This window comes from Streptomyces sp. NPDC046465 (assembly GCF_040646035.1).
In the GTDB taxonomy this organism is placed as follows: domain Bacteria; phylum Actinomycetota; class Actinomycetes; order Streptomycetales; family Streptomycetaceae; genus Streptomyces.
Map to the genome: position 1 here is coordinate 154,477 of NZ_JBEYZK010000014.1, position 100,777 is coordinate 255,253.

At 71.8% G+C, this 100,777-nt stretch carries 87 protein-coding genes and 1 riboswitch; of the genes, 44 read left to right on the forward strand and 43 right to left on the reverse strand.

Annotation, left to right across the window (positions count from 1 at the left end):
• Positions 1-212 precede the first annotated feature (212 nt).
• Positions 213-1,001 carry a carbon-nitrogen hydrolase family protein gene (locus ABZ953_RS22875; RefSeq protein ID WP_361726916.1) on the forward strand — a complete coding sequence of 263 codons (789 nt, stop codon included), beginning with the start codon at positions 213-215 and terminating at the stop codon, positions 999-1,001.
• Positions 1,002-1,057: 56 nt separating this feature from the next.
• Positions 1,058-2,752 (forward strand): NAD(P)/FAD-dependent oxidoreductase, encoded by a 1,695-nt coding sequence (locus tag ABZ953_RS22880; protein ID WP_361726756.1) that lies wholly within the window; start codon positions 1,058-1,060, stop codon positions 2,750-2,752.
• 44 nt (positions 2,753-2,796) lie between these two features.
• Here the strand turns inward: ABZ953_RS22880 and ABZ953_RS22885 are convergent, their stop codons facing one another.
• The 3 genes from ABZ953_RS22885 to ABZ953_RS22895 form a co-directional block, all read right to left on the reverse strand.
• Entirely contained in the window at positions 2,797-3,729 is a 933-nt protein-coding gene (locus ABZ953_RS22885; RefSeq protein WP_361726758.1) for an LLM class F420-dependent oxidoreductase, read from the reverse strand.
• Positions 3,730-3,897: 168 nt separating this feature from the next.
• Entirely contained in the window at positions 3,898-4,554 is a 657-nt protein-coding gene (locus tag ABZ953_RS22890) for a DUF5995 family protein (RefSeq protein WP_361726918.1), read from the reverse strand.
• Between the two features lie 227 nt (positions 4,555-4,781).
• On the reverse strand, positions 4,782-5,960 hold the full coding sequence (locus tag ABZ953_RS22895) for a Cmx/CmrA family chloramphenicol efflux MFS transporter (protein WP_361726760.1): 1,179 nt from the start codon (positions 5,958-5,960) through the stop codon (positions 4,782-4,784).
• Positions 5,961-6,428: 468 nt separating this feature from the next.
• Between ABZ953_RS22895 and ABZ953_RS22900 the strand changes: the two genes are divergently transcribed.
• Both ABZ953_RS22900 and ABZ953_RS22905 read left to right on the forward strand, forming a co-directional pair.
• Positions 6,429-7,307, forward strand: coding sequence for an MEDS domain-containing protein (locus ABZ953_RS22900; protein WP_361726762.1), 879 nt, complete (start codon positions 6,429-6,431; stop codon positions 7,305-7,307).
• Positions 7,307-7,759 carry an ATP-binding protein gene (locus tag ABZ953_RS22905; protein WP_361726764.1) on the forward strand — a complete coding sequence of 151 codons (453 nt, stop codon included), beginning with the start codon at positions 7,307-7,309 and terminating at the stop codon, positions 7,757-7,759. The genes ABZ953_RS22900 and ABZ953_RS22905 overlap by 1 nt, the downstream gene beginning before the upstream one ends.
• Before the next feature lie 17 nt (positions 7,760-7,776).
• Here the strand turns inward: ABZ953_RS22905 and ABZ953_RS22910 are convergent, their stop codons facing one another.
• Together ABZ953_RS22910 and ABZ953_RS22915 are read right to left on the reverse strand one after the other, a co-directional pair.
• Positions 7,777-9,171: a solute carrier family 23 protein gene (locus ABZ953_RS22910; RefSeq protein WP_361726765.1), complete on the reverse strand. Its 1,395-nt coding sequence runs from the start codon at positions 9,169-9,171 to the stop codon at positions 7,777-7,779.
• Positions 9,172-9,308: 137 nt separating this feature from the next.
• The gene (locus ABZ953_RS22915; protein WP_361726767.1) at positions 9,309-10,520 is read right to left on the reverse strand and encodes an MFS transporter; all 1,212 of its coding nucleotides are present in this window, start codon (positions 10,518-10,520) and stop codon (positions 9,309-9,311) included.
• Between the two features lie 97 nt (positions 10,521-10,617).
• Here ABZ953_RS22915 and ABZ953_RS22920 point away from each other — a divergent pair, with 97 nt between their 5' ends.
• Positions 10,618-11,793, forward strand: coding sequence for an ROK family transcriptional regulator (locus ABZ953_RS22920; protein ID WP_361726769.1), 1,176 nt, complete (start codon positions 10,618-10,620; stop codon positions 11,791-11,793).
• A gap of 25 nt (positions 11,794-11,818) precedes the next feature.
• Here the strand turns inward: ABZ953_RS22920 and ABZ953_RS22925 are convergent, their stop codons facing one another.
• From ABZ953_RS22925 to ABZ953_RS22935, 3 genes are all read right to left on the reverse strand, one after another.
• On the reverse strand, positions 11,819-12,565 hold the full coding sequence (locus ABZ953_RS22925; protein ID WP_361726771.1) for an NAD(P)H-binding protein: 747 nt from the start codon (positions 12,563-12,565) through the stop codon (positions 11,819-11,821).
• 43 nt (positions 12,566-12,608) lie between these two features.
• A complete protein-coding gene (locus ABZ953_RS22930) occupies positions 12,609-13,502 on the reverse strand; it encodes an RNA polymerase sigma-70 factor (RefSeq protein WP_361726773.1) in 894 nt (297 codons plus the stop codon).
• A 240-nt stretch (positions 13,503-13,742) separates the two neighbouring features.
• On the reverse strand, positions 13,743-16,103 hold the full coding sequence (locus tag ABZ953_RS22935) for a chitinase C-terminal domain-containing protein (RefSeq protein ID WP_361726775.1): 2,361 nt from the start codon (positions 16,101-16,103) through the stop codon (positions 13,743-13,745).
• 259 nt (positions 16,104-16,362) lie between these two features.
• Positions 16,363-16,493: riboswitch (FMN riboswitch) on the forward strand.
• A gap of 215 nt (positions 16,494-16,708) precedes the next feature.
• Between ABZ953_RS22935 and ribD the strand changes: the two genes are divergently transcribed.
• From ribD to ABZ953_RS22985, 10 genes are all read left to right on the forward strand, one after another.
• Positions 16,709-17,779 (forward strand): bifunctional diaminohydroxyphosphoribosylaminopyrimidine deaminase/5-amino-6-(5-phosphoribosylamino)uracil reductase RibD, encoded by a 1,071-nt coding sequence (gene ribD / locus ABZ953_RS22940; protein ID WP_361726920.1) that lies wholly within the window; start codon positions 16,709-16,711, stop codon positions 17,777-17,779.
• A 1-nt stretch (position 17,780) separates the two neighbouring features.
• Entirely contained in the window at positions 17,781-18,401 is a 621-nt protein-coding gene (locus ABZ953_RS22945; protein WP_361726777.1) for a riboflavin synthase, read from the forward strand.
• A gap of 56 nt (positions 18,402-18,457) precedes the next feature.
• Positions 18,458-19,045, forward strand: a complete 588-nt coding sequence (locus ABZ953_RS22950; RefSeq protein ID WP_361726922.1) for a nicotinamide mononucleotide transporter family protein — start codon at positions 18,458-18,460, stop codon at positions 19,043-19,045.
• On the forward strand, positions 19,042-20,331 hold the full coding sequence (locus tag ABZ953_RS22955; RefSeq protein ID WP_361726779.1) for a bifunctional 3,4-dihydroxy-2-butanone-4-phosphate synthase/GTP cyclohydrolase II: 1,290 nt from the start codon (positions 19,042-19,044) through the stop codon (positions 20,329-20,331). The genes ABZ953_RS22950 and ABZ953_RS22955 overlap by 4 nt, the downstream gene beginning before the upstream one ends.
• Before the next feature lie 37 nt (positions 20,332-20,368).
• Positions 20,369-20,854, forward strand: coding sequence for a 6,7-dimethyl-8-ribityllumazine synthase (gene ribH, locus ABZ953_RS22960; protein WP_361726781.1), 486 nt, complete (start codon positions 20,369-20,371; stop codon positions 20,852-20,854).
• A 35-nt stretch (positions 20,855-20,889) separates the two neighbouring features.
• Positions 20,890-21,162, forward strand: coding sequence for a phosphoribosyl-ATP diphosphatase (locus tag ABZ953_RS22965; RefSeq protein ID WP_361726783.1), 273 nt, complete (start codon positions 20,890-20,892; stop codon positions 21,160-21,162).
• Between the two features lie 56 nt (positions 21,163-21,218).
• Positions 21,219-22,067 (forward strand): ATP phosphoribosyltransferase, encoded by an 849-nt coding sequence (hisG, locus tag ABZ953_RS22970; RefSeq protein ID WP_361726785.1) that lies wholly within the window; start codon positions 21,219-21,221, stop codon positions 22,065-22,067.
• Between the two features lie 31 nt (positions 22,068-22,098).
• The gene (locus tag ABZ953_RS22975; protein WP_361726787.1) at positions 22,099-22,557 is read left to right on the forward strand and encodes a PH domain-containing protein; all 459 of its coding nucleotides are present in this window, start codon (positions 22,099-22,101) and stop codon (positions 22,555-22,557) included.
• Between the two features lie 206 nt (positions 22,558-22,763).
• Positions 22,764-24,119, forward strand: coding sequence for a hemolysin family protein (locus tag ABZ953_RS22980; RefSeq protein ID WP_361726789.1), 1,356 nt, complete (start codon positions 22,764-22,766; stop codon positions 24,117-24,119).
• Complete coding sequence (locus tag ABZ953_RS22985) at positions 24,116-25,201, forward strand: hemolysin family protein (protein WP_361726791.1); 1,086 nt, start codon at positions 24,116-24,118, stop codon at positions 25,199-25,201. The genes ABZ953_RS22980 and ABZ953_RS22985 overlap by 4 nt, the downstream gene beginning before the upstream one ends.
• A gap of 20 nt (positions 25,202-25,221) precedes the next feature.
• Here the strand turns inward: ABZ953_RS22985 and ABZ953_RS22990 are convergent, their stop codons facing one another.
• Together ABZ953_RS22990 and ABZ953_RS22995 are read right to left on the reverse strand one after the other, a co-directional pair.
• Positions 25,222-27,156, reverse strand: a complete 1,935-nt coding sequence (locus ABZ953_RS22990) for an AAA family ATPase (RefSeq protein ID WP_361726793.1) — start codon at positions 27,154-27,156, stop codon at positions 25,222-25,224.
• A gap of 457 nt (positions 27,157-27,613) precedes the next feature.
• Positions 27,614-28,273, reverse strand: coding sequence for an AAA family ATPase (locus ABZ953_RS22995; RefSeq protein WP_361726795.1), 660 nt, complete (start codon positions 28,271-28,273; stop codon positions 27,614-27,616).
• A 205-nt stretch (positions 28,274-28,478) separates the two neighbouring features.
• On the opposite strand from ABZ953_RS22995, the gene ABZ953_RS23000 reads away from it, so the two are divergent.
• Positions 28,479-29,870, forward strand: a complete 1,392-nt coding sequence (locus ABZ953_RS23000) for a peptidase C39 family protein (protein WP_361726796.1) — start codon at positions 28,479-28,481, stop codon at positions 29,868-29,870.
• A 96-nt stretch (positions 29,871-29,966) separates the two neighbouring features.
• Here ABZ953_RS23000 and ABZ953_RS23005 read toward each other — a convergent pair whose 3' ends face one another.
• Entirely contained in the window at positions 29,967-30,569 is a 603-nt protein-coding gene (locus ABZ953_RS23005; protein WP_361726798.1) for a hypothetical protein, read from the reverse strand.
• A gap of 243 nt (positions 30,570-30,812) precedes the next feature.
• Here ABZ953_RS23005 and ABZ953_RS23010 point away from each other — a divergent pair, with 243 nt between their 5' ends.
• Positions 30,813-31,016 (forward strand): hypothetical protein, encoded by a 204-nt coding sequence (locus ABZ953_RS23010; RefSeq protein ID WP_361726800.1) that lies wholly within the window; start codon positions 30,813-30,815, stop codon positions 31,014-31,016.
• Positions 31,013-31,162 carry a hypothetical protein gene (locus tag ABZ953_RS23015; RefSeq protein ID WP_361726802.1) on the forward strand — a complete coding sequence of 50 codons (150 nt, stop codon included), beginning with the start codon at positions 31,013-31,015 and terminating at the stop codon, positions 31,160-31,162. The genes ABZ953_RS23010 and ABZ953_RS23015 overlap by 4 nt, the downstream gene beginning before the upstream one ends.
• 207 nt (positions 31,163-31,369) lie before the next feature.
• Here the strand turns inward: ABZ953_RS23015 and ABZ953_RS23020 are convergent, their stop codons facing one another.
• Positions 31,370-31,555 (reverse strand): CsbD family protein, encoded by a 186-nt coding sequence (locus tag ABZ953_RS23020; RefSeq protein ID WP_361726804.1) that lies wholly within the window; start codon positions 31,553-31,555, stop codon positions 31,370-31,372.
• Between the two features lie 81 nt (positions 31,556-31,636).
• Positions 31,637-33,145 carry a M1 family metallopeptidase gene (locus ABZ953_RS23025; protein WP_361726806.1) on the reverse strand — a complete coding sequence of 503 codons (1,509 nt, stop codon included), beginning with the start codon at positions 33,143-33,145 and terminating at the stop codon, positions 31,637-31,639.
• Positions 33,146-33,367: 222 nt separating this feature from the next.
• Between ABZ953_RS23025 and ABZ953_RS23030 the strand changes: the two genes are divergently transcribed.
• Positions 33,368-33,514, forward strand: coding sequence for an SCO1431 family membrane protein (locus tag ABZ953_RS23030; RefSeq protein ID WP_361726808.1), 147 nt, complete (start codon positions 33,368-33,370; stop codon positions 33,512-33,514).
• Here the strand turns inward: ABZ953_RS23030 and ABZ953_RS23035 are convergent.
• The 3 genes from ABZ953_RS23035 to ABZ953_RS23045 are packed head-to-tail and all read right to left on the reverse strand — an operon-like array spanning position 33,492 to position 35,972.
• Positions 33,492-34,412, reverse strand: coding sequence for a hypothetical protein (locus tag ABZ953_RS23035; protein ID WP_361726810.1), 921 nt, complete (start codon positions 34,410-34,412; stop codon positions 33,492-33,494). The two genes, ABZ953_RS23030 and ABZ953_RS23035, sit on opposite strands and share 23 nt — an antisense overlap.
• Positions 34,413-34,422: 10 nt before the next feature.
• A complete protein-coding gene (locus ABZ953_RS23040; RefSeq protein WP_361726812.1) occupies positions 34,423-35,424 on the reverse strand; it encodes a DUF6114 domain-containing protein in 1,002 nt (333 codons plus the stop codon).
• Positions 35,415-35,972 carry a DUF6230 family protein gene (locus ABZ953_RS23045; RefSeq protein WP_361726814.1) on the reverse strand — a complete coding sequence of 186 codons (558 nt, stop codon included), beginning with the start codon at positions 35,970-35,972 and terminating at the stop codon, positions 35,415-35,417. The genes ABZ953_RS23040 and ABZ953_RS23045 overlap by 10 nt, the downstream gene beginning before the upstream one ends.
• A gap of 198 nt (positions 35,973-36,170) precedes the next feature.
• Here ABZ953_RS23045 and ABZ953_RS23050 point away from each other — a divergent pair, with 198 nt between their 5' ends.
• Positions 36,171-36,794, forward strand: a complete 624-nt coding sequence (locus tag ABZ953_RS23050) for a TetR/AcrR family transcriptional regulator (RefSeq protein WP_361726816.1) — start codon at positions 36,171-36,173, stop codon at positions 36,792-36,794.
• 63 nt (positions 36,795-36,857) lie between these two features.
• On the opposite strand, the gene ABZ953_RS23055 is transcribed toward ABZ953_RS23050, so the two are convergent.
• Positions 36,858-38,102 (reverse strand): glycoside hydrolase family 18 protein, encoded by a 1,245-nt coding sequence (locus ABZ953_RS23055; RefSeq protein ID WP_361726818.1) that lies wholly within the window; start codon positions 38,100-38,102, stop codon positions 36,858-36,860.
• A gap of 348 nt (positions 38,103-38,450) precedes the next feature.
• Between ABZ953_RS23055 and ABZ953_RS23060 the strand changes: the two genes are divergently transcribed.
• Positions 38,451-39,623 (forward strand): acyl-CoA dehydrogenase family protein, encoded by a 1,173-nt coding sequence (locus ABZ953_RS23060; protein WP_361726820.1) that lies wholly within the window; start codon positions 38,451-38,453, stop codon positions 39,621-39,623.
• Here the strand turns inward: ABZ953_RS23060 and ABZ953_RS23065 are convergent.
• Positions 39,586-39,795 (reverse strand): hypothetical protein, encoded by a 210-nt coding sequence (locus ABZ953_RS23065; protein ID WP_361726924.1) that lies wholly within the window; start codon positions 39,793-39,795, stop codon positions 39,586-39,588. The genes ABZ953_RS23060 and ABZ953_RS23065 overlap by 38 nt on opposite strands.
• Positions 39,796-40,269: 474 nt before the next feature.
• On the opposite strand from ABZ953_RS23065, the gene ABZ953_RS23070 reads away from it, so the two are divergent.
• Together ABZ953_RS23070 and ABZ953_RS23075 are read left to right on the forward strand one after the other, a co-directional pair.
• Positions 40,270-41,397 carry a hypothetical protein gene (locus tag ABZ953_RS23070; protein WP_361726822.1) on the forward strand — a complete coding sequence of 376 codons (1,128 nt, stop codon included), beginning with the start codon at positions 40,270-40,272 and terminating at the stop codon, positions 41,395-41,397.
• 28 nt (positions 41,398-41,425) lie between these two features.
• The gene (locus ABZ953_RS23075) at positions 41,426-42,526 is read left to right on the forward strand and encodes a phosphotransferase family protein (RefSeq protein WP_361726824.1); all 1,101 of its coding nucleotides are present in this window, start codon (positions 41,426-41,428) and stop codon (positions 42,524-42,526) included.
• A gap of 10 nt (positions 42,527-42,536) precedes the next feature.
• On the opposite strand, the gene ABZ953_RS23080 is transcribed toward ABZ953_RS23075, so the two are convergent.
• The gene (locus ABZ953_RS23080) at positions 42,537-42,965 is read right to left on the reverse strand and encodes a hypothetical protein (RefSeq protein WP_361726826.1); all 429 of its coding nucleotides are present in this window, start codon (positions 42,963-42,965) and stop codon (positions 42,537-42,539) included.
• Positions 42,966-43,188: 223 nt separating this feature from the next.
• On the opposite strand from ABZ953_RS23080, the gene ABZ953_RS23085 reads away from it, so the two are divergent.
• The 4 genes from ABZ953_RS23085 to fxsA all read left to right on the forward strand — a co-directional run bounded on the left by ABZ953_RS23085 (position 43,189) and on the right by fxsA (position 47,311).
• Positions 43,189-43,629: an Lrp/AsnC family transcriptional regulator gene (locus ABZ953_RS23085; protein ID WP_150219824.1), complete on the forward strand. Its 441-nt coding sequence runs from the start codon at positions 43,189-43,191 to the stop codon at positions 43,627-43,629.
• A 60-nt stretch (positions 43,630-43,689) separates the two neighbouring features.
• The gene (locus ABZ953_RS23090; protein WP_361726828.1) at positions 43,690-45,339 is read left to right on the forward strand and encodes an amidohydrolase; all 1,650 of its coding nucleotides are present in this window, start codon (positions 43,690-43,692) and stop codon (positions 45,337-45,339) included.
• A 501-nt stretch (positions 45,340-45,840) separates the two neighbouring features.
• Positions 45,841-46,668, forward strand: a complete 828-nt coding sequence (locus ABZ953_RS23095) for a polyprenol monophosphomannose synthase (protein WP_361726830.1) — start codon at positions 45,841-45,843, stop codon at positions 46,666-46,668.
• Between the two features lie 61 nt (positions 46,669-46,729).
• Entirely contained in the window at positions 46,730-47,311 is a 582-nt protein-coding gene (fxsA, locus tag ABZ953_RS23100) for an FxsA family membrane protein (RefSeq protein ID WP_361726831.1), read from the forward strand.
• A gap of 138 nt (positions 47,312-47,449) precedes the next feature.
• Here the strand turns inward: fxsA and ABZ953_RS23105 are convergent, their stop codons facing one another.
• The 4 genes from ABZ953_RS23105 to ABZ953_RS23120 all read right to left on the reverse strand — a co-directional run bounded on the left by ABZ953_RS23105 (position 47,450) and on the right by ABZ953_RS23120 (position 50,927).
• Complete coding sequence (locus ABZ953_RS23105) at positions 47,450-47,824, reverse strand: RNA polymerase-binding protein RbpA (RefSeq protein ID WP_249591189.1); 375 nt, start codon at positions 47,822-47,824, stop codon at positions 47,450-47,452.
• A gap of 256 nt (positions 47,825-48,080) precedes the next feature.
• Complete coding sequence (locus ABZ953_RS23110; RefSeq protein WP_361726834.1) at positions 48,081-49,445, reverse strand: MFS transporter; 1,365 nt, start codon at positions 49,443-49,445, stop codon at positions 48,081-48,083.
• A gap of 46 nt (positions 49,446-49,491) precedes the next feature.
• Complete coding sequence (locus ABZ953_RS23115) at positions 49,492-50,259, reverse strand: glycerophosphodiester phosphodiesterase (RefSeq protein ID WP_361726836.1); 768 nt, start codon at positions 50,257-50,259, stop codon at positions 49,492-49,494.
• On the reverse strand, positions 50,256-50,927 hold the full coding sequence (locus ABZ953_RS23120) for a hypothetical protein (RefSeq protein WP_361726837.1): 672 nt from the start codon (positions 50,925-50,927) through the stop codon (positions 50,256-50,258). Before ABZ953_RS23120 ends, ABZ953_RS23115 begins: the two co-directional genes overlap by 4 nt.
• 137 nt (positions 50,928-51,064) lie before the next feature.
• Between ABZ953_RS23120 and ABZ953_RS23125 the strand changes: the two genes are divergently transcribed.
• Positions 51,065-52,564 carry a PLP-dependent aminotransferase family protein gene (locus ABZ953_RS23125; protein ID WP_361726839.1) on the forward strand — a complete coding sequence of 500 codons (1,500 nt, stop codon included), beginning with the start codon at positions 51,065-51,067 and terminating at the stop codon, positions 52,562-52,564.
• Positions 52,565-52,607: 43 nt separating this feature from the next.
• Here ABZ953_RS23125 and ABZ953_RS23130 read toward each other — a convergent pair whose 3' ends face one another.
• A complete protein-coding gene (locus tag ABZ953_RS23130; RefSeq protein WP_361726841.1) occupies positions 52,608-54,203 on the reverse strand; it encodes a hypothetical protein in 1,596 nt (531 codons plus the stop codon).
• Positions 54,204-54,240: 37 nt separating this feature from the next.
• Entirely contained in the window at positions 54,241-54,435 is a 195-nt protein-coding gene (locus ABZ953_RS23135; protein ID WP_160503705.1) for a hypothetical protein, read from the reverse strand.
• A gap of 275 nt (positions 54,436-54,710) precedes the next feature.
• On the opposite strand from ABZ953_RS23135, the gene ABZ953_RS23140 reads away from it, so the two are divergent.
• Positions 54,711-55,103 carry an ankyrin repeat domain-containing protein gene (locus tag ABZ953_RS23140; protein ID WP_361726843.1) on the forward strand — a complete coding sequence of 131 codons (393 nt, stop codon included), beginning with the start codon at positions 54,711-54,713 and terminating at the stop codon, positions 55,101-55,103.
• Positions 55,104-55,404: 301 nt separating this feature from the next.
• Positions 55,405-56,820, forward strand: a complete 1,416-nt coding sequence (locus ABZ953_RS23145) for a HEAT repeat domain-containing protein (RefSeq protein WP_361726845.1) — start codon at positions 55,405-55,407, stop codon at positions 56,818-56,820.
• Positions 56,821-56,861: 41 nt separating this feature from the next.
• On the opposite strand, the gene ABZ953_RS23150 is transcribed toward ABZ953_RS23145, so the two are convergent.
• Genes ABZ953_RS23150 through ABZ953_RS23165 form a run of 4 tightly spaced genes read right to left on the reverse strand, consistent with a single transcriptional unit; the run spans position 56,862 to position 60,407 of the window.
• On the reverse strand, positions 56,862-57,734 hold the full coding sequence (locus tag ABZ953_RS23150; protein WP_361726847.1) for a biotin-dependent carboxyltransferase family protein: 873 nt from the start codon (positions 57,732-57,734) through the stop codon (positions 56,862-56,864).
• Entirely contained in the window at positions 57,731-58,345 is a 615-nt protein-coding gene (locus ABZ953_RS23155; RefSeq protein WP_361726849.1) for an allophanate hydrolase subunit 1, read from the reverse strand. Before ABZ953_RS23155 ends, ABZ953_RS23150 begins: the two co-directional genes overlap by 4 nt.
• Complete coding sequence (locus ABZ953_RS23160) at positions 58,342-59,109, reverse strand: 5-oxoprolinase subunit PxpA (RefSeq protein WP_361726851.1); 768 nt, start codon at positions 59,107-59,109, stop codon at positions 58,342-58,344. The genes ABZ953_RS23155 and ABZ953_RS23160 overlap by 4 nt, the downstream gene beginning before the upstream one ends.
• Positions 59,106-60,407, reverse strand: a complete 1,302-nt coding sequence (locus ABZ953_RS23165) for an MFS transporter (RefSeq protein ID WP_361726853.1) — start codon at positions 60,405-60,407, stop codon at positions 59,106-59,108. The genes ABZ953_RS23160 and ABZ953_RS23165 overlap by 4 nt, the downstream gene beginning before the upstream one ends.
• A gap of 196 nt (positions 60,408-60,603) precedes the next feature.
• Between ABZ953_RS23165 and ABZ953_RS23170 the strand changes: the two genes are divergently transcribed.
• The 4 genes from ABZ953_RS23170 (at position 60,604) to ABZ953_RS23185 (ending at position 68,607) form a co-directional block, all read left to right on the forward strand.
• Positions 60,604-61,296 (forward strand): GntR family transcriptional regulator, encoded by a 693-nt coding sequence (locus ABZ953_RS23170; RefSeq protein WP_361726854.1) that lies wholly within the window; start codon positions 60,604-60,606, stop codon positions 61,294-61,296.
• A 58-nt stretch (positions 61,297-61,354) separates the two neighbouring features.
• A complete protein-coding gene (locus ABZ953_RS23175) occupies positions 61,355-62,881 on the forward strand; it encodes a hypothetical protein (protein ID WP_361726855.1) in 1,527 nt (508 codons plus the stop codon).
• A gap of 157 nt (positions 62,882-63,038) precedes the next feature.
• Positions 63,039-63,884, forward strand: coding sequence for a hypothetical protein (locus tag ABZ953_RS23180; RefSeq protein WP_361726926.1), 846 nt, complete (start codon positions 63,039-63,041; stop codon positions 63,882-63,884).
• An 82-nt stretch (positions 63,885-63,966) separates the two neighbouring features.
• Positions 63,967-68,607: a hypothetical protein gene (locus tag ABZ953_RS23185; RefSeq protein ID WP_361726857.1), complete on the forward strand. Its 4,641-nt coding sequence runs from the start codon at positions 63,967-63,969 to the stop codon at positions 68,605-68,607.
• Here the strand turns inward: ABZ953_RS23185 and ABZ953_RS23190 are convergent.
• The 5 genes from ABZ953_RS23190 to ABZ953_RS23210 form a co-directional block, all read right to left on the reverse strand.
• On the reverse strand, positions 68,600-69,721 hold the full coding sequence (locus ABZ953_RS23190; protein WP_361726859.1) for an aromatic ring-hydroxylating dioxygenase subunit alpha: 1,122 nt from the start codon (positions 69,719-69,721) through the stop codon (positions 68,600-68,602). The two genes, ABZ953_RS23185 and ABZ953_RS23190, sit on opposite strands and share 8 nt — an antisense overlap.
• Before the next feature lie 33 nt (positions 69,722-69,754).
• Positions 69,755-70,909 carry an N-methyl-L-tryptophan oxidase gene (solA, locus tag ABZ953_RS23195; protein ID WP_361726861.1) on the reverse strand — a complete coding sequence of 385 codons (1,155 nt, stop codon included), beginning with the start codon at positions 70,907-70,909 and terminating at the stop codon, positions 69,755-69,757.
• 16 nt (positions 70,910-70,925) lie between these two features.
• The gene (locus ABZ953_RS23200; RefSeq protein WP_361726863.1) at positions 70,926-73,370 is read right to left on the reverse strand and encodes an FAD-dependent oxidoreductase; all 2,445 of its coding nucleotides are present in this window, start codon (positions 73,368-73,370) and stop codon (positions 70,926-70,928) included.
• On the reverse strand, positions 73,367-74,452 hold the full coding sequence (locus tag ABZ953_RS23205) for an S-(hydroxymethyl)mycothiol dehydrogenase (RefSeq protein ID WP_361726865.1): 1,086 nt from the start codon (positions 74,450-74,452) through the stop codon (positions 73,367-73,369). The genes ABZ953_RS23200 and ABZ953_RS23205 overlap by 4 nt, the downstream gene beginning before the upstream one ends.
• Before the next feature lie 267 nt (positions 74,453-74,719).
• Positions 74,720-75,550: an IclR family transcriptional regulator gene (locus tag ABZ953_RS23210; protein ID WP_361726867.1), complete on the reverse strand. Its 831-nt coding sequence runs from the start codon at positions 75,548-75,550 to the stop codon at positions 74,720-74,722.
• Positions 75,551-75,739: 189 nt separating this feature from the next.
• Between ABZ953_RS23210 and ABZ953_RS23215 the strand changes: the two genes are divergently transcribed.
• Positions 75,740-76,105 carry a bifunctional 3-phenylpropionate/cinnamic acid dioxygenase ferredoxin subunit gene (locus tag ABZ953_RS23215; RefSeq protein ID WP_361726869.1) on the forward strand — a complete coding sequence of 122 codons (366 nt, stop codon included), beginning with the start codon at positions 75,740-75,742 and terminating at the stop codon, positions 76,103-76,105.
• Entirely contained in the window at positions 76,102-77,337 is a 1,236-nt protein-coding gene (locus ABZ953_RS23220) for an FAD-dependent oxidoreductase (protein WP_361726871.1), read from the forward strand. Before ABZ953_RS23215 ends, ABZ953_RS23220 begins: the two co-directional genes overlap by 4 nt.
• 54 nt (positions 77,338-77,391) lie before the next feature.
• Here ABZ953_RS23220 and ABZ953_RS23225 read toward each other — a convergent pair whose 3' ends face one another.
• On the reverse strand, positions 77,392-78,021 hold the full coding sequence (locus ABZ953_RS23225) for a hypothetical protein (RefSeq protein ID WP_361726928.1): 630 nt from the start codon (positions 78,019-78,021) through the stop codon (positions 77,392-77,394).
• A 457-nt stretch (positions 78,022-78,478) separates the two neighbouring features.
• Between ABZ953_RS23225 and ABZ953_RS23230 the strand changes: the two genes are divergently transcribed.
• The 5 genes from ABZ953_RS23230 to ABZ953_RS23250 are packed head-to-tail and all read left to right on the forward strand — an operon-like array spanning position 78,479 to position 86,426.
• Positions 78,479-81,274, forward strand: a complete 2,796-nt coding sequence (locus ABZ953_RS23230) for a nitrate- and nitrite sensing domain-containing protein (RefSeq protein WP_361726873.1) — start codon at positions 78,479-78,481, stop codon at positions 81,272-81,274.
• On the forward strand, positions 81,271-81,711 hold the full coding sequence (locus ABZ953_RS23235; protein WP_361726875.1) for a roadblock/LC7 domain-containing protein: 441 nt from the start codon (positions 81,271-81,273) through the stop codon (positions 81,709-81,711). The genes ABZ953_RS23230 and ABZ953_RS23235 overlap by 4 nt, the downstream gene beginning before the upstream one ends.
• Before the next feature lie 9 nt (positions 81,712-81,720).
• Positions 81,721-82,170, forward strand: coding sequence for a DUF742 domain-containing protein (locus ABZ953_RS23240; protein ID WP_361726877.1), 450 nt, complete (start codon positions 81,721-81,723; stop codon positions 82,168-82,170).
• 25 nt (positions 82,171-82,195) lie between these two features.
• Positions 82,196-85,840, forward strand: coding sequence for a hydantoinase B/oxoprolinase family protein (locus ABZ953_RS23245; protein WP_361726879.1), 3,645 nt, complete (start codon positions 82,196-82,198; stop codon positions 85,838-85,840).
• The gene (locus tag ABZ953_RS23250; RefSeq protein ID WP_361726881.1) at positions 85,821-86,426 is read left to right on the forward strand and encodes an ATP/GTP-binding protein; all 606 of its coding nucleotides are present in this window, start codon (positions 85,821-85,823) and stop codon (positions 86,424-86,426) included. The genes ABZ953_RS23245 and ABZ953_RS23250 overlap by 20 nt, the downstream gene beginning before the upstream one ends.
• A gap of 100 nt (positions 86,427-86,526) precedes the next feature.
• On the opposite strand, the gene glpK is transcribed toward ABZ953_RS23250, so the two are convergent.
• The 5 genes from glpK to ABZ953_RS23275 all read right to left on the reverse strand — a co-directional run bounded on the left by glpK (position 86,527) and on the right by ABZ953_RS23275 (position 91,847).
• A complete protein-coding gene (gene glpK / locus ABZ953_RS23255) occupies positions 86,527-88,047 on the reverse strand; it encodes a glycerol kinase GlpK (protein ID WP_361726883.1) in 1,521 nt (506 codons plus the stop codon).
• A gap of 22 nt (positions 88,048-88,069) precedes the next feature.
• Complete coding sequence (locus ABZ953_RS23260; RefSeq protein WP_361726885.1) at positions 88,070-88,825, reverse strand: MIP/aquaporin family protein; 756 nt, start codon at positions 88,823-88,825, stop codon at positions 88,070-88,072.
• A gap of 352 nt (positions 88,826-89,177) precedes the next feature.
• Positions 89,178-90,368: a lipid-transfer protein gene (locus ABZ953_RS23265; RefSeq protein WP_361726887.1), complete on the reverse strand. Its 1,191-nt coding sequence runs from the start codon at positions 90,366-90,368 to the stop codon at positions 89,178-89,180.
• Positions 90,365-90,790 (reverse strand): zinc ribbon domain-containing protein, encoded by a 426-nt coding sequence (locus ABZ953_RS23270; RefSeq protein WP_361726929.1) that lies wholly within the window; start codon positions 90,788-90,790, stop codon positions 90,365-90,367. The genes ABZ953_RS23265 and ABZ953_RS23270 overlap by 4 nt, the downstream gene beginning before the upstream one ends.
• Positions 90,791-91,004: 214 nt before the next feature.
• Positions 91,005-91,847, reverse strand: coding sequence for a M15 family metallopeptidase (locus tag ABZ953_RS23275; protein WP_361726889.1), 843 nt, complete (start codon positions 91,845-91,847; stop codon positions 91,005-91,007).
• A gap of 73 nt (positions 91,848-91,920) precedes the next feature.
• Between ABZ953_RS23275 and ABZ953_RS23280 the strand changes: the two genes are divergently transcribed.
• On the forward strand, positions 91,921-92,451 hold the full coding sequence (locus tag ABZ953_RS23280) for an NUDIX domain-containing protein (protein ID WP_361726891.1): 531 nt from the start codon (positions 91,921-91,923) through the stop codon (positions 92,449-92,451).
• A 91-nt stretch (positions 92,452-92,542) separates the two neighbouring features.
• Here the strand turns inward: ABZ953_RS23280 and ABZ953_RS23285 are convergent, their stop codons facing one another.
• Entirely contained in the window at positions 92,543-94,903 is a 2,361-nt protein-coding gene (locus ABZ953_RS23285; protein WP_361726893.1) for a glycoside hydrolase family 31 protein, read from the reverse strand.
• A gap of 213 nt (positions 94,904-95,116) precedes the next feature.
• On the opposite strand from ABZ953_RS23285, the gene ABZ953_RS23290 reads away from it, so the two are divergent.
• Together ABZ953_RS23290 and ABZ953_RS23295 are read left to right on the forward strand one after the other, a co-directional pair.
• Positions 95,117-97,102: an acetoacetate--CoA ligase gene (locus ABZ953_RS23290; protein ID WP_361726895.1), complete on the forward strand. Its 1,986-nt coding sequence runs from the start codon at positions 95,117-95,119 to the stop codon at positions 97,100-97,102.
• A gap of 88 nt (positions 97,103-97,190) precedes the next feature.
• Positions 97,191-98,084, forward strand: a complete 894-nt coding sequence (locus tag ABZ953_RS23295; protein WP_361726897.1) for a hypothetical protein — start codon at positions 97,191-97,193, stop codon at positions 98,082-98,084.
• A gap of 63 nt (positions 98,085-98,147) precedes the next feature.
• Here ABZ953_RS23295 and ptsP read toward each other — a convergent pair whose 3' ends face one another.
• Together ptsP and ABZ953_RS23305 are read right to left on the reverse strand one after the other, a co-directional pair.
• Positions 98,148-99,818 (reverse strand): phosphoenolpyruvate--protein phosphotransferase, encoded by a 1,671-nt coding sequence (gene ptsP / locus ABZ953_RS23300; RefSeq protein ID WP_361726899.1) that lies wholly within the window; start codon positions 99,816-99,818, stop codon positions 98,148-98,150.
• A 77-nt stretch (positions 99,819-99,895) separates the two neighbouring features.
• A complete protein-coding gene (locus ABZ953_RS23305; protein WP_361726901.1) occupies positions 99,896-100,345 on the reverse strand; it encodes a PTS glucose transporter subunit IIA in 450 nt (149 codons plus the stop codon).
• Positions 100,346-100,777 lie beyond the last annotated feature (432 nt).

Here is a 100,777-nt window from a genome sequence, read left to right on the forward strand (position 1 = left end):
CGCGCCCCTGAAAAGACCGCGCCGTTCCCCGCGCCCCTAGGCCCCGGCCAGGGATGCGTCGCGCAACGAATCGCCGTCAGGGCTGCCACACGCGCAACAGATCGCGCAGCAGCCCGCAACGGTCACGTCTTGTCCGGGTAAGGCCGCCGACCGTACCGTCATATCGACCCCGCCTTCCCCTCCGTACGCCCTGAGGTTTCGCCATGCCTGCGCTGCGCACCGCCCTGCTCCAGAGTTCGGGGCGGCTCGGATCTGTCGCCGAGAACCTCACGGCCCTTGACGGGGCCGCCGAGCGTGCCGCCGCCGCGGGCGCCGGGCTGCTCGTCGCGCCCGAGCTGTTCCTCACCGGGTACGCGATCGGCGACGACATCGCCCGGCTCGCCGAGCCCGCCGACGGGGACTCCGCGAAGGCCCTCGCCGAGACCGCGGCCCGCCACGGGACCGGCATCGCCTACGGCTACCCGGAGCGCGCGGGCGACCTCGTCTACAACTCCGTCCAGCTGATCGGCCCGGACGGGACCCGCCTCGCGAACTACCGCAAGACCCACCTCTTCGGCGGCTTCGAGCGCGACTCCTTCACCCCGGGTGAACAGGCCGTCGTGCAGGCCGAGTTGGGCGGCGTCCGGGTGGGTCTCATGATCTGCTACGACGTGGAGTTCCCGGAGAACGTCCGCGCCCACGCCCTCGCGGGCACCGACCTGCTCGTGGTACCCACCGCGCAGATGCACCCCTTCCAGTTCGTCGCCGAGTCCGTCGTGCCGGTGCGCGCCTTCGAGAACCAGATGTACGTCGCGTACGTGAACCGGGTCGGCCCCGAGGGAGAGTTCGAGTTCGTCGGGCTCTCCACGCTGGCCGGGCCCGACGGCGTGCCGCGCGCCCGCGCGGGCCGCGGCGAGGAGCTGGTCATGGGCGACGTCGACCCCGAGTTCCTGCGCTCCTCCCGCGAGACCAACCCCTACCTGCGCGACCGCCGCCCCGGCCTGTACGCGTCCCTCGTCTGAGCCCCCGGGCTTCCCGCAGCTTTCTGCCTCAGTTCCCCGCAAGGAGTCCGTACCCCATGACGTCCACGGTGCCCACAGCCGTCCAGCACACCGACGCCGAGCCGCCGATCACCATGTTCGGTCCGGACTTCCCGTACGCGTACGACGATTTCCTCGCCCACCCGGCGGGCCTCGGCCAGATACCCGCGACCGAGCACGGCACCGAGGTCGCCGTCATCGGCGGCGGCCTGTCCGGCATCATCGCCGCCTACGAGCTGATGAAGATGGGCCTCAAGCCCGTCGTCTACGAGGCCGACCAGATCGGCGGCCGGCTGCGTACCGTCGGCTTCGAGGGCTGTGACGGCGATCTCACCGCCGAGATGGGCGCGATGCGCTTCCCGCCGTCCTCGACGGCGCTGCAGCACTACATCGACCTGGTGGGCCTCAAGACCCAGCCGTTCCCCAACCCCCTCGCGGAGTCGACCCCCTCGACGGTCGTCGACCTCAAGGGCGAGTCCCACTACGCGACGTCCGTCGACGACCTGCCGCAGGTCTACCGCGACGTGATGAACGCCTGGAACTCCTGCCTGGAGGAGGGCGCCGACTTCTCCGACATGAACCGCGCCCTGCGCGAGCGCGACGTGCCCAAGATCCGCGAGATCTGGTCCAAGCTCGTCGAGAAGCTCGACAACCAGACCTTCTACGGCTTCCTCTGCGAGTCCGAGGCCTTCAAGTCCTTCCGGCACCGCGAGATCTTCGGCCAGGTCGGCTTCGGCACCGGTGGCTGGGACACCGACTTCCCGAACTCCATCCTGGAGATCCTGCGCGTCGTCTACACCGAGGCCGACGACCACCACCGCGGCATCGTCGGCGGCAGCCAGCAGCTGCCCCTGCGCCTCTGGGACCGCGAGCCGCAGAAGATCGTGCACTGGGAGCTCGGCACCTCGCTGAGCTCGCTGCACGAGGACGGTCTGCCGAAGCCCGCCGTGACCCGGCTCGACCGCACCGCGGGCAACCGCGTCACCGTCACCGACGCCTCCGGCGACATCCGCACCTACCAGGCGGCGATCTTCACGGCCCAGTCCTGGATGCTGCTGAGCAAGATCGCCTGCGACGACACGCTCTTCCCCATCGACCACTGGACGGCGATGGAGCGGACCCACTACATGGAGTCCTCGAAGCTCTTCGTCCCGGTCGACCGGCCGTTCTGGCTGGACAAGGATGAGGAGACGGGGCGGGACGTCATGTCGATGACGCTCACCGACCGCATGACGCGCGGCACCTACCTGCTCGACGACGGGCCGGACAAGCCCGCCGTCATCTGCCTCTCCTACACCTGGTGCGACGACAGCCTGAAGTGGCTGCCCCTCTCGGCGAACGAGCGCATGGAGGTCATGCTCAAGTCGCTCGGCGAGATCTATCCCAAGGTCGACATCCGCAAGCACATCATCGGCAACCCGGTGACCGTGTCGTGGGAGAACGAGCCCTACTTCATGGGCGCTTTCAAGGCGAACCTGCCGGGCCACTACCGCTACCAGCGGCGTCTTTTCACGCACTTCATGCAGGAGACGCTGCCCGAGGACAAGCGGGGAATCTTCCTTGCCGGGGACGACATCTCCTGGACGGCCGGGTGGGCCGAGGGTGCGGTGCAGACCGCTCTGAACGCGGTGTGGGGCGTCATGCATCACTTTGGCGGGGCGACGGACACGACCAACCCCGGGCCCGGGGACGTGTACGACGAGATCGCGCCCGTCGAGTTGCCTGAGGACTGATCGCCTGGGGCTGATTGCCTAAGGGCTGCTTGCCTGAGGACTGGCTAAATCCCCGCCGCCCTCGCCGCCTCGTACACCTCCGCCGCCACGTCCTTCAGCTCCTCCGCGTCCCTCGTGCTGCCCTGGAGTTCGATGAGGATCTCCTCTACGGCTCCCGTCGAGGCGTGGGCCTCCAGGTCCTCGACGATCTGGGCGACGTTGCCCTGGAAGGGGGCGCGCCGCTCGCCCTCGTACGGCCTCGCCGTGTAGCGCGTGTTGGCCCGCATGACGCTCTGGACCGGGGCGGTGCGGGCCCGTTCGGCGGCCAGTTCCTTCAGGGCCTGCGCCTGTTCGGCCAGCTTGTCGGCGCCCGTGCCCACCGGCATCCAGCCGTCGGCGCGGTCCACGAGCCTGCGCAGGGCGCGCGGGCTGTTGGCGGGCAGCAGGATCGGGATCGGGCGGACCGGCTTCGGGCCGACCGCGGACGGGACGATGGTCGTCAGCTCCCCCTCGTACGTCACCGGGTCCGGGCCCCACACCGCGTGGCAGACGTCGATCAGCTCGTCGAGGACCTTGCCGCGCCGGTCGAAGGGGGCGACCGACGCGGCCGCGTACTCGTCGTGGGACCAGCCCGTGCCGAGGCCCGCGACGACGCGGCCGCCGCTCGCCGTGTCCAACGAGGCGAGTGAGCGGGCGAGTTGGAACGGTACGTGCAGCGGGGCGACCAGCACGCTGGTGCCGAGGCGGGCGCGTTCGGTGGCCGAGGCGGCGAGCGTCAGGGTGATCAGGGGGTCGGCGACCGAGCGGTACGCGTCCGGCCAGGGCATGCCCGGGATTCCGTAGAGGCCCTGGGTGGGCGGGTCGGGGCGGAGGATGCGCTCGAAGACCCACAGGCTCTCGTAACCGATGCCCTCGGCGGCCCGGGCCACCGTGGGGACGTCCCTCCCGATGGCGTACTGCCTGCCCTGCGGAAGACTCAGTCCGAGTCGGGTCGCCATGGCGCTTGCTCCTTCGCGTCGGGGTCGGTCATTTCAACGTACAACGGTCGTGCGGGAGTTACGGGGCTGCCGCCGGGGGCGGGGGCGGCCGTGGCTGAAACCGGACGGTGGGTGCGGCGGGCGGAGCCGGGCGGGACGGGCCGGAGCGGCCTCAGTCCGGCAGCGGCGTCAGTCCGGCAGCGGTGTCAGGAGGATCCGCCCCACCAGACCCACCGCCCCATCGAGCCGCTCCCTGAACTCCCCGGCGACGCACGGCAGATCGCGCAGCGCCCACAGGGCCCGCCCCGACGCCCACGCGCCGTCCCTGGCGCGCTCCAGGCTCCACGAACCGGCCAGATGCGTCAGCGGGTCGCCGACCTGGAGGAGATCGGGGCCCGGCATCAGCTCTTCGCGGATGTGCTCCTCCAGGGAGACGAGGACGTCGCCCACGCGGTCGAACTCGTCCTCAAGATCGGCCGGTTCGCAACCGAGCAGATGGCAGGCGTCCACGAGGGCGAGCGCCAGATCGTGCCCGATGTGCGCGTTGATGCCCGCGAGCGCGAACTGCAGGGGCAGGACGCCCGGGTGGCGGCGGTACTGGAACAGCGGGCGCCAGCAGGCGGGCGGGCGGCGCCCCTCGGCCGCCGCCTCGACGGCCGCGAAGTAGCGCTCGGCGAAACAGACGTCCAGCGTGGCCGCGGAGCGGGCGTCGGGGAAGACGCCGCGGCCGAGGTGGCGGGCGACCTCCTCGGTCACCGACAGATAGACACGGTTGAAGACGGCAAGGCCGTCGCGCGGCGGCCAGCCGTCACCGAGCGCCCGCATCCGCGCCGCCACACCGTCGATCCCGCACCCTTCGTCGGCCCCGCACCTGTCGTCGGCCCCGCACCCGTCGTCGATCCCGCACTCGCCGTCGGTCCCGTACGACGGGGCCCTGAACTCCGCGATCCGCTCCAACTGCGCCATGGGGGCAGGGTCCCAGCCCCGGCCCGGCACGGGCGGCAGCGCACCGGGCGCTTCCCCGAAACGAGGGAACGCCCGGCGAAGCGGGACGTCGAAGTGCCCGGTAGCGCCTATGAACCGGCGTACGACCGGGCCGGAGCGGTGGCCCCGCGGCGCAGTGCGAGCGCGACCGCCCCGGTGACCAGGGCCGCCGTCACCAGGAGAGCGCTGAGCCACAGCGGGGAGCGGTAGCCGAGCCCCGCGGAGATCGCCAGGCCGCCGAGCCACGGGCCCGCCGCGCCGCCGACGTTGAAGGCGGCCGTGGCGAACCCGCCCGCCAGCTGGGGCGCGTCGGTCGCCGCGTACAGCGCCCGCGCGATGAGCGTGGACCCGACACCGAACGACAGCGCCCCCTGGACCAGGACAAGCACGACCGTAGCCACCGGATCGGCGGCGGTCACCGCGAACAGGACCCAACCGGCCAGCAGCGCGAGCGAGCCGGACACCAGGAGCGGCACGGGCCGTGCGTCGGCGACGCGACCGCCGACCGCGACACCGGCGAAGGAGCCGATGCCGAACAGGGCGAGCACGACCGGCACCCACGAGGGGCCGAGGCCGGTGACGTGGGTGACCAGCGGCGCGAGGTAGGTGAACGCGCAGAACGTCGCGCCGTTCACCAGCGCGCCGAGCAGCAGCGTCACCAGGAGCCGCGGAGCGCGCAGCGCACGCAGCTCACCGAGCACGCCGGGCCCGGCGGCGGCGGGCTTCCCCGCGGGCACCGCCCTGACGATGGCGAGGACGGCGGGCAGGGAGAGCAGGGCCACGGCCCAGAACGCGGAACGCCAGCCCCACACTTCACCGAGCAGCGCCCCGGCGGGCACGCCCGCGACGCAGGCGACGGTGACGCCGCCGAGCAGCGCGGACGTGGCGCGTCCCTTGGCGTCGGGACCGACCATGCTCGTGGCGGTGACGAGGGCGACGGCGAGGAACCCGGCGTTGGCGAGGGCGCCGACGACGCGGGTCGCGAGCAGCACGGCGAAGCTCGTGGTGAGCGCGCCGACGACGTGGGCGAGCAGGAAGGTGATCAGGAAGACCAGGAGGGCGCTCCGGCGGGCGAAGCGTCGGCTCACGGCGGCCATCAGGGGCGCGCCGACGACCATGCCGAGGGCGAACGCCGAGGTCAGATGGCCTGCGGCGGGGATGGGTACGGCCAGGTCGCGCGCGATGTCCGGGAGCAGTCCGGACAGCATGAACTCGGAGGTTCCCTGCGCGAATACGGCGAGGCCGAGCAGGTGGAGGGCAAAAGGCACAGCAAGACTCCGCAACCACAGCGTGGATCAAGGGATCGGGACGCGGGGCGGTGGTCCGGCGGGGGCGGTGCGGGGGTCGCGGACGGCTGCGGGAACGCAGCGCCGATGGTCAGCGCGACAGCACGGGCAGCCACCGGACGACCGGTGGCTGGAGTCTTGAGGCCTCGGGGCTGGACATGGAGCGCAGCCTAGTGAGCCGTCGATCACCCCGTCCACCGGTTTACGTGGGCATCAGAACCGCTGCTGAACAGTGCATCTTCCTGCAAACCCGGTCGCGATCGGATGCTGTTGTGACCAAGCGCCACCGCCTTTTGCGGAGTCGCCGTCCCCTGCAGTAAGGGCCGCTAATCTGGCCCGCACCTGCTCCCGATGCTGTTCTCGTTGCTCCTCGCTCCTCGCTCCTCGTTCTTCTTCTGGTTCTTCTTCGTCCGTCGTTCCCGTCGGGCCCCTCGGCCCTGGAGGTGAGAGATGTCGGCTGCCGGCTCGGCGTCGGTCGGCACGATTCCGGTCCAGCACCTCCGGGCGGGCGATCACGCGTTCGTCAGCTACGCGGACGACGACGCGGGCCGGGACGTGGTGTCCGCCTTCGCGTGGGCGGGGCTGGTGAAGAAGGAGAAGGTGATGGTCTTCGCCGCTCCGCACCAGGTCGAGGAGCAGGTCTGGAGCAGTCTCGAGGGACCGGGAGCACTGCTGAGGACCGCCCGCGAACAGGGCCAGCTGGTGTTCGGCAGCATGCGCGGCCTCATCCATCCCCAGGCGGACTTCACCCCCGACAGGCAGTGGCAGCGCATCACGGAGGAGACCGACCGTGCCGTGGCCGAGGGGTACAGCGGACTGCGCACCTACATCGACATGCACTGGGTGGGGGACCTGGAAGCCGATGTCGGCGTGATGATGCACCGGGAGTCCCACGCCGAGCACCTGTTCACCGACCGCCCGTACACCGAGATCTGCGCCTACGACAGCCGCTGGTTCACGCCCGACGTGCTGACGGCCATGCACGAGGCGCATCCCTGCCGACTGCTTTCACGACTGGGAGCCCTGCATGTGGAACACACCGCCGGGGTCGTGCGGTTGGTCGGCGAGGCGGACCTGGCCACCAGGGAGCAGTTCATGGGCGCCGTGCGGGAGGGCCTCAGAAGAAGCGCGGCCGCCCCGTCCCTGACCGTGGACCTGACCGGGCTCGTCTTCCTCGGCGCGGCCAGCGCGGTGGACCTGCTGCGCCTCGTCCTGGCGCACGCGCACGGTCCGGTCGACATCCACTGTCCACCGGCCGCGGCCCGCTTGCTCTGCCGGGCGGGAGCCGATGAGGTTCCGCACCTGGTGATCAGTGAGGTGGACCGCTGATGACGACCGCACCAGAGCCCCAGGAGCCGCGCGAAGCCCTGCCCGTCACGTTGCTGGAGGTTCCCTTCCACCGGGACGACCTGCCGCGCCTGCGGATGCTCGTCGAGCGGCACGCCGACCACCACGGGCTGCCCGAGCCGCGCCGCGGTGACTTCATCGCGGCCCTGGACGCCGTCGCGGTGAACGCGGTCGAGCACGCGGGCGGCGGCGGCACGCTGGTCCTGCAGCGCACCGACGCGCATCTCGCCTGCCACATCCACGACCGGGGCCCCGGCTTCAGCGCCGACGCCATCCCGGACGGCACACCCGGAGTCGACGGCCGCCCCGGCGGGCGCGGACTGTGGCTCGCCGGGCTGCTCATCGACGAGCTCACCGTCTCCGGGGGGCCCGGGGGGAGCAGGGTGACCCTGGCCGTGCGGTTGCCCGGGGAGCCGGGCGGCTCTCGGTCGTAGCGGTGGGCGGTCCGTCCTCAGGCCTTGGGGTTCGGCCCGCTCTCCTCGTCGTACGTCGAGGTGCCCGAATCCAGCAGCGGTTCCTGGGACTTGAGGTGGGCCGGGGCGAAGGCGCGCAGCACGTGGTAGCCGGTGATGACGACGATCGTGCCGAGCGCGATGCCGTTCAGCTGGAAGTTGTCGGTGAACTTCAGCGAGACGCCGCCGACGCCGATGATGATGCCTGCGGCGGCCGGTACGAGGTTCAGCGGGTTGCGCAGGTCGACACCGGCGTTGATCCAGATCTGGGCGCCGAGCAGGCCGATCATGCCGTACAGGATGACGGTGATGCCGCCGAGCACGCCACCCGGGATCGCGGCGACGACCGCGCCGAACTTGGGGCAGAGGCCGAAGAGCAGCGCGAAGCACGCGGCGGCCCAGTACGCGGCCGTGGAGTAGACGCGGGTCGCCGCCATCACGCCGATGTTCTCGGAGTACGTCGTGTTGGGCGGCCCGCCGACCGCGGTGGAGAGCATGGAGGCGGCGCCGTCCGCGGAGATCGCGGTGCCGAGCTGGTCGTCGAGATCGTCGCCGGTCATCTCGCCCACGGCCTTCACATGGCCCGCGTTCTCCGCGATGAGCGCGATGACGACGGGCAGCGCCACGAGGATCGCCGACCACTCGAAGCTCGGCGCGTGGAAGGAGGGCAGCCCGATCCAGTCGGCCTTGCCGACGGCGGACAGGTCAAGGCGCAGGTGGTCGACAACCTTGCCGGAGCCGTCCGCCGAGTGGATCTTCCCGAAGACCTGGTCGAAGACCCAGGAGATGCCGTAGCCGAAGATCAGCCCGAGGAAGATCGCGATGCGCGAGAAGAAGCCGCGCAGACAGACCACGGCCAGGCCGGTGCACAGCATCACGAGCAGCGCCGTCCACTGGTCCTGCGGCCAGTACGTCGACGCGGTGACCGGCGCCAGATTGAAGCCGATCAGCATGACGACCGCGCCGGTCACGATCGGCGGCATCGCGGCGTGGATGATCCGCGCCCCGAACTTCCGCACCGCGAGACCCACCAGGAACAGCGCGGCACCGACCACGAGGACCGCGCCGGTCACCGTCGCACTGGAGCCGCCCTGCGCGCGGATGACGGCGGCGACGCCCACAAAGGAGAGCGAGCAGCCCAGGTAGCTGGGGACTCGGCCGCGTGTGGCGAGCAGGAAGATGACGGTCGCGACGCCCGACATCATGATGGCCAGATTCGGGTCGAGCCCCATGAGGACGGGCGACACGAAGGATGCCCCGAACATGGCCACCACGTGCTGCGCGCCGAGCCCGAAGGTCCGCGGCCACGAGAGGCGCTCATCGGGCCGGACGACCGCACCCGGAGCGGGGTTGCGGCCGTCGCCGTGCAGTTTCCAGCGCACGCCGAGATCCATGGTGAGTGTCGCTTTCTGTGCGCCGAGCCGAGCCGAGCGGACCGTGGTGAGTGGCCCGAAATGATCGACGCCATGTTAATGCGACAGGAGTGCGGCTTCGTTCAGGTGCGGGGGTGGCCGCCCCCGCATCCGCGACGTCAGGTCCTGGGTCCTTGCGCGGCCGTGTCCGCGGGCTTGCCCTGCGCCGCCTTGCGGCCGTCCGTGCGCAGGACGCCCGCGAAGACCGTGAGGCCGAAGGCGAGCAGCGTCACCAGACCGAAGGACGTGACCAGGCTCGTCGCGTCCGCCAGCGTGCCGATCGCCGACGGCGCGATCAGGCCGGAGGTGTACGTGATGGTGGCGACGCCCGCGATGGCCTGGCTCGGATTGGGACCGCTGCGCCCGGCCGCGGCGAAGGCCAGCGGCACCACGACCGCGATGCCGAGCCCGAGGAGCGCGAAGCCGCCCATGGCCATGACCGGGTGGGACGCGAGGACGATGAGGAGGCCGCCGAGCACCGCGAGCACCCCGCCCGCCCGCACCGTACGCACCGCGCCGAACCGGTTCACGACCGCGTCGCCCGCGAGCCGCGCGACGGCCATGGTGAGCGTGAAACCGGTGGTGCACGCGGCGGCGACACCGGCCGATGTGTCGAGCACGTCCCGGAGGTAGACCGCCGACCAGTCCAGGCTCGCGCCCTCGGCGAAGACCGCGCAGAAGCCGACGGCGCCGATGAGCAGCGCCGACTTGGGCGGCAGCGAGAACCGCGGCGGCGCCTCCTCCTCGGTCTCCGCCCGCAGGTCGAGGACCCGTCGGCAGGCGAAGAGGCCGATCGTGGTGAGGGCCAGCGCGGCGAGCGCGTGGTGCAGGCGGGCGTCGGAGCCCAGGTGCGCGGCGACGGTACCGGCCGCGGAGCCGATCAGGGCGCCGACGCTCCACATGCCGTGCAGGCCCGACATGATCGACTTCCGCATCAGCGTCTCGGTCTCGACGCCGATCGCGTTCATCGTCACGTCCGACATGCCCGAGGTCGCGCCGTACACGAGCAGCGCGAGACAGAGCGTGAGCAGGTTGGGTGCGAGCGACGGCAGGATCAGGGCCGTCGTCCACATCGCGAGCAGTCCGCGCAGCGCGGTGCGGGCGCCGAAGCGGTGGGCGATCCGGCTCGCAAGGGGCATCGCGAGGGAGGCGCCGATCGCCGGGAAGGCGAGGGCGAGGCCGAGCGTGCCCGCGCCGACCGAGGCGTGCTCCTGGATCCAGGGCACCCGGGTCGCGAAGGAACCGGTGACCGCGCCGTGCACGCAGAAGACGGCAGCCACGGCGACCCGCGCCTGCCTCAACCGGTGCTTGTCGTAGACCACTTCACTCATTGTGCTCCGCCCCTCCAGAGTGGTTCCCCGATACGGCGACGTAAACTATCAGGAACCCTGCCTGATAAATAGAACGTTTCTGTGGGAGGATCCGGCCATGTCGCTCTCGCCTGCCTCACCCAGCACCGCCCGGGCCATCAACGACCGGCTGGCGCTCGGCCTCCTGCAGAGCGAAGGTCCCTTGACCGCGAACCAGTTGAAGCAGCTCACCGGCCTGTCGCGGCCCTCGGTGGCCGATCTCGTCGAGCGGCTGCAGGGCTCCGGATTCATCACGGTCGTCGGGGAGGCGGGCGCCCAGCGGCGCGGCCCGAACGCCCGGCTCTACGGGATAGTTGCCGACCGCGCCCACCTCGCCGCCCTCGACGTGCGCACCGACGGCGTCTCCGTCGTCGTGACCGATCTGCTCGGCGCGGTGCTCGCCGAGGCCTCCGCGCCCATCGGCGGCGACACCGGCACCGGGCCCGCCGTCGAGCGCGCCGTCGCCCTCGTCGAGCGGGTGGCCCGCGACGGCGGGGTCCAGCGGCTGCACACCGTCGGCATCGGCGCCCCCGGCCTCATCGACCCCGCCACCGGCGACCTGCACGACACGTCGTCCCTGCCCGCCTGGCACCGCCGCCTCGCCGGGGCGCTCAAGGAGCGGCTCGGCGTCCGCGTCCTCGTGGAGAACGAGACCAACCTCGCGGCCCACGCGGAACGGCGCGACGGCGCCGCGCACGACCGGGACACCTTCGTGCTGCTCTGGCTCGGCGACGGCGTCGGCGCGGCAGTCGTCCTGGACGGGGTGCTGCGCCGGGGTTCCTCCGGGGGTGCGGGCGAGATCGGTTTCCTGCCGGTGCCCGGCACGGGCTCGCTGCCGTCCGCCACCGGCTGCGAGGGCGGCTTCCACTCGCTGGCCTGCGCCGCCGCGCTCTGTGAACTCGGCGCGGCACACGGCCTTGCGACGCCGGACGGGTCCGCGGCCGACCTGCTGCGGCACGCGGTGGAGACCGGCGAGAGCGCCTTCCTGGACGCCGCCGCCGACCGGATCGCCGTCGGCGCGGCCGCGGTGGCCTCGATCCTCGATCCCGGGTGCGTCGTCCTGGGCGGCGAGGTGGGCCGCGCGGGCGGCACCGCGCTCGCCGACCGCGTCATGGACCGCGTCGCCGCCATGTCGCCGCTGCGCACCGAGGTCCGCGCGAGCACGCTCGGCGGCGCCGCGGTGCTGCGGGGCGCGCTGCTCGCCGCACGGGACGCGGCGCAGGACGACCTCTTCGGACCGCGCCCGGGGCGCTGAGCCGGCCTGATCCGAACGGAGGAATTTAGGGCCGCGCGCCCGACCGCACCGCCAGGTACTCCTCGAACGTTCCCCTGCCCACGGCCCGTTCGGGAGCCAGGTGGCCGCCCGCCCGCGCCGCCCGGTACGTTCCGCCCGCGAGCCGCACCGGCAGCAGCCTGCGCCGCTTGCCGCTCGCCCGCAGATAGGCGCGGGCCAGGTCGGGGAAGGTGCGGACCTCGGGGCCTCCCATGTCCTCGACCCGCCCCGCGGGCGGCGCCGCGGCCAACTCGGCCAGGCGGGACGCCACTTCGGTGACCTCGATCGGCTGATCGCTGACGCCCGCGGGCAGCAGCATGACGGGGAGCTTCGCCGAGGCCTCCATGATCCGCAGGACCAGATCGTGGAACTGCGTCGTCCGCAGCACGGTCCAGCCGAGCCCGGACTCCTCGACGATGCGCTCCACGGCGAGCTTCGACTTGTAGTAGCCGAGCGGCACCCGGTCGATGCCGACGATCGAGATGTAGACCAGATGCGGGACATCGGCCTTTCGCGCCGCCGCGACCAGATTCCGGGCGGCCTGCTCGTCGCCGCCGCGCGGGGTGGTCGCGCAGTGCACGATGACGTCCGCGCCCGCCACGGCCGCGTCGAGGCCCGTGCCGTCGCGCAGATCCACGGCGTACGGCTGCGTGCGGCGACTGAGCACCCGCACCTCGTGCCCGTCCGTCCGCAGCCGCTCGGTCACGAGGCGGCCGAGGGTGCCGGTGCCGCCGGTCACCAGGATCGTGCTCATCGAAACGCTCCTTCGCAGTGCGGGCGCCGCAGACGTGGGGGGACTACGCAGCGGCCAACTGTCGCCCGACGAACGTCAGCTTGTCCGGATTGACCACCGAACGCACGCCGGTGACCGTCTCGTTGCCGCCTTCGAACGCGGTGACGGCCGTAATGTACCCCTCGACCCGCATGACCAGCGCGGGCGCACCGTTGATCTCCGCGTACGAGATGTCCGACGCGGCCCCGAGCTTGTCCATGACGCCGAGCAGGAACCGCAGGACGTTGTCGCGCCCGAGGATCGGCGTGCGCGCCGCGGCCGCCTTGCCGCCGCCGTCGCCCCACCACGTCACGTCCCTGGCCAGTATCCGCTCCAGACCCGCGACGTCCCCGTCACGGGCCGCCGCGATGAAGGCCTCGACGAACGTCCGGCGCAGCTCGTGCCCCGGCTCGAAGCGGGCGCGCGCCCCGGCGACCGCCCCGGCCGCCCTGCGGTACAGCTGACGGCAGTTGGCCTCGCTCGCGTCCAGGACCTCCGCGATCTCCCGGTGGCTGTACGCGAACGCCTCCCGCAGCACGTACACCGCGCGCTCCTTGGGCGTGAGCCGCTCCAGGAGGACGAGCAGCGCCATCGACACCGCGTCGCGCTGCTCCGCCGACTCCAGCGGTCCCAGCGTGCCGCCCGAGGTGATCACCGGTTCGGGCAGCCAGGTCCCCACGTACTGCTCACGGCGGGCGCGGGCCGAGGTGAGCCTGGTCAGACAGAGGTTCGTGACGGTCTTGGCCAGCCAGGCGGCCGGTTGCGCGATGTCCTCGCGCCGCGAGCCGTTCCAGCGCAGGTACGCGTCCTGCACGGCATCCTCCGCCTCCTGCGCGGAGCCGAGTATCCGGTAGGCAAGGCCGAACATCCGGGGGCGGTGGGATTCAAACTCCTCGGCCAGTGCCGTTGCGGTGCTCACGCCCCCAGGGTGTCAAACCCCACGGGCGCGAGCACTCATGACGCTCAGAGTCTGTGTCTCATCCCCGGCCGGGCGGGCGTCGTCTGGCACGCACGCTCGCTGCGTTGCCGAAAAGCCCTAGTAGCTCCTCCCCCAGGCCTCAAGGGCCCGGGGGGACCCCCATCGAGGACTTCCCGGCGCCTTGCGATCGCACGCACCAGACGACGCCCGCTGATCCGACCGGGGATAAGACACAGACTCTCAGCAGGCGCCGAGATCCTGCCAGACCCCCCATGCGCCGCCGGCCCCGGGCTCGTCGCCCTTCGTCCACCACTTGGCCTTCCAGGTGTGCGACTTGTGGGCGACGGTCGTCCCGCTGCCGTACTCGGAGGCGGTGCTCCACGCGGGGGCGGTGCACTTGCCGGGGCCCGGCGGGTCGGTCGGGTCCGGCGGGTCGGTCGGCCCCGTGCCGCCGCCCGGCTCGACGAGCGTGGTGCCGCGCGCCAGGTCACCGGCGAGGGCGTACGTCGTGCCGCTGATGTCCACCGTCCAGTTCCACGGCGTGGACACCGGCAGGTAGTAGTTGAAGGAGAGGTCCATGGAGGCGCCGGGCGCCAGGGACTGCCAGGCGGGCAGCTTCAGCGAGACCCGGTGGAAGTCGCCCTTCAGGCCGCCGACGTTGCTTCCCGTGTGATCGCTGCTGATCACCTTCGTACCGAAACCGGACTGGTCGGAGGCGTTGCCCGGGGCCGCGGTGGAGTAGTCGAACTGGAACTCCGTGCCGCCCGGCAGCGCGCTCTTCGTATTGTTGGTGATCTTCACCTTGGGCGTGATCGGGTAGTTGGAGTCGCCGAGCTTGAAGTCGCCGAACTCCACGCCGATGTCGACGGCCTTGGTGGGCAGCTCCTTGTTCGAGACCTTGGCGCCGTAGGGCTTGGCGGCCTTGAACCTGTCGTGCATCAGCGAGGTGAGCGTGTCGCCCATCTCGTACTGGCCCTTCGTGGCGTTCCAGCGGTAGTCGCCCGCCATCTCCCAGATCATCGTGCCGCCGATGCCCTTGTCGACCACGTAGTCGGCCTTCTTCGCCACCGACTCCTCGTCCTCCGTCGACAGGAAGACCTTCTTGTCCGCGTTCCACAGCCACGGCGCGACCAGCGAGGAGCTGTACTTGCGGGCGTAGGTGCCGGTCAGCTTGGTGTCCGCGGGGAAGCCGTACTTGGTGACGTAGTCGCCGACGATCCCCTTCTCCAGGTTCTTGGCGTGCCACATCGGGTTGGATCCCGCGGGCGACTCCTTGCCGTTGTCGTCCTTGTCGTGCCAGAGGTTGTCGATGCCGACCGCGCCGTCACCGCACTTGGTCAGTCCCGATCCGGCCGGACAGCTGGTCGCGGCCGCCTTGCCCCACAGGCCGTCGGTGCCGCCCTGCACGTTCTTGAAGCCGCGCGTGTAGTACGGCAGGCCGATGTTGATGCGCCCCGCGGGCATCGAGCCGCGGAAGTAGTGGTAGGCCCAGTCGGTGTTCAGATAGCCGATGCCGCCGTACTGCTGGCTCCCGTACACGTTCGCCGACGCGAGCTCGGCGTCCTTGCCGTCGTCGAAGAGTGAGGCGTTGGGGCCGACGTACTCGTTCCAGGCGCCGTGCAGGTCGTACGACATGATGTTGACGTAGTCCAGGTACTTCTGGACCTGGAAGGTCTCCATGCCGCGCAGCAGATAGCCGGAGGAGGGGGCCGCCACGGTCAGCATGTAGTGCTTGCCGTCGGCCGCGCCCGCCTTGTCGAGCTTCTGGCGCAGGGACTTCATCAGCGCCGCGTAGCCCTTGACGAGTCCGCCGCGGCGGGCGTTGGAGAGCGAGTGGTCGAGCGGGTTGCCCGCGTCCTTCATCGTGGTCGGGTACTCGTAGTCGATGTCGACGCCGTTGAAGCCGTACTTCTTTATGAAGGAGACGGCCGAGTCGGCGAACGTGTCGATGCCCGCCTGGTTCACCGAGCCGTCCGCGTTGGTGGCCATGGAGTAGAAGCCGCCGGAGTTCACGCGCTTGCCGTCGTCGCCGAAGTAGCCGCCGGTCTCGGCCCAGCCGCCCACGGATATCAGGGTCTTGACGTCCGGGTGCTGCTTCTTGAACTTGTTGAGCAGGTTGAAGTGGCCCTTGTACGGCAGCGCCGGGTCCATCTCGGCGCCCGCGACGCCGGGCCAGGTCATTCCGGTGGCGGCGTTCTTGTCGCTGTCGGAGCCGACGGAGAGCTTGTTGTCCTTGTCGACGTGCGCGAAGGCGTAGTTGACGTGGGTGATCTTGTCCCACGGGATGTCCTTGGCGAGATAGGCGGGCTCGCCGTTCTTGCCGGTGCGCCAGCCGGTGAAGTAGCCGATGGTGCGGCGCTGGTGGTCGGCGCCCATCTTCTCGCGGCCGTCGCTGTCGTAGACGGAGCAGTAGGGGACGTTCACGCCGGGCGTCTGATAGAGGCCGTCGGGGCGGCAGGACGCGTCGTCGGCGGCGGAGGCGGGCGAGGTGCCGCCGGAGACCAGGCCGAGCAGCAGTCCGGCGACGGCGGCGCCGGAAGCGAGCAGTGTGGGTCTCGCGGTGGGTCTGGCGGTGGGTCTCGCGCGGGTGAGGGACGGCAAGGGGGGCTCCTGGGGACGGTGCGGAAGTCGAACGGGGCGGAACAACACAACTGGTGAAGATGTGATTCGTTCTGGGGCCCCGGCGTGCGCACACCGTCGGCTCCGGCTCCTCTGAGGTGACGCAGAGATTAAGAGGACTAGACCAGTGCGTCAATAGGTCTGGACCAAGTTGGTTGAATGGTGATTCTGTGAGCCAGGCCACAGTCGGTCACCCGTATGGCCTTCGACCGGCCATGGCACACTGGCCTCGTACCAGAAGCAGCGCACTCCGGGGTCGGTGTAATTCCGAACCGGCGGTTACAGTCCGCGACCCGGCCACCTCCAGTGGCCGGTTGACCAGGTGAAATTCCTGGACCGACGGTGAAAGTCCGGATGGGAGGCAGTGCGCGGCGGGCGGGCATCTTTGTTGCACGCCGTCGTAGTTGGCTCGTTCCTGGCGTTCCCAGGAGCGGTTCCGGGAATTCCCGGGACATCTGTCCCTTCGGCGTCGGCGTCGCCACAGGTGTCGTTGCCCGTACGTTCTGTCGTCATCGACAGTGCCCCGGAGTCCGTGCCCGAAGAGGCAGGAGGACCCGGTGGCCACCGCCGCAGCCGAAGCAACCGCGATGCAGCGTGCCGTCACGCTGGCCGCGCACGGACTCGGCTCCACCAGCCCCAACCCCGTCGTCGGCTGCGTCGTCCTCGACGCCGCGGGCGAACGCGTCGGCGAAGGCTGGCACCAGCGCGCGGGCGGCCCGCACGCCGAGGTCAACGCCCTGCGCGCGGCAGACGAGCGAGCCCGCGGGGGCACCGCCCTCGTCACCCTCGAACCCTGCAACCACACCGGCCGCACCGGCCCCTGCGCGCAGGCGCTCATCGACGCCGGGATCGCCCGTGTCGTCTACGCCGTCGCCGACCCGAACCCCACCGCGACCGGCGGCGCGCAGACCCTGCGGGCGGCCGGGATCTCCGTGGAGCAGGGCCTCCTGGAGGCCGAGGCCGCGGAGGGGAACGCCGCCTGGCTGACCTCCGTACGGCTCGGCCGCCCCCACGTCACCTGGAAGTACGCCGCCACCCTCGACGGCCGCACCGCCGCCGCCGACGGCACGAGCCGCTGGATCACCTCCGCCGAGGCCCGCGCCGACGTGCACCGGCTGCGCGCCGAGTGCGACGCCGTCGTCGTCGGCTCCGGCACCCAGCGCGCCGACGACCCGCACCTCGCCGTGCGGGGCGTCGCAGACACAAAAACAGCCGTCGTGCAGCCGCTGCGGGTCGTCCTCGACACCAACGGCACCGCCGTCACGCCCGGCGCCCGCGTCCTGGACGACGCGGCCCCGACCCTGATCGCCGTCGCCGACGACATCACGCCCTCGTACCGAGCCGGAGAAACGGTCCGGCTCCCGCGCGCCGAGGGCGGCCTGGACATCCCGGCCCTGCTCGACACGCTCCACGCGCGTGGCGTGCGGTCCGTCCTCCTCGAAGGCGGCCCGACGCTCGCCGGGGCCTTCGTCGCCGCGGGCGCCGTCGACCGCGTCGTCGGCTACCTCGCCCCCGTGCTGCTCGGCGCGGGGCCCGCCGCCCTGACCGGCGGCGGAATCACGACCATCACCGAAGCGTTGCGGCTCGACGTGCGCGAGACCGTCCGTATCGGCCCCGACCTGCGCATCACCGCGACCCTCGTAGCGAAGGAGCACTGACGTGTTCACCGGAATCGTCGAAGAGCTTGGCGAGATCACCGCCGTCGAGAACCTTCCCGACGCCTCCCGCTTCCGCCTGCGCGGCCCCGTGGTCACCGAGGGCGCGAAGCACGGTGACTCCATCGCCGTCAACGGCGTCTGTCTGACGGTCGTGGAGCACGAGGGCGACGAGTTCACCGCGGACGTGATGGCCGAGACCCTGAACCGCTCCAGCCTCGGCGCGCTCGCCGTCGGCTCCCGCGTCAACCTGGAGCGCCCCACCTCGGTCGGCGCGCGCCTGGGCGGACACATCGTGCAGGGCCATGTCGACTCCGTCGGCACCGTCGTCGAGCGCGAGCCGTCCGAGAACTGGGAGATCGTCAAGATCTCGCTCCCCGACGGCCTCTCCCGTTACGTCGTGGAGAAGGGCTCCATCACCGTCGACGGCGTCAGCCTCACGGTCGTCGACGCGGGCCCCGACCACTTCACCATCAGCCTGATCCCCACGACCCTCGCGCTGACCACGCTCGGCATCAAGCAGCCCGGCGACCCGGTCAACCTCGAGGTCGACATCATCGCCAAGTACGTCGAGCGCCTGCTCGGCGACCGCGGCCAGGCCCCTGCCCCGGAGGCCACCAAGTGAACTGGCTCAACTCCGAAGCCTTCACGGCCTTCGACCAGCACATCCTGTGGTCCGACATGATCGGCAACACCGTCGGCCTCATCGCCCTCGCGCTCGGCTGGCGGCGCTCGATATGGACCTGGCCCGCCCAGTTCCTCTCCGGCGTCATCCTCGTCGCCGCGTACGCCTCGGCGCAGCTGTCCGGCGGCATCGGCAAGCAGCTCCTCGTCATCGGCGTCGCGGTCTGGGGCTGGCGGCAGTGGACGCGCGGCAGGCAGCGGGCGCAGGACGGCTCCATCGCCATCCGGTTCGCCACCTGGAAGGAGCGGGGCGTCCTGCTCGCGGGCACCGCGGTCGGCACGCTCGCGGTCGGCGCGCTGTTCAGCGCCGTCCCCGACCTCTCCTGGAACCCCTGGCCCGACGCCTACATCTTCGTCGGCACGCTCGCCGCGATGGTCGCCCAGGCCCGCGGCCTCGTCGAGTTCTGGTTCGCCTGGCTGCTCGTCGACGTGGTCGGCGTACCGCTCGCTTTCAGCAGCGGCCTCGCCTTCTCCGGACTCGTGTACGTCGTCTATCTCGCCCTCGTCCTCTGGGGCCTGCGCGACTGGTGGCTGCGCTCCCGCACCGCCGCCTCGCAGCCCGTCATGGAAGGAGCCCCGGCATGAGTACGGCACCTGTTCGGTACGGCACAGGACCCGCCGAAGACCTGACGCTCGACCCGGTGGCGCAGGCCATCCGCGACATCGCGGCGGGCCGCCCCGTCGTGGTCGTCGACGACGAGGACCGCGAGAACGAGGGCGACCTCGTCATCGCCGCCGAGAAGGCGACCCCCGAGATCGTCGCGTTCATGATGAGCGAGTGCCGGGGACTGATCTGCGCCCCGATGGAGCCCCTCGAACTCGACCGGCTCCGCCTCCCGCAGATGGTCGAGCACAACACCGAGTCGATGAGCACGGCCTTCACCGTCTCCGTCGACGCGGCCGCCGCGCACGGCGTGAGCACCGGCATCTCCGCCGCCGACCGCGCCACCACGCTCCAGCTGCTCGCCTCGGGCGACGCGGGACCCGGCGACTTCGTGCGCCCCGGGCACATCTTCCCGCTGCGCGCCAAGCCCGGCGGCGTGCTCGTGCGCAACGGCCACACCGAGGCCGCCGTCGACCTCGCCCGGCTCGCGGGCCTGCGCCCCGCAGGGGCCATCGTGGAGATCGCGGGCGAGGACGGGAAGATGCTCCGCCTGCCCGAGCTCGTCCCCTTCGCCCGCAAGCACGGCCTGACGATCATCTCCATCGAGGACCTGATCGCCTACCGCCACTCCTCGGAGCCCACCGTCCGCCGCGAGGCCGAGGTCAGCCTGCCGACCGCGTTCGGCACCTTCACCGCGTACGGCTACCGCTCCACCGTCGACGGCGTCGAGCACGTCGCCCTCGTCCACGGCGACCTCGGCGACGGCGAGGACGTCCTGGCCCGCCTGCACTCCGAGTGCCTGACCGGCGACGTCTTCCACTCCCTGCGCTGCGACTGCGGCCCGCAGCTCGAGGCCTCGATGCGGCGCATCACCGCCGAGGGGCGCGGCGTCGTGGTCTACCTGCGCGGCCACGAGGGACGCGGCATCGGCCTGCTCTCCAAGCTGCGCGCCTACGAGCTCCAGGAGCGCGGCAGCGACACGCTCGACGCCAACCTGGAGCTCGGCCTGCCCGCCGACTCCCGGGACTACGGCGCGGGCGCGCAGATCCTGCGCGACCTCGGCGTGCGCGGCGTACGGCTGATGACCAACAACCCCGACAAGACGGACGCGGTCCTGCGGCACGGCCTCAAGGTCACCGGGCGCGAGCCCATGCCGGTCGAGGCCGGCGAACACAATCTTCGGTACCTGCGCACCAAGCGGGACCGGATGGGGCACGACCTGCCCTGGCTGGACACCACCGAAGTGTCCGCCTGCGGCAACCAGTAAATACCGGCCACGGTCAGAGGATCTGAAGGAGAAGCGCGTGAGCGGCAAGGGTGCACCCGAACTGAGCGTCAAGAACTGCGGCGACCTGCGCGTCGCGGTGATCGCCGCCCAGTGGCACGAGAAGGTCATGGACGGACTCGTCGACGGCGCCCTGCGCGCCCTGGGCGAACTCGGCATCAGCGAGCCGACCGTGCTCCGCGTGCCCGGCAGCTTCGAGCTGCCCGTCGTCGCCAAGGTCCTCGCGGGACGCGGCTACGACGCGATCGTCGCGCTCGGCGTCGTCATCCGCGGCGGCACCCCGCACTTCGAGTACGTGTGCCAGGGCGTCACGCAGGGCCTCACCCAGGTCACCGTGGACACCGGAGTCCCGATCGGCTTCGGCGTGCTGACCTGCGACACCGAGGAGCAGGCCCTGGACCGCGCGGGCATCGAGGGATCCCGCGAGGACAAGGGCCACGAGGCGGTCACCGCCGCCGTGGCCACCGCCACCACGCTCCGTACCGTCTCCGAACCCTGGCGCTGAGGGGGACCGTCCCGCCGCGTAGAGTGGCGACCATCATGTCCAAGAAGACTTTCGAGGAGCTGTTCACCGAGCTCCAGCACAAGGCCGCCTACGGCGACCCCGCGACCTCCCGCACCGCCGAGCTGGTCGACAAGGGCGTCCATGCCATCGGCAAGAAGGTCGTCGAGGAGGCCGCCGAAGTCTGGATGGCCGCCGAGCACGAGGGCAAGGAAGCCGCCGCCGAGGAGATCTCGCAGCTCCTGTACCACGTACAGGTGATGATGGTCGCCCGCGGCATCTCCCTCGACGACGTCTACGCCCACCTCTGAGCCGTACGTCCACCAACTCAGCCCGACCCACCCGTCACGCAAAGGAATCCCGCCTCATGCTGCGCATCGCCGTCCCCAACAAGGGTTCACTGTCCGGACCTGCGTCGGCGATGCTCCATGAGGCCGGATACCAGCAGCGCAAGGAGTCCAAGGAGCTCGTCCTCGTCGACCCCGACAACGAGGTCGAGTTCTTCTACCTGCGCCCCAAGGACATCGCGATCTACGTCGCGACCGGCCGGCTCGACATCGGCATCACAGGACAGGACCTGCTGATCGACTCCGGCGCCGACGCCGAGACGATCCTGCCGCTCGGCTTCGCCCGCTCCACCTTCCGCTTCGCCGCGAAGCCGGGCACGGCGAGCACCATCAAGGACCTCTCCGGCAAGACCGTCGCGACCTCCTATGAGGGCATCGTCGCCAAGCACCTCGCCGAGCAGGGCGTCGACGCCGCCGTCGTGCACCTCGACGGCGCCGTCGAGACCGCCATCGAGCTGGGCGTCGCCCAGGTCATCGCGGACGTCGTGGAGACCGGTACCTCCCTGCGCAACGCGGGCCTCGAGGTCTTCGGCGAGCCGATCATGCGCTCCGAGGCGGTCGTCATCCGGCGCACCGGCGCCGCCACTGACGACCCGAAGGTGCAGCAGTTCCTGCGCCGCCTCCAGGGCGTCCTGGTCGCCAGGGCGTACGTGATGATGGACTACGACTGCCGCGCCGAGCACCTGGAGCAGGCCGTCGCCCTCACCCCGGGCCTGGAGTCGCCGACGATCTCCCCGCTGCACAACGAGGGCTGGGTCGCCGTCCGCTCCATGGTCCCCGCCAAGGAGGCCCAGCGGATCATGGACGACCTGTACGCCATCGGCGCGCGGGCCATCCTGACCACGGCCATCCACGCCTGCCGCCTCTGACCGGCCCCTGATCCGGTAGGAGCACCGCCGCATGCCTGAAAGTCCCGCCAGCCCCGCCCTCCCCGCCCTGCCCGTCACCTTCCGGCCGACGCGGACCCGGGCCGTCCTGCTCACCGCGGGCGTCGCGATCCTCGTGGTGATCACGGTGATCGCCTTCCTGCTTCCCGCGCTCAGCCCGGGGGAGCGGACCAGCTTCGTCTTCACCGGCGCGCTGCTCTTCGCCGTGCTCGCGCTGCTCAGCAGGCCCAAGGTCGTCGCCGACGAGTCCGGCGTCACCGTCGTCAACATCGCGACGAGCCGCCGCCTCGCCTGGGCCGAGATCGTGCAGGTCAACCTCCGCCCCGGCGACCCCTGGGTGTTCCTGAACCTCAGCGACGGCACCAGCCTGCCCGCCCTGGGCATCCAGCCGGGCATCGCCAGGCAGCAGGCCGTCACCGACGCCCGCGCCCTGCGTGCCCTCGCGGATGCCCGAACGGCTCGCGAAGACTAGGGCCTGGACGTTCCGTGGCACGTCTTGATTAATCTGGTGGCGGGGCACGCACGGTGCGCCGCCCCGCCCCCGACGGGCCCGCCCGGCTCCCAGGGGCTCCTGCTACCCGAGGAGTGACTCCCTCCGGCGATGGACGGATCGTCCTGTAGTACCTGCGCCGCCCCCTCCCGGCATACCGGGACCGGCACGACCGGAGAGGCGGCGGCATGACAGTGCCCCTGCTGCTTCTCGGGGCGGCATTCCTGCTGATTCTCGCGAACGGCTTCTTCGTGGCGGCCGAGTTCGGCCTCGTCACCGTGGAGCGGCCGGACGCGGAGAAGGCCGCGGCCGACGGCGACCGACGGGCTCGTACGGTCGTCAACGCCCTCAAGGAGCTGTCCTTCCAGCTCTCCGGCACCCAGCTCGGCATCACCATCACCTCGCTCGTCGTCGGCATGCTCGCCGAACCGGCCCTCGCGCGTCTGCTCGCGGGCCCGTTCACGGCCGTCGGCGTGCCGGAGGGTGGTGTCGGCGGTGTCTCCGTAGTGGTCGGCATGCTGCTCGCGTCCGCCGTGCAAATGGTGATCGGCGAGCTCGTGCCCAAGAACTGGGCGGTGTCAAGGCCGCTGCAGGTCGCGCGGTTCGTCGCGGGCCCGCAGCACGTGTTCGCGCGGCTCTTCCGGCCCGTGATCGCCCTCCTGAACACCGTGGCCAACCGTTTGGTGCGCACCCTCGGCGTCGAACCCGCCGAAGAGCTGGCCTCGGCCCGCACCCCCGGTGAACTGGTCTCCCTGGCCCGGCACTCGGCCCAGGCCGGTGCCCTGGAGCAGGACACCGCCGACCTGTTCGTGCGCACCCTCTCCCTCGGCGAGCTGACCGCGCAGCACGTCATGACGCCGCGCGTGAAGGTCAGCGCGCTGCAGTCCTCGGCGACCGCCGAGGACGTGGTGAACCTGACCCGCGCCACCGGCCTGTCCCGTTTCCCCGTCTACAACGAGCGGATCGACGAAATCGTCGGCATGGTGCACCTCAAGGACGCCCTCGCGGTGGCCGCCCACGAGCGGCTCAGGACGCCCGTGCGCCGCATCGCGCAGCCCCCGCTGCTCGTCCCCGAGACGCTGCCCGTGCAGCCCCTCCTGGAGCGGCTGCGCAGCGAACAGCCGATAGCCGTCGTCGTCGACGAGTACGGCGGCACGGCGGGCGTCGTGACCCTGGAGGACATCGTCGAGGAACTCGTCGGCGAAGTCCGCGACGAGCACGACCGCTTCGACCTGCCCGAGCTCTGCGTGGCGCCGGCCGAGGACAGCGGGCCCGCGTGGGACGCCGACGGCAGCTGCCGGGTCGACACGCTCCAGCGGATAGGACTCGACGTGCCCGAGGGGCCGTACGAGACGGTGGCCGGTCTCGTCGCCGATCTGCTCGGCCGCATCCCGGCCCCCGGTGACCGGGCCGAACTCCCGGGCTGGCGGCTCTCGGTGCGCCAGGTCGGCCACTACCGCGCGGAGCGGGTGCGACTCGTCCGCGTCCAGGAGGCCGGTGCCGCCCACAACGGCGCGGGCACTGCCGCGGAGGCCCTGCGATGAGCCTGCTGCAACTTCTCTTCGCCGTCCTGCTCGTGCTCGCCAACGGCTTCTTCGTGGGCGCGGAGTTCGCGCTCGTCTCCGTGCGCCGCAGCCAGATCGAGCCGCTGGACACCAAGCGGGCCCGCCAGGTCCTCTACGGCCTTGAGCACCTGCCGCAGATGATGGCGGCCGCCCAGTTCGGCATCACCGTCTGCTCGTTGACGCTCGGTGCCGTCGCCGAGCCGACCGTCGCCCACCTCCTGGAGCCGGTCTTCGAGGCGGCGCAGCTGCCCGAGGGCATGATCCACCCGCTCGGCTACGTGATCGCGCTCGCCGTCGTCATCTTCCTCCACCTCGTCGTCGGCGAAATGGTCCCGAAGAACCTCGCGATGGCGGCCCCCGAGAAGACCGCCCTCTGGTTCAGCCCCGGTCTGGTCGCCTTCGCGCGGCTGTGCCGTCCGGTGACCGTGGCGCTCGGCGCCTGTGCGCGGCTCGTCCTGCGGCTGTTCAAGGTGGAGCCCAAGGACGAGGTCGAGGCGGTGTTCACCAGCGTGCAGCTGGGCCGCCTCGTGGAGGACTCGGGCCAGGCGGGACTGCTCGACCCCGTCGAGCAGGAGCGCCTGGAGGACGCCCTGGAGCTGGGTTCGCGCCCGGTCACCGACGTCCTGCTCGACCGGGCGTCGCTGGTGACGGTGGGGCCATCGGTGACCCCGGCCAGGGTCATAGAGCTCACCGGCCGCACCGGCTACTCCCGCTTCCCGGTCTGCGCGGAGAACGGCGCCTTCATGGGCTACCTCCACGTCAAGGACGTACTGGACCTGGAGGAGACCGACCGTGCCGTGCCGCAGCAGGTGTGGCGGCCGATGACCGTGCTGCGGTCCGAACTCCCGCTGGACGACGCCCTGACCGTGATGCGCCGCGCGGCGACGCATCTGGCGCAGGTCGCCGACGCGTCCGGCAGGGTGCTCGGCCTGGTCGCCCTTGAGGACGTCCTGGAGCTCCTGGTCGGCGAGGTCCGCGACCCCGCGCACCGGGTCACGCTGCCGAGGACACCGCCGGAGGGGAGCAGGGACGCCGCTCGGGCGGTCAGCTCGGTGGGCTGAGCCGGTGGAGCCCCGGGGTGTCAGAGCCCCGGGGTGTCCTGCGGTCCCCGTCCCGAGAGCACCTCGCCGTACGCCTGCATCAGGTCGGGGAGCCGCAGCGTCGACAGGTCGGCGCGCCCCGGATCACCCGGGTAGCCGGAGAGCCGCAGGTCACGGTAGGCGCAGCTCTTCTCGTACAGGGTGCGCAGGAACCGGCCGTTGCCGAGCTCGTCGATCCAGGACTGGTCGACGACGTGCCCGCTGATGGAGCGCAGCTCCTCGATCGCCTCCTCGTCCCACACATCGCCGTTGTCCGCGGCGAGCACCTCGCCGATGGCGGTGAGCTCCAGGGGGCGGTACGAGGGGAAGTCGACGCGGGTCGTGAAGCGCGAGGACAGACCGGGGTTGGCGGCGAGCAGCCGGTCCATGCCCTCGGGGTAGCCCGCGAGGATCACGACGAGGTGGTCCCGGTTGTCCTCGGCGCGCTTGAGGAGGACCTGCAGCGCCTCGTCGCCGTACGCGTCGCCCTTGCCGTACCCGGAGTTGGAGAGCGAGTACGCCTCGTCGACGAAGAGGACCCCGCCGATGGCCGAGTCGATCAGCTCGTTGGCCTTGACCGCCGTCTGGCCGAGGTACTCGCCGACGAGGTCGGCGCGTTGCGCCTCCACCAGGTGGTCGCCGCCGAGCAGGCCGAGCGCGTAGAAGACGCGGCCGAGGATGCGGGCCACGGTGGTCTTACCGGTGCCCGAGGGGCCCGAGAAGACGAAGTGTCGTTTCGGCGGCTGGACGGGAAGGCCCTGGGCGGCGCGCAGGCGCGCCATGTTCAGCTGGGCTGAGAGCGCTTTGACCTGGCGTTTCACCGGCTCCATGCCCACCATGCCCTCCAGTTCGGAGAGCGCTGCCTCCAGCAGGGCGGGGTCGGTGGGGCCCGGCGGCACCTGCGGGGGACCGGCCTTGATCGGGATGATCGCCTTCTCGCGCACGGCATCGGTGTCGGAGGGTCCCGCGGAACCGGAACCGGAACCGGAACCGGAAGCGGAGTCGGTGGCCGACGGGATACCGACGGTGGGCAGGTCCGGGCCGGTGACCTTCAGGTCACGCCCCTCCGTGCCGGTGCCGAACAGTGTGTCGATGCCGTCGGGCCCCTCCAGCATGTCCTGGCCCGCACCGGTCAGGCTGATCGCGGCGGCGAGGTCGGCCGCCTCGTCGTACCCGTCGCCCTCGGCGATCGCCGCGAGCCGTGCCGAGGTGTCCATGAACGAGGCGTCGACCCGGTGCACCGCGCGGTACAGCGGCAGGGCGGCGGCCGAGCGGCCGGTGCCCTCGTGGGCGCGGGCCAGCCAGTACCGCAGCTCCTTGCGCTGCGGCTGCTCGCTGCGGCAGCGCATCAGGGCGGCGGACAGGAGCGGCTCGGCCTGGCCGTACGTCTCCAGGCGCACCCGCGCCATGCCGCCGAAGAGCCCGGCCTCGATGCCCAGCATCGCGTCGTCGATCAGCGGGTCGGTGTGCCGCACCAACTGTTCCCAGTCCTTGACCAGGTAGGAGCGGCAGGCGTGCAGGAAGCGCACCTGCGGGTCCGCGTCGACGGGTGGCAGGCCCGCCAACGCCCGGTCGAGCTCCGGGACATGACGGCCGTCGAGCCAGTGCGAGGCGTGTGCGAGCAGCAGGTCGCGCGTGCTCTCCAGGACGGGCTGTACCCACCAGCCCAGCCAGTACCAGGAGTTGAGGGCGCGTGCGTGGCGGGTGCGCTGTTCCCCGAAGCGGTCGCGGTGCTGGAACATGCGCAGCAGCGCCGTCGTCGTGTCGATGCGCAGGGCGTGCAGCCCGAGCCAGCCGTCGGCCATCCCGGGATCCATCCGTACCGCCGTCCGGAACTCCTCCTCCGCCTGCGGATAGGCGCCCATCGTGTAGGCGTCGACGCCTCGCAGCCAGGCGAGGTCGGCCGGGGCGGGTGAGCCCACCGCGTCGAAGTCCATCAGGTCCCCCACAAACCGTGCCCCCGTTTGCGTACCGCCGGACCGGTGCCCGCCGGCGACTGCGCTGAACCACTGCGCTGAACGACTGTGCTGCGGACGGGAGTTGATTCGATGCGCAGAGCAGCCGTCCGAAAAGGCGCACCGATACGCATCGTACCTGCGGAGGAGCGGTCGGCCGTAGGGTGCCGCACCGGCGGATCGGCCGGAAAGGGCCGTCGGGGAGGCGATCGGATGGTGACCGACGGTAAGCGAATGCTGGCTCGCGGCGGCCGGAAATCGACCGCTGAGGGCAGAACGAAGCCCCCGATCACGGGGGAACAACCGGGGGCTTCGTGTCTGCGGGCGGTCCGTTGAGACCGCACATTCAGAACGTAAGTCCTGTAAGGGCCCTGGGTCAAGCAGAGTTGGGGCACTCGCGGAAACTCGCGGGGTCATACGGAAGCGGCTTCCCGGAGGGTCAGCGGACCGCCGATGGGTCATCACTCTGTGTGACAATTTGTGTGTCTGAGGGTGCCCCATGGGGCCCGGTAATCACTTGGTATCCCTCTGGGCACTGTCGTACCAAGAGGTCGGCGAAGGGCCGGGAGGGGTCCTCGGCGAAGTGCCGGAGCTCCGCGGGCTCCCAGCCGTCCCAGAAGTCACTCTGGACCGACCCGTCCCGTCGGCGCCCCCGCCGCCACGCCTCCTCCTGCGGCACGTCCATCCAGAGCACCGCGGCAAGGTGCGGGCGCAGCGCCCGGCGACCCGCCCCGACGCCCTCGACGAGCACCACGGGTGCGGGCGGCAGGGGGGTGTCGGCGGGGCCGAAGCGGCGCTCGTGCCAGTCGTACGTCGCGTAGTGCGCCGTCGTCCCGCGGGAGAGCGGCCCGATGACCTGCCGCCGCAGCCGCTCCGTCCAGCCGAACAGCTCGTCGTGGCTCGCGATGTCGTCGAGCCGCAGGACGGGCGCGTCACCGGCCGCCTCGGCGAGCCGCCGGGCGAACGTGGACTTGCCCGAACCCGCGTGGCCGTCCACGGCGATCAGCCGGACGGGCCCGCAGGAGGGCGGCAGGCGGCGCAGCGCGTCGGCGAGGCGGGGGAGCGCGGGGAGCGGGGCGTGCGGGTGCTGTCCGGTCATCACCGGCAAGGGTACGACCGCGGAAGGATGTGTTCCGCGCGCCGTCGCAGGTCATGCCATTGGTTGAGGCCAATATTGGTGCGTACGGCAGTGCCTGGACCGCTGGCAGAAGTCGGCCGGTAACCGCCATGGTTGGCCCACTTCCGTGCACCTGACCCGACCTTCCGGATCCCGCCGGAAACCACGTCGACTGGGGGTCCCCTCCATGGACCGAGCAGGCAGAACCGACCGTACCGACGACATCTCCCGCAGATCCGTCCTTGCCACGGCCGCCGCCGTGACCGCCCTCGCGGCGACCGCCGCACCCGCCCTGGCCGCGGGCAGAGCGGCCGACCGGAGCGGCGCCCCGCGCGCGGACCGGCTCGTGGACAACCGCTTCTGGGTCTCGCTCAAGGACTGGAGCACCGGCACCGCCGAGGGCACCGCCCTCGTCACCGGCGCCCGCCCCGGTCTGCGGATCAAGAAGCCCGTGGGCCGCACCGACTACACCGACCCGCACACCGGCAGGACGGCCACCTGGGAGTACGCCCGGTGGACAGCGCCCGCGCACCGCTCCGCCGTCCCCGCCACGGAGGTCATCGCGTCCTGGAACGCCCGCACGCCGCCCGGCACCTGGCTCCAGGTCGAACTGTGCGGGACGTACGCCGACGGGACGAAGAGCCCCTGGTACGTGATGGGCCGCTGGACCTCGGGCGACAATCAGGAGACCGACATCCGGCGGACCTCCGTGGACGACCAGACCGACGGCAAGTCGACGGTCTGGACGGACACGCTCTCCGTCGACGACGCGGCAGCGGGCCCGCGGGTCGTCTCGTACCAGTTGCGCCTGACGCTCCACCGCAAGCCGGGCGCCACCGCCACCCCTACGGTGTGGCGGCTCGGCGCGATGGCCTCGGCCGTCCCCGACCGCTTCACGGTGCCCGCGTCGAAGCCGGGCCCCGCCAGGGAACTGAAGGTCCCGCGCTACTCCCAGGAGATCCACGCGGGCCAGTATCCGGAGTACGACAACGGAGGCGAGGCCTGGTGCAGCCCGACGTCCTCGCAGATGATCATCGAGTACTGGGGCCGCGGGCCGACGCCCGAGGAACTGGCCTGGGTCGACCCGTCGTACGCCGACCCGCAGGTGTGCCATGCGGCCCGGCGTACGTTCGACTACCAGTACAACGGCTGCGGCAACTGGCCCTTCAACGCCGCGTACGCGGCGACGTACAAGGACCTCCAGGGCGTCGTCACCCGGCTCACCTCGCTCACGGACCTCGAGACGCTGATCGCCGCGGGCATCCCGGCCATAACGTCCCAGTCGTTCCTCAAGGAGGAGCTGACGGGCGCGGGCTACGGCACGGCGGGCCACCTGATGACGGTCATCGGCTTCACGGCGGACGGCGACGTGATCGCCAATGACCCGGCGTCGCCGAGCGATCCGGCGGTGCGCCGCGTCTACCGTCGGCGTGAGTGGGAGAACATCTGGCTGAGAACGAAGCGCTACAACGCCTCGGGCAAGGTCGTATCGGGCACGGGTGGCGTCTGTTACCTGTACTTCCCGGCGCGACCGTCCGCGCGACAGCGTGCCGCGCTGGCCGCCGTCGGGGTGCGCTGAAGCCCGATGGACGGCCCGATGGACGGACCGGATGGACGGACCCGATGGACGGGGAGGCGCCCGTCTCCGCGGGGGAGCGGGCGCCTCCCCGACGGTTCAGTGGGGGCCGTGGCCGTGGCCGGGCCGGGGCGCCGCGCGCCTGCGCACCGTGTCCGTGCTCAGCGGTGGTGGCTGGTGGGGGCGGGTCGGGCCCTGCCGGTACTGCATCATCACGAACTGGGAGGCGATCTCCGGGAGCGGGGCGGCGGCGGTCGCGATCACCCAGCCCGGTCCTTTGATGGCGTGGTTGATCTGCCGCACGGCACCGTCGGGGTGCAGGGCGTGGGACGCCACGGTCGCCAGGTAGATGGGCCCCGCGAGGGGATGGCAGCGGACCTCGTGGGCCAGATTGACCAGCGCGGGATCGGCCGGGTGGTTCGTGACCGCCCGTCTGACGGCCGGACAGGCTCCTCGCGCCCAGTCCTCGGCCCAGTTCACCAGCGTCTCCTCACGGGCCACGTCGTCGAGCAGCATCCACCGCATGATGTTGGTCGGTGTCCGGCCGCCGGGGAAGAGGGCCTTGAACTCGGCGTTGTACACCAGGATGTCCCAGTGGTCGTCGATGATGTAGGCCATCGCGCCCGTGACCCCTTCGACCACTGTCTGCCAGGCCGCGTGCACCGGCGTCCAGTCTCCGAAGTGCTTTCCGTCCAACCCCACTTGTCTGCGCCTCTCACGTCATGTCGTCGGCAGTTCCGCGTCACTGCGACAGGTTAGGTCGGCCCCCCGTCCGGAGGAGCGAGGATGCGTCAGAGCCCGGCCGGGCCCGAGCGGAACCCGAGTGGAACCCGAAGGCTCGGACGCGTTCCGGGACCAATACATGCATTTCGCGCACCCTGTCGGCGGGTACCGCGTTCTACGGTCACGACAGACCTGATCACCGAATGCGGGGACCTTATGGATGTGCAGCAAACCCCAGCCCTGTCGGAACTGAGCTCGGAACTGAGCGACCTCCAGCGCCGCGGCCGCGCGTGCGTCTCCTGCGGGGTCGCCCTCGACAACGCCACCGCCGTCGACCTCGGCAGCCGTCCGGACGTGGCCGTCGACCACCGCGCCGACGTGTTTCCCCGTGCCTGCCCGTGCTGTGCCGCGGGGGGAGCGTTGTGAGGCTCGCGAGAGTCGCCGAGCGGCAGGGCAGGCTCCTCGACCACCTCGACCGGTGCGAGCCCTGCCGACGCCTCGCGTACTGCCCCCAGGGCAGACGGCTGCAACAGCAGGTGCGGGAGGCCCGTGATGCTCTGCGCCCGGTGTGATCAGCCCATCCGCCCGGGTCAGCCGTACACCACCCATGCCATCCACGGCGCGTCGGCGGGCGGTGCCACCGTTCGCCTGCACGTGGCCTGTCCGGGCGGCGGGGGCGTCCGGGCGCGGAGGTGACGCCGTCCACCTGCCGGTGGCCCCGGTGACACACGCGTGCCCGCCCTCCCGTGCGGGAGAGCGGGCACGGCGCGGGGTCAGGGTCAGCGGTCCTCGCGGAACGAGTCGCGCATGCCCTCGGCCTTGTCGCGCATGTCGTCCGCGGTGTCCTTCGCCTTGCCCTTGGCCTTGTCGGTCTTGCCCTCGGCTGCCATCCGGTCATTGCCGGAGGCCTTGCCCATCATCTCTTTGGCCTTGCCTTTTGCCTTGTCCATGGCGTTGTCGCCCATGACGGCTCCTCTGGTCGGGGATGCCCCCACGCTATGAGATGCGGAGAAGTAGCGCATTTCGGGCAATGTGCTCACCTTGGGTCACGTGGCCGGGTCCACCACCCAGTCCGGGTGGCCCGGCATCGGCGGCGTCCTGTCGCCGTACAGCCACGGGTGCAGGAAGCCCGCCAGATCCTGGCCCGCGACCTTCGACGCCAGGTCGACGAACTGCTGGGTGCTCGCCGTACGGCCCTTGAAGCCGCGCACCCAGGCACGCTCGATCTGCTGGAACGTGGCGTCGCCCACGTGCTCGCGCAGCGCGTACAGGACGAGGGCCGAGCCGTCGTACCGCATGCGCTTGAACAGGTTCGGCTCGGTCGGCTCGGCGGGGGCGCCGTAGTCCCTGCGCCACTGGTCGTGGGCCTGGTAGGCGGTCTTCATGGCGGCCTCGAAGCTGTCCCCGCCGTGCTGCTCGGAGTACTCCCGCTCGTAGAAGCGGGCGTGCCCCTCGCTCAGCCACAGGTCGGACCAGCTCTTGAGGGCCACGCTGTCGCCGAACCACTGGTGGGTCAGCTCGTGCACCAGGTTCCGCTCGGCGTCGACCCGCGTGCCGAGCAGGTCCGCCTTCGGGACGAGCGAGAGGGTCTGGGTCTCCAGGGCCACGCCGAGATCGGTGTCGCCGACCAGGACGCCGTAGCGGTCGAAGGGGTAGGGGCCGAGCTTCCCCTCCAGCCACTTCAGATGGTCGGGGGTGAGGGCCCGGTACGCCGCCGTCGGCTCGACCAGCGAGTCCGGGACGACATCGCGCAGCGGCAGGCCGCCGGGCCCTTCGCCGTCGATCAGCCGGAACGTGCCGATGGCGAGCTGCACGAGCTGGGTGGAGAGCGGCTGTTCGGAGTCGTACGTCCAGCGCACCCGGCCGCCGGGGCGTTCGGTCCGCGAGACCAGCTTGCCGTTGGCGACGGCCGTGCGGTCGCCCGGCGTGGTGATCCGGAAGGTGATCGGCGCGCGTTGGCTCGGGTGGTCGTTCCCCGGGAAGATCAGCCGGGAGCCGTTGGGCTGCGGGTAGACCACCGTGCCGTCGGGCGTGGGTATCCAGCCGTAGTCCTCGATCGCGTCGTCGCGGTGCCGCGTCTGCGTCGGGTCGGCGGTGTAGGTGACCTTGACGGTGAAGGAACTGCCCTTGCCTATCGGGGACTTGGGGGTGACCGTCAGCTCGTCGCCGGTACGGGAGGCGAGCGCCGCGGTGCCGTTCACGGTGACGGTGTGCAGGGTGTTGCCGCCGAAGTCCAGGTTGAAGCGCGAGAGTGCCTGCGTCGACCGGGCCTTGATCGTCGTCGTCGCCTCGAACGGGGTCCTGGGCGCCTGCCAGTCGAAGTCCAGGTAGTAGCGGTCCACCTGGTAGCCGCCGTTCCCGTCCAGCGGGAACATCGGGTCGCCGAGGCCGGGCGCGCCCGGCGACGGCTTCTCGGCGGTGGCCGGTTTCTCGGCGGCGGCCGGTGCGGCCTGCGAGACGGGTGCGGTCAGGGCGGCCGCCGCGGTGATCGCGGCCGCGAGAACGAGCCGCGCTCTGCGGCGCGAGCGGGGCGGCGTCGTCCGGTTCGTGCTCATCGGAAACCTCTCGGTCGTACGGTGCACGCGGATACGGACGGGGGAGACACCCCGCCGTCCGTAGGTAGACGCGCGGTGCCGTGTCCGAGTTGTGGGGTGAGCAAGGTCTCTCCCGCGAAAGCCGCTTCTGCTGGCATGGTGGAGAGGGATCCCGTCCGGCGTGCGAACGCGAGGGATCACCTGGGGGGAAGTCACCTGCCAGACGAACGTCAGTGAGAAGACATGACTGCGACCTCTGCCACCGCCGTCCGCGCCAAGGCCCGCACCGGCGGCCCCGAGGAAGACGGGCCGAAGCTCCTTGAGCACCTCGCGGGCTGGACCCTCGTCGTGGTCCTCGCGATGCTCGTCACCCAGATCGGCCTGATGTGACGCCGCTCTCCTGACCGCCGGTGCGGTCGGGCTCTTCAAGGCCCGCCCGCCAGTGCCGCTCCGGCACCCCCACGAGCCCGTACAGCCACCGCACCGGCGAGCGCCGGTGCAGCAGCGTCACACCGGCCGCCACCGCGAACAGCGGGAGGCCGAGCCAGCCGCCGACGAGGCGCACCAGCACGCTGGCGAAGAGCGCGCCCACGAACGGCAGCCCGTAGACCCCGGCCGCCGCGATCACGACGGCGAGGAGCCTTTGCACCTTGCGGTCCTCGTCGGCGCCCGGCAGCGACCAGCCCTCCATGAGCCAGCCGATCTCGGTCACCAGCATGGTGCCGATCACCGCGGCCCCGAAGAGCAGCAGCGCGAGGAACGTCCCGGACGTCAGGAAGTCCAGTACGTGGTTGATGACGCTGTCCCGCGGCCAGTCGGCGAAGTCCCCGGCGCCGGACGACAGGAAGCGCTCGTACCCGCTGCCGTCCCAGCCGTGGATCCACGTGCCGAACAGCAGGAAGTACCCGCCGACGCAGCTCAGGTACGCCCAGTAGCCCGCGCCCACGAGCACCAGCGCCTGCGCCACCAAAAACCCGAGGATCGCGGCCACCGGGATCCCGCCCGCGTAGAACAGCACGAACCCCGCCCACACGTCGTCGGGCCCTTCCGCCACGTGCATGGTCGCCCAGGACGGGTTCTGCCACAACAAGAAGAGGCCGGTCGGCACCAGCAGGACGGCGGCGAAGAGGGTGGTGAGGGCGAGATAGGGGTTGGCGGCCCGGCTGCGGGTGCGCGGCCCCTCGCCCGCGTTGATCCGCTCCCACACCTGCAGCTGCCGCCCGGCCGAGACGGCGAACGTCGCGCCGATCGCGTACGCCCAGAAGAGGGCGGCCTGAATCTGGATCATGCCGGGCCCCTCACGCCGAGGCTTTCAGGGCGAGCCCGCCCGCCACGATCGAGTCCGAGGTGACCAGCGCCTGTTCGGCGCTCACGTCCGTCATGAAGACGAACGGCGGCACGACGGGCGGCACCGGCAGCTTGTCGGGCGTGAAGGTGAGGCAGAGGACGCCCTCAAGGCACCCCTTGAACCTGGTCAGATAGAGCGTGACCGCACCGCTCAGGTCCAATGTGTCGGCACTCAGGGCGAGTTCCTCGCTCCCGTCGCGCGTCCTGAGCCGGTAGTCGGTGAGCGAGGCCGCCTTCATCCGCAGCACCATGACCTTCAAAGGACCGTCCGCGGTGGGGATCTCGCGGACGCCCGCCAGGATGAAGCCCTGCGGCGCGAAGAGCGTCGTGGTGATGGTCGGCGGGACGCGCGTCGCCACGACCGCCTCCGCGGGAGCCGCCTTCGGCACCGCCGGGGCCGCCCGCGCGGGGCTCCCGTGCACCACGAGCCCCGCGACGATCGCCACCGGCAGCAGCACGCCGAGCGTCCGGGTGCCCTGTCCGTCCCGCACCCTGGGGCGCGCCGGGTCCTCCTCGGCGTCCCTCGGCACCGGCGTCCACCCGAACCCCATGGCGCTGCCCGCGATCCCGAGCAGCATGCCGACCAGGAACCCGCCGAGGTTGGTCGCCGCGAACGAGAGCACCGACAGGATCAAAGCGTTGATGCTCACGTAGTGGTGCGCGTGCGGCAGCAGCCAGAGGAAGAGCCCCGCCACGACAAGGGCGATCCCGATGCCGAGCGCCGCGATCCCGCCGAGCCCCAGGCTGACGAGCACGGTCAGGGGCGAGAGCGGGGTCAGGACCAGCTCGGCGCCGCCGAGGATCAGCAGCAGCCCGCCCCAGAACGGCCGGGTGCGCCGCCATCTGCGGACGGCCCGGCGCTGCTCGGGCCACGGCAGCCGCCGGTCGAGCCGGCCGCCGCCGTCCGTGCGGAAGGGCCTGACCCCGCCCCTGCCGCCGCCGGTCAGAAGCACTTCTTGCCACCGAGGCTGACGTCGACCCGCATGCCCTTGAGCCGGAAGTTGCCCCCGGTCGCCGACCAGGCGTGCGACCTCACCCCGGCGACCTCGATGTCCCCGGCCTGCAGCCCGAACTTGCCCTTCTCGCCCTTGACCCCGGGCACCTCGTCGAGCGTCGAGGCGTCCCGGCCGATCTCGGCGGTGCCGAAGCGGGCGTCGCCCACCAGGTCCTCGCCGTCGATGACGAGGTTGCTGGCCGTGACCTTTCCGGCGTCGCCGCCCGCGGTCAGCTTGAAGACGACGGTGCCGACCGGGGTCTTCACCGCGGCGGCCTGGCAGATGTCGGTGAGGGTGGCGTCGCCGATCCCGAGGAGCGCCACGGGGTGCCCCTTGCCGTCGACGTCCCGGTCCGTCTGCACGTACGACGACAGGCCGTCGCTGGTCAGTTTGCCGGACGACACCTGGAAGCTGGTGCCCGAGACGGCGAAGGACGCGGCGAGTGCGCCCTCGGCCATCACGGAGGCCATGACGCCGACGGCCAGGACGGCCGGCAGGGCCACCACGGCCGTCTTCTTCCAGGATGTTCTGCCCTCGCGTAACGCGCTGCGTGCTGCGCCCACTGTCTTCCTCCCGTACGTCATTTCGCGGTGCGTGGCGTGCGTAAGGGGAGTGCGTGAAGCGCCGTCGGGAGCCGAACCGGCAGGAGGCACTGGTCTGCCATACTGCGGACTTCCCGAGGCAGTTGGAGACTAGGGCCGAAATTGAATAATAGTCAACAGCGCGGCAGCGACCGCTCCGCGGTACGCCGCGCCGAACTCATCGCCACCGGCCGGAAGTTGTTCGCCGACACGTCCTACGACGCTCTGTCGATGGACGACATCGCGAAGCAGGCGGGCGTCGCCAAAGGGCTGATCTACTACTACTTCAAGTCCAAGCGCGGCTACTACCTCGCGATCATCGAGGACTCCGTCACCGATCTGGTGGCGCGCGCCGGCCGTCACGACGACCTGCCGCCGGTGGAGCGCGTGCAGCGCACGATCGACGGCTATCTGCGCTACGCCGAGCACCACCAGGCCGCGTACCGCACGATCATCAGCGGCGGCGTCGGCTTCGACGCCGAGGTGCACGCCATACGGGACGGCGTGCGGGAGGCGCTGATCACCGCGATCGCCGAAGGGGCGTACGGCAGGAAGGACATACCGCAGCTGGCGCGCACCGCGCTGCTCGGCTGGCTGTGCAGCGTGGAGGGCATCACGCTCGACTGGATCGGTCACCGGGAGCTGACGCGCGAGACGGTCGGCTCGCTCCTGGTGCGCACCCTCGGGGACACGCTGCGGGTCGTCGAGGACTTCGAGCCGTCGTACCCGGCGCCGGTGCACCCCTGAACGGACCCGCGCGAAAGGGGCGGGAGCCGACCGGCCCCCGCCCCGATTGCCGCGTACGTGACGTCAGTTGATGGCCTTGATCAGCTCACCGTTGGACGTGTCCCCGCTCAGCTCCCAGAAGAAGGTGCCGCCGAGGCCCTGCTGGTTCTTGTAGTTCATCTTCCCCGCGATGGTGGCCGGGGTGTCGTAACTCCACCAGCTGTTCCCGCAGTGCGCGTACGCGGTCCCGCCGACCGTGCCGTTGGCCGGGCACTTGGTCTTCAGTTCCTTGTAGTCGTCGATACCCTGCTCGTACTTGCCCGCGGCGGGGCCCGTCGCGGTGCCGCCCGGCGCCTTCTGTGTGACGCCCGTCCAGCCGCGGCCGTAGAAGCCGATGCCGAGCAGCAGCTTGTTCGAGGGGACGCCGAGGCCCTTGAGCTTCTTGATGGTGGCGTCGGAGTTGTAGCCGTCCTTCGGTATGCCGCTGTAGGAGGTGAGCGGCGAGTGCGGGGCGGTCGGCCCCTTCGCGTCCCAGGCGCCGAAGTAGTCGTACGTCATGGGGTTGTACCAGTCGACGTACTGGGCGGCGCCCGCGTAGTCGGCGGCGTCGAGCTTGCCGCCCGTCGAGGCGTCGGCCGGGATCGCCGAGGTCACGAGGTTGCCGCTGCCGAACTTCGAACGGACCGCGGACATCAGGTTCTTGTACGCCGCGCGGCCGCTGGTGTCACAGGTGAGGCCGCAGGTGTTGGGGTACTCCCAGTCGATGTCGATGCCGTCGAAGACGTCGGCCCACTTGGAGTTCTCGACGAGGTCGTAGCAGGACTGGGCGAAGGCCGCGGGGTTCTTCGCCGCCTCCGTGAACCCGCCCGACCAGGTCCAGCCGCCGAACGACCAGAGGACCTTGAGGTTCGGGTGCTTCTTCTTCAGCTTGCGCAGCTGGTTGAAGTTGCCGCGCAGCGGCTGGTCCCAGGTGTCGGCGACGCCGTCCACGGCCTGGCCCGCGGTGTAGGCCTTGTCGGTCGCCGCGTAGGCGTCGCCCATCGTGCACTTGCCGCCCTGCACGTTGCCGAAGGCGTAGTTGATGTGCGTGAGCTTGGCAGCGGAGCCGGACGTCTCGACGTTCTTGACGTGGTAGTTCCGGTCGTAGACACCCCACTCGGTGAAGTATCCGACGACCTTGGAACCGGCGGCGGCCTTGGTCGGCGTCGACCGGTCCTGCTCGGCGGCGGCGCTGCCCGCGCCGGCCAGCAGTCCCGCGCCGAGGGCGGTGCAACAGGCGGCGGCGAGGAGCGCCCGGAACGAGGCGCGGGAGGTGTGCGGTCTGAGCATCGTGACTCCTCGTGGGGGGAAACCGGGAGGGGGAAGAAGTGCTGTGGACCTGCTGGTGCGACTTGGCATGAACGCGTTCAGACGTTCGGGGGAACAGTAGGAGGACTAGACCAGTGCGGTCAATGGTTCGTACCAATCGGGCCGCCAGCGGCGATCTTCGGCTATCTTTCAAGTAAGCGGTCGTTAACTAGTGACTGGCTGCCGCCGATCGGTCATACTCAACGCGCCACAGCCGCAGGTCAGCTGCCTCCGTGACCCGGAGGGAGAGCCCGGCTCGGCATCGTTTCCCGGCGGCGCCGCCCCACCCAGCGCGGGCGTCCGCCGCAGCCCCACAGGGAGGAGAGCGTCATGCCCGACCGCATCGCACCGTCGGTGGACCGTCAGCTGCCCACGGATGAGGCCAGGGATCTGCTCTCGCTGGTCCGGGACATAGCCCAGCGCGAGATCGCCCCGAAGACGGCCGAGGAAGAGGACGCCGGGCGCTTTCCCCGCGAGGTCTTCACGCTGCTCTCCGACTCCGGCCTCCTCGGACTGCCGTACGACGCGGAGTTCGGCGGCGGCGACCAGCCGTACGAGGTCTACCTCCAGGTACTCGAAGAGCTCGCCGCCGCACGCCTGACCGTCGGTCTCGGCGTCAGCGTCCACACCCTGTCCTGCCACGCCCTCGCCGGTTACGGCACCAAGGAGCAGCAGGCCGAGCACCTGCCGGCCATGCTCGGCGGCGGCCTCCTCGGCGCGTACTGCCTGTCCGAGCCCGCGTCAGGGTCCGACGCGGCCTCGCTGACCACGAAGGCCGTCAGGGACGACGAGGGCTGGGTCCTCACCGGCACCAAGGCCTGGATCACGCACGGCGGCATCGCCGATTTCTACACGGTCATGGCCCGCACCGGCGGCGAGGGCGCCCGCGGCATCACGGCCTTCCTGGCGCCGGGCGACGCCGAGGGGCTGAGCGCCGCGGTGCCCGAGAAGAAGATGGGCATGAAGGGCTCGCCCACCGCCCAGATCAACTTCGACGGCGTACGTGTCCCGGACTCGCGCCGCATCGGCGACGAGGGGCAGGGCTTCGCCATCGCGCTCTCCGCGCTCGACTCGGGGCGGCTCGGCATCGCGGCCTGCGCGATCGGCGTGGCCCAGGCCGCGCTCGACGAGGCCGTCGCGTACGCCACCGAGCGGAAGCAGTTCGGCCGGCCCATCGCCGACTTCCAGGGGCTGCGTTTCATGCTCGCGGACATGGCGACACAGATCGAGGCCGGGCGGTCGCTCTATCTGGCCGCGGCCAGGCTCCGCGACGCCGGACGCCCGTTCGCCAAGCAGGCGGCCATGGCCAAGCTGCTGTGCACGGACGCCGCGATGAAGGTGACGACGGACGCCGTGCAGGTCCTCGGGGGGTACGGATACACCGCGGACTTCCCCGTGGAGCGCCTCATGCGCGAGGCCAAGGTGCTGCAGATCGTCGAGGGCACCAATCAGATCCAGCGCATGGTCATCGCACGTCACCTCGCGGGCCCCGACTCGCGCTGAACGGGCCGTAGTTCAAGGACTGGCTGACCGGCGGCGCCACGAGCCGCGCCCACTCGGGGTCGTGGCGCCCGGGCAGCGTCCGGCCGCGGTCGGCCCAGAGGCGGAGCAGCGCCCCGTAGATCGGCGGGTCCTGGACGTGCGGCTGCTGGTGCTGCTGCGGGTGCTGGTACAGCTGGTGCGGTTGCTGGTGGGGCTGCGGGTACGCCTGCTGGGGCTGCTGCTGGTAGGCGTACTGGTGCGGCTGGTGGTGCGCAGGTGAGTGCGGGTGCGGCGGGGGGTCCTGAGGCCGCTGGGGAACCGATTCTGCGGCGCCGGGCAACGTCACCAGGGTGCGCCGTCGGCGTCCGGTGGGGTAGTGCGCCGGGCCCATGTCGGCGCCCGTGTCCGTGGGGGTCATGCCAGACCAACGGCGGCCGCCGCACGGAAGTCACCGTCCCGGAGAATCGAGCGTCTGTGCCCGGCGTGCCCGTCCGGCCCAGTGGCCGCACGAGGAGACGCGGCGAGGCGCGGTGAGACACGGCGAGGCGCGGCGCGGGTCGCGCGCGTGTCTGGCTCCGTCCCGCCAACTGACGTACCGTCAACTCCGCGCCGGAGGCCCCCACTGCCCCGGCCGCCCTGAACTGCCGTGCAACCAGGGAGGTTTGACGTGGCAGACGACCGTCCGGTCCCGCTCGACGAATACCCCGTGCACCAGGTCCCCCTGTCGATGAAGCACGTCGCGACAGGCGACCGCAACGCCTACGACCGGTGCATCTTCCACCTCTTCGACCACCGGGGCCGCGCCCTGCTCATCCTCGGGCTCGGCGTCTATCCGAACACCGGTGTCATCGACGCGTACGCCACGCTGCGTACCGGGGACACGCTCCACGCCGTACGGGCCAGTGACGCCCTCGGCGAGGACCGGATGAACCTCCGCGTCGGCCCGCTGCGCATCACCGTGGACGAGCCGCTGCGCCGCATCCGGCTGGAGTGCGCGGGTGATCCGGACGACCCCGCTTCCCTCTCGTACGACCTCACCTGGACCGCCGACTTCCCCGCCCTGTGGGAGCCGCACCACATCCAGCGCCGCGGCGACCGGCTCACCCTCGAAGGGCGCCGCTTCGTGCAGGCCGGGCGGCCCTCCGGAGTGATCAGGGCGGGCGGCGACGAGACGGTCGTGGCGCCGGGGGAGTGGACCGCGACGCGCGACCGCAGCTGGGGCGTGCGGCCCATCCCCGGCGAGGAACGCGGGCTCCTGGAGGAGGAGTTCGCCACCGAGGGCTTCCACTGGATCTGGTGCCCGGTCCGCTTCGACGACCGCTTCCTCATGGTCATCGCCCAGGAGGACGCCGACGGCTACCGCACCCTCAACGACGCCACGCTCGTCCGCCCCGGCCTGCGCGACCGCCAACTCGGCTGGCCGCAGGCCGACATCGTCTACCGCTCCGGCACCCGGCACCCCGAGCGCGCCGTCATCCACCTCACCGACCCCGACGACCGCAAACCCCTGGAGCTCGGCGTGCGGGTCCTCGCCTCACTGCCGCTTGCCGTGGGCGCCGGCTACCCGCCCGCCGACGACTGGCAGCACGGCACCTGGCGCGGCCGCGACTGGACCGACCGCCGTTCCTACGACCTGTCGGACCCCGCCGCCCACCCCCTGGCCGCCTACGGCGTCATCGACCACGCCGCGCGCTTCACCCTGAACGGGCAGACGGGATACGGAATTTTCGAGCACGGCAGCTTCGGCCGCCACGACCCGAGCGGATTCACCGGCTTCGACTCCGTGGCGCCCTGAGCCACCGTCAGGAGGGAGGAGTACGCACATGGCAACGGCACCCCGCCCCCGCACCACCACCCGCGAACCGGAGGACCTCGCCCGCCGCCTGACCGCCTGGCTCGAAACCCGTCTGCCCGGCGCCAAGGCGGTCGACGTGACCGTACCCGAGTCCAACGGCATGTCCAGCGAGACCCTGCTCTTCGCCGTCGAACACCCCGAACCGCCGTTCAGGAACTGCGCGTTGCGCGTGGCGGCCGACCCGGCGGCGTACACGGTCTTCCCCGTCTACGACATGCCGCGCCAGTACCGCACGATGCGGCTCGTCGCCGAGCACACCGATCTGCCGGTGCCGCGCGTGCTCTGGCTGGAAGAGGATCCCGGTCCGCTCGGCGCGCCCTTCTTCGTCATGGAGCGGATCGACGGGCAGGTGCCGCCGGACGTCATGCCCTATACGTACGAGGGCAATTGGCTGCACGCCGCGACCGACGCCGAACGTGCCCGCCTGGAAGAGGCGTCGGTGCGGATCATCGCCCACCTGCACGACCAAGTGCCGCACGGCGCCGCCGATTTCCTGGCGCTGCCCGGCGAGGGCGACCCGCTGCGCCGCCACGTCAGGGCCCAACGTGCCTACTACGAGTGGGTGGTGAGCGGACTGCCGCGCTCGCCCGTCATCGAGAGCGCCTTCGCGCGGCTCGACGAGCTGTGGCCGCGGGACGCGGGTGAGGCCGTCCTGAACTGGGGTGACGCGCGCATCGGGAACGTCATCTACGACGGCTTCGAGCCCGCCGCCGTCCTCGACTGGGAAATGGCCTCACTCGCCCCGCGCGAGGTGGACCTCGGCTGGATGGTCTATCTGCACCGCTTCTTCCAGGATCTGACGGTGAGTTTCGGCCAGCCGGGCCTGCCGGACTTCCTGCGCCGCGACCGCATCGAGGAGGCCTACGCCCGGTTCACCGGGCACACACCCCGCGACATGGACTTCTACACGCTGTACGCGGCGCTGCGGCACGCGATCGTCATGCTGCGCGTCGCCTACCGCCAGGTCCACTTCGGCGAGGCCGCCGTGCCCGGGAGCGCGGAGGCCGCGGACACGCTGATCCTGCACCACGGCAGTCTGGCCGCCATGGTGCAGGGCAGCTACTGGTGAAACGGCCGGGTCAGGCGGCGGGCCGGTCCTGGCGCGGCACCTGGATGGGGCGCGAGCCCGGCGCGTTCACGTGCGAGAACGGCTGGGTCCGCCAGTCGAGCCCCTGAGGGAGCGTCAACAGCAGGGCCGTGTCCTGCTCCTGAACCTCCGTCGACTCGTCGGCGGGCTCGGCGTCGGTGGCGTCCCGGCCGGTGCCGGCGCAGACCGTCAGGCCGAACGGGTTCCACGGAGTTGGGCACAGCGCGTGCTCGGGCAGCACGTCCTCGTCCGCGAGGAGCGCGATGGGCTGCCCGCAGTCGGGGCAGTTCACCCGGTACATCTCGAAGGTGTCGTAGGAGTCGAGAAAGGCGTCTGCCGGTTCGACGCCCTCCGGCTCGGGCTCGGCGGCCGGCTGCTGCTTGGCGCGGGCAGGCCGGCCGGGGCGCTTCAAATTCTGCATGGGAATCTCCCCCTCGGGTGGGCCGACAAGGCGCTGCGGCGTCGGCCACAGCAAGCACTTCCCGTCCCGTCGTAGGGGTAATCGTTGCATCCCGCCGGACACGGTCACAGCACTGTGGCATTCGTCACATGCCGCGTGGAGTTGCCCGGTCGCGGGGAGGCGACTCGGCCACCTTCGGGCGCTCAGGTATCCGAAGGGATCAAGAGCCCTGTAGGTTCGCCGCATGGAGGAGCTGGACCGACAGATCGTGCAGCTGCTCGTCAAGGACGGGCGGATGAGCTACACCGACCTGGGCAAGGCCACGGGCCTGTCCACGTCGGCCGTGCACCAGCGCGTGCGCCGCCTGGAGCAGCGGGGCGTCATCCGCGGGTACGCCGCGGTCGTCGACCCCGAGGCGGTCGGCCTGCCGCTCACCGCGTTCATCTCGGTGAAGCCGTTCGACCCCAGCGCCCCCGACGACATCGCCGACCGGCTCGCGGGCGTCCCGGAGATCGAGGCGTGCCACAGCGTCGCCGGCGACGAGAACTACATCCTCAAGGTCCGCGTCGCCACCCCGCTGGAGCTGGAGCACCTGCTCAGCCGCCTGCGGGCACTCGCCGGTGTCTCCACCCGCACGACGGTCGTCCTCTCCACTCCGTACGAGGCGCGCCCGCCCCAGGTGTGACCCCCGCCCAGGTGTGACCCCCACGTCGGCCGCCCTCCGACAGGGGCGAGACTGGTCCCCATGAGCCAGAGCACCGCCCCCGGGAACGCCCCCCAGGAGCCATCGAACCACCGCACCGTGCTGCTGCGCGGCGGCGACGTCCACAGCCCCGCCGACCCGTTCGCGACCGCGATGGTCGTCGAACGCGGCCATGTCGCGTGGGTCGGCTCCGAGGGCGCCGCGGACGCCTTCGCCGACGGCGTCGACGAGGTCGTCGACCTGGCGGGCGCCCTGGTCACCCCGGCGTTCACGGACGCCCACGTGCACACCACGGCCACCGGCCTCGCCCTGACGGGACTGGACCTGACAAGAGCCCGCTCGCTCGCCGAAGCACTCGTTCTCGTCCGCGAACACGCCGCCGCACGACCGCACGACACCGTCCTCCTGGGGCACGGCTGGGACGCCGCACGCTGGGCGGGCGGCCGCCCGCCCACGCGCGCGGAACTCGACGAGGCGGCCGGCGGCCGGCCGCTCTACCTCTCCCGCATCGATGTCCACTCGGCGGTGGTCACCACCGCGCTGCTCGACCTCGTGCCCGGCGTCTCCGAGCGCACCGGCTACCGCCCGGACGCCCCCCTGACCGCCGACGCCCACCACGGGGTGCGCGCCGCGGCCCTCGCCGCCGTCACCCCGCAGCAGCGCACGGAGGCCCAGCGCGCCGCGCTCGCGCACGCCGCTTCGCTCGGCATCGGCTCCGTGCACGAGTGCGGCGGCCCCGAGATCTCCGACGAGGACGACTTCACCGGGCTGCTGCGGCTCGCCGCCGAGGAGGCGGGGCCGCGCGTCGTCGGCTACTGGGCCGAACAGGACGTCCTGCGGGCCCGTGAGCTGGGCGCGGCCGGAGCCGCGGGCGACCTCTTCGTCGACGGCGCCCTCGGCTCGCACACCGCCTGTCTGCACGAGCCGTACGCGGACTCCGCCGACGCGGGCGCCGGAACCGCCTACCTGGACGCCGCGGCCGTCGCCGCCCACGTCGCGGCATGCACCGAGGCGGGCCTCCAGGCGGGCTTCCACGCCATCGGGGACGCCGCGGTGGCCTCGGTGGTCGACGGCGTGCGCGCGGCCGCGGAGAAGGTCGGCACGGCCCGCGTACGCGCCGCCCGGCACCGGGTCGAGCACGCCGAGATGCTCACCCCCGAGACGATCGCCGCCTTCGCCGAGTTCGGCCTCACCGCGTCCGTGCAGCCCGCCTTCGACGCACTGTGGGGCGGCGAGGACGGCATGTACGCCCAGCGCCTCGGCGCCGAGCGGGCCCGCACCCTCAACCCGTACGCGGCCCTCCTGCGCACCGGCGTGCCCCTCGCCTTCGGCTCCGACAGCCCCGTCACCCCACTGGACCCCTGGGGCACCGTCCGGGCCGCCGCGTTCCACCGGACGCCCGAGCACCGCGTCTCCGTGCGGGCCGCGTTCACCGCCCACACCCGCGGCGGCTGGCGGGCCGTTGGCCGCGACGACGCGGGCGTCCTGGTGCCGGGCGCCCCCGCGGACTACGCCGTGTGGCGCACCGACGATCTGGTGGTGCAGGCCCCCGACGACCGCGTGGCCCGCTGGTCGACCGACCCGCGCTCCGGCACGCCCGGGCTGCCCGACCTGTCGCCGGGTGCCGAACTCCCCGTCTGCCTGCGCACGGTGGTGGCCGGACAGCCGGTGTTCGTGCGGCCGGACGAGTGATGTACCGGCGGTGCGCGCCGCGGATTGCGCCCCTTCGCGGCGACGCACGACCTGGGAATCCACGGCACTGACCTGGCCGCCTTTGAAGTCGCCGCAGTTCAGCGGGGTATTGACAGAGAGCCGTCGTGGGCCGGTAGGTTCGGCCGGGTCCACCACAGGACGTCCGACCGGCGAACCTCCACGCAGTCGTCGAACGCCGCTGGGTCACGGGTGGTGTGCCGCACCGGCGCACCACCACAGGGAGCCAGGTCCAGCGCCCGCGACGCGGAGGCGAGGGAACGTATCAGCCGGTCGGCAGGTGTGACCCGGGTCGGGCCCGGACGCTCAGTAGACAACGGCTTTCGGTCGATCCGCAGCCAGCGGGTCCCAGGTCGGCCCGAAGGGCGCCGGGCCCCGATCCGCAGTACGTTCCGCCCTTCTGGGCCCCGCGTACCGCCCTTCTCGGCCGGTGCTTGCGACCCCGACCTCCGTGCCGCCGCTGCGCCGCAGGCCGGGGCCACTATGGTGGTCCTCTTGCGTACGAACGAAGGGGCAGTAGTGAACGACGGCGGTCGGGTCTCCGAAGCAGGGGACCAGGGGAGGCAGTTCGGCTCGCTCGGCACGGCCTTGGTGATCATTCCGACCTACAACGAGGCGGAGAACATCCAGTCCATCGTCGGCCGGGTGCGGGCCTCCGTACCGGACGCGCACATCCTGGTCGCCGACGACAACAGCCCCGACGGCACCGGCAAGATCGCCGATGAGCTCGCGGCCGAGGACGAGTCGATCCACGTGCTGCACCGCAAGGGCAAGGAAGGGCTCGGCGCCGCGTACCTCGCGGGCTTCCGCTGGGGCCTCGACAACGACTACGGCGTGCTCGTCGAGATGGACGCCGACGGCTCCCACCAGCCGGAGGAGCTGCCCCGGCTGCTCACCGCCCTGAAGGGCGCCGACCTCGTGCTCGGCTCGCGCTGGGTGCCGGGCGGCCGGGTCGTCAACTGGCCCAAGCACCGCGAGTTCATCTCCCGCGGCGGCAGCACGTACTCGCGTCTGCTGCTCGACGTGCCCATCCGCGACGTGACGGGCGGCTACCGCGCCTTCCGCCGCGAGACCCTGGAGGGGCTCGGCCTCGGCGAGGTCGAGTCGCAGGGGTACTGCTTCCAGGTCGACCTGGCGCGCCGCGCGGTCAAGGCGGGCTATCACGTCGTCGAGGTGCCCATCACGTTCGTCGAGCGCGAGCTCGGGGACAGCAAGATGAGCCAGAACATCGTGGTCGAGGCGCTGTGGCGGGTCACCGCCTGGGGCGTGGGGGAGCGCGTCGGCAAGGTCATCGGCCGTAAGCAGCCCTGACGCCGGTCTTCTTGATCATCTCCTTATCCCGGACTGAGGCGCCGCCAGGCACACTGGGAGCATGACGAATGGCGCACCGCCTCCCATCCGACCTGCCAGACCCCGGCGCTCCGGGCCCCTGAGGTACCTGCCGCTCGGCATCGCCGCGTGGCTGGTACTGGAAATCTGGCTGCTCACCGTCGTGGCGGGCGCCACGAGCGGGCTCGTGGTCCTCTTGCTCCTTGTCGGCGGCCTGGTGCTCGGCTCCGCGGTGATCAAGCGTGCGGGGCGCAGGGCCTTCCGCAAGCTCAGCGAGGCGGTGCAACAGCAGCAGCGGACCGGCGTCGCGCCCGCCCAGGAGAGCGGGGGTGGCGGCGCCCTCACGATGCTGGGCGGTCTGCTGATCATCCTGCCCGGCCTCATCTCGGACGCGCTGGGCCTGCTCCTGCTGATCCCGCCGGTCCAGAAGGCGCTGGGGCGGTATGCGGAGCGGACCTTCGAGCGCAAGGTGCGCGAGGCGACGCCCGGCGGCCTCGGTGACGCCTTCCAGCAGGCGCGCATGCACCGCCCCGACGGGAATGTGGTCCAGGGCGAGGTCATCAGGGACGACGAGCCCTCGCCGCGCACCCCGCGCCCGGACGACCCGCAGCTGCCGCGAGGCTGAGCCGGGACGCGAAGCGGGATCTTAAGGACACGAAGGCAGGACACGAAGAGGGGCGGGGCCGCAGCTTCAGCTGCGGCCCCGCCCCTCTTCGTACTGCGTCTTGCTGTACTGCGTTATGCGCTGTGCGGACGTCCGCCGTCAGGCGGACTTCCGGCTGTCGCGCGGGTGCACCGCGATGTTCATGGCGCCCGACCGGAGGACCGCGAGACGCTCCTCCAGGACCTCTTCGAGTTCCTCTCGGGTACGGCGCTCCATGAGCATGTCCCAGTGCGTACGCGCGGGCTTGCCCTTCTTCTCCTCAGGTCCGTCGCCGTCTACCAGGAGTGCCTGCACCCCGCAGACCTTGCACTCCCACTCCGGCGGGATCTCCGCCTCGACCGAGAACGGCATCTCGAAACGATGTCCGTTCTGGCATGCGTACTCCACGGCCTGGCGCGGAGCCAGGTCGATGCCGCGGTCGGTCTCGTAGCTTGTCACCACGAGTCGCGTACCGCGAAGAGCTCGCTCACTCATGAATCGTGCCTCCCGGGCTTGTCGCCCACAGGACAGGTGTCGCTGTCGTCGTCATCCGGTCAACGTCCGGTCGGCGGTAAAGATTCCCGTTCAGGGTCATGCGTCGCCGTCGTATGCCGCCCCTTGTTGTACCCACCAGTGCCCGGTTTGTCACATCTGGCAGCAGATGTCACCCAGCGTTTCTGATTCTTCAGCTCGCAGTAACGGTCCGCCTGGCAGGCCAAACGCGTACACTACCGGCCTTTGCCTTCAGTTGCTAAATCCTGTGCGGCACGGGATTTCCCGCGTCGCGCACCGCACGGCGTACAGGTACCCGCGACAGCAGGACGAAACCCACCAAAAAGAACGCCACGAGCGAGACGATCGCGTCCCGGTAACTCCCCGTGAGCTGATAGGTGAGGCCGAAGATCAACGGTCCAAGCCACGCCATGCCCCGGTCGCTGATCTCGTACGCGGAGAAGTACTCGGCCTCCTTGCCGCGCGGCACCAGATGCGAGAACAGCGAACGGGACAGGGCCTGCGTGCCGCCGAGGACCAGGCCGATCCCCGCGGCGAGCACGAAGAACCACGCGGGCGCGCCGGCGGGCAGGAAATAGCCGGCCCCGATCGTCACCGTCCAGGCGGCGAGGGAGCCGAGGATGGTGCGCTTCGCACCGTGCGTACGGGCGAGCCGTCCCATGGCGAGCGCCCCGGCGACCGCGAGCAGCTGCACGAGCAGGACCGCGACGATCAGCGTTGACTGATCGAGGCCGAGCTCCTGCGAGCCGTAGACGGAGGCCTGCGAGATCACGGTCTGGACCCCGTCGTTGTAGACGAGGTACGCCAGCAGGAACGCGAGGGTGTGGGGGTGGCGGCGCATGTCCCGCACCGTCTCCCGCAACTGCCGCAGGCCACCGCGCGGCGGCGCGCCCTGCGAAGGCCGGGGCTGCGGCGCCCCGCGGTCCCGCAGCCGCTTCAGGGGTACGAGGGTGAACGCGCCCCACCACACGCCCGCCGACGCCAGACAGATCCGGACCGCGGTCGCCTCCGAGACGCCGAAGCCGTCATGGCCGAGGAAGAGCACGAGGTTCGCCACAAGGACGAGGGCGCCCGCCGCGTAGCCGAAGGCCCAGCCGCGCGAGGAGACCGCGTCGCGCTCCTCCGGAGGGGCGATCTGCGGCAGGTAGGAGTTGTAGAGCACCATCGAGACGGCGAGCGAGGCGTTGGCGACGATCAGCAGGAGACCGCCGAGCAGGTAGCGGTCGCCGTCCAGGAAGAACATGCCCGCCGTGGCGGCCGCCCCCAGGTACGCGGCGACCGCGAGGAGCGGCTTCTTGCGGCCGGAGCGGTCGGCGGCCGCCGCGGCGAGCGGCATGACGAAGACCGACACGATCACCGACGCGGACACGGTGTACGCGAAGAAGGAGCCGGCGCTGACCGGGATGCCCAGCGGGTGCACGTACCCCTCCGGGTCCGCGGCCGCCTTGGCGATCTCCGTGAGATAGGGCCCGAGGAACACCGTCAGGACGCTCGTCGAATAGACCGAGCACGCCCAGTCGTAGAAGTACCAGCCCCGCTGCTCGCGCCGTCGTTCGGCGACCGCGTCGTCGGCCGCCACTGCCTTCACGGTGTCGGTGCCCACCCGTGACCTCGCTGTTCCCCGTGGTGCGACGCCGCCTTCGGGGCGGTCAGACCCAGGTCCCCCGGTCCTCGAAAACCCCGCGCAGCGTCTCGATGTGATCGGAAACTATGCCATCCACACCCAGGTCGAGCAGGGCCGTCATCCGCTCCGGGTCATTGACGGTCCACACGTGGACCTGTAGCCCGCGCGCGTGGGCCGCGCGTACGAAGCGGTGGTCGACCACCCGGAGCCTGCCGTGCGTCTCGGGCACCTGGGCGCAGACGGCGGAGCGGCGCAGGGCGGCGGGCACTCCGTAGGACAGCAGGCGCAGCGCCGCGACGCCCCGCGTGCCCAGGGAGGTGGCCAGGCGCGGGCCCGCCAGGCGCTGGGCCCTGGTCACGCGCGCCTCGGAGAACGAGCCGACACAGACGCGGTCCCAGGAGCCGGTGCGGCGGATCAGGTCGAGCAGCGGCAGCAGGGCGGGCTCCGCCTTGACGTCCACGTTCCAGCGCACCTCGGGGAACGACGCCAGGAGCTCTTCGAAGAGGGGCACCGGCTCGCTGCCCGCCACGCGCGCGTGGCGGACTTCGCTCCAGGGGAGGTCGATGATGCGCCCCGCCGCGTCCGTCACCCGGTCCAGCGTCGCGTCGTGGAAGGCGACGAGCCGGCCGTCGGCCGTGGCGTGCACATCGGTCTCGATGTAGCGGTAGCCGAGGTCGACGGCGTGCCGGAAGGCCGCGGCGGTGTTCTCAAGGCCGTCCGCCGCGCCGCCGCGGTGGGCGAGGGCGAGCGGACCCGGATGATCGAGGTAGGGGTGGCGTACGCGCAGGGTCACTGCTGCAGTATCGCCTGCTCCGAGGGGCCGCCGACGGCCACGACGCTCCCCGTGGCGGGCGCGGGGACGGTGAAGAGCCGCAGGAAGAACTGGGCCAGCGGGCCGATGGCCAGTGCGTAGGCGACCGTGCCGAGCCCCACGGTGCCGCCGAGCGCGAACCCCGTGGCGACCACCGCCACCTCGATGAGTGTCCGCATCAGCCGGATGGAGCGTCCGGTGCTCCGGTGCAGGCCCGTCATCAGGCCGTCCCGGGGGCCGGGGCCGAAGGCGGCCGCTATGTAGAGGCCTGTCGCCGCGCCGTTCAGGAGGATCCCGCTCACCAGGAGGGGGACGCGCGCGAGGAGGCCGTGCGCGTCGGGGAGCAGGGAGAGGGTGGCGTCCATCGCCAGGCCGACGACGAAGACGTTCGAGACGGTGCCGAGTCCCGGACGCTGCCTGAGTGGGATCCACAGCAGCAGGACCGCGGCGCCCACGATGATGGAGACGACGCCGATCGACAGGCCGCTGAGCTCCGCGAGCCCCTGATGCAGCACGTTCCACGGTTCGAGGCCGAGGCCCGAGACGACGAGGAGCGCGGAGCTGACGCCGTACAGGGTGAGGCCCGCGTACAGCTGCACCAGCCGCCGCGGCAGGTGGCGCCGTGCGGGCTCAGGTGCCGTCCCGGACAAGTTGCCCGACAGGTTCCCCGACGAGTTCCCTGACAAGTGATGCCCCCTGCGTGGTGGTAGTGGCCTGGTGCGTGACACTCTGTGGCTTGCACAGCGATGCCAACCATGGCCAATTCAGGGAAGGTGGACTGGGAATCATGGCTCAGTGGACGTCAGCAATGGGTTCGACGCAGCTCGCCCGCCTTCTCGCCTCGCAGCAGGACCGCCCCGTGGGTACCGGCACCCGCCGCCCGCCCGCCTACCGCGCCCTCGCCGACGGCATCCGGCTGCTCGTCCTCGAGGGCCGGGTGCCGGTCGCCGCGCGGCTGCCCGCCGAACGCGAGCTCGCTCTCGCCCTCGCGGTCAGCCGCACCACCGTCGCCGCCGCCTACGAGGCGCTGCGCTCCGAGGGCTTCCTGGAGTCCCGCAGGGGAGCCGGCAGCTGGACCGCCGTCCCGGCCGGAAACCCCCTCCCCGCGCGCGGGCTCGAACCGCTGCCGCCCGAGGCGCTCGGCTCCATGATCGACCTGGGCTGCGCCGCACTGCCCGCGCCCGAACCCTGGCTCACCCGTGCCGTTCAGGGCGCCCTCGAAGCCCTGCCGCCGTACGCCCATACGCACGGCGACTACCCCGCCGGTCTGCCCGCGCTGCGCGAGATGCTCGCCGAGCGCTACACCGCGCGCGGAATCCCCACCATGCCCGAGCAGATCATGGTGACCACCGGCGCGATGGGGGCCATCGACGCGATCTGCCACCTCTTCGCGGGCCGCGGCGAACGCATCGCCGTGGAGTCGCCTTCGTACGCCAACATCCTCCAGTTGATGCGTGAGGCGGGCGCCCGTCTGGTCCCCGTCGCCATGGCCGAGGGGCTGCGGGGCTGGGACATGGACCGCTGGCGTCAGGTCCTGCGTGACGCGGCGCCCCGGCTCGCCTACGTCGTCGCGGACTTCCACAACCCCACGGGCGCGCTCGCGGACGAGGACCAGCGCAGGCAGCTCGTCGAGGCGGCCCGCTCGGCGGGCACGGTCCTCGTCGTCGACGAGACGATGAGCGAACTCGGGCTCGACGCGGACCTCGCCATGCCGCGCCCCGTCTGCGGGTTCGACCCCGCCGGTTCCACCGTCATCACGGTCGGCTCGGCGAGCAAGGCCTTCTGGGCGGGCATGCGCATCGGCTGGGTGCGGGCCGCGCCCGACGTGATCCGCAGCCTCGTCGCGGCGCGCGCGTACGCCGACCTCGGCACCCCGGTCCTCGAACAGCTCGCCGTGAACTGGCTGCTCAACACCGGAGGTTGGCAGGCCGCCGTGGACGTGCGCAGGGAGCAGGCCAAGGAGAACCGCGACGCGCTGGTCGCCGCCGTCCGCCGCGAACTGCCCGGCTGGGAGTTCGAGGTGCCGAAGGGCGGCCTGACCCTGTGGGTGCGCACCGGGGGGCTTTCGGGGTCCCGGCTCGCCGAGGTGGGCGAGCGGGTGGGAGTGCGGGTTCCGTCAGGGCCGCGCTTCGGCGTCGACGGGGCGTTCGAGGGGTATGTGCGGCTGCCGTTCACCGTCGGGGGAGCGGTGGCCGACGAGGCGGCGGCGCGGTTGGCCGCGGCGGCCCGCCTGGTGGAGACGGGCGCCGGGGCCGGGGCGCAGGTTGCCCATCCCTTTGTCGCGTGAAGGCGCTGGGGGGGGCTCAGCCCTCCGCGGGAACCGGCTGGGCTCAGCCCTCCGCGGGAACCGGCTCCGGGTCCGGCTCCGTGGCCTCGGGAAGGGGCTCCGTCGCGGTGGTGTCCGCCGCGTCCGGCGGGGTGATCCGTTCCGGCAGGAGCTCAAGGACCGCCTGACGGTGCGCCTCGCTGGTCGCGTCGTCGTACGGGTCGGGTGTCGCCGGTACCTGGAGGCGGTGCACCTGTCCCGTGCCGAGGCGCGCATAGCCACGGCCGGGCGGGACGTCCGACGTGGGTGTCGTGTGGGGCGGCGCCCCGAGGACCTCCTCCAGCTGGTCGATCGTGGCGGGCCCGAGCAGCACGCGCGCGCGGGTGTGCTGGTGCACGGCGTCGCTCAGCGCCTCCAGGCCGTCCAGCTGATCGGCCACCACGACCGTCACGTTGGCCGCCCTGCCGTGCCGCAGGGGGACCTGAAGGAGTGACTGGGGGTCCCTGCGCCCGTCGGCCGCGGCGAGGTGGCCGAGTGCGCTCGGGCGGTCGAGGAGGAGCCACAGGGGGCGCTTGGTGTCCTCCGGCGGCGGGTGGCCCGCCTGCCGGGCGCGGTTCGCCGAGATGAGCCGCCGCTCGGTCTCGTGCGCGGCCCATTCGAGGCTGGCGAGGGCGCCGGTGAGCCCGCACTCCACGGCGAGGACCCCGCCGCGGCCGGTCAGACAGGCGTAGTCCCCGGTGCCGCTGCCCTCGACGATGAGGACGTCGCCGTACTGCAGGGCCTGCAGTGCGATGGAGCGCAGCAGCGTAGTCGTGCCGCTGCCCGGCTGGCCCGCGATGAGCAGATGGGGCTCGGTGGAGCGGATTCCGGTGCGCCAGACGACGGGGGGCACGTCGCGCTGCTCCGCGCCGTCGGTCACCGGCAGGGTGCGCTGGACGCCGGTCTCGTCGGTGAAGCCGAGGACGGTCTCTCCGGGAGCGGTGACGAAGCGCTGGGCGGCGATGTCGGTGGGCAGCGGGGGGAGCACCGAGACGGTGAGCTGGTTGCACTCCTCGTCCCACGCGAAGTGGTATTCGCGGCCGCGGCCCGACTTGGCGTGCAGCAACTGTTCGATCCGCGCGCGGGACTCGGCCTCGCCGTCCGTGAAGTACGCGGGATAGCGCACTACGAGCCGGGAGACGCGGCCGGTGTCGTCGAACTCGTAGTCGCTGAGGGCCTTGTCCCATTCGCCGCCGTGCGCGAAGAGCGGGGCGGGATCCTCGGCGACGGAGAAGTACGGGACGAGCGCTTCGTAGAGGGACTGCAGCCGCTGGACCTGCGCCTCGTCCGGGCCGTCCGGCTCCGGAGCGGTGCGCTCGCGGCCCGTCCACGCGGCCGCCGCCATCAGGGAGGCGGCGGCGAGCAGCGGCCCGTAGGGGACGAGCGCCACGACCAGGATCACGGAGGCCACAAGGAACAGCAGGGGACCGCGCTTGTCCTTGGGGGTGTCGGTCCATCTGCGCCGGCCGGCGGCCGCCAGCCGGCGCAGTCCGCGAGTGATCGTGATCAGCGGGTGGAGAACATCGGTGGCGTTGTCGGCCGCCGACCGTGCCAGCTCCCGGCTCCGGGCGATGGATGCGGTGCCGTTGCTCAGAATGCGGGGGAGGGGGCGCCTTGCCACGTCTGTCTCCTGGAGGTGCGTACGAAAGGCAGATGCGTCAGAACTTGATCCCGCCCAGGAGGCTCGCCAGGCTCGCGCTGCCGGCCTTGATGCTCGGAGCGATGGCGGTGCCCGCCATGAAGAAGCCGAAGAGCGCGCAGACCACCGCGTGCGACGCCTTGAGCCCGTCCTTGCGGAAGAAGAGGAAGACGATGATTCCGAGCAGCACGACGCCCGAGATGGAAAGGATCATGACGGTTCTCCTGGTTGGTGGGGACAGTCACCATGAGTTGTTCCAGGTTCACAGCATGTATCCATACGATAAAAGGTGCAAATGGGTTAATTAATGGCGTTTTCGCCTGAACGGCGTACCCCGTACGGGTCAGATGGGAGTCGGCCGAGGCGGCCTCCCGCTCCCGCCGTGTTCTTTGCCTCGGGTGGGCCGCGTCATGTGTCCACGAGGGCAGTACCCTGTCGATTCACTCGTACGGCTGCACCGGCAGCGCACCCAGAAAGGCGGACGCCCCCATGAGCGAAGCCCCCGACCCCGAGGTCGTGGAGCTGGCGACCAAGATCTTCGATCTGGCCCGCCGTGGGGACGCCGCGGCGCTCGCTGCCTACGTCGACGCGGGCGTCCCGGCGAATCTCACGAACGACAGCGGCGACTCGCTGGTGATGCTGGCGGCCTACCACGGGCACGCCGGGGCGGTCCGATCCCTCGTGGAGCGCGGCGCGGACACCAACCGCGCCAACGACCGCGGGCAGACGCCGCTCGCCGGCGCGGTCTTCAAGGGCGAGGACGACGTGATCCGGGCCCTTCTGGACGGTGGCGCGGATCCGGCCGCGGGGACGCCGTCGGCGGTCGACACCGCCCGGATGTTCGGAAAGGCGGAACTGCTTCAGCTGTTCGGGGCCGCCTGAACCGGGTACCTGACCAGCAGCAACGGGGGCGCTGGAAATGTGGTCGCGGCGGAGCTGACCGCCGGGTCATCATGACGACGTGATTCACGGACGCGACGGCGGGGCAGATGTTGCCGCACCGCGTGGCCCGTGAGCGGCCCGCCCCCGGACCTCCCGTCCGGGAACCCCTGGGCCATGGACGAGAGGCAGAGGAAGATGGTCTTCGACAAGCAAAAGACGGCGGGCGGCCCGACGTGTTGGCGCACGGCCAGGTAATGCGTGATTCCCGGTTGCGTCGACGCTTGATGTGAGGCTGTTTCCCATGTTCGATCCGGTCATAGCGCCCAGCGGTACGCTGCTCGGCCTGTTGCAGAGGGGCCGCGGCGACGGCACCCTGCACGCGCTCACCGCCCCACGTTCCGAGGCGCTCGCCGCCCTCGACCACTGCGTGCTGGCTGATCCCCGCCACGACTGGCAGGTGGAGAACCGCTCGCTCTACTACGCCCGCCTCTACCTCGACCTGCACGGCGGGCTCGGCGAGATCGAGCGGCACCTCTTCGATGCCGAGGACGTCCTGAACACGGACGACTCGCGCACCGGACTCGCCCTGGCCGTCCTCGGGCACCTCGCCTCGTACGGCAGGCAGGACGCCCTCGAACTGCTGCGGAGGTACGCGGCGTTCGGCTCGAACTGGGCGTGGGCCCTCGACGAGCTGGCGCTGCGCGACGACGACGGGGGCCTGCGCGCCCTCGCCGCCCCCGTGCTCGCCCGATTCGCCCCCGACGCGGAGGGCGAGGCCGAGCTGGCCGCCGCCGTCCGCGACGCCTATGAACCCAGGCCCTGGCGCCTCTGGGAAGAGGACCCCCGTGCGGATATCGGCGCCCGAGTGCGCGCCGCAAGGGAACAGGGCTCCTTCGACCGCTGGCAGCGCCAGATGCGGCCCTCGGGACCACGTCCCGGATGGAGCGTCCAGGCCGTCTTCGACTGGGCGCAGGAAGGGCTTGAACGGGGCGTCGTGCTGTACGTGCCCGCTGCCCGCTGCCTGACCGCCGTCGCCGGTCCCGAGGACCGGCCCGAGATCATCGAGGCCGCCCGCGACGGTTCGGACGGAGCGCGCGGCACCGCCCTGCGCTATCTCGCCGACACCCACGACCCCGCCGCCCTCGACCTCATAGAGTTCGCCGCGGAAGGCCCGTCCCAGGCGGTGACAGAGGCCGCGATCGACGCCTTCGAACGGATGCGGAGCGTCGCCACCGTCGAGCGGGCCCGGCGCTGGGCCTACCGCCCCGACGCCCTGGGCGCCGCCGCCGGGCGCATGCTCGCCTGCCGGGGCGGTGCGCAGGACAGCAAGCTCGTCCTGGCCGCCCTCCGCGAAGCAGTCCGCGGCGAGGGGCCCGACGCGCCGACGCTGTGGACCCTCGTCGACGGCGCGGGACGCCTCGGCATCGCCTGCGCCGCCCCCGTGCTGCGGCACGTCTACCGCGAGACCGCCTCCTCCCATCTCCGTGGCCGCGCCGCCCGCGCGCTCGCCGCCACCGACCCCTCCTTCGCCGCCGGCTTCGCCGTCGAGTGCCTGTGGGACTGCGAGGAGTCCACCCGCGAAGTGGCCGCACGGCACGCCGAGACCGGTGACGCCAGGGTGGTCAACCGGCTCCGCAGGCTCGCCGCGGACCCGGCCGAGGAGGACGAGGTGCAGACCGCGGTGCGCAGCAGGATCGGCCCGGACGCGCCGGTGTAGGGAGGGTTCGGCCCGCGGGCGGGGGGTTCCGGGCGGGGGGTTCAAGGACAGGATCTGAAGCCGACGAAGCGGAGCGGCGTGCCCGGGCGGGCCTGGGCCGCCGCGGCCAGGTCCGCCTCCCGGACGACAGCGACCACCGGGTAGCCCCCGGTGGTCGGGTGGTCGGCCAGGAAGACGACGGGCCTGCCGTCCGGCGGCACCTGGACGGCGCCGAGGACCATCCCCTCGCTCGGCAGTTCGCCCTCCCAGGACCGCTCCAGGGCGGGCCCCTCGGTGCGCAGGCCGATGCGGTTGCTCGCCGCGGATACCCGGTACGCGCGCGTGGTGAGCGTGTGCAGCGCCGCCGCCGTGAACCAGTCCGACCGCGGCCCGAGCGATACCCGCAACACCAGCTCCCGGGGCGGCGCGGGCTGCGGGACGGTGTCCACGCGCGTGTACGTGCCGCCAGGGCTCCCCAGCGGCAGCACCGCGCCGTCCGCGAGCGGGGGCGGTCCGAGCCCGGACAGCAGGTCCGACGAGCGGCTGCCGAGCACCGGGTCCACGGCCACGCCGCCGTCGAACGCGACGTAGCACCGCACTCCGGAGAGCGCGGTGCCGATCTCCAGGAGTGCTCCCGCGGGCACGCGTACCGGCGCTCCCCAGGGGGCGGGGCGGCCCGCCACCGTCACGGAGCAGGGCGCGCCGCCGACCGCGACCGTCACGGGGCGGCGCGGGCGCACGGCACAGCCGTCGAGAGTGGTCTCCAGGACGGCGGCGTCGGGCGGATTGCCGACCAGGCGGTTGGCCAGGCGTGCCGTGGGCGGGTCGAGGGCGCCCGAGCGCGGCACCCCGAGATGGGCGTGCCCGGGGCGCCCGAGGTCCTGCACGGTGGTCAGCGCCCCGGCCCGCACCACGGCGAAGGCTCGGTCGGTCATCGTGCCTCCGGTACGAAGCGGACGCGTACGCCGGGGGAGAGCAGCGCGGCGGGCACGCGCGCGTGGTCCCACAGCACGGTGTCCGTCGAGCCGATCAGCTGCCAGCCGCCAGGCGAGGCGCGCGGATAGACGCCTGTGTACGGCCCGGCCAGGGCGACGCTGCCCGCCGGTACGGAGGTGCGGGGCGTGGCCCTGCGCGGTGCTCCGTAGCGCTCCGGCAGCCCGGTCAGATAGCCGAAGCCGGGCGCGAACCCGCAGAAGGCCACGCGGAATTCGGCGGCCGAATGGATCCGCGCCACCTCGGTCACCGGCACGCCCCAGTGCGCCGCCACGTCCGCGAGGTCCGGTCCGTCGTAGCGCACCGGGACCTCCAGGACGGCCCCCGCGCGCGGGGGCAGCGGCGGGATCTCCCAGCCGGGCAGCTCCGACCCGACCCGGCCCGGTTCGTCGAGGCCGTCGAGGAGCACGGTGCGGGCGGCGGGGACGATCTCCCGTACCCGCAGGGCGCCCGTCGCGCGGCGACGCAGCAGTTCGGCGTGGAGTGCCTGGGCCTCGGCGCCGTCGGCGAGTTCGATGAGCAGGGCCCGGTCACCGACGGGCAGGGCCCTCACGCGAAGGCCTCCACCCGCACGCCCGCGCCCTCCAGCTCCGCCCGCACCCGGCGGGCCAGGCCCACCGCCCCCGGAGTGTCGCCGTGCAGACACAGCGAACGCGCGCGGACCGCGATCTCGCGGCCCCCGTGCGAGGTGACGACGCCGGAGCGGGCCATGCCGACGGACCGCGCCACGACGGTCTCCGCGTCCGTGATGACCGCTCCTGCATGGGTCCGTGGGACCAAGGTGCCCTCGTCGGTGTAGGCGCGGTCCGCGAACGCCTCGGTGACGACGGGGAGTCCGGCCTTCTCCGCCGTCTCCAGGAGGCACGATCCGGGCAGCCCCAGGAGGGGCAGCGAGGCATCGGCGAGCAGCACGCCGTCGACGACCGCGCGGGCCTGCTCCTCGTCGTGGACGACGCGGTTGTAGAGCGCTCCGTGCGGCTTGACGTACGACACGCGCGTGCCCGCCGCGCGTGCGAACACCTCCAGGGCGCCGATCTGGTACGCCACTTCGGCGGCCAGCTCCGCGGCCGGCACCTCCATGGCACGCCGCCCGAACCCCGCCAGGTCGCGGTAGGAGACCTGCGCGCCGACCCGCACTCCGTGCTCGGCGGCGCGTTCGCACACCCGGCGCATGGTCACGGCGTCCCCGGCGTGGAACCCGCAGGCCACGTTGGCGCTGGTGACCACGGACAGCAGCGCGTCGTCGTCGGTCAGGTGCCAGCGGCCGAAGCCCTCGCCGAGGTCGGCGTTGAGGTCGATCGAGACCGAAGCCGTCACAGGAGTTCCCTCCCCTGAGTCTCGGGGAGGCCGAGCAGCGCGACGACGGCGAGGCCGTACCCGACCGCTCCGAAGACCAGCGCGCCGCCGACGCCCCAGCTGTCGGCGAGGAAGCCCACCATGGTGGGGAAGACCGCGCCGACCGCGCGGCCCGTGTTGTACGTGAAGCCCTGGCCCGTACCGCGCACGGCGGCCGGGTAGAGCTCGCTGAGGAACGAGCCGAAGCCGCTGAAGATCGCCGACATGCAGAAGCCCAGCGGGAAACCGAGCACAAGGAGAAGGCCGTTGGCGCCGTCCGGGATGTTCGTGTAGGCGAGGACGCTGGCCGCGGAGAGGAACGCGAAGAGCGCGATGTTCCGTTTCCGGCCGAGCTTGTCGGTGAGGTAGCCGCCGGTCAGATAGCCGATGAAGGCGCCGGAGATCAGGAAGGTCAGATAGCCGCCGGTGCCGACGACGGTCAGACCCCGTTCGTCCTTCAGATACGTGGGCACCCAGGTGGCGAGCGTGTAGTAGCCGCCCTGCACACCCGTGGACAGGAGCACCGCGAAGAGCGTGACGCGCAGCAGTCCCGGCTTGAAGATGGCCGTGAACGAACCCTGGTCGGAGCTCTTGTGCCGCTCCTCGGCGGCTTCCGGGGCGTCGTGCACGTTGCGGCGCACGTAGATCACGAGGAGCGCGGGCAGCGCGCCGGTCCAGAACATCACGCGCCAGGCGAGGTCGTCGTCCAGGAACTGGAACACCACGGTGTAGACGATCACCGCGAGTCCCCAGCCCACGGCCCACGCGCTCTGGACCGCGCCCAGGGTGCGGCCGCGGTTCTTGGCGGTGGCGTACTCGGCGACGAGGATCGCGCCGACGGCCCACTCGCCGCCGAATCCGAGCCCCTGGAGGGCGCGGAAGACCAGCAGCGTCTCGTAGTTGGGTGCGAAGCCGCAGGCGACGGTGAAGACCGCGTAGGTGACGACCGTGATCATCAGTGCCTTGACGCGGCCGATCCGGTCGGCGACCACGCCCGCGACGGCGCCGCCCACGGCGGAGACGACGAGCGTGACGGTGGTGAAAAGGCCCGTCTGCCCGCTGTCGAGGCTGAAGTACGCGGAGAGCGCCACCATGCTCAGCGGCAGCGTGAAGTAGTCGTAACTGTCGAGGGCGTAGCCCCCGAAGGCGCCGCCGAAGGCACGGCGGCCGCGCGGCCCGAGGGCGCGCAGCCAGCCGAACGCGCCGCTGTCGTCGGGGAGTCCGCCCTGGTCGGGGCGGGGAGCGGCCGGGGCGGTTCGGGGTGGTGGGGTCGTGCTCATGGGCACCTCGCAGATGAGGGACGGGGGGTGCTGGAGCGTGCGTTTCCGGACCGTCGCAACGAGCCGTGGGAACGAGCCGTGCCCGACAAGGTAGAGGATCGTTGAACGATCCCTCAATACCTGTGTTGTCTCGTTCTTCGCTCTGCGATTGAATCCGGGCATGGCTGAGGGGCGGGCCGAGGAGCCTGCTGAGGGGATGGCTGACGTGAGCGGACTGGCCGACGACCGTGCGCTTCTGGGGCGCACCAGTACGGCCGAGCGGGTCTCGGACATCCTCCGGAGCCGCATCGCCGAGGGCTTCTTCCCACCCGGGACGCGGCTCTCCGAAGACAGCATCGGCGGCGCGCTCGGCGTCTCCCGCAACACCCTGCGGGAGGCCTTCCGGCTGCTCACGCACGAACGGCTCCTGGAGCACCAGCTCAATCGCGGCGTCTTCGTGCGGATCCTCACGGTGGAGGACGTAAAGGACATCTACCGCACGCGCAGACTCGTGGAGTGCGCGGTCGTCCGCGGTCTCGGTGCGCCGCCGTTCGCCCTCGACGCGGTGGCGGGCGCCGTCGCGGCCGGTGTCCGCGCGGCCGGCGACAAGGAGTGGAAGGGCGTCTCCACCGCCAACATCCACTTCCACCGGGAACTCGTCGCGCTCGCCGGGAGCGCCCGCACCGACGAGCTCATGCGCAGCGTCCTCGCCGAACTGCGCCTCGCCTTCCACGTGGTGGACGACCCGCGCCGCCTCCACGAGCCCTACCTCGAACGCAACAAACGCATCCTCGCCGCACTGCGGGCGGGAGACGCCGGGCAGGCCGAACACCTGCTCGCCGACTACCTCGAGGACTCGCTCGACGGCCTCGTCGAGGTGTACGGGCGCCGCGTCGGCGCGGGCGGCTGAACCGGTCGCTTCTGCGCCGTTTCGACCGTTGTCAGACCGAGGACCTAGTCTGTGCACCGTGACTTCGCCTGCCGTTACGGACACCGCTCCGCCCCAGCTCAGCGCGGGGCCGAGGCCCGCTCTGGGCCCGGCCGCCGACGAGGGCCTGGCGCGCCGCCTGCGCGCGCTCGCCTGCACGGCTCCGCTGCACGACCTCGACGTGCGCAAGACCAACCTCGCGGGCGAGTACACGGTGTACGCGATGGCGGAGGTGGCCCTGTCCGCCATCGACCTCGTCACACTGAACATGGACTTCGACACCGGCGCCGACCACGAGCAGATCGTCGCCAGGCTGCTCCCGCGCGTCGCCGCCCAGGCCCCCCGGCGCCCGGCCGCCGAGCACGAGCGGGTGGCCCGCTGGGTCCTGGAGAACCTGATCAACGTCGGCAGCGTCGACCGCGGCTTCCGCGCGGTGTACGGCACTTTCGCACCCGACGGCACATATGTCCGCAGGGACTACGACTTCAAGCTCCTCGAAGAGGTCCCCGGCTACGGCGGCAGTGTCTACCTGCGTACGACCGACGAAGCGGTCAACGTCCTGGTGGGTGCCCTCGACACCGACGTCACCAGCGCCCAGATCGCCGCCGAGGTGAAGCTGGAGGTCCTGATCAGCCGCGGCCGGCTCGCCGACGCCCAGCTCGCCGCCGAGCAGGCGCGCTACCGCACCGTGCAGTACTCGGAAACCCTGCGCAGGGCCCTCGACGCGACCCGGCGCAACGTCCGCGCGGTGGACTGGCTGCAGGCCGTCCCCGACATGATCGCGGAGGCGCTCGACCACGTCGCCGACCGCTACCGCCACGAGAACGCCATCCTGACCAACATCCGCAAGGCCCGCGACGAGTCCGAGGACCCCGAGCAGAAGCGCCGCGCCGCCGAGCTGGTCGACATCGTCAAGGACTGCATCCGCCGCCACACGCAGCTCCAGTCCCGACTCCTCGAAGCGGGCCCGCTGTTCCGCGCCGAGCAGGACCGGCAGGCCTTCGCCGCCCCCACCGCGCGCTCGGGCCTCGACCTGTACGGGCAGCTGGTCGCGCCCCTCCTGCCGCTCCCCGCCGAGCGGGCGATCCGGGTGACCGATGCCTTCTTCGCGCACGGCACCGGGCTGCGCACGCCCGTCTCCGTCCGCGTGGGCGACCTCGTCGACATACTGCTCACGCCGCCCATGGAGCGCGAGCACCTCGGCGCGGAGATGCCCGAGCCCGAGCTCATCGCCACCCCGGACGACAGCCGCTTCAGCGAGCAGCAGCTCGCGAGCGCCATGGAACTGCTCGACCTGCCCGCCGACGCGCCGCGCCGCCTGTCCGGACTGCTGGCCGACGCCCGCCGCCGCGACCCCGAACTGCCCTACCTGGTCGCCCTGCTGGCCGTGCACGCGGCGAGCCCGCCGGTCGGCACCGCCTACCGCCAGGGCGAGGAGAAGCTGCTCTTCGCCGTGGACGACGGCACCCAGCTCGACGACGAGGAGTTCGGCGGCGCCGACCTCATCGTGGGCACGGCCCTCCTGGACGCCGCCGGCATGGCGGCCGGCCGGACGGAGGCGGCCTGATGGCCACGGACCGGACGAAGACCGGCCCGAAGGCCGCGGAACAGCACACCGCGCCGCCGGGCACCCGCAGCGACGTACGACCGATCCACCGCCGCAAGGAGCACACCCCGTGACCGACCACCCCGCAGAGCACGCCGCGTGGGGCGAGCCGGACTCCATGGCGGCGCCCGCCGCCCCCGCGCCCGTCACCCCGGCCGACGCCGCCGACGCCGCACGGCTCGTCTCCTTCGGCCTGCAGCCCAAGCTGCAGCCCGCCCGCGACCAGGAGTACGCCGAACTGCTCCGCCGCTACCGTGAGGACCCGCCCTTCGCCCGGCTGGCCGACGCCGTCGCCACCGGACTCGGGCTCGTCGTCCTTGAGGTGTCCCCGCGCGCGGGAATGGCCGTGACGGCCGCGGAGGACTCCGTCTTCGCCGTCCGCATGGGCGACTACGCCCGCCGCGCGGCGACCGACTCCACCGACCGCTTCCTGCACGGCCTCGCCCACCTCGCCGTCGCCGCCATGGCGTTCCCGCGCCCCGAGGACCTCGCCGACGACGGCTACATCGGCCGGGTCACGGTCAACGGCGTCGACGCGTTCGTACGCCAGGCCTGCCACCGCCTGGAGGAGCGCGCCGAGGAACACGGCGAGAACACCGACCCCGCCACCGACGCCCCGGGCCTCGAAGCGGCCTGGCGGATCTGGGCGCGCCGCAGCTCGACCGGCGCCACCAAGGACGCCCGCCGCCTCGCCGGTTCGACCACCGGCATCGTCGGCAAGGCCGCCGCCTTCCTCACCGAATCCGGCTTCCTGCAGCGGACGGGCGACGACTCCGGAGGCACCTACCGCACCACCGCCCGCTACCAGCTCCAGGTCCGCGACATGGCGGGCAGCGCGGCCATGGCGGAGCTCCTTGAGCTCGGCGTCGTGCCGGTCACGGACGGCTCGGCGACGCTGCTGCCCCCCGAAGACACCGACGATCTGGAGCTGGCCGCCGACGCGGGGCTGCCGTTCCACTCCTGACCCCGCCCCACCACCGGCCTCCGGGCCCCGCCCGCGCCACCTTCCTGCCGTTCCGCACGACTTACGACGAGAGTCCGCCGCCATGTACGAGCTGTCCCGGGTCCGCCTCTACTCCATCGGTCCGGCCGGTGCGCGCTACGCCGACACGGTGCTCGACCTGCGCGGCGTCGGCGCGGAGGTGCCCGACCCCGCGCCCACCCAGGCGGAGTTCTTCGAGGACGAACCGGTCGGCCCGCCGCGCCGCCCCGCGCCCGCCGGAGTGCTCTTCCTGGAGAACGGCGGCGGCAAGTCCGTCCTGCTCAAGCTGATCTTCTCGGTGATGCTGCCGGGCCACCGCAACACCCTGGGCGGCGCCAGCTCCGGCGTGCTGCGCAAGTTCCTGCTCGCCGACGACTGCGGGCACGTCGCCCTGGAGTGGCAGCACACCCTGACCGGCGAGTGCGTCGTCGTCGGCAAGGTCAGCGAATGGCGCGGGCGGCAGGTCTCCAACGACCCGCGGAAGTTCGCCGAGGCCTGGTACTCCTTCCGGCCGGGACCCGGCCTGAGCCTGGACTCGCTGCCCGTCGCCGAGTCCACCGCCGTGCGCCCCTTCGCGGAGGGCGCCTCGGGCGCGCAGGGCCGACGGCGCACCATGAAGGGCTTCCGCGACGCCATGACCGAGGCGGTGAAGGCCTACCCCCACCTCGAAGTGCACTGGGAAGAGATCCACGACCGCTGGAACGAACACCTCGGCGACCTCGGCCTCGATCCCGAACTCTTCCGCTACCAGCGGGAGATGAACGCCGACGAAGGCGAGGCCGCGGGCCTCTTCGCCGTCAAGAAGGACTCCGACTTCACCGACCTGCTGCTGCGCGCCGTCACCGACACCCGCGACACGGACGGCCTCGCCGACCTCGTCCACGGCTTCGGCAACAAGCTCGGCCGCCGCGCCGAACTGATCGCCGAACGGGACTTCACCGCGGGCTCCGTAGACCTGCTCGGACGCATCGTCGACGCCGCCGACGCCCGGTCACGCGCGCGTGACGTGCACGCGGGAGCCGAGCGCCGCACGAGGACCCTGGCCCGCAGGCTCTCCGCCCGCGCCGTCGAGGAGCGGGGCCGCGCCGCCGAACTCGCCGAGCGGGTCACCGGCGCCGCCCACACCGTCACCGAGGCCGAGCAGACGCGCGGCAGAAGCGCCCTGATCTCGGCCGAACTGGCCTACCGCAACGCCTCCTTGGCGCTCACCGTCGCCGAGAAGGCCGCCGCCGCGCAGCGCCGCGAGCTCGCCGACGCGCGCACCCTGCACTCCGCCTGGCAGGCCGCCGAAGCCGTCCTGCGGCACCGCGCGGCCGCCGACCGCGCCGCGCGCGTGGCCGTCGCGATCAGCGAGGCCGAGCGCGACGCGGCGCCCGCGCTCGCCGCCCGCGCGCAGGCCGCATCGGACCTGGTGCGCGCCCTGCACACCGCGGCCGAAGGCGCGGAGAACCACGCGAACGAAGAGGAGGAGCGCTCCGCCGTCCTCCAGGAGACCGGCGAGACCGCGCACCGCGACGCCACCGCCGCCGCCACCGAGGCACAGCGCGCCCGCAGCGAGGCGGGACACCTGAAGCAGCGCCTCACCGAGGTCGAGCAGGAGACCGCGGAGGCCGTCCGCGCGGGCTGGCTCGACGACACCGCCCCCGACGCCGACCCGGCCCGCGCCGCCCTCGCCGCGAGCGACGCCGAGAAGACCACCGTCGCCTCCTGGGACACCGCCCGCGAGGCCGCCCGCCGGGCCGCCGACCACGCCAGGGAGACGGCAGCCGCCGAGGCCCGCGCCGAGCTGACCGCGGCCCGCGCCGCGGACGCCGCGACCGCCGCCGAGGCCGCCCACGACGCGGAGCGCAGCGCCGCCGAGTCCATCGCGGGGGACCAGCGGCTCGCCGAGCTCCTGAGCCTGCCCGCGGGGGGCGGCGGTGTGCCGCAGCCCCGCCGGGGGGCCGAGCCCGCCGAGACCGGTGCGGACGGCGCCCTCACCGTCGCGGAGCTCGACCGCTCGGCGGACGACTTGCGGACCCTCCTCGAAGACGGCGTCGCCTCCGCCGAGCGCCAGCTGTTCGACCTGCGCACCGCCGCCGCCGACGACTCCCGCATCCTCGGCGCCCTCGGCGACGGCGGACTCCTTCCGCCCGGCCCCGACGTCCTCGCCACCGTCGAGTTCCTCGGCGAGCACGGCATCCCCGCGCTGCCCGGCTGGCGCTATCTGGCCCAGGCCGTCGACCCCGCCGACCACGCGCGCGTGCTCGCCGCCCGCCCCGAACTGGTCGACGGGGTGGTCATCACCGACCCCGACACGCACGCACGCGCCCGTGAAGCCCTCGCGGACGCCGCCCTGCTGCCCCGCTCCGCCGTGGCCGTAGGCACCGCCGCCGCCCTCCTCGCCCCCACCCCGGGCGAGCAGAGCGCGGACACCGGCGTCTTCCTCGTACCGCCGAACCCGGCCATGCACGACGAGCACGCCGCCGACGAGGAGCGCCAGGCGCTGCGCGCGCGGGCCGCACGGCGGGACGAGGAGATCCGGGAGCTCGCCGTCCGGCTCGGCAGGGACCGCGAGCTCGCCGCCCGGCTCGCCTCCTGGCGCGGCGGGTGCCCGAGCGGCCGCCTCGGCGAGCTCGCCACCGCGGCCGACGAAGCGCGCGCCTTCGCCGAGGAGGCCGAGGCCGAGCTCGCCGAGGCCCGCACCGCGCGCGCCGAGGCCGACGAAGCGGCGGGCGAGGCGGCACGCGTGCGTGACGAGCGCCAGGAGGCCGCCCAGCGTGCCCGGCGCGCCGCCGACGCCCTCGCGGGCCTCGCCTTCCGGCTCCGGGAGCGGGCCGGCTGGCAGGTCAAGCTGCGCGAACTGGCCGACGACGCCGTCGAGTCCGAGGCCCGTGCCCAGACCTGCCTGGACCGTGCCCGCGCCGCCGACGAGGACCGGCGCGCCGCCCAGCGCACCGCCGACGACGCCCGCCGCACCGCCCGCGCGCTGCGCGCCGAGCGCGCCGAGATCGCCGGTGCCCCCGAGGACGTACCGGAGGAGAGCGACACCCCGAAGACGTCGCTGCCCGCCTTGCGCGAGGCCTACCGCGCGGCCTCCCAGCTCTACGAGAAGGTGGGCGTCGGCGCCGACCTCCGCGCCGAGCAGGCGCACGCCGAGAGCGACGAGAGCGCCGCCCTCGCCGAGCTCGACCGGCTCAGCAACAAGGTCCGCACTCGCGCGGCCCTGCTCCTCGAAGGCACCGACGGCTCCGACGGGCCATCCCGGCAGGCCGCCGCCGCGCGCGCGGAGGCCCAGGTCCAGCTCATCGAGGCCCGCGCGGCCACCGCGAGCGAGACGCTCGGCCGACTGCGCGGCGAGGCCGAGCGGCTCGCTCCCGAGGACGGCGGCGCCCACACCGAGCTCCCCGAGGACCTCGTCCCCGCCGACGCCGAGCAGGCCCAGGCACTCCTGCGCACCGCCACCGGCGAACTGGCCGCGCACACCGAGGCGCTGGGCCGCGCCAAGGAGGCCCACGCCGCCCTGCTGCACGCCCACCGCGTCACCGAGGACGCGGCCGGAGGCTTCGACGAGACCGCCGCCCTGCTCCGGGACCTGCTGCGCGAGCACCAGGAGGAGGAGCCCGAGGATGCCCCCGACAGCTATCCCGGCTCCCTCGAAGAGGCCCGCCACTCCGCCGCAGAGGCCCGCCGCTCCCTGCGCGGCTGCGCCGCCGACCTGTCGACGGCCGAGTCCACCGTCCGTGAGGCGAGCGACATCCTCGTACGCCACGCGAACTCCACGCGGTACGAGCAGGTGCGCACGCCCGCCCGCCAGCAGATCCGCGAACTGCCCGCGTCCGCGCTGCCCGAGCACGCCAAGAAGTGGGCCGACGCGTTCGCGCCCCGGCTCCGCGTCCTCACCGACGAGCTCGCACAGCTGGAGCGCAACCGCGACAGCATCGTCGACCGCCTCCGCGGCCTCGTCGAGTCCGCCCTCGCGACCCTGAGGTCCGCCCAGCGCCTCTCCCGGCTGCCCGAGGGGCTCGGGGAGTGGTCGGGCCAGGAGTTCCTGCGGGTCCGCTTCGACGAGCCCGACCAGGCCACGCTCGTCGAGCGGCTCGGCGAGGTCATCGACGACGCCACCCGCGCCGCCGTGAAGAAGAACTCCGACATGCGACGGGACGGAATGACCCTGCTGCTGCGCGGCGTACAGGCCGCCCTGGAGCCGCGCGGCATCGCCGTCGAGATCCTCAAGCCGGACGCCGTCCTGCGTGCCGAGCGCGTTCCGGTCGGGCAGATGGGCGACGTGTTCTCCGGCGGCCAGCTCCTTACCGCGGCCATCGCCCTGTACTGCACGATGGCCGCCCTGCGCAGCAACGACCGGGGCCGCGACAAGCACCGGCACGCCGGCACGCTCTTCCTCGACAACCCCATCGGCCGCGCCAACGCGACGTACCTCCTGGAGCTCCAGCGCGCCGTGTCGGACGCGCTCGGCGTGCAGCTGCTCTACACGACCGGCCTGTTCGACACGACGGCGCTCGCCGAGTTCCCGCTGGTCATCCGCCTGCGGAACGACGCGGACCTGCGCGCGGGCCTGAAGTACATCAGCGTCGAGGAGCACCTGCGCCCGGGCCTGCCGCAGCGGGCCCCCGAGGACCCCGACGGCGAGACGGTGCACGGGGAGATCACCGCGACCCGCATGTACAAGCGACCCACCCCTCAGGCGAACCCGGTCACTACGTAGTGAGCTGTTCGGTCAGCCACTCGTGGAAGAGCCCGATGTGATGCTCGGTCGGCACAAGCACCCCGCCCGCGCGGTAGGCGCGTGACGCCATCGCGGGCTGGGTGCGCTCGCAGGCCGCGAAATCCTGCGTGTTGACCCGGTGGAAGAGCTCCACGGAGTGCGTCAGGTCGGCACCGGACGCGACGACGTCGGGTGCGTACAGCCAGTCGCACTCGACGACCGTGCGGTCCTCGGCCATCGGGAACATCCGGTGCAGGATCACGTGGTCGGGGACGAGGTTGACGAACACCGTCGGCTTCACGGTGATCGCGTAGTAGCGGCGGTCCTGGTCCTCCCGCACCTCGGGGAGGCGCCCGAAGCCCGTGCTGCCGTCCACCGTGAACCCGCCCACGTCCGCACCGAACGCGGCGCCGTGCCCCACGTAGTACTGCGCGGCGAATCCGTCGGCGAACTCCGGCAGGACGTCGGTCAGTTCGGGGTGGATGGTCGCGCAGTGGTAGCACTCCATGAAGTTCTCGACGATCAGCTTCCAGTTGGCGCGCACGTCGTAGGTGACGCGTTTGCCGAGCGCGAGCTTCTCCGTGCCGTAGCGCTCGATGGAGGCGGCGTCACCGAGCCGTTCGACCGCCGCGCCCATGACGGTCTCCTCGAAGGAGGGCGGTTCGTCGGCCAGGCAGACCCAGGCGTAGCCGAGCCACTCCCGCAAGGCCACCTTCACCAGGCCGTAGGCCTCCCGGTCCACGCCCTCCATGGTCACCAGGTCGGGCGCGGCGATCAGCCGTCCTTCCAGGTCGTACGTCCAGGCGTGGTACGGGCATTGGAGGGCGCGGCGCACCTGCCCCGACTCCTCGGTGCACAGGCGGGCGCCGCGGTGCCGGCAGACATTGAGGAACGCCCGAAGGCCGCCGGTGCGCGAGCGGGTGACGAGCACGCTCTCGCGGCCGACCCGCACGGTGCGGAACGCGCCCGGCCGGTCGAGGTCGGCGGCGCGCACCGCGCAGAACCAGAGCGCTTCGAAGACGCGTTCCTGCTCCTGCCGGAAGATCTCCGGGTCGGTGTAGTAGTGGCCGGGGAGGGTCGCGATGAGACTCGGCGGCAAGGGGGTCGTCGTCACGGTTCTCGTACTCCTCATGCGGGTCTCGTACGCTCAGGCGGGCGCGGCGGTGAGGCGGCTGGGGTCGAAGAGGTCGATGGGATGCCCGGTGACGCCGTCGAGCGCCAGGTCGGCGAGGATCTCCCCGACCACCGGCACGAACTTGAAGCCGTGCCCGGAGAACCCGGCCGCGACGGTGACCGATCCGGGGTGCGCCGGATGGCGGGTGACGACGAAGTGCTCGTCGGGGCTGTTGGTGTACATGCAGGTGGCGGCCTTGAGGAAGCGGCCGGGCAGGTCCGGGATCAGCCGCCCCACCTGCTCGGCCATGGCGGCGACCTCGTCGTCGTGGACGGTCCGCTCGATGGTTTCCGGAGTGCAGGGCGTGCCCTTGCGGAAGAAGGCGACCTTCGCGCCGAGGCCGGGCCCGTCGATGGCCGGGAAGCCGTACACCTGGACGCCCTCCGCGTCCTCCCAGATGTAGACCGGGTGGTTCTCCGCGGTGAAGGGGCGCTCGCCGCCGGTCGGCAAGAACCAGTACATGACCTGCCGCTCAATGGTGAACGGCACCCCCAGGTCGGTGAGCAGCCCGGGGGCCCACGCGCCCGGACAGATCACCAACTGACCCGCGGTGTACGTGTTCTCGGCGGTGTGCACGCGCACCCCGTCCCGGTACGGTTCCCAGCGCGTCATCGGCTCCTCGAAGTGCAGGTCGGCCCCCTGCCGCGTGGCCAGCTGCACATGCGCGGCCACGGTGTTCTCGGGACGGACCAGACCCGCCCGCGCCTCGTACAGCGCCACCTCGTCGTCCCGCGGGGCGAGGGTGGGGAAGCGGCGCCGTATCTCCTTCGCGTCGAGCATCTCGTGCGGCAGGCCCCACTGCTCGGCGGAGAGCCGCGCACCGGAGACGGCGCGGCTCTCCGGCCGGCCCAGCATCACCCCGCCGCACAGGGTCGCGACGGCGCGGCCCGTGTCGCGTTCGAGGCGGTCGTAGAGCTCGTAGGCGCGCAACAGCAGCGGTACGTACGCGGGGTCTTCGAAGTAGGACTGCCGGGTGATGCGGGAACCGCCGTGGCTGGAGCCACGGTTGTGCACCGGGCCGAACTTCTCCAGGCCGAGGACGCGGGCGCCGCGCGCGGACAGGTGGTGGGCGGCGGCACTGCCCATGCCGCCGAGGCCGATCACGATCACGTCGTAGGTGGGGGACACCTGTGCCTCCTGGCGGCTAGCGGCGGATGCGGGTCATCTCCGGGTCGAACAAGGGCTCTTCGGTGACCGTCGCGGGCACCTTCTCGCCGAAGTACTCGACGTGCACGCCGACGCCCGCCGCCAGGGGCGGCAGCCAGGCGTACGCGACGCAGCGGCCCAGGGTGTACCCGTACGAGGCGCTGGTGACGTACCCGGCAGGGGCGCCGTCGACGTACACGGGTTCCTTGCCGAGGACGACGGCGGCGGGATCGTCGAGGAGCAGAGCGGTGAGCTTGCGCGTCGGCTCCCCGAGCCCTTCGAGAGCCGGACGCCCCACGAAGTCACCCTTGTTCATGCGGACCGCGAAGCCGACGCCTGCCTCGTAGGGGTTGTGTTCGGTGGTCATGTCGTGACCCCACGCGCGGTACCCCTTCTCCAGCCGCAGGCTGTTGAAGGCGGAGCGCCCCGCCGCGATCACGCCGTGCGCACGGCCCGCCTCCCACAGCGTGTCCCAGAGACGGAGCCCCAGGTCGGCGGTGGTGTACAGCTCCCAGCCCAGCTCACCGACGTACGACAGACGCAGGGCGGTCACCGGGACGTGCCCGATGTACGTCTCCTTCGCCCGGAAGTAGCCGAACCCCTCGTGCGAGAAGTCGTCACGGGTGAGCGGCTGGACGAGCGCGCGGGCCAGCGGGCCCCATACGCCGACGCAGCAGGTCCCGGAGGTGATGTCCCTGATGTGGACGGTGTCGGGGGCGTGGCGGAGCAGCCAGTCGAGGTCGGCGGGGGAGTTGGCGCCCACCTGGAAGCGGTCCGGGGCGAGCCGGGCCACCGTCAGGTCGGAACGGATGCCGCCCGCCTCGTCCAGGAGCAGCGTGTACGTGACGGCACCCGGCTTCTTGGCGAGGTTGTTGGAGGTCATGCGCTGGAGGAAGGCGAGGGAGCCGGGGCCCGTGACCTCCAGACGGCGCAGCGGCGTCATGTCGTAGAGGGCGACCCGCTCGCGGGTGGCGCGTGCCTCGGCCGCCGCGACGGGTGACCAGTGGCGGGCCGACCAGGCATCGCGACCGGGCACCTCGACGCCCTCGGCCAGCGGCGCGTTGGCCGCGTACCAGTGCGGGCGCTCCCAGCCGCCGCCCTCCAGGAAGACGGCGCCAAGATCCTCCTGTCGGGCATGGAAAGGGCTGACCCGTAGGGGGCGCGGCCGGTCCATCGGCTGGAGCGGGTGGATGACGTCGTAGACCTCGACGAACTGCTGCGCCCCGCGTTCGGCCACGTACGCGGGGGAGCGCTGCGCGTCCTCGAAGCGCGTCAGCTCGCACTCGTGCAGGTCGAGCGAGGGCCGTCCGTCGACCATCCACTCGGCGACCGCCTTGGCGACCCCCGCGGAGTGCGTGACCCAGACGGCCTCGGCCAGCCAGAAGCCACGCAGCGCACGGGACTCGCCGAGCACCGGCATGCCGTCGGGCGTGAAGGAGAAGACGCCGTTGAAGCCCTCCGCGAGCTCCGCTCCCGCCAGCGCCGGGAGGAGCTTTCGGCAGTCCTCCCAGCTCGGCGCGAAGTCCTCCTCGGTGAACGGGTACGAGGACGGCATGACCTCGGCGTCGTCGTACGCGGGGACGGTGAACGGGTCGACGGGCAGCGGGCGATGGGCGTAGGAGCCGATGCCGATGCGGTCGTGGTGCTCACGGAAGTACAGGTCGCGGTCCTGGTGGCGGAGGATCGGCAGGGAGGCCTCCGGACGCGGGCCGCCGGGACCGGCGAGCTCGGGCAGGGGCGCCGTCTTCACGTACTGGTGGGCGAGCGGCAGCAGGGGAATGTCGACACCCGCCATCCGGCCGATCACCGGCCCCCAGAACCCGGCCGCGGAGACGACGTGGTCGGCGGGGAACGTGCCGCGGTCGGTGACGACGGCGGTGACGCGGCCGCCCTCCTTTTCGATGCCCGTCACGGTGTGCCGGTCGAGAAAACGTGCCCCACGCGCGCGTGCCCGCTCCCACTGCGCCCGGCAGGCGGGCACGGCACGGGCGAGGCCGTCCTCGGGCGTGTACAGCCCTCCGTACAGCCGGCTCTCGTCGACGAGCGGCCACAGCTCCTTGCAGCGCGCGGGTCCGACGAGCTCGGCGTGGACGCCCCAGGACGCGGCGAAGCCCGCCTTGCGGTGCAGGTCGGCCCAGCGCTCCGGCGTGGTGGCCAGCTCAAGGCCGCCGACCGGATCGAAGCAGGGGAGGCCGCCCACCTCAAGGGCGCTGAACTTCTCCACGGTGTACGCGGCGAACGCGGTCAGGGTTTTGGAGGGGCCCGTCCGGAAGACCAGGCCGGGCGCGTGCGAGGTGGAGCCGCCCGGCGCGGGCAGCGGGCCCTGGTCGAGGACGGTGACGTCGGTCCAGCCGCGGGCGGTCAGTTCGTCGGCGAGCGAGCAGCCGACGATGCCCGCGCCGATGACGACCACGCGGGGCCCTCCGGCCCGGTCGGGGTTCACAGGACCACCACCGATCGCAGCACTTCGCCCCGCCGCATCCTCGCGAACGCCTCCTCCACCCCGTCGAGCGTGATGGTCTCGGAGACGAATCCGCCGAGGTCCAGGCGGCGGCTGAGGTACTGGTCGACGAGGATCGGGAAGTCCCGGGTGGGCAGACAGTCCCCGTACCAGGACGCCTTGAGGGCGCCGCCGCGCGAGAAGAGGTCGATCAGCGGCAGATCGATCCGCATCTCGGGGTCGGGCACCCCGACCTGGACGAGTACGCCCGCGTGATCACGCATGTAGAAGGCCTGTTGGTACGTGGACGGGGTGCCGACCGCGTCGATCGCGACGTCGACGCCGTGCCCGCCGGTCAGTTCCCGGACCGCCTCGACGGGGTCCGTGCCGCGGGAGTTGACGGTGTGCGTCGCGCCGAAGCGCGTCGCCCCGTCCAGCTTCGCGTCGTCGATGTCGACGGCGATGACCCGGCGGGCCCCGGCCAGGGAAGCGCCGGCGATCGCGGCGTTCCCGACGCCGCCGCAGCCGATGACGGCGACGGTGTCGCCGCGGCCCACTCCGCCGGTGTGCACCGCTGCCCCGTACCCCGCCATCACCCCGCAGCCGATCAGCGCCACGGCCTCGGGGCGGGCCGCCGGGTCGACCTTCACGGCCTGTCCCGCGGCGACCAGCGTCTTCTCGGCGAAGGCGCCGATGCCGAGGGCGGGGCTCAGCGGTGTGCCGTCCAGGAGCGTCATGGGCCGCGCGGCGTTGCGCGAGTCGAAGCAGTACCAGGGGCGGCCGCGCAGACAGGAGCGGCAGGCTCCGCAGGGCGCGCGCCAGGCGATCACGACGCAGTCGCCGGGGACGAGGCCGTCGACGTCGGCGCCGACCGCCTCGACGGTGCCGGCCGCTTCATGGCCGAGCAGGAACGGGAAGTCGTCGTTGATCGCGCCCTCCCGGTAGTGCAGATCCGTGTGGCAGACCCCGCAGGCCTGTACGGAGACGAGTACCTCTCCGGGGCCGGGATCTGGCACGACGATCGTCTGCATCTCGACGGGTGCGTCCTTCTTGGGGGCGACGACGGCACGGACCTCGTGGGGCACGGCCAGACTCCTCTGCTGTTGCGCACGGCGTGACGGCGTTGTTGCGTACTGCACGTTCGGTTGCGCTATGGGAGACATACTGGGAATGCCATCAAGAGGCCGTCAAGAGGGTGGAGTCAAGCCTTCGCGATTCCGTGGGAGCACCGGGGGAGCGGGCGGCGCACAGGAGGGCGGGGCCGGAACTTCCCGGCCCCGCCCTCAGACGTCCGTACGCTGCGGCGGCGAGCCGATTCTCATAAGCCGCGCCCCCTCAAAGGCCGTGCGCCCTCAGAAGCCGTATCCCATCCGGCGGGAGAGCTCGACGGCCGCCGCGACGGTGCGCTTGGCGAGCTCGGTGAGCCGCTCCTCGGTCACCCGGTAGACCGGCCCCGACGCGCTGAGCGCCCCGATCACCTTGCCGTCGTGCGCGCGCACCGGCGCGGCCACGGCGGCGAGGCCCACCTCCAACTCCTCGACGGCGACGGCGAAACCCTGCTCGACCACTGTCTCGAGGTCGGCGCGCAGCGCCGCCGTGCCGGTCACCGTGCGGTCGGTCAGGCGCGGCAGTGTGCGGGCCATCAGGCCCTCGCGCAGCGTCGTCGGAAGGTGCGCGAGCAGCACCTTTCCGCTGGACGTCGCGTGCAGCGGGGTGCGCCGGCCCAGCCAGTTCTGCGCGGTCACCGAGGCGGGTCCGCGGGCCTGCATGATGTTGACCGCGGCGTCGTCGTCAAGGACCGCGATGTTGACCGTCTCGCCCAGCTCGTCCGCGAGTTCACGGCAGACCGGGCCGCCCTCCTGGGAGATGTCCATGCGCACTGCCGCCGCCCCCGCGAGGCGGAGTACACCCGCACCGAGGAAGTACTTCCCGCGGTCCTTCGCCTGACCGACCAGGCCGCGGTTCTCCAGCACCCCGAGGAGCCGGAAGGCCGTCGACTTGTGGACGCCCAACTCGTCGGCGATCTCGGTGACTCCGGCCTCCCCGTGCCGCGCGAGGATCTCCAGAACGCTCACCGCGCGGTCCACGGACTGGACGGATCCGGCCGCCCCCTTCGGCTGCCTCTCCTGCGGTTTCCCGCCCGGCGCCCTGTCCTGATCAGCCTGTTTCCGCTCGCCCGTCATATCTGAACTCTCACCACCTGGCGGCCTGTTGAAGCCGCGTCTTCGGGAAGCCCTTGACGCGATGGGCACCCCACCCGGATTCTGTTGCGCATAGCGCTCCCTCGTGCGCCATGCGAAACATCATGTTACCGAAGGGTCTTGGCCCCCAGAGGGGCCGGGACCGGGCCGAATGACACCAGAGGGGGGCCCATGATCCCCGTATGCCGCCTTGAAGACCTCCCCGCGGGCGAGTCCGTCCGCCTCGACACCACGCCGCCCGTCGCGGTGTTCAACGCCGACGGCGAGCTCTTCGCCATCGACGACACGTGCAGCCACCAGAACGCCTCCCTGTCGGAGGGGTGGCTTGAGGGCTGCCTGGTCGAATGCCCGCTGCACGCAGCGTCATTCGATCTTCGGACCGGCAGGCCCACCTGCCTGCCCGCGCGCCGTCCCGTACGCACCCACCAGGTGTACGTCGAGGACGGCATCGTCCAGGTCCGCCTCGCCACCGACCTCGCCACCGACCTCGGCCGCGTCACCGGCGCGGGAGCCGCCGAGAAGGGATCCGCGGCATGAGGACCGTCATCGTGGTGGGCGCCTCGCTCGCCGGACTGTACGCGGCGCGGGAACTGCGCGCCCAGGGGTTCGACGGCCGCCTCACCGTCGTCGGCGCGGAACAGCACCGCCCGTACGACCGGCCGCCCCTGTCCAAGGACTTCCTCACCGGCGGCGGGGACGAGCGGCAACTCGACCTCTGTGACGAAGAGGAGACGGCGGAACTCGACGCCGAGTGGATGCTCGGCACCCGTGCGCGCGCCCTCGACGCGCCCGGCCGCACGGTCGTCCTGGACGACGGCCGCACCCTGGCGGGCGACGGGGTCGTCATCGCCACCGGCGCCCGCGCGCGCCGACTCCCCGGGCCCCCGCTCGCGGGTGTCCACACTCTGCGCACCCTGGACGACGCCCGTGCCCTGCGGGCGGAGCTGACCCGTGGACCGCGGCGCGTCGTGGTGATCGGCGGCGGCTTCATCGGGGCCGAGACGGCGTCCTCGTGCGTGGTCCTCGGCCACGAGGTCACGGTCGTCGAAGCCGCGCCGCTGCCGCTCGCGGCCCAACTCGGGCCGGAGATGGCATCGGTGTGCGCGCGGCTCCACGCCCGCGGCGGTGTACGGCTCCTTTCGGGTGTGGGCGTGACGGGACTGCGAAGCACGGGAAGCAACGGAGGCACCGGAGACACCGGAGGCACCGGAAGCGCCGTCACCGCCGTGGAGCTGTCCGACGGCCGGCTGCTGCCCGCCGATGTGGTCGTCGTCGGCATCGGGGCGGCACCCGACACCGGCTGGCTCGCGGGCTCGCCGCTCGCCGTGGACGCCGGTGTCCTGTGCGACGACGGCTGTGTCACCACGCTGCCGCAGGTCGTCGCGGTGGGGGACGTGGCCCGGGTGGGCGGGACCCGCGCCGAACACTGGACGAGCGCCACGGAGCAGCCCCGTGTCGCCGTGGCGAACCTGCTCGCCGGACGCACGGTGGAGTCGGTGCGCCCCCTGCCGTACTTCTGGTCGGACCAGCACGGCTCGCGCGTGCAGTTCGCGGGGCGGCGCGGCGAAGGCGACACCGTACGCGTCGTCGAGGGCTCGCCTGACGTCCTGGAGGAGGGTGGCTTCCTCGCCGTGTACGAGCGCGGCGGCCGGATCACGGCGGCCCTCGCGGTCGACCGGGCCCGGCCCTTCATGAAGATACGAAGGGAACTCGCTGCCGCCCGGCTGCCGGAGCCGACGGGACGCGTGACGGAGCCCGCGGGGGTCTGAGGGCGGTCGAAGACCCCGCCGCCCCCTTCGGCAGCCGAAGACCCCGTCATCCCCTCAGGGGTGCGACAACTGCCCCGACCCGCCGCGTCCTTGTATGCGCTCCTTGCCGCGCGCCGCGGCTCCGGACTGACGGCGAGCCCGGCGCCGCTCGCGCCGCAGCCGCCGCGCCGTGCTGCTCGGCACGGACACCACGCCGTGCCGCTGGTTCCACACCTGACGGGTCACCCATACGTCGAGCACGCCCCAGGTCGCCACGACCGTGCTGGCCACGCTGCTCAGAACCATGGGGAAGGAAAGCCAGGACCCGGCGAGGGCGGCCAGGACGGCGATCATCGCCTGTACGAGGGTGACCGCCACTATGATCACGGCCCGCACCGCGGCTGTCCGTACCGGATCGGGCAGCCGCCTCCTACGGGCGGGCTCCTCGACCCACAACGGCGGTCGCTGCACTGCCTGTTCGAACTCCTGCCCCTGCTCGTGCTCCTGCTCTGGCGGTTCCGGATGCTCCGGAATCGCCCACCGGGGAACCGGGCGCCGCCGTACGGGATCCTGCTGAGCCGGATTCCGCTGAACCGGGTTCTGCGCAGCCGGACTCCGTGGCCCCGGACTCCGCGCCGCCGCCTCATCCCTGCCGCCGACCGCGGCCCCGCTCCCCGACGCCCTGTGGCGCTCCACCGTGCTCATCATCTCGTCACTCCCCCCACTGCTTCGCGGCCGTTCATGGAACACGCTCGGGACACATCCTCTGGCCGTCCACCGGACCCAACTCACCAGTGGCTGCCCGTTTTACTGCGCTATATGTCGGCTGTCCGCCGATGTGCCCCTGAAGCCGCGACTCTCTTCCTCTTGGACGAACGAGAGATCCGAAAGATTCCCGCTCCGCTTCCACGGAGCGAAGAAATCCGGCCAACTGGCCTGCGTGGAAAGGCGGATGGAGTCGGGCGACAGGTGCCACATGCTGGGGCGCAATCTCCCGTAATGGAGGGACAACTGGGGACGCCTCTTTCACGTCACGGCTGAAAAGCGTTCGGATGCGCCTTCGAGTTGCCCGTGAGTCAGTAGTAGGCTCGCGCCGTTTGTTGACGCACATGTGTGCCCCTGGCCCGTGCAACGGCCGCAGGGGGCCGATCAGGGGGAGGCCATGCGCTTTCGCGGGAAGTCCATCCGCCGGAAGATCGTGGCGCTGCTGCTCGTGCCGCTGCTCTCCCTGACCGCTATCTGGGGGTTCGCCACCGTCATCACGGGGCGCCAGGCACTGAGCCTGATCGACACGGTGAACGTGGTCGACAAGCTCGCCTTCCCGGTAGAGGACACAGCGCGCGTCATCCAGCAGGAGCGCCGCCAGACTCTCGTCTATCTCGCCGACCCGCGGGCCTCGGACGCCCTGTCCGGGTTGCGCCGCAGCCGTCTCGCGACCGACAGGATGATCACCAAGATCCGGGCCAACGCCGAGGATCCGGACGTCCGCGACGCTGTCGGCGGAGACTCGCGCAAACGCCTCGACGAGCTCGTCGAGGCCTTCGACGGCATCCAGCCGCTGCGCAGGAGCGTCGCCGAGGGCACGATCACCAGGGCCGGCGCCCTGAACATGTACACCAAGCTGATCGATCCGTACTTCGACCTGCTCAGCACGCTCAACGGCTACTCCGGTCTCGACGACATGGAGTACGACCAGCAGGGGCGCGCGCTCGTCGGCGCGACCCGCGCGCGTGAACTGCTCTCCCGCGAGGACGCGGTGATCGGATCGGCGCTCGTCGCGGGCCGGATTACCAAGGCCGAGATCCGGCAGGTCACCGAGCTCCGCGCGCAGCGCACCCTCCTCTTCGAGGTCAACTTCGCGCAGCTCTCCGAGGAGGACCGCGGGCGCTACGAGCGCTACTGGAACGGCGCCGAGGCCCAGCAGCTGAACAAGGCCGAGAACAATGTCATCGAGTCCGGCACCCGGGCTCCGGATGTGGTGACCTCCAGCCACTGGGACGAGACGGCGGGCCGGGTCCTCAAGCAGCTCTCCGAACGGAACATCGAGGCGACCGACCGCTTCCAGGACCGTGTCGAACCAGCGGCCGTCGGCGTGATCGTGCGCGTCATCGCGGCCGGTGTGCTCGGTCTGCTCGCGCTCCTTGTCTCGCTCTTCCTCTCCGTACGCATCGGACGCAGCCTCATCCGCGACCTGCGCCGCCTGCGTCTGGAGGCCCACGAGGCGTCCGGCGTCCGGCTGCCGGGCGTGCTGCGCCGACTGGCGGCCGGCGAGCAGGTCGACGTGGAGACCGAGGCGCCCCGGCTGACGTACGGCAAGGACGAGATCGGGCAGGTCGGGCAGGCGCTGAACACCTTGCAGCGCGCCGCCGTCGAGGCCACCGTCAAACAGGCGGACCTGCGCCGCGGTGTCTCGGAGGTCTTCGTCAACCTCGCCCGCCGCAGCCAGGTCCTGCTGCACAAGCAGCTGACCCTCCTGGACACCATGGAGCGCAGGACCGAGGACACCGACGAACTCGCCGACCTCTTCCGCCTCGACCACCTGACCACCCGCATGCGGCGGCACGCCGAAGGCCTGGTGATCCTCTCCGGAGCCGCCCCCTCGCGGCAGTGGCGCAAGCCCGTCCAGCTCATGGACGTCGTCCGCGCCGCCGTCGCCGAGGTCGAGGACTACGAACGCATCGAGGTGCGCAGGCTGCCCCGCATCGCGGTCACCGGCCCCGCGGTCGCCGACCTCACGCACCTGCTGGCCGAGCTCCTGGAGAACGCCACGGTGTTCTCACCCCCGCACACCGGGGTGCAGGTCCTCGGCGAGCACGTCGCCAACGGCTTCACCCTGGAGATCCACGACCGGGGCCTCGGCATGACGCCCGACGCACTCCTGGACGCCAACCTGCGGCTCGCGGAGACCCCCGAGTTCGAACTGTCGGACACCGACCGGCTCGGCCTGTTCGTGGTCAGCAGGCTCGCGCAGCGCCAGCGCGTCCGCGTCTCGCTGCAGCCCTCTCCGTACGGTGGTACGACAGCCGTCGTCTTCATCCCCGAGTCCCTGCTCACCGACGACGTGCCCGACACCGGTGGCTACCGGCTCGACCGCCCGCAGAGCAAGGGCGCCGTGGCGGGCCCCGACAAGGTGGCCGACCGCACGGCGGCCCTCGCCCAGGTGCCCGTGCAGCTCCCGGGGCTGCCCGCCTCCGTACTCGACGGTCCCGTCGAACTGGAGGCGCCCGTCAGCCTCGCCGACCTGGACCGCTTCCCCGGCGCCCTCGACGACGAGGACAGCGAGCGCGGCGGTCTCTTCCGCCCGCGCCGCCGGGTGGCGGGCACGCCGGGCGAGCAGCACCAGCAGGCCCGCGACGACCACGAGGCGGGCCGCGCGGAGCCGACCCGCCTTGACGGCGGCCCCGCCCACCTGGACGACGACCCCGACGACGAGGCACACGGCGGCCCCGTGCCGCTGCCGCGCCGCAGGACCCCGAAGCTGGTCCGCTCGAACGGCCGTCCGGTGACGCACGCCAGGCCCCAGGACGGCAGGTTCCCCGCGGACAGGCCCCTGGCCCCGGCCGCCGAGGACGAGCTCCCTGAGCGCCCGCGACAGCCGGCCTGGCCCGATCTGTCCCCGCCGCACCGGGACGTCACTGCCGCCGCCGACGCACCGCCCGAGCCCCCTCGCCGCGGCCACCGCGCCGCGCCGCAGGACCGGAGCACCCCCACGACCGCTCCGGGCGGACTGCCCCGCCGAGTCCGGCAGGCCAGTCTCGCCCCGCAGTTGAAGGCCGGACCCGACCGCAGCCCCAAACCTGCCGAGACCCGGCCGGAGGAGCGTGACGCGGAAGAGGTCCGCAGCCGCATGGCCTCGCTCCAGCGGGGCTGGCAGCGCGGCCGCGACGAGAACGCCGCGGACGACGATGCCACGAACGGCACAGCACCAGGAACGACATCCGAGGGGGACGGTCGATGACCGCACCGAATGCCGACGCACGCACCACGACAACCGGGGGGCGGGGAGAGCTGAACTGGCTCCTCGATGATCTGGTCCAGCGCGTCGCCAGCATCCGCAAGGCACTCGTGCTCTCCGGCGACGGCCTGCCGACCGGCCTGTCGAAGAACCTGACCAGGGAGGACAGCGAGCACCTCGCGGCCGTCGCCTCCGGGTTCCACAGCCTCGCCAAGGGAGTCGGGCGGCACTTCGAGGCGGGCAGGGTCCGCCAGACCGTGGTCGAGCTCGACGACGCGTTCCTCTTCGTCACGGCCGCGGGCGACGGCAGCTGTCTCGCGGTCCTCGCGGACGCGGACTCCGACGTCGGCCTGGTGGCGTACGAAATGACGTTGCTGGTCAAGCGGGTGGGCGTGCATCTGGGGACGGCTCCGCGCACGGATCTGCCCGCCGGGGGGTAGTGGGAGGTCATGACTGACGACGGTCGAGGGACGCAGAGAACGACAGAGGCCAAGCGGAAATTAGCGGGCGCGCAGGAGACGGCCCGCTGGTTCGACGACGACGCGGGACCCGTGGTGCGGCCGTACGCGATGACACGCGGCCGCACCACGAGCACCGGGCAGCACCGGCTCGACCTGATCGCGGTCGTCATCACCGAGGGATGGGTGGCGTCCGGAGTCCCGGAGGCCGACCAGACGCTGTCTCCGGAGCACGTCGACATCGTCGAGCTCTGCCGCGACACGCCCCAGTCGGTCGCCGAGCTGGCGGCCGAGCTCGATCTGCCCATCGGTGTGGTCCGCGTCCTCATCGGCGACCTCGTCGAGGACGAACTGGTGCACGTGACCCGCCCCGTGCCCCCCGCCGAGCTGCCGGACGAGAGTATTCTGCGCGACGTGATCAGCGGCCTCCGGGCGCTCTGAGCAGCGCGGAAGCGGGAGTGAGAACGTGACTGGCTGGCAGTTCTGGGTCGACAGGGGCGGCACCTTCACCGATATCGTCGCGCGCCGCCCGGACGGCGGCCTGAGCACGCACAAGCTCCTCTCCGACAACCCCGCGCGCTATCGGGACGCGGCGGTCGCGGGCATCCGCGAACTGCTCGACGGCGCCGGGGCCGACGGCCCGGCGGACCTCGACGCCGTCCGCATGGGCACCACCGTCGCCACCAACGCCCTCCTGGAACGCAAGGGCGAACCCACGGCCCTGATCATCACCCGGGGCTTCCGCGACGCCCTGCGCATCGCCTACCAGAACCGCCCGCAGATCTTCGCCCGCGAGATCCTCCTCCCCGAACTCCTCTACGACCGGGTCATCGAGGTCGACGAGCGGGTCACCGCCGAAGGCGACGTCCTGCGCGCACCCGATCTGGAGGGCCTGGCGGGACCGCTGCGGGAGGCGTACGACGACGGCATCCGCTCCGTGGCGGTGGTCTGCGTGCACAGCCACCTGTACCCCGCCCACGAACAGGCCGTCGGCGAACTCGCCGCCCGTACCGGCTTCCCGCAGGTCTCGCTCTCCAGCGAGGTCAGCCCGCTCATGAAGCTCGTCCCGCGCGGGGACACCGCGGTCGCCGACGCCTATCTGTCGCCGGTCCTGCACCGCTACGTCCAGCACGTCGCCGACGAACTGGACGGCGTGCGGCTGATGTTCATGCAGTCGAACGGCGGACTCGCCGAGGCCGGCCAGTTCCGCGGCAAGGACGCGGTCCTCTCCGGCCCCGCGGGCGGCATCGTGGGCATGGCCCGCATGTCCCACCTGGCCGGTTTCGACCGCGTCATCGGCTTCGACATGGGCGGCACGTCGACGGACGTGTCGCACTACGCGGGCGCCTACGAGCGGGTCTTCACCACGCAGATCGCCGGGGTCCGGCTGCGTGCCCCGATGCTCGACATCCACACCGTCGCCGCGGGCGGCGGATCCGTGCTCCACTTCGACGGCAGCCGCTACCGCGTGGGCCCCGACTCGGCGGGCGCGACCCCCGGCCCGGCGAGCTACCGCGGCGGCGGGCCCCTCACCGTCACCGACGCCAACGTCGCCCTGGGCCGGGTACAACCCGACCACTTCCCCCGGGTGTTCGGCCCCGACGGGGACCAGCCGCTCGACGGTGAGCTCGTCCGGGACCGCTTCACGGCCCTGGCCGACGAGATCCGCGCGGCGACGGGCGACGACCGCACCCCCGAACAGGTCGCTGAGGGCTATCTGCGGATCGCGGTGGCGAACATCGCGGGCGCCGTCAAGCGCATCTCGGTCCAGAAGGGCCACGACGTCACGCGCTACGCCCTCACCACGTTCGGCGGCGCGGGCGGCCAGCACGCCTGCATGGTCGCCGACTCGCTCGGCATCCGCACCGTCCTCGTACCACCGATGGCCGGGGTGCTCTCCGCCCTCGGCATCGGACTCGCCGACACCACGGCCATGCGCGAACAGTCCGTGGAGACACCTCTCGCGGCGTCGTCGATGCCGCACGTCCTGAAGACCGCCGACGCCCTGGAGAGCGCCGCCCGCGACGAACTCCTCGCCGAGGACGTGCCGCCCGGCCGCATCCGCGTCACCCGCCGCGCCCAACTCCGCTACGACGGCACGGACACCGCCCTGACCGTGGAACTCACCGACCCGGACGCCATGACCCGGGACTTCGAGGACCGCCACCGCGCCACCTACTCCTTCGCCCTCGACCGGCCCGTCGTCGTCGAAGCCCTCTCCGTGGAGGCCACCGGCGTCACCGAACCACCCGACCTCTCGGCCCTCGCGGGCACGGTGGCCCGCGGCACCCCGCTCCAGGTCCGCCTGCACACCGGCGGTGCCTGGCGCGACGTACCCCTGCACCGCCGTACGGAACTGCCGCCCGGCGACACGGTCACCGGACCGGCGGTCATCGTCGAGGCCGGCTCCACGACCGTCGTGGACGATGGCTGGCGGGCAGCCACCACGGACGCCGGACATCTGGTCATGGAACGCGTCGCGGAGCCGGAGAGTTCCACCGCGAGCACCGCCGCGGACCCCGTCCTGCTCGAAGTCTTCAACAACCTCTTCATGTCCATCGCCGAACAGATGGGCGCCCGCCTGGAGTCCACCTCCCAGTCGGTGAACATCAAGGAGCGCCTCGACTTCTCCTGCGCGCTCTTCGACCCCGAGGGCAACCTCGTCGCCAACGCCCCGCACATCCCCGTCCACCTGGGCTCGATGGGCACCAGCGTGAAGGAGGTCATCGAGCGCCGCGGCAGCGCCATGCGCCCCGGGGACACCTACGCCGTCAACGACCCGTACCACGGCGGCACCCACCTGCCCGACGTCACGGTCATCACGCCGGTGTTCGACAGGCCGGGGGAGCACGGCACTTCGGGGGAGCGCATCCTCTTCCACGTCGCCTCGCGCGGCCACCACGCCGAGATCGGCGGCATCGCGCCCGGCTCCATGCCCGCCGACAGCCGCACCATCGAGGAGGAGGGCATCCTCTTCGACAACTGGCTTCTTGTAGAAGAGGGCCGTTTCCGCGAGACCGAGACCCGCGCCCTGCTCACTGACGCCCCCTACCCCTCGCGCAACCCGGACACCAACCTCGCCGACCTGCGCGCCCAGATCGCCGCCAACCGCAAGGGCGTCGACGAAGTCACCCGCATGATCGACGACTTCGGCCTCGACGTGGTCCAGGCCTACATGCGGCACGTCCAGGACAACGCCGAGGAATCCGTACGACGCGTCATCGACGTCCTCGAAGAGGGCGAGTTCGCCTATCCGACCGACTCGGGTGCCACGATCCACGTCCGCGTCACCGTGGACCGCGAGGAACGCTCGGCCACCATCGACTTCAGCGGTACGTCACCACAGCTCGCCACGAACTTCAACGCCCCCTTCGCGGTGGTCAACGCCGCCGTCCTGTACGTCTTCCGCACCCTCGTCGCCGACGACATCCCCCTCAACGACGGCTGCCTGCGCCCCCTGCGCATCATCGTGCCGCCCGGCTCGCTGCTCTCGCCCGAGCCGCCCGCGGCCGTCGTCGCCGGAAACGTGGAGACCTCACAGGCCATCACCGGCGCGCTCTACGCCGCCCTGGGCGTCCAGGCCGAGGGCTCCGGCACGATGAACAACGTCACCTTCGGCAACGACCACCACCAGTACTACGAGACGGTGGCCTCCGGCTCCGGCGCGGGCGACGGCTTCGACGGTGCACCCGTCGTCCAGACCCACATGACCAACTCACGGCTCACCGACCCCGAAGTCCTGGAGTGGCGGCTGCCCGTCCTCCTCGAGGAGTTCGCCGTACGCGAGGGCAGCGGCGGCAGCGGAAGACAGCGCGGCGGGGACGGCGCCGTGCGCCGCATCCGCTTCCGCGAGCCGATGACGGTCTCCACCCTGTCGCAGCACCGCAGGGTCGCGCCGTACGGCATGGCGGGCGGCGCCCCCGGAGCGCTCGGCGCCAACCGCGTGGAACGCGCTGACGGCACCGTCGAGGAGCTCGCCGGCAGCGACTGTGCCGACCTGGGCCCCGGCGACGTACTCGTGATCGAAACCCCCGGCGGCGGCGGATACGGACCGGCCCCGCGCGACACCACTGATCCAGGAGAAGTGAGCGATGATCTTCAGGCGTTCTGAGCGCGGCAAGGCCCCCGTCGAGCCTGTCACGCTGAAGATCCTCGTGGCGGGCGGCTTCGGCGTCGGCAAGACGACGCTGGTCGGCGCGGTCAGCGAGATCAAGCCGCTGCGCACGGAGGAGACCCTCAGCGAGGCCGGCCGCCCCGTCGACGACACGAGCGGTGTCGCCGGCAAGCACACCACCACGGTGGCCATGGACTTCGGCCGCATCACGCTGCGCGAGGACCTGGTCCTCTACCTCTTCGGCACGCCGGGGCAGGACCGCTTCTGGTTCCTCTGGGACGAGCTGGCCACCGGCGCGCTGGGCGCCGTGGTCCTCGCGGACACCCGCCGCCTGGAGGACTGCTTCGCCGCAGTCGACTACTTCGAGCGGCGCTCCATACCCTTCGTCGTCGGCGTCAACTGCTTCGAGGGCGCCTCCCGCTACCCCGCGGACACCGTGCGCCAGGCGCTCGACCTCGACGCCGAAGTGCCCGTCGTGCTGTGCGACGCACGCGACCGCGAGACGGTCAAAGAGGTCCTCATCGACGTCGTCGAACACGCGATGGCGCTGGCCGCCGCGGCCCGGGAACCCGCCACTACGTAGTACGCGGGCAGCCCGCGGCGACAGTTCCCGCGGCGACAGCTACGGCCCGTACCCCCGCCGACCGGGGTACGGGCCGCAGTTCCGTTGGGCCCGGCCGGTGTCAGCCCGCGCCGTCCTCCAGCCAGCCGAAGCTCCGCTCCACGGCCTTGTGCCAGTTGTGGAACTCGCGGTCCCGCGCATCGGCGTCCATCCGCGGTGTCCACTCCACGTCCTGCTGCCAGTGCGTCTTGAGCTCGTCGAGGTCGTTCCACACGCCGGTCGCGAGGCCCGCCGCGTACGCCGCGCCCAGACACGTCGTCTCGGAGACCTTGGGCCGGATCACCGGCACCCCGAGGACGTCCGCCTGGTGCTGCATCAGCAGGTTGTTCTTGGTCATGCCGCCGTCCACCTTGAGGGTGGTGATCCGCACGCCGGAGTCCTGGTACATGGCGTCCACGACCTCGCGGGTCTGCCAGCTGGTCGCCTCCAGGACCGCACGCGCGAGGTGCGCCTTGGTGACGTACCGGGTCAGGCCGGTGACGACGCCGCGTGCGTCGGAGCGCCAGTACGGGGCGTAGAGGCCGGAGAAGGCCGGCACGATGTACGCCCCTCCGTTGTCCTCCACGCTCGCCGCGAGCGGTTCGATCTCGTCGGCCGAGCGGATGATGCCCAGCTGGTCGCGGAACCACTGCACGAGGGCGCCCGTGATCGCGATGGACCCCTCCAGGCAGTACACGGGCGCCTCGGAGCCGATCTTGTACCCCATCGTCGTGAGCAGCCCGTTCTTCGACGCGACAGGCCGGTTGCCGGTGTTGAGCAGCAGGAAGCTGCCCGTCCCGTAGGTGTTCTTAGCCGTCCCCGTGTCGTAGCAGGCCTGTCCGAAGACGGCGGCCTGCTGGTCGCCGAGGGCGGAGGCGACGGGCACTCCGGAGAGCTGGCCCACGGCTGTCCCGTACACCTCGGCCGACGACCTGATCTCCGGCAGGATCGCCTCGGGGACGTTCATCGCCGAGAGGATCGAGGAGTCCCACTGGAGCGTCTGGAGGTTCATCAGCATGGTGCGGCCCGCGTTGGTGACGTCGGTGACGTGCTTGCCGCCGTCGGTGCCGCCCGTGAGGTTCCAGATCAGCCAGGAGTCGATGGTGCCGAAGGCGATCTCGCCGCGCTCGGCGCGGGCCCTGAGCCCCGGCACGTTGTCGAGCAGCCAGGCGGCCTTGGGCCCGGAGAAGTAACTCGCGAGGGGCAGTCCCGTCCGCTCCCGGAAGCGGTCCTGGCCGTCCGCGCCGCCCAGCTCGTTGCAGAGCCCGGACGTGCGGGTGTCCTGCCAGACGATCGCGTTGTGCACGGGCTTGCCGGTGGCGCGGTCCCACAGCACCGTGGTCTCGCGCTGGTTGGTGATGCCGAGGGCGCTCACCTGGTCGGCGCGGAGCCCGGCCTTGGCGATCGCCCCCGCGACCACCGCCTGCACCTTGGACCAGATCTCGGTGGCGTCGTGCTCCACCCAGCCCGGCTTGGGGAAGATCTGGCGGTGCTCACGCTGGTCCACGGCGACGATGGCGCCGTCCTGGTCGAAGATGATGCAACGGCTCGAGGTGGTGCCCTGGTCGATGGCGGCGACGAATTTCTCGGAGCTGTCCGGCATGGCTACCCCTTGACGAGAGGACTCAGAAGGCGACGTTGTAGATGAGGCCCGCGAGGGCTCCGCCGATCAGTGGTCCGGCCACCGGAATCCAGGAGTAACTCCAGTCGGACGTGCCCTTGTTCGGGATCGGCAGGAACGTGTGCACGATGCGCGGACCGAGGTCGCGCGCCGGGTTGATGGCGTAGCCCGTGGGGCCACCGAGCGAGAGACCGATGCCGACGACGAGGAAGGCCACGATGAGCGTCTGTGTGCCGGACTCGCCGAGCCCCTTGGTCAGACCGAAGGCGAGGATCGGCAGCACCAGCGCGACGGTCGCGATGACCTCGGTGATCATGTTGGCGACCGGGTTCCGGATCTCGGGGATGGTGGAGAAGATGCCGAGCGTCGGCGTCGGCTGGTGCACGCCCTCCGAGTCGCCCTTCGCCCCGCGCGAGACGTTGGCCTGGAACTGCGCGAAGTAGACGAGGTACGCGAGGACGGCGCCGAGCATCGCGCCGACCATCTGCCCGAGCAGATAGACCCAGACCTGGTCCCAGTCGCCGGTGTCGATCGCGATGCCGAGCGTGACGGCGGGGTTGAGGTGGCCACCGGAGAGCGGCCCCGCGGTATAGGCGCCGGCGAGCACGCCGAAGCCCCATCCGAAGGAGATGACGACCCACCCGGAGGCCTTCGCCTTCGAATGGCTGAGCGTGACGGCGGCGCATACGCCGGCGCCGAAAAGAATCAGAATCGCGGTGCCGATGATCTCACCGACGAAGACGTCCCCGTTCGAGTACATGGCGGCTCCTAGGCCCTCGCCCGGGGCGGTGCGCCCCGGTCCTCCGTGCAGGGTGCGTTTCCCACGACTACTGCCTGGATACGCCCGGCTGTTGCAGCCGGAGGCAGGGAGTCTCCCGCGCCCCGCCCGGCGTCCATGGCGAGCGTGCCGTCACAGTCGTACCGCCCATGGGGGATGGCCTGTTGACCAGGCCCTTCGCACAGGCCCTTCGCGCGCACAGAGGCTCTGGGCGCCGGGGGCCGAGGAGTGGCGACGCCGACTGACACCCGGAAGTGTTCACCGATGGTGATGGAGCGTCAAGGTCGCGGACGGCAACGGTTGACCGGGGCCCGGCAGGCCCCGCCGCCGGGTGTCAGCGCACCGCTACGACCGCGGAACCATGGCCGAACAGGCCTTGGTTCGCGGTGATCCCCACCCGTGCCCCTTCGACCTGCCGCGCCCCTGCGGCACCTCTCAACTGCCAGGTGATCTCGCAGACTTGGGCGATGGCCTGGGCGGGCACGGCCTCACCGAAGGACGCGAGGCCCCCGCTGGTGTTCACGGGCACGCGCCCGCCCGGCGCCGTCGCCCCGTCCCGGAGCAGCTTGGCCCCCTCGCCCTCGCCGCACAGCCCCAGGTCCTCGTACCACTGCAGTTCCAGGGCGGTCGACAGGTCGTAGACCTCGGCCAGCGATATGTCCTCGGGGCCGATGCCCGCTTCGTCGTACGCCGCCCGCGCGATGGACGCCCGGAACGTGCCGTCGGCCGGGTGCACGACCGCCGCCGAGTCGGTGGCGATGTCCGGCAGGTCGAGCACCGTGGTCGGATACGTCGGGGAGACCGTGGACACCGCGCGGATCCGCACCGGATCGGTCACTCCGTGCCGCCGCGCGAACTCCATGCCGGTGAGCACCAGGGCGGCGGCACCGTCCGAGGTGGCGCAGATGTCGAGCAGCCGCAGCGGGTCGGCCACGACGGCAGAGGCGGCGACCTCGTCGGCGGTGACGGTCTTGCGGTAGCGCGCGTTCGCATTGAGCGCGCCCGCTGCCGCGTTCTTCACCTTGACCTGGGCGAAGTCCTCCAGAGTGTCCCCGTGCACGGCCATCCGGCGGCGGGCGTAAAGCCCGAAGTAGGCGGGGTTGGTCGCCCCGAGGACCCGGAAGCGCAGCCAGTCGGGGTCGTCGGCCCGGTCCCCTCCGGCGGGCCGGAAGAACCCCTTGGGGGCCGCGTCCGCCCCGACCACCAGGACCACGTCGGCCATGCCCGCGAGGATCTGTGTACGCGCCGTGTTGATGGCCTGGGCGCCGGACGCGCACGCCGCGTACACGCTTGCGACGCGTGCGCCCTGCCAGCCGAGCGCTTTGGCGAAGGTCGCCCCGGCCACGTACCCGGGATAGCCGCCGCGCACGGTGTCCGCGCCGACGACCGAGCCCACGTCCCGCCACTCGATCCCGGCGTCCGCGAGCGCCGCTCGCGCGGCCTTCACTCCGTACTCGACGAACGAGCGCCCCCATTTGCCCCAGGGGTGCATGCCTGCGCCAAGCACCGCCACCTCGCCGGTCATGCGCCCACCCCCACGGGCCGCCAGTGCCATGTCGTCCAGGTCGTCTCGTCGTCCTCGTTCAGCACGCCCGGCACGGCCTCCACCTCCATGCCGACCTCGAGGTCCCCGACGGAGACCCCGGGAACCGACTGCCCGAGCACCACCATGCGCTCCGCCGCCAGCTCCACCGCGATCAACGTGTAGGGCAGCCACGGAAGTTCCGGGTCGGAGACATAGGGCGCCGGTGGCCGGTAGCGGCCGTCGGTGTACGACCAGACGCGCCCGCGCCGCGACAGCGGCACCTCGGTCAGCTCCCCGCCCCCGCAGCCGGGATTGCGGCAGAACCCGTCCTCGCGGGGGAAGAAGACGCAGGCGCACGCCGAGCAGCGTGTGCCCAGGAGGCGGAAGTCGTCACCCTCCCCGGTGAACCAGTGGGCCACCACGGGTGTGTGCGTACGCGACAAGGCTCCTCCAGGCAGCTGATCTGACGGAACGTCAGGAGTGTGCCACGGGCAACCGTATTCCGTTAGGGGGTACGAAGACCGAGGCGCAGTGAACCGGACAGCCCTCTCTTGCGTCCGAGTACCGGGGGAGGGTGTCCGGGACCGACGGGGGTGGCCCCGGACGCCCTCCCCGTAGCTGCCCGTACCGCTGCCCTCACTTCCCCCGCAGCGAGCTCCGCGCGACGGGAAAGTCGAAGTAGGTGTCGGGGAACAACTCCGGCTTGTGGGTGAAGTGCCACCACTCCTCGGGAAGGTTGGCGAAGCCCTCCCTGGAGAGCACGTTCCGCAGCAGATCGCGGTTGGCGCGCTGCTTTCCGGCGATCCGGGGATCGTCCGTGTGCGAGAGCGTGTCGAAGCAGTCGTAGCCCGTCCCCATGTCCACGGAGTTGTCCGGGAAGCGCTCGCTCCGCGGTCCGAAACAGGGCGTGAGCCGCTCGCCGGGAATGTACGGGCGGGTCGGCACCGCCGGCAGCCGCACCACGGTCAGATCCACTGTCGAACCCCTGCTGTGCCCGGACTTCTCCGCGATGTACCCGTCCGCGAACAGCCGCGACTTGTCGACATGCGGATAGAACTCCGCCTTCATGCGCTCGTCGTCGAGGTCCTTGGCCCAGCGTACGAAGTGGTCGACGGCCCGCTGCGGCCGGTAGCAGTCGTACACCTTCAGGGAGTAGCCCTTGCGAAGGAGGGCACGCTGCGCCTTGTGCAACGCCTTCGCGGTCGGCTCCGTCAGGATGCACATCGGCTTCCGGTAGCCGTCGACGGGCTCACCCACGAAGTTGTGCGGCGTGAAGTAGCGCATTTCCTGGATGATCGTCGGGTCCACGTCGCGCAGCGCGACGAACTCCTCGGGAGCCTTCGGCTCGGGCTTCGCGTGCGCGGGGGAGGGGGCGGAGGCCACGGCCAGCAGAGCGGCGGCACAGACGGCGAGGTTCCGCAGGGCGGGGAGGCTCCGCAGGGCGGAGAAATTCCGCGGGGAGGGGAGAAGTCCTGTCATGCCCCCTGCGTCTACCAGGACCCCGGGCACCCGCGAAAGACCGGCGCGTCGGCGATCGGATACAGTCCGCGGCGTGTCCGCATCCCCACACCACACCAACTCCCTTCCGAACAGCCACTGTTCCAGCTGTGGAGCCCCCTTCGAAGACCAGCCCTCCGGCGGGCCGCGCACCTGCCCCGCATGCGGCGCGGTGACGTACCGCAACCCGCTGCCCGTGGCGGTCGCCCTGCAGCCCGTGTATGACGCCCAGGGCACCGGCCTGGTCGTCGTGACCCGCACCATCGCTCCCGCGCGCGGAGGCATCGCCCTGCCCGGCGGGTTCATCGACGACAGGGAGGACTGGCGTCATGCCGTCGTCCGCGAACTCAAGGAGGAGACCGGCATCGGCGCGGAAAGCCGCGACGTCCGCCTCGCCGACGCCATGAGCGCCCCCGACGGCTACCTGCTCCTCTTCGGCCTCCTCCCCGAACGCCCCGCCGCCGACCTGCCGGCGTCCGTGGCGACAGACGAGACCGAAGGCTGGGACGTGCTGCGCCGACCGGACGAACTCGCCTTCCCGCTGCACACGGTGGCGGCAAACGCGTGGTTCGAGGGCCGCTACTGACCCTCCGAGGGCCGCTACTGACCACCGTCCCTGGGCCGCTACTGACCCTCCGGGGGCAGCAGACCGCCTTGCAGAGAGCCACAACTGACCTTCAGCCGCCGAGTCCCCGTACCCGCACCGGACGACCCGGTGCGGGCCCGGCGTCGCCGTCCCGCTCCACCACCACACGCCCCCCGCTCCACCGCGTCGTGAACCGCTCCAGCTCCGCCTCCGCCCACCCGTCACCCGCGTCGGCGATCACGAGGCCACCGCCCGCGCCCCCCGCGGCGGGCGCCCACGCCTCCAGCTCAAGACCGCCGTCACACCCCCGCACCGGCAGCACCGTGCCCGCGCGCGCGAACACCGGAACGCGCGACAACGGAGCCTCCACGAGCACCTTGCCCGGCCCTTCGTACGCCGTGCCGGTCGTAGTGTCGTACCAGCGCCCCCGCGGCAGCCGGACCGCCCTGTGCACCGCACCGCTCTCGAGCACCGGCGCCACCAGCAGCGAGTCCCCGAGCAGGAACGCGTCCTCACAGTCCCGCAGCGCCCGGTCCTCGGGAGAGCCCCACCACAGGGGCCGCACATACGGAGCGCCCGTGCGCCGCGCGAGATGGGCCAGCGTCACGAAGTACGGCAGCAGCCGTCGGCGTTCGGCGAGCACCTCACGCGCGTGCCCGAGCACCTCGTCACCGAACTCCCACGGCTCGCGCCGCCCCGCCGTGATCGCCGCGTGCGTACGGAAGAGCGGGAGATACGCCCCCAGCTGGAACCACCGCAGATACAGCTCCGGCGACGGACTGCCGTCGAACCCGCCCACATCCGGACCCGAATACGGCACACCGCACAGACCCAGCCCGAGGACCAGCGAAAGCGACGCCCGCAACCCCGGCCAGCCCGTGGACACATCGCCGGACCACGTCCCTCCGTAGCGCTGCATCCCCGCCCAACCGGAACGCGAGAACAAGAAGGGCCGCTCTTCGGGGCGCAGCCTGCGCAGCGCCTCGTACCCGGCGCGCGCCATCGCCAGGCCGTACACGTTGTGGGCCTCCCGATGGTCACCACCACGCCCCTCCAGGGAATGCCGTGCCGACCGCGGCAGCGTCGCCTCCCCGAACGCGGCGAACGACACCGGCTCGTTCATGTCGTGCCAGAAGCCCGAGAACCCCTGATCGAACCGCTCTTCGTAGAGCGTGCCCCACCACTCCCGCGCGCGCGGGTCGGTGAAATCCGGATACACCGACTCTCCAGGCCATACGACACCGCGCACCGGTCGCCCCTCGGCATCCCGCACGAAAGCATCGGCCGCCGCCCCACTGTCGTACACCTCGACGCCCGGCTCGGACTTCACCGCCGGGTCGACGATCGAGACCAGCCGGATCCCGTCCCTGCCCAACTCGTCCGCGAACTGCGGCAGTTTCGGATAACGCTCCTTGTCGACGGTGAACACCTGGTGCGCGTCGTAGTGGTCGATGTCCAGATGGACGGCGTCCAACGGCAGTCCACGCCCCTGGTACCCCGCGACGACCCGGCGCACCTCCTGCTCGCTGCCGAAGCCCCAGCGCGCGTGATGGTGCCCGAGCGCCCACGAGGGCGGCAGCGCCGGTGGACCGGTGAGCGACGCCCAGGTGTGCAGCACGCGCGGGGGAGTGCCCACCATCGTCCAGGACCGCAGCGGACCGCCGCTCATCCGCACCTCGCACGCACCGGCCCGGTCGTGACCCGAACCGGCACCCTCCACACCCTCGTGCACCGTGACCTCGCCGTCCCACGAGTTGTCGTGGAAGACCAGGTGCGTGCCGGCGTCGGCCACCACCATCTGCACCGGCATCGTGATGTACAGAGGATCGTCGTCCGGCCCGAACGAACCACCCGGATCGGTGTTCCACAGCCGGTACGTCCCGTTCCGCAGCCGCGGCCCCCCGGACCGCCCGCCGAGGCCGAAGAACCGGGCGTCCGCCGCCACCTCCGACCGCTGCAGCCAGCGCGCCGCACCCCCCTCCGCAGGCTCCCACCAGCGCGGCGGCAGATCCCGCCGCAGCATCACACCGCCCGGCGTGCGCAGCTCGACCGCCCCGTGCCGCGACACGACGACCGTCGCCCGCTCCGACACGACCCGCCAGCCGCCCTCCTTGTCGGGTTCCAGGACAGCCCGTGGATCCGGCTCGGGGCTCCGGCACGACAGCGCGTACGACGGCCCGGGCTCCGCCCCGTCCCAGCCGAGGAAGACCGCCCCGCCGACCGTCACCCGCACCCGCAGCTCCGAGCGCGCGAACCGCACCACACCGCCACCGGGCGCCGGTTCCATCCCCGTCACAGCACCCGGCACCCGGGCCCGTTCCGTGTCCCGGGGCGCCAGCCCCTTCGCGTCCGCCCGCCACCTGCGCCAGGAGGAGCGCACCGTGCGCAACCCCTGCGCCGTGCCGACCATGCCGACCGCCTTCACCGAACGCACCAGGTCACGACCGTTCATGCTGCTCACCCTGCCACCGAAGAAGCCATGTGTGTGCCGCGTTCAACTGCCGTTCACCTGGGGCGACGACACATGTCCGCGGGGTCGACCGTGTGGGGAACACCCTGGTGTGGAAGTCGATCACGTGGCATCGTCCCTTTCAGCCGTGTTCACGCGCACACCCAGCACGTGCGCACTCCACGCATACGACGCGTACAGTCCGGGAGCCGCCCCATGACGTCCTCAGCGAACCCTGCGCCGCTCTGGCAGCCGAGCCCGGGGAGGATCGCCGCCGCGCAGGTCACCCGATTCCAGGCCTGGGCGGCCGAGCACTACGGAGCCCCGGCCGACGGGGGCTACGAAGCGCTGCACCGCTGGTCGGTGACCGAGCTCGAGACGTTCTGGAAGGCCGTCACCGACTGGTTCGACGTCCGCTTCACCACGCCCTACGCGCGCGTGCTGGGCGACCGCTCCATGCCGGGCGCCGAGTGGTTCCCCGGAGCGACCCTCAACTACGCCGAGCACGCACTGCGAGCCGCCGAGGACCCCGCGCGCGCGGACACCCCCGCGATCCTCCACGTCGACGAGAGCCACGACCCACAGCCCGTCACCTGGGCCGAGCTGCGCCGCCAGGTCGGCTCCCTGGCCGCGGAGCTGCGCAACCTCGGCGTACGCCCCGGAGACCGCGTCAGCGGCTACCTGCCGAACGTCCCGCAGGCCGTCGTCGCCCTCCTGGCCACAGCCGCCGTCGGCGCCGTCTGGACCTCGTGCGCCCCCGACTTCGGCGCCCGCAGCGTCCTGGACCGCTTCCAGCAGGTCGAACCGGTCGTCCTCTTCACCGTCGACGGCTACTGCTACGGAGGCAAGCAGCACGACCGCCGCGACACCGTCGCCGAGCTCCGCTCCGAACTGCCGAGCCTCCGCGCCGTCGTCCACATTCCGCTGCTCGGCACGGACGCCCCCGACGGCGCCCTGGAATGGTCGGCCCTCACCTCGGCGGACGTTGCCCCCACCTTCGAAGCGGTGCCTTTCGACCACCCCCTGTGGGTGCTCTACTCCTCGGGCACCACCGGCCTGCCCAAGGCCATCGTCCAGTCCCAGGGCGGCATCCTCGTCGAACACCTCAAGCAGCTCGGCCTGCACTGCGACCTCGGCCCCGACGACCGCTTCTTCTGGTACACCTCGACCGGCTGGATGATGTGGAACTTCCTCGTCTCCGGCCTCCTGACGGGCACCACGATCGTCCTGTACGACGGCAGCCCCGGCCACCCCGACACCGGCGCCCAGTGGCGCATCGCGGAGCGCACCGGAGCCACCCTCTTCGGTACCTCCGCCGCCTACGTGATGGCCTGCCGGAAGGCGGACGTCCACCCCGCCCGCGACTTCGACCTCTCCCGCATCACCTGCGTCGCCACGACCGGGTCCCCGCTGCCGCCCGACGGCTTCCGCTGGCTGCACGACGAATTCGCCGACACCCCCGGCGGCCTGTGGACGGCATCGGTCAGCGGCGGGACGGACGTCTGCTCCTGCTTCGCCGGAGCCGTCCCCACCCTCCCCGTCCACATCGGCGAACTCCAGGCCCCCTGCCTGGGCACCGACCTGCAGTCATGGGACCCCCAGGGCAAGCCGCTCATCGACGAAGTCGGCGAACTGGTCGTCACCAACCCCATGCCGTCCATGCCCATCCGCTTCTGGAACGACCCGGACGGCATCCGCTACCACGACAGCTACTTCGACACCTACCCCGGCGTCTGGCGCCACGGAGACTGGATCACCCTCACCTCACGGGGCTCCGTGGTCATCCACGGCCGTTCCGACTCCACGCTCAACCGCCAGGGCGTACGCATGGGTTCGGCCGACATCTACGAAGCCGTCGAACGGCTCCCCGAGATCCGCGAAACCCTCGTCATCGGCGTCGAACAGCCCGACGGCGGCTACTGGATGCCCCTCTTCGTCCACCTCGCCGACGGCGCCGCCCTCGACGACGCCCTGCGCGAACGCATCAAGCTGACGATCCGTGAGCAGTGCTCGCCGCGCCACGTCCCCGACGAGGTCATCGAGGTCCCCGGCATCCCGCACACCCTCACGGGCAAGCGCATCGAGGTCCCCGTCAAGCGCCTCCTGCAAGGGACGCCTCTGGACAAAGCAGTCAACCCGGGCTCGGTCGACCGCCTCGAACTCCTCGACTTCTACGCCGACCTGGCCCGCAAACGAGCCTGAAGGCCACGCCTTCCCCCAGCTCAGCAGCCGTTGTCAGTGCCTCCCGTTACTGTGAGTGAGCATTGATCGACCGAATGCAGGGGGAAGCATGACGCACGCTCGGCACGACACCATGCGACGCGCACTGCGCCGCGAAGTCGCCGGAACCATCGGCCTGCTGGCCGACGAGGAGGACTTCGCGGCCATGCGCCGCTACCGCACCTTCACCTTCGACGACCACGAGACCTACCTCCGCCAGGTCGAGGGACTCCTCAGGACCCTCGCCTCCCAGGGCAGGCACACCACCGTCGCCCTCTTCGACCCCGAGGACTACGCTCAGTTCTGCGCGGAGAGCGGCCTGGACCCCGACACCCCGGACAGCCGCACCCGCTTCACCGCGGAACTGGCCTCGGACGGCCCCTCCGTTCCGTACGAGGGCCAGCCCCTCACCGACCTCGTCCCCGACCTGGTCGACGAAGCGGTCCGCCAAGCCACCTGGGAGTACGCGACGCTGGTGCTCGCCCGCACGGGCCCCTGCGCGACCTGCGGCGAGGACATCGGACGAGCAGCCTTCGCCCGCGCCTCCGAACTGATCACCCGCGCCCTCGACACCTCGGGCCCGGGCACCAGGCACCTCGTGTGCAGCGTGCCCTCCGACCCCGAGACGCTCCTCGCCGCACTGCACGTCGAGATCGCCGCCGACGGCCGGGCCATGCTCGACGACACCGAAGCCCTGGAGTTCGCCACGGTCCTCGCGGTCGGCATCGCCACCCACCGCGCGGCCGGCATGGTGCTGCGCTCCAGCGCCGACGGCACACGCGACCGTGTCCAGGGCTGGCGCATGAGCGGCGGGCGACTCCAGCCCCTCACCGCGGCCGAGGTCTTCGACGCGTACTGCACCGACGCCCTCTCGGGAGAGCTCGTCTCCCCGGAATCAGGCGTCGACTACTGCGCGGCACCCGACCTCGAAGAAGGTGATCCCGAAGGGGGCCACACCCACTGAACGACCAGGGGCGCCCCACCAACCGGTGGGGCGCCCCTCGAAAAAGCAGAGCAGAGCGGACAGCTACTCGCCCGACAGCACCGCCTGCGCAGCCGTGCGGGCCTCTTCGGCACTGTCCGCGGCGCGCGCGGCCGAAGCGGCACGCTCGCACTGCGCCAGCGTGTACTTCCCGAGCGTCGCACGCACGTAAGGAATGGACGCCGCACCCATCGAGAGAGAGGTGACACCGAGACCGGTCAGCACACACGCGAGCAGCGGGTCGGAAGCCGCCTCGCCACACACGCCACAGCTCTTGCCCTCGGCCCTGGCCGCCTCGGCGGACAGCGAGACCAGGTCGAGCAGCGCGGGCTGCCACGGGTCCTGCAGCCGGGACACGGCGCCCACCTGACGGTCGGCGGCGAAGGCGTACTGCGCGAGGTCGTTGGTGCCCAGCGAGAGGAACTCGACCTCCTGCAGGATCGAGCGCGCCCGCAGGGCGGCCGAGGGGATCTCGACCATCGCACCGAACTTCGCCCGCAGCCCCGCCTCGCGGCACGCGTCGGCGAAGGCCTTGGCGTCGGCACGGTCGGCCACCATCGGGGCCATGACCTCGAGGTAGACGGGCAGGCCCTCGGCGGCCTTGGCCAGCGCGGTCAGCTGTGTGCGCAGTACGTCGGGGTGGTCGAGCAGCGACCGCAGCCCGCGCACGCCGAGGGCCGGGTTCGGCTCGTCGGCGGGCGTGAGGAAGTCCAGCGGCTTGTCCGCGCCGGCGTCCAGCACCCGGACGACGACACGGCCCTCGGGGAAGGCCTCCAGCACCTTGCGGTACGCGTCGACCTGCTTCTCCTCGGACGGCGCCTTCGTGCTGTCGTCCAGGAAGAGGAACTCGGTACGGAACAGGCCGACGCCCTCGGCCCCCGCGTCGACGGCCGCCGGCACGTCGGCGGGACCGCCGACGTTGGCGAGCAGCGGCACCTTGTGCCCGTCGGACGTGGCACCCGGCCCGGTCGCGGCGGCCAGCGCGGCCTTGCGCTCGGCGGCGGCAGCCTCGAGCTGCTCCTTCTTCTCCGCGCTCGGGTCCACGAAGATCTCACCGGTGCTGCCGTCCACGGCCACGACCGTGCCCTCGGCGAGCTCACCCGCCCCCGGCAGCGCGACGACGGCCGGCACTCCGAGCGCCCGCGCCAGGATCGCGCTGTGACTCGTGGGCCCGCCCTCCTCGGTGACGAAGCCGAGGACGAGAGCCGGGTCGAGCAGCGCGGTGTCCGCGGGCGCGAGGTCACGGGCGATCAGCACGTACGGCTCGTCGCTGTCCGGGACGCCCGGCATCGGCACGCCGAGAAGGCGGGCGACGATGCGGTTCCGCACGTCGTCGAGGTCCGCCACCCGACCGGCCATGTACTCCCCGGCACCGGCAAGCAGTTCGCGGTAGTGGGAGAAGGCGTCGTAGACGGCACGCTCGGCCGTGCTGCCGACGGTGATGCGCCGGTCGACGTCGGACATGAGCTCCGGGTCCTGGGCGATCATGGCCTGCGCTTCGAGCACCGCCTGGGCCTCGCCACCGGCCAGATGACCGCGCGCGTTCAGGTCGGCCGCCACAGCTTCCACGGCCTGGCGAGCACGCCCCTGTTCGCGCTCGGCCTCCTCCGCGGGAATCTGCTTGGCGGGCGGCTCGAGAACCGCCGTGCCCATGTGCCGAACCTCGCCGATCGCCACACCGTGGCTCACACCGACGCCTCGCAGCGTTGTCTCCATTTCACCCGTCTCCGGTTGTGCGACGGGCCCAGCCGCCGCGGTGGTTGTCGTACCTGCCGTCAGCGACGGCGATGACGTCACTTCCAGCTGAAGAGCGCGTCGCCGGCCTTCACTTCGCCGTCCTCGACGAGGTCGGAGAGGGACTCCGCCGTGGCCTCGAGTGCCACGATCGGGCACACCGGCGACTTGCCGGCGGCCTCGACGGCGGCCGGGTCCCAGCGCACCACGGCCTGGCCGCGCCGCACGGTGTCGCCCTTGTTGACGAGGAGCTCGAAGCCCTCACCGTTGAGTTGCACGGTGTCGATGCCGAGGTGCGTCAGCACGCCATGACCCTGATCATCGACCACCACGAACGCGTGGGGGTGAAGAGAGACGACGATGCCGTCCACGGGAGACACGGCCTCGGAAGGCTCGCGCGCGGGATCGATAGCCGTGCCAGGCCCGACCATCGCGCCCGAGAACACGGGATCAGGTACAGCAGAGAGCCCGATGGCGCGTCCTACAAGCGGGGACGAAACACTGGTCATGGCAAGCCTCCCAGGGGGTGGAGATTCATAGTCGCCGCCACTACCTGTCCTGGACGACGCACTGTTCAGAAGGGTAAGTCATAAGAAGTCCCGGTTCCGCATGAGAGGTCCCGGTTGGCGGACGTAGAGGAGGTGCACAAACGATTTGCACCTGCCCGGGGCCCGATGTACAGTCGGACTCCTGCCTGAGGCCGTGGGGCGCACTAAGCGCCCGGTCCCGGCGGCAACCTTCACGTCAGATCCTATCCCTGGGTCCGTCCCCGCATGTCTGCGGTGGTCGTGGTCAGAGAGTCGAATAGGACCTGATAAAGTCGGAACCGCCGGAAAGGGAAACGCCAAAGCCGAAAGGCCGGAGCGGGAACCGGAAAGGCACCGAGGAAGTCGGACACGAAAGAGTCTGATAGAGTCGGAAACGCAAGAACGAAGTAACGA

Excerpts from the sequence above, each read along its gene's own strand:
- ABZ953_RS23265 (WP_361726887.1), bottom strand. The coding sequence starts at position 90,368 with ATGACCGGCGAGGTGGCGGTGCTTGGCGCAGGCATGCACCCCTGGGGC.
- ABZ953_RS23135 (WP_160503705.1), bottom strand. The coding sequence starts at position 54,435 with ATGATCCTTTCCATCTCGGGCGTCGTGCTGCTCGGAATCATCGTCTTC.
- ABZ953_RS22990 (WP_361726793.1), bottom strand. The coding sequence starts at position 27,156 with ATGGACTTCGACGCGGTGGGCTCACCCGCCCCGGCCGACCTCGCCTGG.
- ABZ953_RS23210 (WP_361726867.1), bottom strand. The coding sequence starts at position 75,550 with ATGACGGGCGAGCGGAAACAGGCTGATCAGGACAGGGCGCCGGGCGGG.
- ABZ953_RS23305 (WP_361726901.1), bottom strand. The coding sequence starts at position 100,345 with ATGACCAGTGTTTCGTCCCCGCTTGTAGGACGCGCCATCGGGCTCTCT.
- ABZ953_RS23290 (WP_361726895.1), top strand. The coding sequence starts at position 95,117 with ATGACGTCCTCAGCGAACCCTGCGCCGCTCTGGCAGCCGAGCCCGGGG.
- ABZ953_RS23230 (WP_361726873.1), top strand. The coding sequence starts at position 78,479 with ATGCGCTTTCGCGGGAAGTCCATCCGCCGGAAGATCGTGGCGCTGCTG.
- ABZ953_RS23000 (WP_361726796.1), top strand. The coding sequence starts at position 28,479 with ATGGACCGAGCAGGCAGAACCGACCGTACCGACGACATCTCCCGCAGA.
- ABZ953_RS23025 (WP_361726806.1), bottom strand. The coding sequence starts at position 33,145 with ATGAGCACGAACCGGACGACGCCGCCCCGCTCGCGCCGCAGAGCGCGG.
- ABZ953_RS23225 (WP_361726928.1), bottom strand. The coding sequence starts at position 78,021 with ATGAGCACGGTGGAGCGCCACAGGGCGTCGGGGAGCGGGGCCGCGGTC.
- ABZ953_RS23090 (WP_361726828.1), top strand. The coding sequence starts at position 43,690 with ATGAGCCAGAGCACCGCCCCCGGGAACGCCCCCCAGGAGCCATCGAAC.
- ABZ953_RS22910 (WP_361726765.1), bottom strand. The coding sequence starts at position 9,171 with ATGGATCTCGGCGTGCGCTGGAAACTGCACGGCGACGGCCGCAACCCC.
- ABZ953_RS23055 (WP_361726818.1), bottom strand. The coding sequence starts at position 38,102 with ATGCTCAGACCGCACACCTCCCGCGCCTCGTTCCGGGCGCTCCTCGCC.
- fxsA (WP_361726831.1), top strand. The coding sequence starts at position 46,730 with ATGACGAATGGCGCACCGCCTCCCATCCGACCTGCCAGACCCCGGCGC.
- ABZ953_RS22905 (WP_361726764.1), top strand. The coding sequence starts at position 7,307 with ATGACGACCGCACCAGAGCCCCAGGAGCCGCGCGAAGCCCTGCCCGTC.
- ptsP (WP_361726899.1), bottom strand. The coding sequence starts at position 99,818 with ATGGAGACAACGCTGCGAGGCGTCGGTGTGAGCCACGGTGTGGCGATC.
- ribD (WP_361726920.1), top strand. The coding sequence starts at position 16,709 with ATGCAGCGTGCCGTCACGCTGGCCGCGCACGGACTCGGCTCCACCAGC.
- ABZ953_RS23285 (WP_361726893.1), bottom strand. The coding sequence starts at position 94,903 with ATGAACGGTCGTGACCTGGTGCGTTCGGTGAAGGCGGTCGGCATGGTC.
- glpK (WP_361726883.1), bottom strand. The coding sequence starts at position 88,047 with ATGCCGGACAGCTCCGAGAAATTCGTCGCCGCCATCGACCAGGGCACC.
- ABZ953_RS23145 (WP_361726845.1), top strand. The coding sequence starts at position 55,405 with ATGTTCGATCCGGTCATAGCGCCCAGCGGTACGCTGCTCGGCCTGTTG.
- ABZ953_RS23105 (WP_249591189.1), bottom strand. The coding sequence starts at position 47,824 with ATGAGTGAGCGAGCTCTTCGCGGTACGCGACTCGTGGTGACAAGCTAC.
- ABZ953_RS22920 (WP_361726769.1), top strand. The coding sequence starts at position 10,618 with ATGTCGCTCTCGCCTGCCTCACCCAGCACCGCCCGGGCCATCAACGAC.
- ABZ953_RS23080 (WP_361726826.1), bottom strand. The coding sequence starts at position 42,965 with ATGCAGAATTTGAAGCGCCCCGGCCGGCCTGCCCGCGCCAAGCAGCAG.
- ABZ953_RS23085 (WP_150219824.1), top strand. The coding sequence starts at position 43,189 with ATGGAGGAGCTGGACCGACAGATCGTGCAGCTGCTCGTCAAGGACGGG.
- ABZ953_RS23185 (WP_361726857.1), top strand. The coding sequence starts at position 63,967 with ATGTACGAGCTGTCCCGGGTCCGCCTCTACTCCATCGGTCCGGCCGGT.
- ABZ953_RS23275 (WP_361726889.1), bottom strand. The coding sequence starts at position 91,847 with ATGACAGGACTTCTCCCCTCCCCGCGGAATTTCTCCGCCCTGCGGAGC.
- ABZ953_RS23220 (WP_361726871.1), top strand. The coding sequence starts at position 76,102 with ATGAGGACCGTCATCGTGGTGGGCGCCTCGCTCGCCGGACTGTACGCG.
- ABZ953_RS22965 (WP_361726783.1), top strand. The coding sequence starts at position 20,890 with ATGTCCAAGAAGACTTTCGAGGAGCTGTTCACCGAGCTCCAGCACAAG.
- ABZ953_RS22885 (WP_361726758.1), bottom strand. The coding sequence starts at position 3,729 with ATGGCGACCCGACTCGGACTGAGTCTTCCGCAGGGCAGGCAGTACGCC.
- ABZ953_RS22985 (WP_361726791.1), top strand. The coding sequence starts at position 24,116 with ATGAGCCTGCTGCAACTTCTCTTCGCCGTCCTGCTCGTGCTCGCCAAC.
- ABZ953_RS23215 (WP_361726869.1), top strand. The coding sequence starts at position 75,740 with ATGATCCCCGTATGCCGCCTTGAAGACCTCCCCGCGGGCGAGTCCGTC.
- ABZ953_RS22915 (WP_361726767.1), bottom strand. The coding sequence starts at position 10,520 with ATGAGTGAAGTGGTCTACGACAAGCACCGGTTGAGGCAGGCGCGGGTC.
- ABZ953_RS23235 (WP_361726875.1), top strand. The coding sequence starts at position 81,271 with ATGACCGCACCGAATGCCGACGCACGCACCACGACAACCGGGGGGCGG.
- ABZ953_RS23240 (WP_361726877.1), top strand. The coding sequence starts at position 81,721 with ATGACTGACGACGGTCGAGGGACGCAGAGAACGACAGAGGCCAAGCGG.
- ABZ953_RS23170 (WP_361726854.1), top strand. The coding sequence starts at position 60,604 with ATGGCTGACGTGAGCGGACTGGCCGACGACCGTGCGCTTCTGGGGCGC.
- ABZ953_RS23150 (WP_361726847.1), bottom strand. The coding sequence starts at position 57,734 with ATGACCGACCGAGCCTTCGCCGTGGTGCGGGCCGGGGCGCTGACCACC.
- ABZ953_RS22925 (WP_361726771.1), bottom strand. The coding sequence starts at position 12,565 with ATGAGCACGATCCTGGTGACCGGCGGCACCGGCACCCTCGGCCGCCTC.
- ABZ953_RS22900 (WP_361726762.1), top strand. The coding sequence starts at position 6,429 with ATGTCGGCTGCCGGCTCGGCGTCGGTCGGCACGATTCCGGTCCAGCAC.
- ABZ953_RS23030 (WP_361726808.1), top strand. The coding sequence starts at position 33,368 with ATGACTGCGACCTCTGCCACCGCCGTCCGCGCCAAGGCCCGCACCGGC.
- ABZ953_RS23180 (WP_361726926.1), top strand. The coding sequence starts at position 63,039 with ATGGCGGCGCCCGCCGCCCCCGCGCCCGTCACCCCGGCCGACGCCGCC.
- ABZ953_RS23125 (WP_361726839.1), top strand. The coding sequence starts at position 51,065 with ATGGCTCAGTGGACGTCAGCAATGGGTTCGACGCAGCTCGCCCGCCTT.
- ABZ953_RS22950 (WP_361726922.1), top strand. The coding sequence starts at position 18,458 with ATGATCGGCAACACCGTCGGCCTCATCGCCCTCGCGCTCGGCTGGCGG.
- ABZ953_RS23035 (WP_361726810.1), bottom strand. The coding sequence starts at position 34,412 with ATGATCCAGATTCAGGCCGCCCTCTTCTGGGCGTACGCGATCGGCGCG.
- ABZ953_RS23250 (WP_361726881.1), top strand. The coding sequence starts at position 85,821 with ATGATCTTCAGGCGTTCTGAGCGCGGCAAGGCCCCCGTCGAGCCTGTC.
- ABZ953_RS23060 (WP_361726820.1), top strand. The coding sequence starts at position 38,451 with ATGCCCGACCGCATCGCACCGTCGGTGGACCGTCAGCTGCCCACGGAT.
- ABZ953_RS23095 (WP_361726830.1), top strand. The coding sequence starts at position 45,841 with ATGGTGGTCCTCTTGCGTACGAACGAAGGGGCAGTAGTGAACGACGGC.
- ABZ953_RS22880 (WP_361726756.1), top strand. The coding sequence starts at position 1,058 with ATGACGTCCACGGTGCCCACAGCCGTCCAGCACACCGACGCCGAGCCG.
- ABZ953_RS22975 (WP_361726787.1), top strand. The coding sequence starts at position 22,099 with ATGCCTGAAAGTCCCGCCAGCCCCGCCCTCCCCGCCCTGCCCGTCACC.
- ABZ953_RS23165 (WP_361726853.1), bottom strand. The coding sequence starts at position 60,407 with ATGAGCACGACCCCACCACCCCGAACCGCCCCGGCCGCTCCCCGCCCC.
- ABZ953_RS23295 (WP_361726897.1), top strand. The coding sequence starts at position 97,191 with ATGACGCACGCTCGGCACGACACCATGCGACGCGCACTGCGCCGCGAA.
- hisG (WP_361726785.1), top strand. The coding sequence starts at position 21,219 with ATGCTGCGCATCGCCGTCCCCAACAAGGGTTCACTGTCCGGACCTGCG.
- ABZ953_RS22955 (WP_361726779.1), top strand. The coding sequence starts at position 19,042 with ATGAGTACGGCACCTGTTCGGTACGGCACAGGACCCGCCGAAGACCTG.
- ABZ953_RS22980 (WP_361726789.1), top strand. The coding sequence starts at position 22,764 with ATGACAGTGCCCCTGCTGCTTCTCGGGGCGGCATTCCTGCTGATTCTC.
- ABZ953_RS22995 (WP_361726795.1), bottom strand. The coding sequence starts at position 28,273 with ATGACCGGACAGCACCCGCACGCCCCGCTCCCCGCGCTCCCCCGCCTC.
- ABZ953_RS23020 (WP_361726804.1), bottom strand. The coding sequence starts at position 31,555 with ATGGGCGACAACGCCATGGACAAGGCAAAAGGCAAGGCCAAAGAGATG.
- ABZ953_RS23140 (WP_361726843.1), top strand. The coding sequence starts at position 54,711 with ATGAGCGAAGCCCCCGACCCCGAGGTCGTGGAGCTGGCGACCAAGATC.
- ABZ953_RS23075 (WP_361726824.1), top strand. The coding sequence starts at position 41,426 with ATGGCAACGGCACCCCGCCCCCGCACCACCACCCGCGAACCGGAGGAC.
- ABZ953_RS23260 (WP_361726885.1), bottom strand. The coding sequence starts at position 88,825 with ATGTACTCGAACGGGGACGTCTTCGTCGGTGAGATCATCGGCACCGCG.